Annotated in this window: 75 protein-coding genes, 1 tRNA gene and 1 riboswitch (1 of these 77 cut by a window edge); of the genes, 43 read left to right on the top strand and 33 right to left on the bottom strand. The window is 73.4% G+C overall.

The genetic code is table 11. From position 1 onward, the window contains the following. From ABZ861_RS25280 to ABZ861_RS25260, 5 genes are all read left to right on the top strand, one after another. A protein-coding gene (locus ABZ861_RS25280; protein WP_361634160.1) for a hypothetical protein crosses the window boundary here: on the top strand, positions 1–212 show its 3' end. Its footprint begins 1486 nt before the window's first position; the window shows 212 of its 1698 coding nt (coding positions 1487–1698); its start codon lies beyond the left edge, outside the window; the stop codon is at positions 210–212. A gap of 127 nt (positions 213–339) precedes the next feature. Next, positions 340–498 (top strand): hypothetical protein, encoded by a 159-nt coding sequence (locus tag ABZ861_RS25275; protein ID WP_361634157.1) that lies wholly within the window; start codon positions 340–342, stop codon positions 496–498. 483 nt (positions 499–981) lie between these two features. After that, on the top strand, positions 982–2589 hold the full coding sequence (locus ABZ861_RS25270; RefSeq protein WP_361634154.1) for a sensor histidine kinase: 1608 nt from the start codon (positions 982–984) through the stop codon (positions 2587–2589). After that, entirely contained in the window at positions 2586–3239 is a 654-nt protein-coding gene (locus ABZ861_RS25265) for a response regulator transcription factor (protein WP_361634151.1), read from the top strand. The genes ABZ861_RS25270 and ABZ861_RS25265 overlap by 4 nt, the downstream gene beginning before the upstream one ends. A 258-nt stretch (positions 3240–3497) precedes the next feature. Beyond that, positions 3498–3860, top strand: coding sequence for a DoxX family protein (locus ABZ861_RS25260; RefSeq protein WP_361634148.1), 363 nt, complete (start codon positions 3498–3500; stop codon positions 3858–3860). Positions 3861–3984: 124 nt separating this feature from the next. Here the strand turns inward: ABZ861_RS25260 and ABZ861_RS25255 are convergent, their stop codons facing one another. Together ABZ861_RS25255 and ABZ861_RS25250 are read right to left on the bottom strand one after the other, a co-directional pair. Beyond that, positions 3985–4803 carry an anti-sigma factor gene (locus ABZ861_RS25255; RefSeq protein ID WP_361634145.1) on the bottom strand — a complete coding sequence of 273 codons (819 nt, stop codon included), beginning with the start codon at positions 4801–4803 and terminating at the stop codon, positions 3985–3987. Continuing rightward, positions 4790–5353 (bottom strand): sigma-70 family RNA polymerase sigma factor, encoded by a 564-nt coding sequence (locus tag ABZ861_RS25250; protein ID WP_361634142.1) that lies wholly within the window; start codon positions 5351–5353, stop codon positions 4790–4792. Before ABZ861_RS25250 ends, ABZ861_RS25255 begins: the two co-directional genes overlap by 14 nt. 322 nt (positions 5354–5675) lie before the next feature. Here ABZ861_RS25250 and ABZ861_RS25245 point away from each other — a divergent pair, with 322 nt between their 5' ends. Together ABZ861_RS25245 and ABZ861_RS25240 are read left to right on the top strand one after the other, a co-directional pair. Beyond that, entirely contained in the window at positions 5676–6269 is a 594-nt protein-coding gene (locus ABZ861_RS25245) for a hypothetical protein (RefSeq protein WP_361634139.1), read from the top strand. Positions 6270–6600: 331 nt separating this feature from the next. Continuing rightward, entirely contained in the window at positions 6601–7680 is a 1080-nt protein-coding gene (locus ABZ861_RS25240; protein ID WP_361634137.1) for a hypothetical protein, read from the top strand. Between the two features lie 262 nt (positions 7681–7942). Here the strand turns inward: ABZ861_RS25240 and ABZ861_RS25235 are convergent, their stop codons facing one another. Next, positions 7943–8656, bottom strand: coding sequence for a YoaK family protein (locus ABZ861_RS25235; RefSeq protein WP_361634134.1), 714 nt, complete (start codon positions 8654–8656; stop codon positions 7943–7945). Between the two features lie 401 nt (positions 8657–9057). Here ABZ861_RS25235 and ABZ861_RS25230 point away from each other — a divergent pair, with 401 nt between their 5' ends. Then, positions 9058–9360, top strand: coding sequence for a YciI family protein (locus ABZ861_RS25230; RefSeq protein ID WP_361634131.1), 303 nt, complete (start codon positions 9058–9060; stop codon positions 9358–9360). 563 nt (positions 9361–9923) lie between these two features. Here ABZ861_RS25230 and ABZ861_RS25225 read toward each other — a convergent pair. After that, positions 9924–10277: a VOC family protein gene (locus ABZ861_RS25225; RefSeq protein WP_361634128.1), complete on the bottom strand. Its 354-nt coding sequence runs from the start codon at positions 10275–10277 to the stop codon at positions 9924–9926. A 295-nt stretch (positions 10278–10572) separates the two neighbouring features. Here ABZ861_RS25225 and ABZ861_RS25220 point away from each other — a divergent pair, with 295 nt between their 5' ends. The 4 genes from ABZ861_RS25220 to ABZ861_RS25205 all read left to right on the top strand — a co-directional run bounded on the left by ABZ861_RS25220 (position 10573) and on the right by ABZ861_RS25205 (position 15640). Further along, complete coding sequence (locus tag ABZ861_RS25220; RefSeq protein ID WP_361634126.1) at positions 10573–12402, top strand: MFS transporter; 1830 nt, start codon at positions 10573–10575, stop codon at positions 12400–12402. 437 nt (positions 12403–12839) lie between these two features. After that, on the top strand, positions 12840–13538 hold the full coding sequence (locus ABZ861_RS25215; protein WP_361634123.1) for a class I SAM-dependent methyltransferase: 699 nt from the start codon (positions 12840–12842) through the stop codon (positions 13536–13538). A 10-nt stretch (positions 13539–13548) separates the two neighbouring features. Next, entirely contained in the window at positions 13549–14676 is a 1128-nt protein-coding gene (locus tag ABZ861_RS25210; protein ID WP_361634120.1) for an N-acetylmuramoyl-L-alanine amidase, read from the top strand. A gap of 151 nt (positions 14677–14827) precedes the next feature. Next, positions 14828–15640, top strand: coding sequence for a hypothetical protein (locus ABZ861_RS25205; protein ID WP_361634117.1), 813 nt, complete (start codon positions 14828–14830; stop codon positions 15638–15640). Between the two features lie 81 nt (positions 15641–15721). Here the strand turns inward: ABZ861_RS25205 and ABZ861_RS25200 are convergent, their stop codons facing one another. Further along, positions 15722–16288, bottom strand: coding sequence for a hypothetical protein (locus tag ABZ861_RS25200; protein WP_361634114.1), 567 nt, complete (start codon positions 16286–16288; stop codon positions 15722–15724). A gap of 163 nt (positions 16289–16451) precedes the next feature. Here ABZ861_RS25200 and ABZ861_RS25195 point away from each other — a divergent pair, with 163 nt between their 5' ends. Continuing rightward, positions 16452–16745, top strand: coding sequence for a hypothetical protein (locus ABZ861_RS25195; RefSeq protein ID WP_361634111.1), 294 nt, complete (start codon positions 16452–16454; stop codon positions 16743–16745). Between the two features lie 111 nt (positions 16746–16856). On the opposite strand, the gene ABZ861_RS25190 is transcribed toward ABZ861_RS25195, so the two are convergent. The 3 genes from ABZ861_RS25190 to ABZ861_RS25180 are packed head-to-tail and all read right to left on the bottom strand — an operon-like array spanning position 16857 to position 20118. Further along, the gene (locus ABZ861_RS25190; protein ID WP_361634108.1) at positions 16857–17936 is read right to left on the bottom strand and encodes a prenyltransferase/squalene oxidase repeat-containing protein; all 1080 of its coding nucleotides are present in this window, start codon (positions 17934–17936) and stop codon (positions 16857–16859) included. Continuing rightward, entirely contained in the window at positions 17933–18667 is a 735-nt protein-coding gene (locus ABZ861_RS25185) for a class I SAM-dependent methyltransferase (protein ID WP_361634105.1), read from the bottom strand. Before ABZ861_RS25185 ends, ABZ861_RS25190 begins: the two co-directional genes overlap by 4 nt. Next, entirely contained in the window at positions 18661–20118 is a 1458-nt protein-coding gene (locus ABZ861_RS25180) for a glycosyltransferase family 4 protein (protein WP_361634102.1), read from the bottom strand. Before ABZ861_RS25180 ends, ABZ861_RS25185 begins: the two co-directional genes overlap by 7 nt. An 818-nt stretch (positions 20119–20936) precedes the next feature. Beyond that, a riboswitch (cobalamin riboswitch) is annotated at positions 20937–21012 on the top strand. A gap of 132 nt (positions 21013–21144) precedes the next feature. On the opposite strand from ABZ861_RS25180, the gene ABZ861_RS25175 reads away from it, so the two are divergent. The 7 genes from ABZ861_RS25175 to ABZ861_RS25145 all read left to right on the top strand — a co-directional run bounded on the left by ABZ861_RS25175 (position 21145) and on the right by ABZ861_RS25145 (position 29136). Then, the gene (locus ABZ861_RS25175) at positions 21145–22380 is read left to right on the top strand and encodes a prenyltransferase/squalene oxidase repeat-containing protein (protein WP_361634099.1); all 1236 of its coding nucleotides are present in this window, start codon (positions 21145–21147) and stop codon (positions 22378–22380) included. Between the two features lie 2 nt (positions 22381–22382). Then, entirely contained in the window at positions 22383–23042 is a 660-nt protein-coding gene (locus ABZ861_RS25170; RefSeq protein ID WP_361634096.1) for an SCO2322 family protein, read from the top strand. Positions 23043–23643: 601 nt separating this feature from the next. Further along, complete coding sequence (locus ABZ861_RS25165; protein WP_361634094.1) at positions 23644–24738, top strand: energy-coupling factor transporter transmembrane protein EcfT; 1095 nt, start codon at positions 23644–23646, stop codon at positions 24736–24738. Continuing rightward, on the top strand, positions 24735–26495 hold the full coding sequence (locus ABZ861_RS25160) for an ATP-binding cassette domain-containing protein (protein WP_361634092.1): 1761 nt from the start codon (positions 24735–24737) through the stop codon (positions 26493–26495). The genes ABZ861_RS25165 and ABZ861_RS25160 overlap by 4 nt, the downstream gene beginning before the upstream one ends. 233 nt (positions 26496–26728) lie before the next feature. Further along, positions 26729–27577 carry an ECF transporter S component gene (locus ABZ861_RS25155; RefSeq protein ID WP_361634323.1) on the top strand — a complete coding sequence of 283 codons (849 nt, stop codon included), beginning with the start codon at positions 26729–26731 and terminating at the stop codon, positions 27575–27577. 289 nt (positions 27578–27866) lie between these two features. After that, on the top strand, positions 27867–28292 hold the full coding sequence (locus ABZ861_RS25150; RefSeq protein WP_361634089.1) for a transglycosylase SLT domain-containing protein: 426 nt from the start codon (positions 27867–27869) through the stop codon (positions 28290–28292). A gap of 145 nt (positions 28293–28437) precedes the next feature. Then, entirely contained in the window at positions 28438–29136 is a 699-nt protein-coding gene (locus tag ABZ861_RS25145) for a YoaK family protein (RefSeq protein WP_361634086.1), read from the top strand. Here the strand turns inward: ABZ861_RS25145 and ABZ861_RS25140 are convergent, their stop codons facing one another. Both ABZ861_RS25140 and ABZ861_RS25135 read right to left on the bottom strand, forming a co-directional pair. Continuing rightward, a complete protein-coding gene (locus ABZ861_RS25140; protein ID WP_361634084.1) occupies positions 29137–29463 on the bottom strand; it encodes a DUF397 domain-containing protein in 327 nt (108 codons plus the stop codon). It lies immediately after the preceding gene. Then, positions 29444–30271 carry a helix-turn-helix transcriptional regulator gene (locus ABZ861_RS25135; RefSeq protein ID WP_361634081.1) on the bottom strand — a complete coding sequence of 276 codons (828 nt, stop codon included), beginning with the start codon at positions 30269–30271 and terminating at the stop codon, positions 29444–29446. Before ABZ861_RS25135 ends, ABZ861_RS25140 begins: the two co-directional genes overlap by 20 nt. A gap of 90 nt (positions 30272–30361) precedes the next feature. On the opposite strand from ABZ861_RS25135, the gene ABZ861_RS25130 reads away from it, so the two are divergent. Continuing rightward, on the top strand, positions 30362–30781 hold the full coding sequence (locus tag ABZ861_RS25130) for an ATP-binding protein (RefSeq protein ID WP_361634078.1): 420 nt from the start codon (positions 30362–30364) through the stop codon (positions 30779–30781). Between the two features lie 50 nt (positions 30782–30831). On the opposite strand, the gene ABZ861_RS25125 is transcribed toward ABZ861_RS25130, so the two are convergent. Beyond that, positions 30832–32781 (bottom strand): phosphatase PAP2 family protein, encoded by a 1950-nt coding sequence (locus ABZ861_RS25125; RefSeq protein ID WP_361634320.1) that lies wholly within the window; start codon positions 32779–32781, stop codon positions 30832–30834. A gap of 360 nt (positions 32782–33141) precedes the next feature. Here ABZ861_RS25125 and ABZ861_RS25120 point away from each other — a divergent pair, with 360 nt between their 5' ends. Next, a complete protein-coding gene (locus ABZ861_RS25120; protein WP_361634075.1) occupies positions 33142–33813 on the top strand; it encodes an O-methyltransferase in 672 nt (223 codons plus the stop codon). A gap of 110 nt (positions 33814–33923) precedes the next feature. Here ABZ861_RS25120 and ABZ861_RS25115 read toward each other — a convergent pair whose 3' ends face one another. Both ABZ861_RS25115 and ABZ861_RS25110 read right to left on the bottom strand, forming a co-directional pair. Then, positions 33924–34316, bottom strand: a complete 393-nt coding sequence (locus ABZ861_RS25115; protein ID WP_361634072.1) for a hypothetical protein — start codon at positions 34314–34316, stop codon at positions 33924–33926. Between the two features lie 564 nt (positions 34317–34880). Beyond that, positions 34881–36200: a helix-turn-helix transcriptional regulator gene (locus ABZ861_RS25110; RefSeq protein ID WP_361634069.1), complete on the bottom strand. Its 1320-nt coding sequence runs from the start codon at positions 36198–36200 to the stop codon at positions 34881–34883. Between the two features lie 370 nt (positions 36201–36570). Here ABZ861_RS25110 and ABZ861_RS25105 point away from each other — a divergent pair, with 370 nt between their 5' ends. The 5 genes from ABZ861_RS25105 to ABZ861_RS25085 all read left to right on the top strand — a co-directional run bounded on the left by ABZ861_RS25105 (position 36571) and on the right by ABZ861_RS25085 (position 42669). Next, a complete protein-coding gene (locus ABZ861_RS25105; protein WP_361634067.1) occupies positions 36571–37740 on the top strand; it encodes a cytochrome P450 in 1170 nt (389 codons plus the stop codon). 71 nt (positions 37741–37811) lie between these two features. Beyond that, the gene (locus ABZ861_RS25100) at positions 37812–39218 is read left to right on the top strand and encodes a hypothetical protein (protein WP_361634064.1); all 1407 of its coding nucleotides are present in this window, start codon (positions 37812–37814) and stop codon (positions 39216–39218) included. 15 nt (positions 39219–39233) lie between these two features. Beyond that, positions 39234–40199 carry an aspartyl/asparaginyl beta-hydroxylase domain-containing protein gene (locus tag ABZ861_RS25095; protein ID WP_361634061.1) on the top strand — a complete coding sequence of 322 codons (966 nt, stop codon included), beginning with the start codon at positions 39234–39236 and terminating at the stop codon, positions 40197–40199. Between the two features lie 29 nt (positions 40200–40228). After that, positions 40229–41380 carry a glycine amidinotransferase gene (locus ABZ861_RS25090; RefSeq protein ID WP_361634058.1) on the top strand — a complete coding sequence of 384 codons (1152 nt, stop codon included), beginning with the start codon at positions 40229–40231 and terminating at the stop codon, positions 41378–41380. Further along, on the top strand, positions 41377–42669 hold the full coding sequence (locus ABZ861_RS25085) for an ATP-grasp domain-containing protein (protein ID WP_361634055.1): 1293 nt from the start codon (positions 41377–41379) through the stop codon (positions 42667–42669). Before ABZ861_RS25090 ends, ABZ861_RS25085 begins: the two co-directional genes overlap by 4 nt. Here ABZ861_RS25085 and ABZ861_RS25080 read toward each other — a convergent pair. Then, a complete protein-coding gene (locus ABZ861_RS25080; protein ID WP_361634052.1) occupies positions 42630–43616 on the bottom strand; it encodes an aminoglycoside phosphotransferase family protein in 987 nt (328 codons plus the stop codon). The two genes, ABZ861_RS25085 and ABZ861_RS25080, sit on opposite strands and share 40 nt — an antisense overlap. Positions 43617–43912: 296 nt before the next feature. Between ABZ861_RS25080 and ABZ861_RS25075 the strand changes: the two genes are divergently transcribed. From ABZ861_RS25075 to ABZ861_RS25065, 3 genes are all read left to right on the top strand, one after another. Then, complete coding sequence (locus tag ABZ861_RS25075) at positions 43913–44071, top strand: DUF4158 domain-containing protein (protein WP_361634049.1); 159 nt, start codon at positions 43913–43915, stop codon at positions 44069–44071. Next, complete coding sequence (locus tag ABZ861_RS25070; RefSeq protein ID WP_361634046.1) at positions 44068–44475, top strand: DUF1992 domain-containing protein; 408 nt, start codon at positions 44068–44070, stop codon at positions 44473–44475. Before ABZ861_RS25075 ends, ABZ861_RS25070 begins: the two co-directional genes overlap by 4 nt. A gap of 134 nt (positions 44476–44609) precedes the next feature. Then, on the top strand, positions 44610–45377 hold the full coding sequence (locus ABZ861_RS25065; protein ID WP_361634043.1) for a hypothetical protein: 768 nt from the start codon (positions 44610–44612) through the stop codon (positions 45375–45377). A 132-nt stretch (positions 45378–45509) separates the two neighbouring features. On the opposite strand, the gene ABZ861_RS25060 is transcribed toward ABZ861_RS25065, so the two are convergent. Together ABZ861_RS25060 and ABZ861_RS25055 are read right to left on the bottom strand one after the other, a co-directional pair. Next, positions 45510–47522, bottom strand: coding sequence for an MDR family MFS transporter (locus tag ABZ861_RS25060; protein WP_361634317.1), 2013 nt, complete (start codon positions 47520–47522; stop codon positions 45510–45512). A 651-nt stretch (positions 47523–48173) separates the two neighbouring features. Next, positions 48174–49157 carry a helix-turn-helix transcriptional regulator gene (locus tag ABZ861_RS25055; RefSeq protein WP_361634040.1) on the bottom strand — a complete coding sequence of 328 codons (984 nt, stop codon included), beginning with the start codon at positions 49155–49157 and terminating at the stop codon, positions 48174–48176. Between the two features lie 236 nt (positions 49158–49393). On the opposite strand from ABZ861_RS25055, the gene ABZ861_RS25050 reads away from it, so the two are divergent. Continuing rightward, positions 49394–50338, top strand: a complete 945-nt coding sequence (locus ABZ861_RS25050; protein ID WP_361634037.1) for an NADP-dependent oxidoreductase — start codon at positions 49394–49396, stop codon at positions 50336–50338. A gap of 251 nt (positions 50339–50589) precedes the next feature. Here ABZ861_RS25050 and ABZ861_RS25045 read toward each other — a convergent pair whose 3' ends face one another. Next, complete coding sequence (locus ABZ861_RS25045) at positions 50590–51246, bottom strand: HAD-IA family hydrolase (protein ID WP_361634034.1); 657 nt, start codon at positions 51244–51246, stop codon at positions 50590–50592. Between the two features lie 494 nt (positions 51247–51740). Then, the gene (locus tag ABZ861_RS25040) at positions 51741–52319 is read right to left on the bottom strand and encodes a TMEM165/GDT1 family protein (RefSeq protein ID WP_361634031.1); all 579 of its coding nucleotides are present in this window, start codon (positions 52317–52319) and stop codon (positions 51741–51743) included. Between the two features lie 389 nt (positions 52320–52708). Between ABZ861_RS25040 and ABZ861_RS25035 the strand changes: the two genes are divergently transcribed. Together ABZ861_RS25035 and ABZ861_RS25030 are read left to right on the top strand one after the other, a co-directional pair. Continuing rightward, positions 52709–53362, top strand: coding sequence for an HNH endonuclease family protein (locus ABZ861_RS25035; protein WP_361634028.1), 654 nt, complete (start codon positions 52709–52711; stop codon positions 53360–53362). Between the two features lie 206 nt (positions 53363–53568). Continuing rightward, complete coding sequence (locus ABZ861_RS25030) at positions 53569–55200, top strand: alkaline phosphatase D family protein (RefSeq protein WP_361634025.1); 1632 nt, start codon at positions 53569–53571, stop codon at positions 55198–55200. 176 nt (positions 55201–55376) lie between these two features. Here the strand turns inward: ABZ861_RS25030 and ABZ861_RS25025 are convergent, their stop codons facing one another. Next, positions 55377–56339, bottom strand: coding sequence for a phytanoyl-CoA dioxygenase family protein (locus ABZ861_RS25025; RefSeq protein ID WP_361634022.1), 963 nt, complete (start codon positions 56337–56339; stop codon positions 55377–55379). A 111-nt stretch (positions 56340–56450) separates the two neighbouring features. Between ABZ861_RS25025 and ABZ861_RS25020 the strand changes: the two genes are divergently transcribed. Beyond that, positions 56451–57308, top strand: a complete 858-nt coding sequence (locus ABZ861_RS25020; RefSeq protein ID WP_361634019.1) for a helix-turn-helix domain-containing protein — start codon at positions 56451–56453, stop codon at positions 57306–57308. A 435-nt stretch (positions 57309–57743) separates the two neighbouring features. Beyond that, entirely contained in the window at positions 57744–58379 is a 636-nt protein-coding gene (locus tag ABZ861_RS25015; RefSeq protein ID WP_361634016.1) for a VTT domain-containing protein, read from the top strand. A gap of 144 nt (positions 58380–58523) precedes the next feature. On the opposite strand, the gene ABZ861_RS25010 is transcribed toward ABZ861_RS25015, so the two are convergent. Continuing rightward, on the bottom strand, positions 58524–58754 hold the full coding sequence (locus tag ABZ861_RS25010) for a DUF2277 domain-containing protein (protein ID WP_361634013.1): 231 nt from the start codon (positions 58752–58754) through the stop codon (positions 58524–58526). A gap of 171 nt (positions 58755–58925) precedes the next feature. On the opposite strand from ABZ861_RS25010, the gene ABZ861_RS25005 reads away from it, so the two are divergent. Both ABZ861_RS25005 and ABZ861_RS25000 read left to right on the top strand, forming a co-directional pair. Continuing rightward, positions 58926–59279, top strand: coding sequence for a hypothetical protein (locus ABZ861_RS25005; RefSeq protein WP_361634011.1), 354 nt, complete (start codon positions 58926–58928; stop codon positions 59277–59279). Positions 59280–59410: 131 nt separating this feature from the next. Continuing rightward, positions 59411–59482: transfer RNA gene (locus ABZ861_RS25000), tRNA-Val, on the top strand. Positions 59483–59571: 89 nt separating this feature from the next. On the opposite strand, the gene ABZ861_RS24995 is transcribed toward ABZ861_RS25000, so the two are convergent. Together ABZ861_RS24995 and ABZ861_RS24990 are read right to left on the bottom strand one after the other, a co-directional pair. Further along, positions 59572–60351 (bottom strand): hypothetical protein, encoded by a 780-nt coding sequence (locus tag ABZ861_RS24995; protein WP_361634008.1) that lies wholly within the window; start codon positions 60349–60351, stop codon positions 59572–59574. A gap of 288 nt (positions 60352–60639) precedes the next feature. Further along, a complete protein-coding gene (locus ABZ861_RS24990) occupies positions 60640–61308 on the bottom strand; it encodes a haloacid dehalogenase-like hydrolase (RefSeq protein ID WP_361634005.1) in 669 nt (222 codons plus the stop codon). An 80-nt stretch (positions 61309–61388) separates the two neighbouring features. Between ABZ861_RS24990 and ABZ861_RS24985 the strand changes: the two genes are divergently transcribed. From ABZ861_RS24985 to ABZ861_RS24975, 3 genes are all read left to right on the top strand, one after another. Then, complete coding sequence (locus tag ABZ861_RS24985) at positions 61389–62591, top strand: helix-turn-helix domain-containing protein (protein ID WP_361634002.1); 1203 nt, start codon at positions 61389–61391, stop codon at positions 62589–62591. Positions 62592–62694: 103 nt separating this feature from the next. After that, a complete protein-coding gene (locus ABZ861_RS24980; protein WP_361634000.1) occupies positions 62695–63036 on the top strand; it encodes a hypothetical protein in 342 nt (113 codons plus the stop codon). Beyond that, the gene (locus tag ABZ861_RS24975) at positions 63033–63236 is read left to right on the top strand and encodes a hypothetical protein (protein ID WP_361633997.1); all 204 of its coding nucleotides are present in this window, start codon (positions 63033–63035) and stop codon (positions 63234–63236) included. The genes ABZ861_RS24980 and ABZ861_RS24975 overlap by 4 nt, the downstream gene beginning before the upstream one ends. Before the next feature lie 804 nt (positions 63237–64040). Here the strand turns inward: ABZ861_RS24975 and ABZ861_RS24970 are convergent. Beyond that, the gene (locus tag ABZ861_RS24970; protein WP_361633994.1) at positions 64041–64190 is read right to left on the bottom strand and encodes a hypothetical protein; all 150 of its coding nucleotides are present in this window, start codon (positions 64188–64190) and stop codon (positions 64041–64043) included. Positions 64191–64311: 121 nt separating this feature from the next. Further along, positions 64312–65439 (bottom strand): snapalysin, encoded by a 1128-nt coding sequence (snpA, locus tag ABZ861_RS24965; RefSeq protein WP_361633992.1) that lies wholly within the window; start codon positions 65437–65439, stop codon positions 64312–64314. A gap of 815 nt (positions 65440–66254) precedes the next feature. Here snpA and ABZ861_RS24960 point away from each other — a divergent pair. After that, the gene (locus tag ABZ861_RS24960; RefSeq protein WP_361634314.1) at positions 66255–67553 is read left to right on the top strand and encodes a hypothetical protein; all 1299 of its coding nucleotides are present in this window, start codon (positions 66255–66257) and stop codon (positions 67551–67553) included. A gap of 34 nt (positions 67554–67587) precedes the next feature. On the opposite strand, the gene ABZ861_RS24955 is transcribed toward ABZ861_RS24960, so the two are convergent. From ABZ861_RS24955 to ABZ861_RS24945, 3 genes are all read right to left on the bottom strand, one after another. After that, positions 67588–68712 carry an amidase domain-containing protein gene (locus tag ABZ861_RS24955; RefSeq protein WP_361634311.1) on the bottom strand — a complete coding sequence of 375 codons (1125 nt, stop codon included), beginning with the start codon at positions 68710–68712 and terminating at the stop codon, positions 67588–67590. 175 nt (positions 68713–68887) lie between these two features. Further along, positions 68888–70165 (bottom strand): hypothetical protein, encoded by a 1278-nt coding sequence (locus ABZ861_RS24950; RefSeq protein WP_361633989.1) that lies wholly within the window; start codon positions 70163–70165, stop codon positions 68888–68890. Positions 70166–70263: 98 nt separating this feature from the next. Then, positions 70264–72765 carry a transglycosylase domain-containing protein gene (locus ABZ861_RS24945; RefSeq protein WP_361633986.1) on the bottom strand — a complete coding sequence of 834 codons (2502 nt, stop codon included), beginning with the start codon at positions 72763–72765 and terminating at the stop codon, positions 70264–70266. Positions 72766–73541: 776 nt separating this feature from the next. On the opposite strand from ABZ861_RS24945, the gene ABZ861_RS24940 reads away from it, so the two are divergent. Then, positions 73542–73766 carry a zinc ribbon domain-containing protein gene (locus ABZ861_RS24940; protein ID WP_361633983.1) on the top strand — a complete coding sequence of 75 codons (225 nt, stop codon included), beginning with the start codon at positions 73542–73544 and terminating at the stop codon, positions 73764–73766. A 21-nt stretch (positions 73767–73787) separates the two neighbouring features. On the opposite strand, the gene ABZ861_RS24935 is transcribed toward ABZ861_RS24940, so the two are convergent. From ABZ861_RS24935 to ABZ861_RS24925, 3 genes are all read right to left on the bottom strand, one after another. Continuing rightward, positions 73788–74600 carry an HAD family hydrolase gene (locus ABZ861_RS24935; RefSeq protein WP_361633980.1) on the bottom strand — a complete coding sequence of 271 codons (813 nt, stop codon included), beginning with the start codon at positions 74598–74600 and terminating at the stop codon, positions 73788–73790. Then, complete coding sequence (locus tag ABZ861_RS24930) at positions 74600–77296, bottom strand: phosphoribosyltransferase domain-containing protein (protein ID WP_361633977.1); 2697 nt, start codon at positions 77294–77296, stop codon at positions 74600–74602. The genes ABZ861_RS24935 and ABZ861_RS24930 overlap by 1 nt, the downstream gene beginning before the upstream one ends. A gap of 87 nt (positions 77297–77383) precedes the next feature. Further along, positions 77384–78550, bottom strand: a complete 1167-nt coding sequence (locus ABZ861_RS24925) for an HpcH/HpaI aldolase/citrate lyase family protein (protein WP_361633975.1) — start codon at positions 78548–78550, stop codon at positions 77384–77386. A gap of 215 nt (positions 78551–78765) precedes the next feature. On the opposite strand from ABZ861_RS24925, the gene ABZ861_RS24920 reads away from it, so the two are divergent. Next, the gene (locus ABZ861_RS24920) at positions 78766–79635 is read left to right on the top strand and encodes a TerD family protein (RefSeq protein ID WP_361633972.1); all 870 of its coding nucleotides are present in this window, start codon (positions 78766–78768) and stop codon (positions 79633–79635) included. Positions 79636–79654: 19 nt separating this feature from the next. Here the strand turns inward: ABZ861_RS24920 and ABZ861_RS24915 are convergent, their stop codons facing one another. The 3 genes from ABZ861_RS24915 to ABZ861_RS24905 form a co-directional block, all read right to left on the bottom strand. Beyond that, positions 79655–80392 (bottom strand): Tellurium resistance, encoded by a 738-nt coding sequence (locus ABZ861_RS24915; RefSeq protein ID WP_361633969.1) that lies wholly within the window; start codon positions 80390–80392, stop codon positions 79655–79657. A 139-nt stretch (positions 80393–80531) separates the two neighbouring features. Then, complete coding sequence (locus ABZ861_RS24910; RefSeq protein WP_361633966.1) at positions 80532–81680, bottom strand: DUF475 domain-containing protein; 1149 nt, start codon at positions 81678–81680, stop codon at positions 80532–80534. 48 nt (positions 81681–81728) lie between these two features. After that, positions 81729–82307, bottom strand: a complete 579-nt coding sequence (locus ABZ861_RS24905) for a TerD family protein (RefSeq protein ID WP_361633963.1) — start codon at positions 82305–82307, stop codon at positions 81729–81731. Positions 82308–82474: the final 167 nt, after the last annotated feature.

Genomic DNA, 82474 nt, shown 5'->3' with positions numbered 1-82474 from the left:
AGCTCCTTCGTGGGGGAGACCGGTCGGCGTGGGGCGTCGACCGGATGGAGTGTCAGGGTGCTGTGCTCGTGCGGCGGGTGGAGGAAGAGTGGCTTCGGGGGCGCCGCCGGGGGGAGGGCCGGGACCGGATCCCGGCCACGGAGCCGCGCCGGGCCCGCTGCCCGAAGCCGCCGCCGCGCCCCGCCCCGTCTCCCTCCAGCAGGCGGCTCTGACAGGTCGCATGGCGAGCACGTAACGAAGTCGTGCCGGTCGGCGTGGCCGCCTGGGTCCCGCCCACGGTGGCCTGGATACACTCGCCCGGCTGTACCGAAGATGATGTTGACGGGGTGAATGGTTCCGATGAACGACGCCAGCACGACCATGCCGCACACCGCTGGGGCTCCGCAGGACCCGGGCCACGGCAAGCACCGCGGCCCGGTCTCCTCTCAGGACAACGGACCGGCCCCCAGCGGCCGGCACCGCAGGCCCGTCGAGGAGAAGACCGAAGTGGCGGCCTGACGGCACGAAGTCACTGTGCGGAACGAGCGGCCCCGTCCTCCCCACGAGGACGGGGCCGCTCGCTGCTCGGCGCACGGCGCGCGGCGCCTGGCATCCGGCATCCGGCATCCGGCATCCGGCATCCGGCATCCGGCATCCGGCATCCGGCATCCGGCGGCCTGTTCTCCCCCGGCGCCTTGCTCTCCCCCCTCGGCCGCGCGCCCTCTCCGTCCCGCCGTCCCTCCGTCCCTCCGTCCCTCCGTCCCTCCGTCCCGCCGTTCCCGCGTCGGCCGCTCGCCCCCTCCGCTCCCCCGTCGCCGTCGCCGTCGCCGCCGGGAAGTGACATTCGTCCTGCCCGAGTCCGTACGCGCGGGCCTGTCGGGCGCCGGTGCGGTTCCGTAGCGTGGCGGGCAGGGCACAGGGGCGGCGCGGACGGGGTCCGGTTCGTACGCTGTGCGAGCGGACCGCGGTGCCGCGGGCGCCGTCGAGACGGGGGAACGGGACATGAGCCGAGCACGCGGCCGGAACGGCCTCGGGGCGTCGTGGGGGCAGGCCGTACGGGGGGCGCGGGAGGCGCAGCGGCTCTGGAAGACGGACAAGGAGCGGCTGAAGGCCGAGGCGAAGGCCGCGCGCGCGGACGGGCGGGCGCCGCAGGAGGCGGGGCCGCCGCCGACCGGCTTCACGCTGCTGCCGTGGCTGCTGATGGGGACGGGCGCCCTGTCCGACGTCGTCGAGGGCAAGACCCCGCCCCCGTGGATCGGCGCCCTGGGCCTGCTGGCCTTCGACGCGCTGTACGTCTACGTCGTCTTCCACGCCTTCGAGCGGGAGCGGCGCGAGGCCGCGGCGACGCGGCTGGCCCTGCTGCTGATGGGCTTGGCGGCCACGGGGCTGGCGCTCGGCTACGGCGGGAGCTGGCTGCTCTTCTTCCCGCTGCTCGGCCTGGCGGCGGGCGCGATCCTGCGCGGTCGGTGGCTGGGCAGGTCGGGGCTGCTGCTGGCCGCGTTCGCGGGCGGGGTGGCGGCCTTCCACGACGGCTGGAACGGCGTGAACATCGCCTACGCGACGTTCCTGTCCACGATGGTGACCGCGGCGATCCTGGGGCTGAGCGAGGCCGTGCGCGAGCTGCGGGCGGCGCGTGAGGAGCTGGCGCGGCGCGCGGTGGAGGAGGAGCGGATGCGCTTCTCCCGGGACCTGCACGACCTGCTCGGGCACACGCTGTCGGTGATCGTGGTGAAGTCGGAGGCGGCCCGCCGCCTCGCGCCCCGCGACATGGACGCGGCGCTGTCGCAGATCACGGACATCGAGTCGGTGGGCCGGCAGGCGCTCACCGAGATCCGCGAGGCGGTCACGGGCTACCGCGAGGGCAGCCTGAGCACGGAGCTGGACCGGGCCCGCTCGGCGCTGACCGCCGCCCGCATCGAGCCGGTGTTCCGCCGCTCGGGTCCGCCGCTGACCCCGCAGGCGGAGGCGCTGCTGGGCTGGGTGGTGCGCGAGGCGGTCACCAACGCGGTGCGGCACAGCGGGGCGGAGCGCTGCGAGATCACGGTGAGCGGTTCGGCGGGGCGGGTGCGGTTGACGGTCTCCGACGACGGGACCGCCGCGGCCGCCCCCTCCCGCGCCCCCGGCGGCCCGGTCGGCGAAGTCGTGGACGCGCCCAGCCCTGCTGGGGAGCCCGTGAACGCCCCGGCGCGCATCGGAGGCACCGGGCTGAAGGGCCTGACCGAGCGGCTGGCGGCAGCGGGCGGCTCGCTCCAGGCCGGCCCGACGGCACGCGGCGGCTTCACGGTCGTCGCGGAACTTCCCATGGACGAGGAGGAGTTGACGGCGGCCGCGCTGGCGTCGGTCACAGAGACGGCGTCGCTGCGAGCGGCGGCGACGGCGGCAACCCCGGCGACGGCGGGGAGCGCGTCACGGGAAGCGGCGACTGGAAGCGCCTCACCGGAAGCGGCGGCGACCGCAACGCCCGCACCCGGAAACACGTCACCGCACGCCACAGCGACCCCGGCCGGAAACGCGCCACCGCACGCCACAGCGACCGCAACCGCAACCGCAACCGAAGCGCCTGACGCCGCTCGCCTCGCGGCCGCGCCCCTCCCTACCCTGCGGCCGTGACCGAGACGCCCGCCGACCACCCGGCGCCCACGCCGCCCTGCCCGCCCCTGCGCATCCTCCTCGCCGAGGACCAGGGAATGATGCGCGGCGCGCTCGCCCTGCTGCTCGGCATGGAGGAGGACATGGAGGTGGTGGCCCAGGTCCCGGCGGGCGACGCCATCGTGGACGCCGTGCTGACCCACCGCCCGGACGTGGCCCTGCTGGACATCGAGCTGCCGGGGATGAGCGGCCTGGACGCCGCCGCCGAGCTGCGCGCGCGGGCGCCCGGCTGCCGGGTGCTGATCCTGACCACGTTCGGCCGCCCCGGCTATCTGCGCCGGGCCATGGAGGCGGGCGCGGCGGGCTTCCTCGTCAAGGACGGTCCGGTGGAGGAGCTGGCCGCCGCGATCCGCAGGGTGCTCGCCGGGGAGAGGGTGGTCGACCCGGCGCTCGCCGCGGCGGCCCTGAGCGCGGGCCCGAATCCGCTCACGTCCCGCGAGTGCGACGTCCTGTCGGCGTCAGCGGACGGCGCGACGGTCGCGGACGTCGCCGCCAAGCTGCACCTGTCGGAGTCCACGGTCCGCAACTACCTCTCCTCAGCCATCGGCAAGACCGCCGCCCGCAACCGCACAGAGGCCCTACGCACGGCCCGCCAACAGGGCTGGCTGTGACCCCGGTCGACGAGAACTCCCCCGACAGACCGACACCGCGTATGCGGCCTCACGCTGGAGCGATACCCGTACGGTATTGCCCGTGCGGAAAAGGTCTTGGACAGCCGCCGTGTCCGGCCGCTGGAATCGGGGCATGATCGACGAAGCCAGAAGCGAAGCCGGAATCAACGCCCCGGACGGCGCGCCCCGTCCCCACCGGTCAGGCGGCCGGTCCGAGACGGTCGGGTCGTCGGCCCTCGACGTCGCCGGGCGGGAGTCGTGAGGGTCGCGTACTGGGTCGTCGCCGGCCTTCTCGCGCTCTTCTACCTCTACGGCGGCGGAGTGAAGGTGATCCGGAGCCGTGATCAGCTCCGGCCGATGATGGCCTGGGTGGACAGCATGCCCATGGCGGGCGTCAGGGCCATCGGACTGATCGAGGTGCTGGGCGCGGTCGGCCTGATCCTTCCGCCGCTGACCGGCATCGCACCCAGCCTCGCCGAGGCCGCCGCCATCGGGTTCGCGGTCCTGCAAGTCGGTGCGGTCAAGGTCCATCTGAGCCGCGGAGACCGGCAGATCGCCCTCAACGTCGTCCTGCTCTTGGTGACGGCCGTGACCATCTGGCTGGCGACCGCGTGGTGGTGACTCCGGGCGAGTCCGCTACGACGACGAGATGACGCACGCCGTGATCGCCCCGCCGCGGATCCTCGCCCGGATCACGTGGGCTTCCACCGGGGGGGCCGCGCGCACAGCGTCACGTCGGCGGTGCTCAACCGGCGTAGGGGCCGCGGACGATGCTCTTTCCGGAGTGGTCGGGTTTGCCGTTGTAGGGCTGGATGGAGACGTCGACGACGGAGTACTCACTCAGGTCGATGTTCTCCGGCACCGGCAGGGTGGCCTGTCCGTCGGGGTTGAGGACGCCCATGGAGACGAGCTTGGTGTGGGAGCGGTTCATGAGCCATACCTCGAAGTATCCCGAGGTCGACGGAAGTCCGGTGACGTCCACGGTCAGTTCGCGGTGCGTCTGCGTGCCGCGCAGGCTGGCGTAGCCCTTGGACGCGGGCCGCAGGGAGTCGAGCGGTTTGGCGTCGGAGACCGCCGATGTGCTCTCGCCGCGGGTGGCCCACCAGGTGACCGCACTGCCCCCCGCAGCACCGAGCAGCGCCGTGCACGCGGCCAACGCCACGCTGAAACGCGCCCGTCGGCGAACACGCGTTCGGCGCACCGCTCCTGACGCGGCCTCGCTGTGCTCGGACGGCGGCCGCACGACGTCACGCGCACGTTCGTGTTCACGTTCGCGATCTCCAGCGACGATCGCGTCGAGTTCGTCGTCGACCACGGCCGGGGCCTCGGTGAAGTGCTCCTCGAGGAGGGAGAGTTCGGCCGCGATGTCCGTCCACAACTGTGGAGGAGGCTGGAGCAGGACGCTTTCGTCGGGTTCCGGCGCCTGGGCCGTCGCGACCACGCGGCGGAGGGACTCAAGCTCCCTCTGGCAGGTCGGGCAGGTCTGGAGGTGGAGGTCGTCGCCGGTCGTGGGCAGCTCTCCGAGCGCCATCGAGACCAGCGTCTCCTCGTCAGGGTGCTTCACTGTCCACCTCCAGTCGATCCTTCAAGCGCATCATCCCGCGCCGTGTGTGGCTCTTGACCGTCCCCAGCGGCATGCCCGTCCGCTCGGCGATCTGCGACTGGCTCAAGTCCTCGTAGAACGCCATTGTGAGCACTGTCCGCTGGGGTGCGGGCAACTGCTCGAGTTCGTCCATGAGCACGAGATGGTCGACGACCGCGTCGGCCGTCGCGGTCCGGTTCGCCCCGTCGTCGGGGACGGTGTACGCGGCGACGGCTCGCTGGTCCCGTATGTGCCGTGACCGCCGGTCGAGCGCGTCAGCGATCTTCTTGTGCGTGATGCCCACCAGCCACGTCTTGAGCGAACCGCGCTCGCGGTCGAAGTTCTTGCGGCCCCGCCAGGCGCCGACGAAGACCTGCTGCGTCACGTCCTTGGCCTCTTCCGGATCGCCGAGCTTGCGGGACGCGATCGTGAAGATCAGCGCTCCCCAGCGCCGGTAGGCCTCGTTCAGACATGCCTCGTCCCCGTCGGCGAAGCCGTGGGCGAGCAGGTCGTCGGACAAAGAGGCTGTCACCCGAGTCACTTTAGCCGCCGAGTCAGCCGCCCAGACCTGAGATCCGGTCCACATGGCCGTCCATGGCCGTCATCGGTTCGCGGCCTCCGCGGTGACGACCGGATCGTTCCGGCATCCGCCCTCGTCGACGACGTACGGGCCCGTGCACGTGATCAGCGTCGGCGCCCCTCCCTCAACACCCCTCCGACGAACGGCGCGAACCTCAGTGAGCGGGCAGGCGCGAATTGCTCCGGTCGCGGGCGCATCCACTCCCCCAGGAGCGGCGGAACACGTCCCCGTCATCCGCTACACCGGTTACGACTGCCTTCAGGAGTGAACTGCTATGACCCGCACCGCATTTGTCACCGCCGCGTCCGCCGTCGCGGCCCTGGTGATCGCAGCCCCCACCGCCTCGGCCGCCCCCCACGCCGTGCACGTCAAGAGCGGCCGCACCTCGGTGACCGTGGCCCCGGCGATAACCAGGGCACTGCTCTCCAAGGGAATCGTCCCCATCGTCACCCGCCCCGGCACGCCGTCCCTCACCACGGTCGGCCACCAGCTCACCCTCAAGGCCACCTATCCCGTCACCGGCGGCGCCCTGACCACCAGTCCCCTCGGCGGCGACATCACGCACAAGGGCGGCCTGAAGTTCGCCAACGTCTTCAACGGCCGCTCGCTCGAGGTCGGGAACTTCACCGTCGACCTCAACAAGGGCCAGCTCACCGGCCTCGTCGCGGGCACCACGACACGCGTCCCGGTCTTCAAGCTCGACCTGTCCACCGCCCACGTCAAGCTGACCAAGTGCGGCGCCGACGCCACGAACGTGACTCTCCATCTCACCAGCGAAGCGGCCGGCGCGCTCAACTCCACGCTCAAGACCCAGGTCTTCAGCGCGGGCCTGACGGTGGGAACGGCCGACACCCACCCCCGTTTCTGACCCGCACCACGCGGGCACGCGATCACGCAGTCACGCAGTCACGCGACAGCAGGCGGCGCTCCCAGGACGGGGGCGCCGCCCGCGTCCTTCACGAACGGGCCGTGGACGTCGGCGGGATGCGGTGAACGGGGTGCGGCGAACGGCGAGTGGTGAGTGGGGAGCGATCAAACGGAACGTGCGGCGCCCTTTGTGACGATCGGGACCTGAGAGGGAGTGCGGGGACGCAGCAGGGGTATTCCGAGGCGGCCATGGACCGTGACGCGGGCGGCGCCCGACCGGTGACTCCGTCCGCGTGCGACCAGTGACTCCGTCCGTTCCCGAAGGGACACCGATGCGAAGACGACTCCCTCGCGCCCGCCTGCTGCTGACGCTCACGGCCTTGCTGGGCCTGTCGCTCGGCGCCGCGCCCGCGACGCAGGCGGCGCCCGTGGAGGAGGGCGCCGCCCTGCCGATCGCGTACCACTGCGATCTCGCGGTGGACCCGCTGCACAAGCACGTGCTCATCTCCGACTACAACACGGGCACTGTGCTGGTGGCCGACTACCAGGGCCGCGTGGTCCGCACGATCAGGAACCTCCCGGGGGTGTGCGACCTGGAGCTGTCCGCCGACTACCGCACCCTCTACGCGCCGCTCGCCCTCGGCGACGCCATCAGCGTCATCGACACCGGTACCGGCCGGCAGCGCGCACGTTACTCCACCGGCGCCGGCACCGCGCCGTTCCGCGCCGCGCTGAGCGGCCAGACGCTCTTCTTCGGCTACGGGGACCAGTGGGAGGCGAGCATCGGCTCGCTCACCGTCGGCGCCTCCGTCCCGACGGTGCGCCTGGGGCTGATCCCCGAGGGCGGGTTCAGCGGCGCACCGCTGCTGGCGACCTCGCCCGCGGCGCCGGGCACGCTGGTCGCCGGGGACGAGAACACGTCTCCGGGGCGGCTCTCGGTGTACGACGTCTCCGGAGGGACCCCCGTGCTCCGCACGACGGTGCGCGACCCCGGCGGCAGCTCCGACTTCAGCGACCTGGCCATCACCCCGGACGGCACGACGCTGCTGACCGCGTCCGGCGCGCCCTACCACCACCCCTCTTTCCATCTGCCTGACCTGACCGAAGGTCACACGTATCCCAGTACGTCCTATCCCGACGCCGTCGCGGTGTCCTCGCGCGGCGACGTCGCGGCCGGTGTGGACAGCACCGAACCCGACCCGGACGTCTACTTGTACCGGGCCGGGGCCGACGTCCCCTACCGCACCGTGTCCCTGGCCCCCGCCACCGGACCCGGCGCGGGCTCCCTGCGGCCCCACGGCCTCGTCTGGACGCCGGACGGAACGCGCCTGTTCGCGATCAGCGGGCACAGCGGCGAGGAGAACCTGCGCCTCGTCGTCATCCCGTCGGCGAACCGGTCGTTGACCGGCTGAGACCACGTTGAGGCCCTGCCGGAGCGCCGACACGGCGTCCGGCGGGGCGCTCTCCGACAGGGCGTCCGGCTAGGCGCTCTCCGGCGGGGTGCTCTCGGGCAAGGCGTCTCCAGCATGGCCTTGACTCGGCCGCCCCCCGAGGCGTCGGCGGGTGACGACGCGGGCGATGACGCGGGCGGTGGGCGAGGACGGCCCGTCAGGCGTTACGCGTTGACGAGGGTGGTCTCCGTCGTGTGACAGATTCCTGCGCGCCGGGCGGCGCTCAGGCTTCGGCGTCCGAGGCTCGGCGGCCCCGCGCGGCGGCGCGTTCGTCGTGGACGAAGAGCACCAGTCCCAGCGCCAGGAGGCCGGCGAGCGCCCACACCGCGTGGACGCCCTCCCAGTCCGTGAGGAAGCCACCCGCGATCGCACCGGCGAAGAAGGCGCCGAGGACGGCGGAGAACCGGCGGGCCCGGCGGGCGGCGTCCCGGTCGCGCGCGACGACCGCCAGGTAGGCGCTCTGCGTGGCGGTGCGGAGGTTGCTCGTCGTCATGGCCGTGCTGTAGGGGGTGTCCACCAGCTTGCGGAACGTGGCCACCTGCAATGAGGCGCTGAAGGCGACCAGCACGGTGGCGGCGGTGTCGGCGGCGCCTGACGGCAGCAGGCCCACGCAGAAGAGGGCCAGGATCTCCAGCACGAGGACCGCTCGGGCGGGCCACCGCACCCTGACGGCCACCCGTGGCCGCTTGAGAGACTCCGTGACGAGCACGCCGAGGACGAACGCGATGATCGGCGGAATGTGGCGTACGGCCTGCGCCCAGTGGCGCCCCGCGGCGGCGACGCCCAGCAGGACGACGTTACCGGTCTGCGCGTTGGCGAACACACCGCCCCGGCTGACGTACGTGTACGCATCGAGACCCCCGCCGACCAGAGCCAGGAGAACGCCCAGACGTACCGAACGCGCCGTGGGAGGGCGGGGTGGTCTCCGTTCGGACATGCCTCTTGCTTCCCATTCCGTCCGGCGCGCACAGGCGTGACGTCCGGACCGCCACCAGCCGAATCAGGTCGACTCCGGACATTCCGCACCCCCCCCAAGATAGCCGTCAGGCGCCCTGCTGAGCGGCGGCTCCTTTCACTGGCCTCGACTCAGACGTATCGCGACGGCTGTCACCGTTCCCGCGACGGCTCCGGAGAGCGCCCAGGGAATGCTTGGGTGACCGCCGTTGAGCTGGTAGCCGATAAGCGCGGCCAGAAGCGTGACAGCAAGTGCGAGGATGAATCCGAACTGCCTGGTTCTCATTTTTCACCCAATGTCTGGATCTGGTGGTTACGTCAGCCCACGGGCTCGGGCGGTCGTCTGGTGTGGGGCGGTGTGGGCTGTCTCGCTAGGCTGGGGGGATGTTCATACTTGAACTCACCTACATTGCCGCCGCCGAGCGCGTCGACGCTCTTCTGGCGGATCACGTCGCGTGGCTGGACGAGCAGTACGCGGCTGGAGTGTTCATCGCCTCGGGCCGCAAGGTGCCGCGTGACGGCGGAGTGATCATCGCCGTCGGCGAGGACCGCGCGGCCGTCGAGGCCGTCGCGGCGACCGATCCCTTCTCGGTCGAGAAGGCAGCCGAATACCGGATCACCGAGTTCGTCGCCACCAAGACGGCTCCGCGCCTGGCCCCCTACCGCCAGCAGCTCCCCGCGACCTGACCGCTTCGGGACCAGCCGTGTCAAGCGCCACGGAGGTCGGTCACGGGCTGCGCACGACAGCGCCCGCCGCAGCACGACCGGCCCCGTGGCCCGAGGACCCTCGGCCCCGTGCGACCGCCGCGCGCCGGAGAAGCGGGCGGCGCCACGCCGGTCCGGAGCGGGCTCGGAGCGTCACGCCGCGCGCCAGCGCACCCACCGGCGCACCCACGGGTGGAGTCCGCCCGCCCAACTGGGTTTCACATAGACCCAGTTGTGCGCGCGGTGGGCCGCCCGGCTTCGTTGCCCAGGACGGGGGATGATCTGCTCATGCGCGTACGACGAGAGGTCCGCTGGGGCTTGTGGGGGCTGTGGCTCGCGTGTCTGGTGTTCTCCCTCTGGTTCCTCGCGGAGGTGATCGCGCTGTTCCGGCAGGCCGAGTCCTGGTGACCCGGCGAGCGCCGTCGGCTCCCGCGTCGGAGCGGACGGGACGCGCGGCGAGGGAGAACAGGGTTCGCCGGGGTCGTACGGCACCGCCCCCGGGCCGCCCCGCCGCTCCGTTCTGCGCGGCGGGGGCCCCGTGAGTCTTACTGGCGGCGTTCTCTCAGGACGCAGAACTCGTTGCCCTCGGGGTCTGCCAGGACGACCCAGGACTGATCGCCCTGGCCGATGTCGACCCGCTGGGCGCCGTGAGCCACGAAACGGGCCACCTCGGCCTCCTGGTCGTCGGGGCGGAAGTCGAGATGCAGGCGGCTCTTGGACTTCTTGCTCTCGTCGATCCGGACGAAGTCCAACCCCGGCATGCGATCCGGCGCCGGGCGGATCTCGAACTCGTCGTCGTTGGAGTAGACCACGACCCAGCCGAGAGCCTCGGCCCACCACTGCCCCAAGGCAGCCGGATCCGTCGCGTGAACGATCACTTGTTCCCATTCCAAGGTCATCCGCAGAATGTAGACCAGCCGGGCCCCCGGAGAACAGGCGCGCGGCCCGCACCGGCCCCCGGCGATCCCCCACCGCCCCCACCGCCCCACACCCCTAGCGCACCGGTCAGCCGCGCCTCCGCGCCCCCTGCCGCCGCGCGGCTGACCCCCTCTCAGGTCCTCACGGAACGGTCACAAAATCCGTTAGTACGCCAAGCGTCGGAATAGTCGCCTGGGCCTACGAGGTTGACCCGAGCATGCAATCGCCCGCGGACGACCACCTGCCCGCCCTTCCAGGCCCGGAGGCCCCCCTCACATGACGCTCACGACGACCCACCGGCACGCCCGGAGCGCGAGCGGCGCCGTCGTCCCCGTGCTCGCCTTCGCGGGCATCGTTGTCGCGGTGATGCAGACCCTGCTCGTCCCGGTGATCAAGGATCTGCCGGAACTGCTCGGCACCGAGCCCAGCAACGCCACCTGGGTGCTGACCTCGACGCTCCTCTCGGGCGCCGTGGCCACGCCGATCATGGGGCGCCTCGGCGACCTGTTCGGCAAGCGCCGGATGCTGATGGTCAGCCTCATGGTGATGGTGGCGGGCGCGCTGATCAGCGCGTTCACCAGCGCTCTGCTGCCGATGATCGTGGGCCGTTCGCTCCAGGGCTTCGCGATGGGCGCGATCCCGCTCGGGATCGGCCTGATGCGCGACATGCTGCCGCGCGAGCGGCTCGGCTCGGCGATGGCCCTGATGAGCTCCTCCGTCGGCGTCGGCGGCGGACTCGGGCTGCCGGCCGCGGCGCTGGTCGCCCAGCACACCGACTGGCACGCCCTCTTCTACGGGGCGGCCGGGCTCGGCGCCCTCGCCATCGTCCTCACCCTCCTGTTCGTGCCGGAGTCCCCGATGCGCGCCGAGGGCTCCTTCGACCTGCCGGGCGCGCTCGGCCTGGCCGCGGGCCTGGTGCTGCTCCTGCTGCCGATCACCAAGGGCAGCGACTGGGGCTGGTCGTCGGGCACCACGCTCGGGCTGTTCGCCGCCGCCGTCGCCGTGCTGCTGCTGTGGGGCCTGATGGAGCTGCGCGTGGCCGCGCCGCTGGTGGACCTGCGCACCACCGCCCGCCGCGAGGTGCTGCTCACCAACCTCGCCTCGATCATGGTCGGCGTCAGCTTCTACGTCGTCTCGCTCGTCGCGCCGCAGCTCTTGCAGTTGCCCACCGCCACCGGCTACGGCCTCGGCCAGTCCATGGTCGTCGCGGGTCTGTGCGTGGCGCCGCTCGGTCTGACCATGATGTTCACGGCGCCCCTCTACTCCCGCCTGTCGGCCCGCTACGGCCCGAAGGTCACGCTGATCATCGGCCTGCTGGTGATCGCGCTCGGCTACGCGGGCGGCCTCGAGCTGATGCACGCCGCCTGGCAGACCGCCCTCACCTCCGTGATCCTGGGCGCGGGCATCGGCCTCGCCTACTCCTCGCTGCCCGCGCTGATCGTCGGCGCGGTCCCGGCCTCCGAGACGGGCGCGGCCAACGGCCTCAACACGCTGATGCGCTCCATCGGCACCTCGGTGTCCAGCGCCGTGGTCGGCATGGTGCTCGCCAACACCGCGCACCACGTGGGCGGCGCGGCGATTCCGACCATGCACGGCTTCCGCGTGTCCTTCCTGCTGGCCACCGCCGCCGTGGCCCTCGGGCTGCTGCTCGCCCTGTGCCTGCCCAAGCAGGTCCGCCAGACCGCCGGGCAGCCGGTCGCCGGCAGCGAGATCGACGCCCCGGCCCAGGCGCAGACCCCGGCCCAGGCGCCTTCTCCGGCTCACGGGCACGCCCCGGCCCCCGCGCAGACCCCGGCGCCCGTGCCGGACGTCTTCGCCGACGGCCGCGAGCCCGGCGCGGGCTTCCGCGGCCGGGTCCTGGACGCGGACGGCGCTCCGGTGGCCCGCGCCAAGGTCACGCTGATCGACCGCCGCGGCCGCCAGGCGGGCGCCACGCTCTCCGCGGAGGACGGCGGCTACGCCCTCGCGGTCCCGGACGCGGGCCCCTACGTGCTCGCCGCCCGCGCCGCCGGGCACGGCCCGCACGCCAGCTCCGCGACCCACACCGGCGAGGACCGCCCGGTCGACCTGGACCTGTCCCTGCCCAGCCCGGCGGTCTACGCCTGACGGCCCGCCGTGAACCGCCCGCCGCGCCGCACCCCAGGCGGGTCGGGCCCGCGGACCGGGCCCGGCCCGCGGGACGGCCGGGCCCTCGGGCCGGGCCCGGCCGTCCCGCCCGGACGGCCGCCGCGATCCACCGCACCGCACCCCAGGTCGCCCCGGCGCCCCGGGGTGCGGCAGCATGGGCCCCTGACCACAGGCAATGGCCAAAGGCACTGACCGCAGGCAACGCCCCACGCCAGGGCCCACAGTGACACCCCGAGCCAGGCCCGAGGCGACTCCCCAAGCCAGGCCCGAGGTGACCCCCCGGGCCAGGCCCAAGGTGACTTCCCAAGCCAGGCCCGAGGTGACCCCCCGGGCCAGGCCCAAGGTGACTCCCCAGACCAGGCCCCACCCCAGTGCCCCAGGCACTGACCGCAGCCACGACCGGAAGGACCCGCCCCATGCCCGCGGCATCCGAGCCCGCGCCCCAGGCCGAGCCCGCGCCCCAGCCCGCGCCCGAGATCCTCGCCGCGTTCGAGAAGGCGAAGGGCTTCATGCCCACGGACGAGGGGCTGGCGCTGTACGCGGCGGCGACGCGGGCCGCACGGCTCGGGCTGCCTCTGCTGGAGGTCGGCACGTACTGCGGGCGCTCCACGATCCTGCTGGCCGACGCGGCCCGGCGGGCCGGCGTCACCGCGCTGACCGTGGACCACCACCGGGGCAGCGAGGAGCAGCAGCCGGGCTGGGACTACCACGACCCGGAGACGGTCGACCCCGAGACCGGCCTGATGGACACGCTGCCCGCGTTCCGCCGCACCCTGCACCGGGCCGGGCTGGAGGAGCACGTGGTGGCGCTGGTCGGCCGCTCGCCGCAGATCGCCGCGCTGTGGAGCAGCCCGCTCGGCCTGGTCTTCATCGACGGCGGCCACACCGACGAGCACGCCGGCGCGGACTACGCGGGCTGGGCGCCGCACGTGGCCGAGGGCGGCCTGCTGGTCATCCACGACGTCTTCCCCGACCCGGCGGACGAGTTCACCGGCCAGGCGCCGTACCGCGTGTACCTGCGCGCACTGGAGTCCGGCGACTTCGCCGAGATCGCCGCGACGTCCTCGCTGCGCGTCCTCCAGCGCACCTCGGCGCCCGCCGCCGCGCACCGCTAGGGTCGCTCCCGTGTCCTCCCCGCACCCCCGCCCCGAGTCCCCCGACGACGAGAGCCCCGCAGGCGCCGAGCCCCACGCCGCCGCCGAGCCTCCCGCAGGCGCCGAGCCCCACGCCCTCGCCGAGCCTCCCGCAGGCGCCACGCCCCCCGCAGGCCCCCAGCCTCCCGCAGGCGCCACGCCTCCCCCAGACCCCCAGCACCCCACAGGCGCCACGCCCCCCACAGCCGCCGCGCCGCCCACAAGCGCCACTCCCCCCAGCCCCCCACCCCGCCCCCGTCTCCGTTCCCGCCGCACCCCCCTCCTGGTCGGTGCCGCGCTCGTCTCCGCGGGGCTGCTCGGATGGCTGGCGTTCGCGGGAATATCGGGCGGCTCAGGAGCAGGAGGCGGCGGGGCCGCGGCGCCCCGTGCCACGGCGGCGGGCGACGACGGCAAGCGGGCGGGCATGGCCGCCGCGTCCGGGTCGCTGCGGGGCAAGGTCGTCGTCATCGATCCGGGCCACAACTCCGGCAACGCGCGCCACACCTCCGAGATCGGCCGGAAGGTGGACATCGGGACCGGCCGCAAGGAGTGCGACACCACGGGCACGGAGACGAACGCCGGTTACAGCGAGGCCCGGTTCACGCTGGACCTGGCGCACCGGCTGCGCACGCTGCTGCAACAGCGGGGCGCCACGGTGAAGTTGACGCACGACGGCGACTCCCCGGCGTGGGGGCCGTGCGTGGACGAGCGGGCGCGGATCGGGAATGCCGCGCACGCGGACGCCGCGATATCCCTGCACGCCGACGGCTCGGTGCAGGGCCACCGCGGCTTCCACGTCATCCTGCCCGCCGCCGTGCACCGCGGCGCCGCCGACACCCGGCCGATCGCCGCCGCCTCCCGCAGGCTCGGGACGAGCGTGGCGGCCGGTTTCCGGCGGGCGACGGGCGAGCCGCCGTCCAACTACGTCGGCGGCGGGACCGGGCTCGTCACGCGCGGGGACCTTGGCGGTCTCAATCTGTCAACGGTTCCGAAGGTCTTCATCGAGTGCGGCGACATGCGCGATAGCAAGGACGCGGCATCGCTGATCAGCGGAGCGTGGCGGCAGAAGGCGGCGGAGGGGATCTCGGAGGGAATCGCAGGTTTCCTGCACGGGTCGTGACCGGTGCGCCGGTCCCGGCGGACACCTCCTCGGGGCGAACGGTAGTGTCACCGTACGACGAGGGGCCACCCCCACGCTCCACCTGCCCGCACGGCGAACTGGTGACGGCGACGCCTCGACCGACGACGAGACGACTGACGAAGGACCTGAAGTGAATATCCGCTCCCTGACTCGGGGCGACGGCGTGGTGATCGGTGCAGCGGTGTTGCTGTTCATCGCGTCGTTCCTCGACTACTACTCCTATTCCGTCTCCGGCTACTCCGACAGCCGCAGCGCGTGGGAGAGCCTCGGGACCGGCCTCGGCACGTACATGGGGGCTGTCATCGGCGCCGCGCTGATCGTCATGGGCCGCCTGCTGCCGCAGCGCCGCAAGCTCGCCGGCCTGGACCTGGGCATGGTGGGGACGGGCTTCGCGGTCCTGTCCGCCTGGACCCTGTTCTGGTCGCTGGTGGACGTCCCCGACGGCATCCACGCGGGCGCGGGCCTGATCCTCGGGTTCGTCGCCGCCCTCGTCCTGGCCGCCGCCGCCATCGCCGGTCCGCTGCTGCCCGCGCTCCAGGGCCCGCTCGTCCCGGCGCCCAAGCCGGCCGCGCCGCAGCCGTACGGGGCCCAGCAGCAAGCCGGTTACGGCTACCCGGGCGCGCAGCAGCCCTACGGCGCCCAGCCGCAGCAAGGCCAGCCGCAGCAGGGCCAGTCCCAGCCGGGCCAGCCGACTCCGGCGCCGAATCCGACGTCGGCGCCGCAGCAGACGGCCGCTCCGGCGGCGGCGTTCTCGCCGTTCTGGTTCGCGGTGCCCGCGCCGCGCCCGCTGTTCTCCGAGGACGGCGCCTCCGCGCCGATCGCCGAACTGGCCCCCGGCGTGTGGTACTTGGCGGTCGAGCAGCGCGGCCCCGGTCTGCTGACCGAGATGCAGGACGGCCGCCGGGGCGTGCTCCAGGACGCCTCGAACATCCAGCGCGGCTGACGCTCGCGCCCGGTCGTCGCACGGCCCCTCGCCCGTCGCCGGGTGGGGGGCCGTCGCGTGTCGTCCGGCTGCGGGGGCCGTCTACGAACCGCTCCTGAGCTGCGCGGTGGACGGCACCTTGTCCTTGACGGGGGCGCCCGCGCCCTTGCCCGCGTCCTTCACCTTGTTGATGACGTCGTTGAAGCCGCCCGCCGCCGAGTCGTCGCCCTTGCGGAGCTTGGCGGGCAGGTCCTTCAGACCGGCGATGGCCGAGCTGAGCGGGGCCAGCGCCTTGGCGAGCGTGGGGTCGCCCTGGGCGTTGCGCACGGCGGCCTTGAGCCGGTTGTAGGTGAACGCGCCGGCGACGGCCGCCTTGACGAGGTTCACCTTGCGGTGGCTTGCGCCCTTCTTGAACTTGCCGTCCTTGTAGGGCTTCCAGATCCACTTGTAGCTGGCCCCGGCCGCGAGCGCGGCGTTGGCCACGAAGCGGGTCTTGGCGAACTTCTGCCGCTCGGCGGAGGTGCTCGGACTGGGGGTGGGGTCGGCGACGGCGACGCTGGGGTCGCCGTGCCGCACGCCGCTCTGGGGCGCGGCCCACGCGGTGGATCCGGCGAGCAGCGCGCAGCAGAGGGTGAGCGCCACGGCGAGGCGCCGTATCGGTACGGCCACGGTGTCCTCCCGAATAGGGTGTTGCTCCGGGTACTCCGATGATCCGTGTGAACCAGCCCGATCCGCCCCAAACAACCAGAAACCGCACACCTGGTGTGGCCCGAGCGTCACCGCGCGTGTGCGGCGCAGGTTTCAAGCGGGGATCCCGGGCCAAACGCTCAGCATGTCGCCTAGATATCGCTCGGGTTCCACCTCCGCCGGCACCGTCATCGTGATCATCGCGGACGTCATGGCCGCGATCCTCGGAGTATGGATACTGATGTACCTGTTGGACGCCAACCGGGCCAACGACCTGGTGCAGTTCGTCCACAATGCGGCCAACTGGCTCGCCGGCTGGTCGCGTGACCTCTTCACCTTCGACGAGGAGTGGGCGCGCGTCGTCGCCGGCTACGGTCTGGCCGCCGTCGTGTACCTCTTCATCGGACACGCCCTCGCCGGCCGCCTGCGCCGCGGCTGACGCGGTACCGTCCCGCCGGCCGGGCGGGGCAGTCCGGGCGAAGCCGCCCAGGGCCTCTCGCGTGGATCAGGCCGGATCGAGCCCGGCGTGATCCACGCGAGAGGCCCTGGGTCAGGCGCAGCAGTCCGGGTCCAGGCCCCGGGGCAGCCGGTCCGGGGAGAAGACCGTGCAGGTGGGTTCGTGGCCGCCGAGAGCGGCGACGGCCAGCAGCACCGAGCCCGCCGTCCACGTGGTCAGCTCCTGCGGCCACAGGGCGCCGTCCTCGTAGACGTACCCCGTCCAGTACAGGCCGGTCTCCGGGTCGCGCAGGTGCTGGATGGACTGGAGCACGCCGAGCGCGCGGTCGGACTCGCCCATCGCCCAGAGGGTGAGGGCGAGTTCGGCCGACTCGCCGCCCGTGACCCACGGGTTGGGGACGACGCAGCGCACGCCGAGGCCGGGCACCACGAAGCGGTCCCAGTCCTCCTCGATGCGCGCCTTCGCCTCGGCGCCGGTCAGCGCGCCGCCCAGCACGGGGTAGTACCAGTCCATCGAGTAGCGGTCCTTGTCCAGGAACCGCTCGGGGTGGCGGCGGATCGCGTGCCGCAGCGCGCCGACCGCCAACTCCCAGTCGGGCTGCGGCTCCTCGCGCTGCTCGGCGACGGCCAGCGCGCAGCACAGCGCCTGGTGGATCGAGGAGCACCCGGTCAGCAGCGCGTCCGCAGTGTCGGCTCCGCCGTCCTCGGGGGCCTCGCGCTTCCAGCCGATCTGCCCGCCGGGCCGCTGGAGCCGCAGCACGAACTCGACCGCCGCGTAGACCGCGGGCCACATGCGGTCGAGGAACGCGTCGTCGCCGGTGGACAGGTAGTGGTGCCAGACGCCCACGGCGATGTAGGCGACGAAGTTGGTCTCCCGCCCGCGGTCCTGGACGTCGTCGTGGGCGCCGTCCGCGTAGGCCGCGTGCCAGGAGCCGTCGGGCAACTGGTGCCGCGCCAGCCACGCGTAGGCGCGCTCGGCCGCCTCGTGCTCGCCGGCCGTGTCCAGCGCCATCGCCGCCTCGACGTGGTCCCACGGGTCGAGGTGGTGCCCGCGGAACCACGGGATCGCCCCGTCCTCACGCTGTTCGGCGAGGATGCCGCGCACGGTGGCGGCGGCCTGGTCGGCGGTCAGGACTCCGGGGAGGACGAGGTGCTGGGTGCGGGGGGTGGTCACCGGGCGGCCGTCCGCGGCAGGTGCGGCTTGGTCGCGTAGGCCACGAAGCTCTTGCCGATCAGCGGGTTCAGCGCCTGCTCGGCCATCCGCGTGGCCAGCGGCTTCTTCATGATGTCCCAGACCAGCAGCTTGTGGTACGCCCGCACGGGCAGCGCCTGGTCGTTGTCGACGCCGAAGGCGCACTTCAGCCACCAGTACGGCGCGTGCAGCGCGTGCGCGTGGTGCGTGCCGTACGGCTTCAGCCCGGCCTCGCGCATCCGGCTCAGCAGTTCGTGGGCCCGGTAGATGCGGATGTGGCCGCCCTCGACCTCGTGGTAGGCGTCCGACAGCGCCCAGCAGACCTTCTCGGGGCCGTAGCGCGGCACGGTGACCGCGATGCGCCCGCCGGGCTTGAGCACCCGCACCATCTCGGCGAGGACGCCCTTGTCGTCCGGTATGTGCTCCATCACCTCGGAGATGATGACGACGTCGAAGGAGGCGTCGGGGAAGGGCAGGGCGAGGGCGTCGCCCTCCATGGCGGTGGCGGTGGCCCCGGCGGGCGCCTCCCCGGCCTCCTTCATGGCCGCGAACCACTTGGCGACCTCGCGGATCTCCTCGGCGTTCTGGTCGAGCGCGACGACCTGGGCGCCGCGCCGGTAGCACTCGAAGGCGTGCCGTCCGGCGCCGCAGCCGAGGTCCAGGACGCGGTCGCCCGGGGCGAGCGGGAACCGGGAGAAGTCGACGGTCAGCACGTGGCCCTGCTTTCGTATTCCGCTGAGGCTTCTTCTGCGGCCGCTGGGGCTTCCGCCGCGGCCGGGCCGCGGCCGGGCGCCGGGACCGCGGCGTGGGCCGGGAGCGCGGGCGCGGGGCCGGGACGGCGCCCGGCCGTGCGGGTCGCGGCGGCGACGGCCTCCCGGTAGTGGGCGACGGTGCCCTCCGCCGCGCGCGCCCAGGTGAAGCGCCGCAGGACCCTCTCCCGTCCGGCCGCGCCCAGCCGGGCGCGCAGTTCGGGGTCGCCGAGCAGCCGGCCCAGGGCGGCGGCCAGCGCGCCCGCGTCGCCCGGCGGGACCGCCAGGCAGGTCTCCCCGTCCGGTCCGGCGACCTCGGGGATGGCGCCGCCGGTGGTGGCGACCAGCGGGGCCCCGGCGGCCATGGCCTCGGCGGCGGGCAGCGAGAACCCCTCGTACAGCGACGGCACGCAGGCGATCTCGGCGGAGCGGATGAGGTCGACGAGCTCGGCGTCGGAGATGCCCTTGACGAACTCCACGGCGCCGTCGAGCCCGTAGCGCTCGATGGCCTGCGCGACGGGGCCGTCCTCGGCCCGCTTGCCGACGACGACGAGGTGCGCGCCGGGGTGTTCGGTGCGCGTCTTGGCCAGCGCCTCCACCAGGTAGACCAGGCCCTTGAGGGGCACGTCCGCGCTGGAGGTGGTCACGATCCGGCCCGGGACCCGGGGCACGGAGGGGTCGGGCGAGAACAGTTCGGCGTCGGCGCCGATGTGCACGACGTGCAGCCGGTCGGGGCGCACGCCGAGGTGGTCGACGATCTCCTGGCGGGAGGTGCCGGAGACGGTGAGCACGGACGGCAGCCGGCGCGCGACTCGCCGCTGCATGCGGGTGAAGGCGTACCAGCGCCGCACGGACAGGCGGCGCCCGCGGCTCTCGGCGGCGTCCAGCTCCAACTGCCGGTCCACGGTGATGGGATGGTGCACGGTGGTGACCAGCGGCGCGCCGACGTCCCCCAGCAGCCCGTACCCGAGCGTCTGGTTGTCGTGCACGACGTCGAACTCGCCGCGGCGGGCGCGCAGATGGCGGCGGGCGCGGAGCGAGAAGGTCAGCGGCTCGGGGAACCCGCCGGTCCACATGGCAGCGACCTCCAGCGCGTCCACCCAGTCGCGGTACTCCCCCGGGCGCGGGGTGCGGAAGGGGTCGGGCTGGCGGTAGAGGTCGAGGCTGGGCAGCTCGGTCAGGCGCACCGAGCCCGGGTGGTCGCCGTCGTCGAGGACGGGATAGGGCTGGGCGCCGATCACCTCCACCCGGTGCCCGAGCCGGGCCAGTTCGCGCGAGAGGTGGCGTACGTAGACGCCTTGGCCGCCGCAGAACGGGTTGCCCTTGTAGGTGAGGAGCGCGATCCTGAGCGGTCGCCCGCCGTCCGCGGCCGGGGCGTCCGCCGGGGACTCCGCCTGACTGGCCTCAGCGGTCACCCTGGGCCCCCTTCTCACTGCGAGTGACGCGAGACTACGTCGGGACGTTGATCTAGAACAAGTTTCTGACTTGATCGTCGAGGAGGCTCTGAATCTACCGGCAGGTAGCGTCGCTGGGAGCAGTGGATCAGGTGATTCGCGCCACGGCCGACCGCCGCTTCCGGCCGAGGTGAGCATGGCGGCGCCCTCCGGGAGCGGGCCGCGGGTGGGGGCGGCGGGAGCGGCCGCGGGTGAGGGTGCGAGTGGGGCGCCGCGCCGGGGAGAGCGCCGGATCAGGATGACCCGGACCCAGACCCGGACCCGGATGCGGACCCGGATGCGGATGCGGATGCGGATACAGAAGAAGGCGGCCTCGGGCGAGGCCGCCTTGCGCTTCGGGCATGCGAAAGACCTACGAAGCGGGTTCCCTTCGCCGGTGTGAACCGGTTCAGGTGCTGGGGGTCGCCGTCCGGCGTCTTGCTCAGTGCCTTCCGGCCTCTCAGCTCGACCGTCGACGTCGGCCACGGCGGATGCCTTCGCATCTCGCCCCAGTCGGCTACTCCGCTCGAACTCCCTCACTCGCCCCGTAGGCCACTTCCCAATATAGACCTGCCATACCGGTACACAACCCCCTGAAGCGGTTTCTTTCGCGCGGGTTCGCCGATTTTCTCGATGAGCGCTTTGAGCCGCCCCGGCGCACGCCCGGCGCACGCCCAGCGCACGCCGTGTGAGCGCCCCGCCCGGCCCCGCCCGCACAACCCCCCGTCGTGCGGGGACCGCGACGACGGGCCCGTTTCGACCGGCCGGTACAGTGACCGCGTCGCTTCACGCCCGTTCGGAGGGGAAGCCGGTGCGATTCCGGCGCTGACCCGCAGCCGTGAGCCGTCCCCCCGGGGAGGGCGAGCCGGACCACCCCGGTCGGGAGCGTGACGGCTCACAGTACGTCGGCAGCCCGCCGCCGTACGGCACCGTCGAGGTCTACGGAGCCGAGCCGCGGGGTGTCCCCGTGCTGCCCGGCTCCCCCACAGGGAGAGGCACCCGCCGATCATGAACATCCGCCGCTGCGCCGCGGCCCTGGCCGCCGTCGCCGTGATCGGCAGCTCCGCGCCCGCCGTCGCCGCCGGTACCGCCCCATCCCCGTCCGGGCGGCCCTCGCTGCCCGCCGGGCTCTACGGCGGCGCCGACCCCAAGTACGACGGCGTCTGGCGCCAGTCCCTCGCCCTGCTCGCCCAGCACACCGCGGGCGTGCGGCCCGCCGTGAAGGCCGTGGACTGGCTGACGGGGCAGCAGTGCGCCGACGGCTCGTTCGCCGCCTTCCGCGCCGAGCCGGCCCACGCCTGCGACGCCAAGGCCATGGCGGACAGCAACAGCACGGCCGCCGCCGTCCAGGCGCTCGCCGCGCTCGGCGGTCACGGCGCGGTCGTCGGCAAGGCGGTGGCCTGGCTGAAGTCCGTGCAGGACGCGGACGGCGGCTGGGGGTACATGCCGGGCGGTCCCAGCGACGCCAACTCCACCTCCGTCGTCATCGGCGCCCTCGCCGCCGCGGGCGCTGAGCCGCAGGACGTCGTCAAGGGCGGCAAGACCCCCTACGACGCGCTGCTCGCGTTCGCGCTGCGGTGCTCCGGGGACGGGGGCGGCGCGTTCGCCTTCCAGCCGGACAAGAAGGGCGAGCTGGCCGCCAACGCCGACGCCACCGCGGCGGGCGTGGTGGCCGCGCTCGGCCAGGGCATGGCCGCGAAGGCCGGAGGCGCGGGCAAGGCCCCCGCGTGCTCGGACGCGGGCGGGGCCACGCCCGAGCGGGCCGCCGCCAACGGCGCCGCGTACCTCGCGCACGCCGTCGCCAAGACCGGCCACCTCACCTCCGCGCTTCCCGGCGCGGCCGCGCAGCCCGACTACGGCAACACCGCCGACGCGGTCGTCGCGCTCGCCGCGCAGGGCGGCGCCGGCCAGGCCCGCGAGCCGCTGGAGTGGCTGGAGAAGCACGCCGGGGCGTGGGCCCGGCAGAGCGGCCCGGCCGCCTGGGCGCAGCTCGTCCTTGCCGCGCACGCCACCGGCGCCGACCCGCGCGACTTCGGCGGCCTGGACCTGGTCAAGCAGCTCGACGCCACCGGCCCGGCGCCGCAGGCGGCTTCCACGAAGGCCGCGGCCTCCGCCAAGGCCGCGGACTCCGCGAAGAGCGGCGGCGCGAGCGGCGGCACGTGGTGGTTCGTCGGCGCCTGTCTGGTGGCGGGCATCGGCATCGGGTTCCTGCTGAGCGGACGCAAGAACAAGAAGGTGGGCTGACCGTGGGCCGCCGCGTGCGCGCGCTGGCCGCGCTGCCCGTCCTGCTGCTCGCCGCCGCGGTGGCGCTGACGGCGGGCGCGGGCCGGGCGCAGGCGGTCGGCTACCGCTACTGGTCGTTCTGGGAACGCGACGGCGGCGCCTGGCACTACGCCACCGAGGGGCCGTCCACGGCCCGTCCCGGCGACGGGGACGTGCAGGGCTTCCGGTTCGCGGTGAGCGAGGACTCGCAGGACGCGGCCCGGCCGCGCGGCGCGGCCGACTTCGCGGCCGTGTGCGGTGGGACCCCGGCCCGGCCGGGCAGCAAGCGGGTCGCGCTGGTGCTGGACTTCGGCACCCGGGCCGACGCCCCGTCCGGCGAGGCGCCGCCCGCTCCGCGCACGGCCTGCGCGCGCGTGGCGCCGGACGCCAGCACGGCGGACGCGCTGGCGTCCGTCGCGCGCCCGCTGCGCTACGACGCCAACGCCCTGCTGTGCGCCATCGGCGGCTACCCGCACCAGGGCTGCGGCGAGCAGGTCGCGGCGGGCGGCGGCCACGCGACCCCGCACCCGGCCGGAAAGCCCGACGGCGACGGCCCCTCCGTGGGCCTCCTCGCGGGCGCCGCCGCCGTCGCGGCCCTGGCCGGCGCAGCCGCCTGGCAGGCCCGACGGCGCAACCATGCCTGACACACCGCACGCCCCCCAACAGGCCACGCCCACCACCCCAGATCTCCCAGCCGCCCCCAGCCACAGCCCGCACCTCGGGCCCGACGCACCCGTCCCCGGCCCGCACACCGGGCCCGACGCGGACACACCGGACGCGCCCGGCGACGACGCCAGCCCACGCACCGGCCCCAGCGCAGGCACGCCCGCCGCACCCGGCGACAGCCGTCCACGGACCAGCCCGGACGCGGGCGCCTCCGCCGCACCGGGCCCCCGCCCGCACACCGGGCCCGACGCGGACACGCCGGACGCGCCCGGCGAGGACGCCAGCCCGCGCACCAGCCCCGGCGCAGGCACAGCCGCCGCACCCGGCCGCACTCGCGCGGGGACTGGGCCCGACGCACCCGGGCCCGGCGCGGACGCGTGCGGCGACGCCCACGCGGGCGGGGGCCGTACGGGTGCCGCGGGCGCGTCCCGGCCGCCCGGCGGCGCCCCCGCAGGCGCCAGCCCCAGCGCCCGCGCACCCGGCGGCACCCGTACGGCCCCCGGCACCCGTACCGGCACCCGCACCCGCACCCCCCTCCCCCCCGCCCCCAGTCGCCGTCACGCAGGCGGCGCCCCCCGTGTGCATGCCGGGGCCTGGTGGGTGTGGGCGGTTGCGTTGGCGAGCGGGGTCACGCGGACCAGCAATCCGCTGCTGCTGGCGCTGCTGGTCGCCGTGTCCGGGTACGTCGTCGTCACCTGCCGTCCCCGCACCCCGTCCGCGCGCTCCTACGCCGCCTTCGTGCGGCTCGGCCTCGCCGTGCTCGGCGTGCGGCTGTTCTTCGCCGTCGCGCTGGGCTCGCCCATCCCCGGCACGCACGTGCTGGTGACGCTGCCCGAGGTCCCGCTGCCGCACTGGGCGCAGGGCATCCGGATCGGCGGCCGGGTCACGGCCGAGTCGGCGGTCTTCGCCCTGTACGACGGGCTGAAGCTGGCCGCGCTGCTGATCTGCGTCGGCGCCGCCAACGCCCTCGCCGCGCCCGCGCGGCTGCTGAAGTCGCTGCCGGGCGCGCTGTACGAGGCGGGCGTGGCCGTCGTCGTCGCGCTCACCTTCGCCCCGCACCTGGTCGCCGACGGCCGGCGGCTGCGCGCGGCCCGCAGGCTGCGGGGACGGCCCGACCGGGGGGTGCGCGGGCTGCTGCACGTCGGGCTGCCGGTCCTGGAGGGCGCGCTGGAGCGCTCGGTGGCGCTGGCCGCGGCGATGGACGCGCGCGGCTACGGCCGCACCGCCGAGGTCGCGCCCGCCGTGCGCCGCACCACCGCCGCGCTCACCCTGGGCGGCCTGCTCGGCGTGTGCGCCGGGACGTACGGGCTGCTCACCGCCGAGGGCGGCGGCTACGGGCTGCCCGTGCTGCTGGCCGGGGCCGCCGCCGCGCTCGCCGGGCTGCGCCTGGGCGGCCGCCGCTCGCCGCGCACCCGCTACCGCCCCGACGCCTGGAACCCGCGCTCCTGGCTGGTCGCCGCCTCCGGCGCGGCGGTCGCCGCGCTGCTCGCGCTCGCCGCCGTCCGCGACCCCGGCGCGCTGCACCCCGGAGCGGTGCCGCTGACCGCCCCCTCGCTCCCCCTGTGGCCCGCCGCCGCCGTGCTGCTCGGGCTGCTGCCCGCCTTCGCCGCCCCCGCGCCCAAGCCCACCGCGCCGCCCGCACCCGTCCGCGCCTTCGCCGAGGAGCCGTCGTGATCCGCTTCGAGGACGTCTCGGTGACCTACGCCGGGGCGGCCGAACCCACGGTGAGCCGCGTGGAGTTCGAGGTGCCCGAGGGCGAACTCGTGCTGCTGGTGGGGCCGTCCGGGGTCGGCAAGTCCACGGTGCTGGGCGCGGTGAGCGGGCTCGTGCCGCACTTCACCGGGGGCGTCCTGCGCGGCCGGGTCACCGTGGCCGGCCGCGACACCCGCACCCACAGGCCGCGCGAACTGGCCGACGTGGTCGGCACGGTGGGGCAGGACCCGCTGGCGCACTTCGTCACCGACACCGTCGAGGACGAACTCGCCTACGGCATGGAGTCCCTGGGCCTGGCCCCGGACGTGATGCGGCGGCGCGTGGAGGAGACGCTGGACCTGCTGGGCCTGGCCGATCTGCGGGACCGCTCGATCGCCACGCTGTCCGGTGGGCAGCGGCAGCGGGTCGCGATCGGCTCCGTGCTCACCCCGCATCCGAAGGTCCTCGTGCTGGACGAGCCGACCTCCGCCCTGGACCCGGCCGCCGCCGAGGAAGTGCTCGCCGTCCTCCAGCGGCTGGTGCACGACCTGGGCACGACGGTGCTGATGGCCGAGCACCGGCTGGAGCGCGTCGTGCAGTACGCCGACCAGGTCGTGCTGCTGCCCGCGCCGGGGGCCGCGCCGGTGCTCGGCGCCCCGGCCGAGGTGATGGCCGTCTCGCCGGTGTTCCCGCCGGTGGTGGACCTGGGCCGGCTGGCGGGCTGGTCGCCGCTGCCGCTGACGGTGCGCGACGCCCGCCGCCGGGCCGCCCCCCTCCGCACCCGCCTGACCGCCCACGCCCCGGGCGCGGCGCCCTCGGCCGCGTCGACCGGCCCGGCCGTCTCCTCCCCCAGCGGCTCACAGCCCCCGCACGCCCCGCAGCTCCCCTCGCCCCGGCGCGCCCCCGGCCGCCTCCGGTCGCTGCTGCGGCTGCCCGGCGGGCAGCGGGCCGCCGGGCAGCGCACCGCCCCCGACGCGCAGCCTCCCGCCCCCGCCGCCGAGGTCCGTGCCCTGGCCGTGCGGCGGGACGGTGTGCAGGCGCTGCGCCACGTGGACCTGAGCGTCGCCCCCGGCGAGACGGTCGCCCTGATGGGGCGGAACGGCGCCGGGAAGTCGACTCTGCTGTCCTGCCTGGTCGGCCTGGTGACGCCGTCCGCCGGGCACGTGAGCGTCGGCGGCGCCGTCCCGCACCGCACGTCGCCGCGCGAGCTGGTGCGCCGGGTGGGTCTGGTGCCGCAGGAGCCGCGCGACCTGCTCTACGCCGAGACGGTCGCCGCCGAGTGCGCCGCCGCCGACCGGGACGCGGGGGCCGCGCCCGGGACCTGCCGGGCGCTGGTCTCCGGGCTGCTGCCGGGCGTGGCCGACGACACGCACCCGCGGGACCTGTCGGAGGGGCAGCGGCTCGCGCTCGCGCTGGCCGTGGTGCTGGCCGCCCGGCCCCCGCTGCTGCTCCTGGACGAGCCGACCCGCGGCCTGGACTACGGCGCGAAGGGCCGCCTGGTGACCGAGCTGCGCGCGCTGGCCGCCGCCGGGCACGCCGTCGTGCTCGCCACGCACGACGTGGAGCTGGCCGCCGAACTGGCGCACCGGGTCGTCCTGCTCGCCGAGGGCGAGGTGATCGCGGACGGCCCCACCGCCGAGGTCGTCGTCTCCTCCCCCTCCTACGCACCCCAGGTCACCAAGATCCTGGCCCCCCACCGCTGGCTGACCGTCGCCCAGGTCCGCGAGGCCCTGTCATGACCCCCGACACAGCAGACACGCCAGGACCTACGGGCACGCCTGGCACGCCCGGCACGACGGGCACGCCTGACACGACGGCGGCCACGCCCGCCACGACGGCAGGCACCCCGAAGACCGCAGGCCCCGCGACGGCCGCAAGCACCCCGCAGGCCGCACGCAACCCCAAGGCCGCACGCCCCCCGAAAGCCACAAGCGGCCAAGCGCAACCGCAACCCCAAGCACGAGCCGTCCGCCTGGGCCCGCGTTCGCTCGTCGCGCTCGCCCTGGTCAGCGCGGTCGGCGTGGCCGCGTTCGGCTGGCCGTTCGTCGCGCCGCCCGGCTCGCAGCTCAGCGCGCACGCGCAGGACGCGCCCTGGCTGTTCGCGGGGCTGCTCCTGCTGCTGGTCGCGGTCGCCGCGGCGGCGATCTCCGAGACCGGGCTCGGCCCGAAGGCGGTCGCGATGCTCGGCGTGCTGGCCGCGGCGGGAGCGGCGCTGCGCCCGATCGGGGCCGGGACCGCGGGCATCGAGCCGATGTTCTTCCTGATGGTGCTCAGCGGCCGGGTGCTGGGACCCGGCTTCGGGTTCACGCTCGGCTCGGTGACGATGTTCGCCTCCGCGCTGCTCACCGGCGGCGTGGGGCCGTGGATGCCGTTCCAGATGCTGGCCATGGGCTGGTTCACGATGGGCGCGGGCCTGCTCCCGGGCCCGGACCGGCTGCGCGGGCGCGGCGAGCTGCTGCTCCTCGCGGTCTACGGCTTCCTCGCCGCCTTCGCCTACGGCACGGTCATGAACCTGGCGGGCTGGCCGTTCCTGGGCGCCCTCGCCTCCTCCCTCGCCTTCGACGCGCACGCCTCCGTCGCCGCCGACCTGGCCCGCTTCGTCGCGTACTGCGCGGCCACCTCGCTCGGCTGGGACCTCGGCCGGGCGATCGTCACCGTGGTCCTGACCGCGGTGGTCGGGCCCGCCGTGCTGCGCGCGCTGCGCCGGGCCACCCGCCGCGCCGCCTTCGAGGCGCCGGTCGCCTTCGACGCCGCCGACCGCGCACCGACGGCGACCGCGGGCTCTCCCACGGCGACCGCCCCGGTGAAGCGGCCCACATGACCCAGATCACCTACGAAGCCGGGCCGTAGCCGCAGCCCTCCGTCCCGCACGCCCTGTCACCCGGCGCGACCTGCGCTTCGAAGGACCGAGCCCCCACGTCACCGCGCCCGATATGCGACCAGCAGTAGTAACAGGGGGGTTTGCGCGCAGATTTCCGATTTGCTTCTCTGGGCGTCGTCGCCAGGAGGCTGCGGCCCGGTCGGGTTCGCTTGCCCCAGGCAGTCCCTCTCCCGCTCCGGCGGGCTCCGGCTGTCCGCGCGACCCCCGTCCCCGACGTAAGAGGTACTTCGTGTCTGCTCCGTCCCTTTCGTTCATCCGTCGCATCGCCTCCCCGAAGAAGGCGCTCACCACCGCCGCCGTGGCCGCCGCCACCGCAGGCATCGCGCTGACCTCGGTTCCCGCGCACGCGGCCACCGCCGACCCGGCCACCGACGCGAAGACGGTCGCGCACCGGATGATCCCGGACGCCGCGCAGTTCCACGCGTTCAGCCAGATCGTCGAGCACGAGAGCGGCTGGAACATCCACGCCACCAACACCGCCTCCGGCGCCTACGGTCTCGTCCAGGCCCTCCCGGCCTCGAAGATGGCCTCGGCCGGGCCCGACTGGAAGAACAACCCCGCGACCCAGATCAAGTGGGGTCTGGACTACATGAACTCCCGCTACGGCAGCCCGGTCAAGGCGTGGAGCTTCTGGCAGGCGAACGGCTGGTACTGAGCCGACTTCCCGGGGCCGCCCCCGCCGGCGGCCCCGGTCCGAGCCGCCTCACGGCGCCCGTGGAGGCGACGGCCCACGATCCCCGGGCCGTCGCCTTCGCCGTGTCCGCCCCCGCCCCCGGCGGGGGTTCTGCTTTTCTGAGCCCATGACAGCCGACCCGCAGCCAGACGACCGCGCGGACGACGACCCGGAGGCGCGCGGGCTGCGCCTGGTCGCGGTGCTGCTGGGCCTGACCGTGGTCAGCGGCCTCATCGACGCGGTGTGCTACATCGGCCTCGGCCACGTCTTCACCGCCAACATGACCGGCAACATCGTCATCCTCGGCTTCGCCGCCGCAGGCGCCCCGGACTTCTCGGTGGGGCACGCCGCGACCTCCCTGGCCTGCTTCGTGGCGGGCGCGGTGGCGGGCGGCCGGGTCGCGGGCCGCTACGGCGGCGGCTCCCGCCGCGCCTGGGCCCGCGCCACCCTCGCCGTCGAGGCGGTGATCGTCGCCGTGGCGGCGGCGGTCGCCTACGCCGTGCCGCTCACCGGGGGGACGGTGTACGCGCTCATCTCCCTCACCGCGTTCGCGATGGGGCTGCGCAACGCCTCGGTCGGCAAACTGGGCGTCGCCGACCTGAAGACCACGGTCCTGACGACGACCCTGACCACCCTCGTCGCCGAGTCCTGGCTGGCCGGAGGAACCGGCCAGCGCGCGCCGCGCCGCAGGGCCGCGATCGTCGCCCTGCCCGCGGGCGCGGCCCTCGGCGCGTGGCTGGTGCTCCACGGCGACCTCGGCACCCCGTTGCTGCTCGCTGCGCTGGCGTCCGCGGCGCTGGCCGCGGTGACGTCCGGCCGGGACTGATCAGCCGGAGACGGCCGCCCAGTGCACGAACGCGCCGAACGCGGCGGGCGCGACGGTGAGGACGGGACCGGCGGTCACCTTGGAGTCGCGGACGGCGACGGCGGCGCAGGGGGTGTCGGCGACCTCGACGCAGTTACCGCCCTGGTCACCGCTGTAGGTGGACTTGTGCCAGGCGAGCGCTCCCATGGGCGCGCACTCGACGCACTCGCCGCCCTGGTCACCGCTGTAGGTCGACGTGCGCCAGGCGAGGGTGCCGACGGGCGCGCATTCGACGCAGTTACCGCCCTGGTCGTCGCTGTAACTGGACTTACGCCAGTTGCTCTCCATGCCGCTCCTCCATCACACGCCGGATCAGCTCCGCCGAGTCCTTGATCGAGAGCGCGGCGGCCTGGAGGTGATCGTAACGGAGCGAGCACTCTTTGACGGTGTCCGGGTTCGCGGTTGGGTGTCCAGTTCCGTAGCCCTCCGTATAGACGATGGTCGGATCGCTGATGAACCGGAAAGTCGTGAACGAGCCTTGCAGTCCTGCGTGCTCACCGGCTGAGAACGGCAGAACCTGGACGTTGATCCTCGGGTTGTTCTCGAACGACGCCAAGTGGGCCAGTTGCTCTCGCATGATCTCCCGGCCGCCGATCTCCGAGTACAGCGCGCCCTCGTTGAGGATCATCCAGAAGATCGGCTGCTCCTCCTTGTCGAAGATGCGCTGGCGAGCCAGTCGTACGGCGGTCCGATCGTCCAGGTTGTCCTGGTCCAGCACACCGAGCACTGCACGTACGTACGGCTCGGTCTGGAGCAAGCCGTGGATCATGTGCGTCTGGAACGTGCCGATTTCCAGCGCCTTGCCTTCCAGCTCCGCCGCTTGCTGAAACCAGCCTGGAAGCTGACTCCGCATCACCAAGCCCACGAGCCGGGACAGCAGTCCCCCCGTCCCCAGCGCCGCGTCCACGCGCTCGCTGAACTCCTGCGTCGGCAGCTTCCGCGCCGTCTCGATCTGGCCCACCAGGGACGCCGTGTAGTTGATGATCTCACCCAACTGCCGCTGGGTGAGCCCGGCCGCCTCGCGCAGGCGGCGCAGCTCGTAGCCGTAGTAGTCGAGCGGGGAGGCCCCCGGGTCGAGGACGTTGATGTTGGTCACGCTCGGTCCCCTTCTCACACGGCGCCCACTGGCGGACCCGTTGTGTTCTGCCAGTAGCCCAGGGTAGTGACAGCAGGTCAACCTCGTCCTGTGAATGACTACTTTCCCTCTGTTCTCGCCGGGCCGAGTCCCGCGCAGTACCGGATGAACCTCACCGCCGGTGATCACTCCGCGCGGCACATCCGCCGTATCGTCCGCTCCTACCTCGGAGAATGGGGCCTGGCGGAGCTGACGGACGCGGTCGAGCTGGCCGTGACCGAGCTGGTCGCCAACGTCGTCCGGCACGTCCCCGACCGCCGCTGCACCCTGCTGATTCAGCGTCAGGAGACGGGCGTGCGGGTGGAGGTGGCGGACACCTCGCCACGGCAGCCCGCCACCCCGGCCGGGCTGTCGGCGGAGGCGGAGGGCGGGCGCGGGCTGCTGCTGATCGACGCGGTGGCCGACAAGTGGGGCGTGGAGCCGAACGGCGCGGACGGCAAGACCGTCTGGTTCGAGTGCCGCTCCTCCTGAGCGCGGCCCGGGGCGGCGGCCCCGGGGTCGGCGGGTCAGCGGGCGGCGGGTCAGCGGGCGGCGGCGGGCTCCGGATCGGGGTCCCGCGCCGGACGCGGGGCCGTCCGCGCCGCACGCGGCCCGGACAGCAGGTAGGTCAAGGCGAAGCCCGCGCCGACCACGGTCGCGCCGCCGACCGCGTCGAGCACCCAGTGGTTGGCGGTGGCGACGATCGCGGTGACGGTGAACAGCGGGTGCAGCATGCCCGCGGCCTTCATCCAGCGCCTGGGCGCGACGACGGCGATCACGATGCCGCAGAACAGGGCCCAGCCGAAGTGCAGGGAGGGCATCGCGGCGTATTGGTTGGTGACCGCGGTCATCGCCCCGTAGTCGGGCTTGGCGAAGTCCTGCACGCCGTGCACGGTGTCGATGAAGCCGAGGTCCGGCATGAGCCGGGGCGGGGCCAGCGGGTAGAGCCAGAAGCCGAGCAGGCCGAGCAGGGTGGCGAAGCCGAGGGCGGCGCGCGCCCAGCGGTAGTCGACCGGGCGGCGGACGTAGAGCACGGCGAGGAGGGTCAGCGGGACGATGAAGTGGAACGTCTCGTAGTAGAAGCTGAGGAAGCGGTTCAGCCAGGGCAGGGCGGCCACGGTGTGGTTGAGCCAGTGCTCGACGCCGATGTGCAGGAACCGTTCCAGGGAGTGGATCTGGTGGCCGTGCCGCTCGGCGGTGGCGCGGTCGGCGCTGGCCGCCAGGCGCACCTGGGAGTAGGCGGCGTAGGTGACGCGGATCAGCAGCAGTTCGAGCAGCAGGTTGGGGCGGGTCAGCACGCGGCGCAGGGCCGGGACGAGCGGGACGCGGGAGAGGCGGGCCGGGACGGGCGCGGCGTACTCGGTGGGGACGGGCCTGCGGTAGTGCGCGCTCGCGCGGGAGAGGAACGGGACCGCGGTCGCCGCGGCCAGGGCGGCGAGCAGGACTGCGTCGTCGCGCAAGGGGGCCATCGCGGGCACGTTCGGCAGCAGCATCTTCGCCGGCAGGGTCATGACGAGGACGACGGCGACCGGCCAGACGCAGCGGTCGGAGACGCGGCGGCCGACCCGGCCGACGACGGCGAGCAGCACCCACAGGAGCTGGTGCTGCCAACTGGCGGGCGAGGCGGCGATGGCCGCGCAGCCGGTGACGGCGACCGCGAGGAGCAGTTGGCCGTCGCGGGCGTAGCGGACGGCGCGGCGCAGGCCGAGGACGGCGACGGTCGCGCCGAGGGCCAGGAAGAGGGCGATCTCCGCCGGGCCGGTCAGGCCCAGGCGCAGCAGGGCGCCGTGCAGGGACTGGTTGGCCGGGCCGTCGGCGGGGCCGCCCAGGCCCGTGCCCGCGGTGTGGTGCAGCCAGTAGGTCGCGGAGTCGTGCGGCATGGCCGCCCAGGCGAGGGCGGTGCACGCGGCGAACGCGGCGCCGCAGGAGGCGGCGGCCCTGCGGCGGCCGGTGAGCCACAGCAGGGGCGCGAAGAGCAGCATGGCGGGCTGGAGGGCGGCGGCGAGGCCGACCAGCGCGCCCCCGGCCCGCTGCCCGCGCACGGCGCAGCAGCCGAGCAGCACGAGCAGGACCGGGATGATGCTGGTCTGGCCGAGCCAGAGCGCGTTGCGCACCGGCAGCGACAGCATGAGCAGGCTGATCGCGACCGGCGCGGCGAGCAGCGCGGTGCGGCGGCCGACCGGCTGGGGCAGGGCGCGGGCGGCGACCAGGCCGAGGGCGGCGACCAGCAGCAGCGTGCCGAAGACCCATCCCCACCCGAGGGCGTTCTCGGCGGCCCGGGTCAGCGGCTTGAGGACGAGACCGGCGAAGGGGGCGCCGGTGAAGCGGGAGGAGTCGTAGAGGGAGCCGTCGACGTGCAGGACGCCGCCCGGTCCCACCCAGGTCTCCAGGTCCGTCAGCCGCTCCCCGCTCGGGGTGGACAGGACGACGGCCACCTGTCGTACCGCGAGGATCCCGGCGATCAGCCAGAGGCCGAGGCGGGCCAGGCGCAGCCGCGACCCCTCCGTGGACCCGGCCGTCCGGAGCGCTCCCGCTCCCGCCCCGCTGTGCTCCGCATTCGCCACGCCGCGTCGGCCTCCCCGCCCCGTCGTCCCGCGCGCCAGGCTGCGCCGGAATCCTGCACGACCCGCACGACTGCGTCGTCCGCCCCGCCTTGTGTCCGCACGACGATAGTCCGCGAGCGGTCCGGTTGCGCCCGCGGGGCGCGGTGGGGGGCGCGCGACGCGGTTCGCGTCGCGGGGCGCGGTGGGGTCGCGCTCGGCGGAATTGTCCTGTCGCCCTCGCATGGAACGGCTATATTCACCGGCGAATCCAGGTAGTTCAGCTAATTAGGCCCATGAAAGGCTTGATGCATGAGCGAGTCGCAGCTCTGGGACGACGTCGACGCCTACTTCTCCGACCTCCTCGCGCCGGAGGACGAGGCCCTGAAGGCCGCGCAACGCGACAGCGAGACGGAGGGTCTGCCGCCGATCAGCGTCACCGCCAACCAGGGCAAGCTGCTGCATCTGTTCGCCCTGCTCCAGGGCGCCCGCACGGTGCTGGAGATCGGCACGCTCGGCGGCTACAGCACGATCTGGCTCGCCCGCGCGCTGCCCGCCGACGGCCGCCTGGTCACCCTGGAATACGACGCCCACCACGCCGACGTGGCCCGCCGCAACATCGCGCACGCCGGGCTGGACCGGGTCGCCGAGGTGCGGGTGGGGCCGGCCTTGGAGTCGCTGCCCAAGCTCGCCGACGAGAACCCGCCCCCCTTCGACCTGGTCTTCATCGACGCCGACAAGGCCAACAACGCGCGCTACGTGGAGTGGGCGCTGCGGCTGACCCGCGCGGGCAGCCTGATCGTCCTCGACAACGTGGTGCGCGGCGGCGCCGTCACCGACCCCGGCAGCGACGACCCGGGCGTGCGCGGCACCCGCGCCGCCCTGGAGCTGATCGCCGGGCACGCCCGCCTGGACGGCACGGCCGTCCAGACCGTGGGCTCGAAGGGCTACGACGGCTTCGCCCTGGCCCGCGTCCTGGCCTGAGCGCTGCCGGGCCCCGGACCTGGGCCCGGGGAAGGGTCCCGGGGCCAGGTCCGGGGCCGGGGCCGGGGCCGTTCCCGGGCGCGGGGAGGGGCCGGTCCTGGGGACGGGGCTCACTCCTCGTGGTAGAAGCCGACGCTGACGCTGCGCGGGCTCGTACGGTCCCGGATGACGATCTCCCCCGCGCCGCCCGCAGGCAGCGGCACGGCGCCGCCGTACTCCAGCGGCCGGGTGTGCGGGCCGGAGGTCAGCCGGACCTCGGAGGCAGGCTCGGGCTGCGAGCCGCGCCGCCAGGCGACCTCCCAGGCGCCGTCGGGCCCGCACAGGAACACCAGATGCACCCGGGAGACGAACAGCCAGTCCTCGGGCGTGACCAGGCGGCACACGGCGCCGTCCCGGCCCACCCGCAGCACGGCGCCCGGGTCGCTCGGCGCCTCGGCCATCAGCATGCCGGCCGTGGCGCCCTCGTCCGTCCCGGAGACGGCGGCCATGGTCAGTTCGAGCACGTGCGCTCCTCGTGGTCAGGGGCGCCCGTGCCGCAGCCGGCGGTCCGCAGCCCTCGCCGGTGCTGCCGTACCGCCCGCCGGTCGTGCTCGGCCGCGCGCCAATGCCGGTGGCGGAGCGCCTGATTGACGCACCGCGCGGCATGATAAATCGCCCGGCCCAGCGGCGTCCGGCACAATGGCCTCATGAGGGGTGCCGTTAACGAGCGGCGAACCAGGTGACAAGTAACCAGTGGGTGACTTCTGGATCGAAGGGGCGCATGTGCCGCGCCGTTCTGGGCACTTCGTCTGACCGCCTGATCCGCCGGGTTCCGCACCCGTACGCTCCAGGGCCATGAGCACGACCGTCACCGTCCTGCCCACCGCCGAGCAGGTGCGCTCCCTCGCCGCGTTCGCCGCCGACCAGGTGCGGCAGACCGCCGACAAGCTCAAGCAGCGCATGCCCGAACTGGCCGAAGAACCTCTCACCGCTGACGCGGAACTGACCCTGAGCGTCCCGGAATCCCTGGCAAGGCCGTCAACTTGTTCGATCTTCGCAAGCAGGAGTCGGCGGCCGGTGGCAGAGCTTCAGCCGACGGCTCGGAGCCGTTCGAGGAGTTCGCCGACGCCGGCCGTGTGCGCGTATCGAGACAGCTCCGGTTCGAGGTCGCGCACCATCGTCACGCACCGGGGCGCGTCGATCCGGCTGGCCAGGTCCAGAGAACGGGTAGCGGTCGCCGCGGCGATCTCCGGTTCTCCGTCCCGGAGGTAGGTCTCGGCCTTGTAGGTCAGGAACACGGATCGTGTCTTGGAGCGGATGGCGGGCAGCAGGGCAATGCCCTCGTCCATCAGCCGGTGGGCTTGGCGCCGCTGGCCGAGATCCGCCAGGCAGCGCCCGCCGTCGGCCGCGAGATCGGCGTGCGACATCCATGAACACCAGGCGGGTGCAGGGTCGTGCGACGGCGTGTCCAGGGCCTTCTCCGCAGCGGTGAGGGCGCGGCGGCACCGGCCGCCCTCGTCGAGGACGGCGAGGGCGCGGGCCTGTCGCAGGTGCAGGAGAGACCGGGCGGCGGGGTGCCGGGTGCGCGGGATGGCGTGTTCGAGGATGTCGGCCGCCGTACGCGCGTCCTGGAGCCACAGCAGTTGGTAAGCGAGATCGGACAGGATGCCCGCGCCGAGGTCGCGCTGGGTGGCGGCGTGGGCGTTGTGAAGGGCGGCGTGCCAGAAGCGGCCGGCGGAGGCGTGGCGGCGTTCGTCGAAGTGCTGCCAGGCGATGGCCTGGGAGAGGGCGGCGGCCAGCGTGTGCAGCCTTTGTTCGACGGGGCGGGTGTAGCGGCCCTCGCTGATGAGGTCGGTGACGGCGGTCAGGTGCGCGTCGAGCAGGCGGTGGGTGTGCTGTCGGCGTTCGGTGGCGAGGCGGATCAGTTCGGCGCCGCTGTTCTCCAGCCAGGCGACCAGCTCGGCGTCGACTTCACCGCGCGCGGTGAGGCGCGGGAACCGGCCGGGCTCGGTGATGGCCCACTGGTGGGCGAGGGAGGCCAGGGAGCCGCTGGTGTAGGCAAGGAAAGAGCGGCGGTCCAGGGAGGTCATCAGGGCCTCTCGGAGGGAGGGGACGGCGTTGTGCGGGCCCAGCGGCAGCGGTCTGTCCTGGCTCGGAAGCCAGTGGGGCCAGCCGAGATGGGCGACGGCCGCGTAGTCGATGCCGAAGACTTCGGCGATGAGCGGCTGGGATTCGTCTTCGTCGGGGGCGGCCCGGCCGGTCTCCCACTTGTAGATCCGTGACCCCCTGGTGCCCGAGCGCAGGCCACGGCGCTCGGCGGCCCGCCGGATACGGCGGGCCAGTTCCTCCTGCGACCATCCGCGCTCGTTCCTGGCGTACGCGAGGGGGTGGCGGATTTCGTCGTCCACCCGCCCATTGCACCACCCGCTCCGCCCCCAGGGGGGCGGTTCGAGCAGACCGGGGATAGGGCGGGGACAGGGCGCGCGTCTGGGCACGGAGGCCGGCCGGGGCTGTACTCGTCGTGTCCCGCCCGGCGCCCGTGCGACCGGGCGGGACCACGGTGACGAACCCGTTCTCTACGGCCTTTGTCCCGCCCGCCGGGCTGCACCTCACCGCCCGTCGGGCGAGGGCCGAACGGAGCCTTCGCCACCCTGCGGGACGTCCGCCGCCGTCGACGCGCAGGAAGGGGACTGCCATGTCGTACGACCACTGAGCCCGAGGCATCCGGGGCGGGTCCGCTGGGGCGGGCCCGCCCTCCCCGCTCTGGAAGGACCCGCGATGCCCCCTGTGACCGACCGCTACGACCCCTTGGACCCGGAGGTCCTGCGCGACCCGTACCCGCTGCTGGCCGAACAGCGGCAGCGCGAGCCGGTGTTCTGGCATGAGGGCATGGACTCGTGGGCGCTGACCCGGCACGCGGACAGCGTGCGGGTGCTGCGCGACCACGAGACGTTCGCCCGCGATCCGCAGCGCACCGGGGGCACGGTGTCGGAGCCGTCCTTGAGCGTGCAGACGCTCGACCCGCCGCAGCAGAGCGCGGTGCGCTCCCTGTTCATGACCGCGCTGCGCGCCCAGGACCTCACCCGCATCGAGGAGCGTGCCCACCGCCTGGTGCTGGACCGGCTCGACCATCTGGCCGGCACCGGCCCGTTCGATGTGGTGGCCGAGATCGCGGTGCCGGTGTCCGTGGCGGTGGTGGCCGATCTGCTGGGTGTCGAGCCGCCGCCGTACGGGGAGTTCGCCGCAGTGTCGGACGCGATCATGCGGAGCATGGACGGTGGACTCAACCCGGCGCTCGTCGAGCCGGGCCGTGTCGCCCGCCAGCGGCTGAGCGACCTGGTCGACTCGTGGTTCGCGGCCTCGACCAGGCCCGGCCTGCTGGCCCGGGTCCAGCAGGCCGCGGCCCCCGACTCCGACGAACGCACCCGGCTGTACGTGAAGAACACCGCGCGGGTGATGTTCCAGGGCGGCTACAGCACGATGGCAGCCGCCGTCGGCAACGCCGTGCACACCCTCCTCGCCCACCCCGGGGCCCAGCACCAGATGAGGGACCGGGCACTGCTGGCCACGGGCGTGGATGAGCTGGTGCGCTTCGACGGGCCGGTGCAGGGCACCACGCGCACGGCGGTACGGGCGTGCCGGATCGGCGCATTCGAGATCGCCGCCGGGCAGAAGGTCGTCCCCTTGTTCGCGGCGGCCAACCGCGACCCGGCAGCCTTCACGCGGGCGGACGAGCTGGTGCTGGACCGCACCCCGAACCCGCATCTCGGCTACGGGTGGGGGCCGCACTCCTGCATCGGTACGACCGTGGCCCAGGCGGGGCTGCGCGCCTTGGTGGCGGCCCTGAACGACCACCCCGCCCGCCTGGCCGGCGCCGGCGACGGCGTCCGGCGCCGCACGGCGACCATGCGGGCCTTCGACACGCTGCCCGCCGCCCTCCTTCCCTGATCCTCCTCCCCGGCCAGGTGCCGCGAGGCGCCGCCCGCCCGGGTGTCCGCCCACGCCTTCAGGAGTCCGTCGTGCGCATCCTCATCGGCAACCACATCGATCCCTCGATCCGCGCGCGCGGCGACATGCGCGCCTGGACCCAGCGCCTGCTCTGGTTCGCCCGCCCCGGTGACCTGCTCATCCTGTGCTGCGAGCCGGACACGGCGTTCGTCGACTACGCCCTGGCCCACACCGGCGTGAAGCGCGAGGAACTGACCGTCCTGGCCGCCCCGGCCGGAGCGTACGGCGAGAGGCTGCTCGATCCCGCCTCACTGACCGTGCCCGCGTTCGTGGAGCAGGTGCGGGCCGCGCTCGGCCCGGATGGGGCCGGCGCGGTGAGCGAGGTGTTCGCGCTGTGGCCGTCGGCCGCCGTGGCACGGCTCGCCGACGCCCTGGGCGTGGCCGACCGTTTCCCTGGGGCGGCCTTCTTCGGTCAGGGCGGCGGGGAGATCGGCAACAACAAGGCGAACTTCCGGGCCCTGGCGGCGGCGGCCGGGGTGCCGATCCTGCCGGGCCGCATCTGCCGCAGCCGCATCGAGGCGATCGAGGCGACCGGCGCGCTGCTGGACACCTCTGCGAGCGGGGCCGTCGTGGTCAAGCAGGCCCACAACGGGGCCGGGGTCGGCAACCAGTTGCTCGTGCGCGATCAGGAGATGGCGGTGGACCACGTCGGGGCCCGGCACCTGCACCACCTGGCCCCGGGTGTCGACGGTGTGGCCGCGTACTGGGCGGAGCGGTGGCCGTGGGCGAGCGGGGAGAGGCGGTGGCCGGTCGTCGTCGAGGAGTTCGCGCCCGGAGCCGATGCGGTGTACTCCGAGCACTACGCATCCGAGGACGGCACCCGGGCCACCGAGACGGGCCGCCTGCTCTACGTCGGGCGGCGCCTGAGCCACCAGGTCGTGCCGCTGGACGGCGTCACCGCCCCGGTACGGGCGGCGTTGCTGGGCGGCGGCACCCGGCTGGCCGACGCGTACCGGGCGTTCGGCTACCGCGGGCACCTGAGCGCGGACGCCCTGGTCCTGCCTGACGGGAAGGTGGTGTTCACCGAGGTCAACGCCCAGGTCAGTGGATCGCTGCACATCTACCAGTCGATCGCCCACGCCATCGTGGACGTAACGGCCGAACCGGCCCGGCAGGTGGTCGAGTACCACGTCCCACCCACTTGGGCCGTTCCCTCCTTCGCCGCCTTCCTGGCCGCGCTCGACGAGCTGGACCTGACGTACGACCCGGCCACCCGGACCGGGGTGATCGTGTCGATGCCCGCCATTCCCCTCGCACCCGGGGAACCGGTGCAGTTCGTGTTCTGCCTCGCCTACGACCCCGCCGAGGGCCACGCGGGCGCGTTCGACCGGCTCGATGCGCGGTTCGCGACCGTGCCCGCCGACGCCTACGACGCCAGCCAGCACATCGGCACCGGCGCCGTGTCCTTCTCCTCCTGACTCGGGAGCCCCACCATGACCACCTCGCTCACCGCGGCCGCCCAGCTCTCCCCCGTCTTCGACGCGGACACGCTCGCCGCCGAACTCGCGGCCGTCACCGCCCACACCTGGAACCCGCAGCGCATCCACACTTACGGCGGGCAGGTCGGCCAGGCGGCCGCGATCGACTGGCGGGTCCTGCCCCTACGCAGCCTCGGCGGCGACCCGGAGCGCACAGACCCGGGCGGCCCGGGACCGCAGCCGTTCGCGCCGACGCGCTGGCTCGGCCGGCTGCCCTACCTCGCGTCGATCCTGGATTCGCTCCCGGCCCCGCTGAACGCGGTGCGGCTGATGGCGCTGGGGCCCGGCGCCGTCTCGAACCCGCACAGCGACCCCAAGTACCGCCTGGACCGGGGCATCGTCCGCCTGCACATCCCCGTCGTCACCGACCCGGGCGCCGTGCTCGTCCTGGACGGCGTCGAACACTGCTGGCAGCCGGGCGCCCTCTGGTACGGGGACTTCTCCCGCGAGCACCTGGTACGCAACACCGGTACGACGGTGACCCGGGTCCACGTCGTCATCGACGCCCTGCTCACCGCCGACCTCGCGGCCTGGTTCCCGGTGGCCTGGCAGGAACTGCTGACCCGTGGCGAGGTCCTGTTCAACCGCACCGGCCCGGCCGAGGCTCCCGCCTGGCCCGCCGGACTGCCGTACGAGGCGCTGCTGCCGTCCGGGTTCGCGGACTTCGACGCGGCCGCCCCGCTGGACGGCTCCCTCATCCCCGCCCGCATCGACCGCGGCGCCGACGGCGTTCTCGCCCTGACGATCGCTGGGCGCACCTTCGCCCTCGTCCCGGTCGGCGGCGCCGAGTTCCGCTTCTCCGGCTGGAGCGAGCAGCGCACCCTCCAGCCGGACAGCGACGACGGCGGCCTGACCCTACGGGTCCGCCGGGGCCGCGCGCTCGCCGACCGGCACGTGACCGCAGCCCCCCGCACCCCCTGACCCGCTCCGCGCATCCGAGAGGAACGCCCATGCCCCGCCTGAACAGTCACGACGACTTCACCCCGCTCAAGGAGGTCGTCGTCGGGTCCGCCGCCAACTACGTGGGACACGACCGCGACGTCAGCTTCGAGCTGTTCCACCACGAGAACCTGAAGGGGTTCCGGTCGGACTGGGCCTATCCGCGTCTGACGAGAGCGGCGGCCGGCCGCCGGGAGAGCTGGACCATCAAGGCGCGGTACGCCGAGGAGCTGCACGAGGACGTGGAGGCGCTGGCGGCCACGCTCGCCGGGCTCGGGGTCGTCGTGCACCGGCCGCTGCCCCTTCCTGCGGACGCGGCCCCGATCGCGGGCCTGGGCTGGGAGGCCGCCCCGACCCCGGCTCTGAACATCCGGGACAACACGCTGATCCTCGGGGGCGAGATCATCGAGACCCCGCCCGCGATCCGCTCCCGCTATCTGGAGACCCGCCTGCTCGCCCCGGTCTTCACCGCCTACTGGGAGGACGGCGCGCAGTGGACGACGATGCCCCGGCCCACCCTCACCGACAACAGCTTCGACCTGTCGTACGCGCGCGACACCGCGACCACCCTGGGCGGACCGACCGAGGCCGTCGACGACCCGCAGGTCAGCCCGTACGACGTCGGTGTGGAGATGATGCTGGACGGCGCGCAGGTGCTGCGGCTGGGCCGCGACCTGGTCGTCAACGTCGCGCAGGAGAACCACACCCGGGGCGCGGAGTGGCTTCAGAGGCACCTCGGCCACCAGTACCGCGTCCACCGGGTGTGGCGGATGGCGGACAACCACATCGACTCGATGGTCCTCGCCCTGAAGCCGGGGGTGTTCCTGGCCCGGCACGACGGCATCCGGGACCTGATGCCCGAGCCGCTGCGCTCGTGGCGCTTCATCGTGCCGCCGGAGCCGGACGCGGGCGCTTTCCCGGTCTACGACGACTACGAGGACCTGGTCCTCACCAGCCCGTACATCGACCTCAATGTGCTCTCGGTCGACGAGCGCACGGTGCTGGTCAACGAGGAGTGCGCGGGCCTTGCCAAGCTGCTGGAGGCCGAGGGCTTCGACGTGGTGCCCGTACGGCATCGCCACCGGCGCCTGTTCGGGGGCGGGTTCCACTGCTTCACCCTGGACACGCATCGCACCGGCGGCTTCGAGGACTACCTGTCGTGACCCGCCCTGGCGTGATGCTGCTGGACGCGGCCGGCCCCGAGGCGGGCGCCCTCGCCACGGCGGCAGCCGCCCGGGGGCACCAGGTCCACGCCGCGACCACCGCCGCGGCGTACACGGGCTACGGGCCGGAGCTGAAGGGCCTGCTGGCCGGGCACATCGTCACCGACTTCGCCCGGCCCGGCCGGGCTCTCGCCGAGCTCGCCGCGTACTCCCGCCGCTGGGGTGTCGGCGCGGTGCTCACCGTCAACGAGTACCTGACCGAGCTCGCCGCGCATCTCTGCGCCGAGCTGGGGGTGCCAGGCAACGACCCGGGCCGGGCACACGCGGCCCGGGACAAGGCCGCCATGGCCCAGGCGTTCGCGGCGGCCGGGGTGCGCATGCCGTACACGGTTCTCGTTCGGGACGACGCCGGGCTGCGGGCCGCGCTGGCGGACCCGCGGGTCGGCTTCCCGTGCGTCATCAAGCCCATCGCGGGGGCGGGCTCTGCCGGAGTCACGGTGGTGAGCGGCCCGGACGGTGCGGCCGAGGCCGCCGACGCCGCCCGCACGGTGGTCGGCATGTACGCAGGCGGCGGCGACCCGCGCGTCCTGGTCCAGGCGTACGCCGCCGGGACGGAGTACAGCGTCGAGTCCCTCACCCAGGACGGCGCCACGACGCATCTCGCCGTCACCCGCAAGCAGGTGACCGACGGCGCAAGCCGGGTCGAGACCAGGCACAGCCTCCCCGTCCGCCTGCCCCCGGCCATCGAGGCGGCCGTGTACCGGCAAGTGGAGGCAGCGATCCGGGCGGCCGGTATCCGGCACGGCGCCTCGCACACCGAGGTCATTGTCGGCGGGGACGGGCGGTGCGCGGTCATCGAGATCGGCGCCCGCCTCGCCGCCGGGCAGATCGGGGTCCTGATCCAGCACGCTCTGGGCATCGATGTCTGGGCCGCGCTGCTCGACGTCGCCCTCGGCCGTCCGGCCGCGCTCGCCCCGACCGCCCGCGGGTACGCGACTGTGCGGTTCGTGACCAGCTCGTGCGCCGGACGGCTGACCTCGCTCTCCGGGCTCCCGTCGGTGGGGCCGGGCGTGCCGTTCGTCCGCTGGCGGGCGGCGATCGGCGGCCCCGTCCACGAGCCGGACGCCAACGGCCACCGGCTGGGGTCGTTCGTGGTCACCGGCGCGGACGCCGCCGAGGTCGAGGAGCGGGCCGACGCGCTTCTGCGGCAGATCCGCATCCATGTCGAGCCGCACCCCAACGGGCCCGGTCAGGTCAGTGAGGCGAGTACCTCGGCCATCGCGCCGTAGCTCTCACGGACCGCGTCCGCCTTGGCCAGCCGGTGGCGCTCAAGGCGGATCGCGCCCAGGTGCCGGGCCTCGTACACTCGCGCCCGCCACATCGCGGCGGGCGAGCGGTCCAGCACTCCGTAGGACTCCCAGAACGCTTCGCGCTCGTCCGCCTTGGCTGTCGCCATACGGATGGTCCAGTCAGCGGCGGGGTCACCGAACCATGTGCGGTCTAAGTCCAGCACGCCGGTGATCACCGGCTCGGGGGCCGTCGGGTCCATCAGGGCGTTGACGGTCCACAGGTCTCCGGTCAGGAGCCTCGGTTCGGTGACCTCGTCGAGCACGGCGCGGCCGTGCGCGGCCACCGCCGCGACCTTCCGCACGTCGGCCGCGTCCAGGCCGGCGCCGTCCAGGTCGGCGGCGATCTCCTCCAGCGACGCGATCACCGCCTCGCCCCACGTCACGTGCCCCGGGCCGTTGACGGGCCCGAAGTGCGGGCCGCGCACGTCGTGCACGGAGCGGGTGACGGCGCCCATCTGCCGGAAGAACGCCGGCCACGCGGTACGCGGATACGTCCCCAGGTGCTCCGGGGCCGGGATGCCGTCCAGGTGGGTCTGGATCATCCAGTCCCGGCCGATCACCTCGTGCGACCAGTCGGCGGCGAGCACCTGCGGCATCAGCGGCGCGATCACCGCCAGCCACGGCAGGCTCGCGAACTCGTTCCGCATCAGGTGGCGCTCACTGCGGAACTGGCCGGCCTCGGGCGGCGCGACCCGCAGGATCACCGGCCGGGCCTGGTCGGCCAGGGTGACGCGGTAGACGTTGTTGTACATCCCCGTGCCCAGCTCGACAGCGGACACAGGCGTGGCGTCGCCGCCGAAGGCCCGTCGGCAGACCTCTCCGATCTCCTGCGCGGTCAGTGACTGCTGGAACGCCTCCGAGGCGCGCTCAACCGGCTGGAAGTCCATGCCGTCCAGGGTGCCCCGCCCGCAGGCTGTTCGTCACCTACACGCGTACGGCGCGGTCCGGCCGGAACGCGTCCGTCCTGTTGACACGGCGCTGGCCCACGGCCCGCTCACTGCCGGCCCCGGGCGGGAGCCCGGCAGTCCAGCCGCCCCTCCACCAGGCCCGCCGCCGCTGCGGGGCGCTTCGCCGATACCCGCGCCCGCCGTACAGCGGCGCCTCTACCGTCTAGCCCGACGGGTGATCACGGGGGGGCGGGCGAAGGGGCTGAGCAGCGGGGCGGGATCTGGGTCTGGACGGGGTGGTGGACCACTTCACCCTGTCCGAAGACGAGACGGGCTGGTTACGGAACAAGACCGGGGCCACGAGGCTGGGCTTCGCCGTCCATCTGAAGTTCCTGGCCTGGCGCGGCCGGTTCCCCAGGACGCGCCTGGAGCTGCTCGTTAACGGCAACCCATGACCGAGCGAAAGCCACCGGGGGCGCCGTTCGAGTCCTGGGTCGAGAAGGAGATCCGCGACGCCCAGCGGCGCGGCGACTTCGACCGGTTGCCGGGCGCGGGCAAGCCGCTGCCGGACGACACGACGTACGACGAACTGTGGTGGGTCAAAGGGAAGACGGCCCGCGAGGGCCTGTCCGTGCTGCCCCCGACGCTCGCCCTGCGCAAGGAGGCCGAGGACTCCCTCGCGGCGGCCTACGCGGCCCCCTCGGAAGAGCGCGTGCGCAGGATCATCGGCGAGGTCAACGCGAAGATCCTCGACATGATGCTCAAGCCCCCGCCCGGCCCGCCGCTCGGCCTGAAGCGGTACGACGTCGAGGACGTCGTCCGCGAGTGGCGCGACCGCCGGGGCACGACGGCCCCCTGAACCGCGGCCCCCTGCCGACGCGGGCCTAATCGACCGGCGTTACGAAGTGCGGACATGAGCGCGATCATTCGAGGACCAGCACGGCCGTAGGGTCATCCTGCTTGCAACTCACTTGGTTTTACTAGGAGTTCTTCGTGTCCTCGCGTCTCGCCCGCCGTTCCGTCCGTCTCGCCCTGACCGTCGCCTCCGCGGCGGCCCTCTCGGTCACCGCCACCGCCTGCTCCTCCAGCGACGGCGGCGCCAAGAGCAGCGCGGGCGCTTCCGGTGCGGACGCCAGTGCCGGCGCCAGCCCCGTCGCGGCGACCGGCGCCCCGGACTCGAGCGCCGGCCCCGCCCAGAGCGGTCAGGGCGGCGCGACCTCCGGCGCCAAGAGCGGCGGCGGCACGGGCGGCAGCGGCTCCGGCGCGAGCGGCAAGAGCGGCACGGGCGGCAGCGGCAAGAGCGGCGGCGGGACGGGCGCCAAGGGCGGTTCCGGGACGCCGGACAAGAGCGGCTGGGGACAGGCCTGCGGCACCACCGACCTGGACTTCTCGGTCAGCAGCGAGTCGCAGGCGGGCGGTTACTACCTGATCACCGCGAAGGCCAAGCCGGGCATCACCTGCTTCCTGGAGGGCAAGCCCGCCTCCGTCGCCTTCGGCTCCGCGGCCGACACGCAGGCGTCCCCCAGCGAGCGGAACACCAGCGCCACGATCAAGCTCTCCGGCTCCGTCCGGGCCTACGCCGGTGTCGACCCCAAGAGCACCAAGGGCGACGACGGCGTGCAGTTCGAGCAGATCATCGTCGCCGTGACCGACGACGAGGGCGACCCCGTCTCGCTCAGCCTCCCCGACACCGCCGTCGTCGAGAAGCCCGTCACCACCAACTGGCACGCCACCCCCTCCGCCGCGGTCCCGCTCGCCTGACACCGAGGACGACGCCGACGCCCGCCGCAAATCCGGCCGCGGCGGGCGTCGGCGTACCGGTTCAGCGAGCCGCTGTTCTGACTCCGGCCGCTGCGGCGAGGCTTCCGGGCGCCGTCGCGGGCGGGGCGGGGGTCAGGACGGGTGGGTTCCTGCTCGTGGCGTTCGCTCCGTCCTGGCCGCGCCGGCCGTCCTCGTCGTGCTTTCGCCGTGCGGCCGTTCCGAGTCGGCACCGCACAGTTCGCCGGTCAACTGCCTCACCAGTTGGGCGAGGTCGGTGGGGCGGTCGGGGCCCCACCAGTCGCCCAGAAGCTGGGCGAGCGACTCCTCGCGGGCCCGCGCCAGCCGCTCCGCGGCCTCCCGGCCCCGGTCGGTCAGCACCAGGTCCAGCCCCTCGCGCACGCCCAGGCGCCGCTCCTCCACCTGGCGGGCGGCCCCGATGACGACGCTCAGCGGAACCGTGCCGCGCTCGGCGAGCACGGCGGGCTCCGCCCAGCCGTACCGCCTCATCCGCAGCACCAGCCAGCTCGCCGCCGGATCGAGGTCGTAGCCCGCCCGCTCGGTGATCGTCCGGTAGATCTCGCGCCGCCCCTCCCGGGTGCCCAGCACCGACAGGGCCCGGCACGCCTCGTCGTAGGAGGAGCGCTGGACCGGGTTGGTGGCGTAGGTCTCGGTGACGTCGGGCGCCGTGACGGAGCCGCGCAGCGGGTCCTCCTTCAGGAACCACGCCAGCACGAAGCCCAGCAGGGCGACCGGGGCCGCGTAGAGGAAGACGTCGGTGATCGCGGTGGCGTAGGCGTGCAGGGCGGTCGGGCGCAGCGCGGGCGGCAGGGCGCCGATGCCGCGCGGGTCCGCCTTGAGCGAGCCGGCGGAGACGCCCGGGGGCAGCGGGACGCCGCGGAAGGCGGCGGCGAGCTGGTCGCCGAGGCGCCCGGCGAAGACCGTGCCGAAGACGGCCACGCCGAACGCGGCGCCGATGGAGCGGAAGAAGGTGGCGCCCGAGGTGGCCACGCCCAGGTCCTCGTAGCCGACGGCGTTCTGCACGATGAGGACGAGCACCTGCATGACCAGGCCGAGTCCGAGGCCGAAGACGAAGAAGAAGCCGCTCACCACGGCGGTGGAGCTGTGCTCGTCCAGCCGGTGCAGCAGGAGCAGGCCGACGGTGGTGACGGCCGTGCCCGCCACCGGGAACGCCTTCCAGCGGCCGGTGCGGCTGACGAACTGCCCGGAGCCGGTGGAGGCCAGCAGCATGCCGAAGACCATCGGGAGCATGTACACGCCGGACAGGGTGGGCGAGACGCCCCGTACGACCTGGAGGAACGTCGGCAGGTAGGTCATCGCGCCGAACATCGCGAAGCCGACGATGAAGCTGATCACCGCCGACAGGCTGAAGGTGCGGACGCGGAACAGCTTCAGCGGCAGCACGGGCTCCGCGGCCCCGCGCTCCACCGTCGTGAACGCCGCCGCGAGGACCACGCCCAGCACGATCAGGCCGATGATCTGCGGCGAGCCCCAGGCCCAGGCAGTGCCGCCGAGCGAGGCGACCAGCACCAGGCAGGTGGCGACCGCGGCGATGAGCAGCGTGCCGAGGTAGTCGATGACGTGGTGCTGCGCCTTACGCGGCAGGCGCAGGGCGGCGGCGACCACGGCGAGGGCGACGACGCCGACGGGCAGGTTGACGTAGAACACCCAGCGCCAGCTCAGGTGCTGGGTGAACAGGCCGCCGAGGAGCGGCCCGAGCACGCTGGTCGCGCCGAACACCGCGCCGAACAGGCCCTGGTAGCGGCCGCGTTCGCGGGGCGGGACGACGTCTCCGACGATCGCCGTCGACAGCACCATCAGCCCTCCGCCGCCCAGGCCCTGCAACGCCCGGAACCCGATCAGCTCGGGCATGTTCCGCGCGATCCCGCACAGCGCGGAGCCGATCAGAAAGATCACGATCGCGGTCTGGAACAGCCTCTTGCGCCCGTACTGGTCGCCCAGTTTGCCCCACAGCGGGGTCGCGGCGGTCGAGGCGAGCAGGTAGGCGGTAACCACCCAGGACAGGTGGTCCAGGCCGCCGAGGTCGCTGACGATGGTGGGCAGCGCGGTGGACACGATCGTCTGGTCCAGCGCGGCCAGCAGCATCCCAAGCAGCAGCGCGCCGATCGAGACGAGGACGTCGCCGGAGACCTGCCCGTCCCCGGGCGGGGCGGGGCGGGGGCCGCCGGTCGGCGCGGCGCGGCCGGGGCCGTCGCCCGGCGCGGCGAATCCGGGGCCGCCGGTCGGCGCCGCGCGGCCAGGCCCGTCGCCCCGCGGCGTAAGCCCTGGTCCGTCACCCGGTGCCGGGGCGCCGCCGTGCGCGCCAGGGCCGCCGTGCGCGCCAGGGCCGGCGGGCGGGACGGGGGGCGGGCCGGAGGGCGGCCGGGCGCCGCCCGTCGCACCGCCAGCGCCAGCCGCACCGCCCGCGCCAGCCGCACCGCCGCCGCCCGCCGCGCTGGCGCCCCTGCCGTGCCCATCCCCGGCCATGGCGACCTCCTGACGCTTCGGTGACACTCCCATCGTCATCGCCGCACCCGGTTACGGCCTGTCGAGCCCGGCGCGGAGAGGGCCATTCCGGGGAGGGGCGGGGAAGCCTTTCAGGGGAAGGACCCACGATCGGCATCGGGGGCAGCCGCCCGGAGCGGGACCCGTCGAACTGCTCGACCGGCACAAGCGTCCGGCCGCCGGGGTCTCGGCCCGCCTCGCACAGCACGTTCAGTCCGCTCCGTCCGACCGCCGTGGCAGGCGGTCCGCTCCGCGCGGCGGCTGGCCGAGTCGTCACGGCAGGCGGCGTGCGAAGTGCGCCGGGGTCGCGTGGTACCGCTTCTTGAAAGAGCGGATGAAGTGGCTGCTGTCGGTGAAATGCCAGAGCGCGGCGGCCTCGGAGACCCTGAGCCGCGAGTCGGGGGCGGAGAGCGCCTTGGCCGCCTCCTCCAGGCGCCGGCGGCGGATGTAGGCGCTGAACGACTCGTCGAGATGAGCGAAGGCCCGCTGCAACGTGCGTAAGGAGACGTGCAGTTGGGCGGCGACCGCGGCCGGCGACAGTTCGGCGTCGGTGAGCCGGGTGTCGGCGAGATCCTTGGCCGCTTGCGCCAGCGCCGGTGTGAAGGCGGGCTCGCGGTCGTCGAAGCAGTCGAGGACCAGCCCCTTGGCGAGTTCGAGCAGGGCGTTGCGGGACGCGTGCGCGCCTGCCGGACTGAGGCCGCTCACGGTCCGCTGCACCATGGTGGTGTGCGCCATGAGGATCTGCGCCGCGGGCGAGGTGGCCCGGCCGGCGCGCGGTCTCCCGGCGACGAGGGGCCGCAGGGCGTCGCCGGGGAAGATGAAGATGCGGGCGCCGATCACGGGCGTGGTGTGGAAGTGGTTCTCCGTCACGACGTGGTGCATGAAGTAGGCGCCGGCCGAGACGTGCGCGTCGCCGCTCTGGCCGTGCGGGTCCTGGAGCGCCACCGCGCCGCGCAGCCCGACGTACAACCTGATCTGGTCGTGCTCGTACGTCCCGACCGCCCGGGTGCTCACGGACGAGGACGCCCAGATCTCGTTGACGGCGGTGTCCTCCAGGGCCACCGAGCGCATCGTCCCCTGGAAGCCGTCGACCGTGGAAGCGCTGAATTCCGGCAGGGGGTACAGATCCCCCATGCGGTCGTTCCAGGTGTCGATGAACGGATCCCACGTCCCCCGGCCGGCGCCGGTGGAGTCGGCGTCGACGGTGAACGTGCCCACCTTGCCGCCAGGGCCGAGAAAACGCGGCCTGCTCGTCATGTGTCCTCCGCCCCGATGAGGATGTCGCCGGAATCCCATCCGGCGTCGCGAACGTACACCCTTTCTCCGCACGGCTGTTCCTACGCTTGGCAGCGCTTCCACCTCCACGAACGACCTACCGCCCGCCGGCCGTGCCGGGCGCCGCCGACGCCTCGCCTCGCCCTGCCCCGCCCGCGGGGCGAGGCGACCGCGACCTCGCGGGCGACGCGACCCCGCGGGCGAAAGAGAGAAGAACTATGAAGGCAGTGCGCTTCCACCAGTACGGCGACCCCGACGTCCTGCGGTACGAGGACGTAGAGCAGCCGGTTCCAGGCGCCGGGCAGGTGCGGGTCCGTGTCGCGGCGACGTCGTTCAACCCGGTCGACGCCACCATCCGCGCCGGATTCATGCGGGGACCGATCCCCGTGACGCTGCCGCACACCCCCGGCATCGACGTCGCCGGCACGGTCGACGCGCTCGGCGAGGGCGTGACCGGCGTCCAGGTCGGGGACCAGATCATCGGCTTCCTGCCGATGGCCGCGCCCGGCGCCGCCGCGGAGTACGTCCTGGCGCCGGCCGAGGCCCTGACGCCCGCGCCCAAGAGCCTCGCGCTGCCCGACGCGGCCGCCCTGCCGCTGGCGGGCCTGACCGCGTGGCAGGCGCTGTTCGAGCACGCCGAGCTGACCGCCGGGCAGCGCGTGCTGATCAACGGAGCGGGCGGAGCGGTCGGCGGCTACGCCGTGCAGTTGGCCAGGCAGGCCGGCGCGTTCGTGATCGCCACGGCCGGCCCGCGCAGCAGCGGGCGCGTCACGGCGGCGGGCGCACACGAGGTCGTCGACCACACGGCGGGCGACGTCGTCGCGGCCGTGAGCGAGCCGGTCGACGTCGTCCTCAACCTCGCGCCGGTCGAACCGGCGCGACTCGCCGCGCTCCCCGGCCTGATCCGCCCCGGCGGCGTCCTCGTGAACACCACGGTGTGGATGCCCGCGCCCTCCGACGAGGAGCGCGACGTACGCGGCATCGACCTGTTCGTCCGCAGCGACGCGGAGCAACTGGCGCACCTGGTGGAGCTGATCGACGCTGGCGAGCTGAGCGTCGAGGTCGCCCGGCGGGCGCCGCTGGCCGAGCTGCCGGCCCTGCACGCCGACGCGGCCGCGGGCGCCCTGCCCAGCGGCAAGGTCGTCGTCACGCCCGGCGCCTGACCCCCGCCCGTCCGCCCTCGGACACCGCAGCGGCAGTCCGCTCGACGCCCCGACCGTGATCCGCCGGACGGCGCCTAGGGCGTGTGGCGAGAGTCCCGTCTGCCCGGCGGCGTCTGGCACGCACGCTCGCCGTGTTGTCGGGGTCGCCCCGACACGCCCAGTATCGGGGCGACCCTCCGCCTTGCGATCGCACGCACCAGACGCCGCCGGGCCCGCCCTGCGGGCGGACGAGGCTACTTTCGAGACACGCCCTAGCCGACGTGCAGGCGCACGGTCCCGTCCGCGGTCGGCTCCACACGGACGCGCGTGAGGTCCTGGACCACCGCGTCCGGGCGGTGGACCGCGGCCCGCGGGCCGATGCCGATCACCCGCATCCCGGCGGCGCGACCGGCCGCGATGCCCGCGCCCGAGTCCTCGAAGACCACGCAGTCGGCGGGCTCGACGCCCAGTTCGGCGGCGCCCTTCAGGAAGCCCTCGGGGTCGGGCTTGCTCGCGCCGACGGACTCGGCGGTGACGCGCACGTCGGGCAGGGGAAGTCCGGCGGCGGCCATCCGGGCGGTGGACAGGGCCACGTCGGCCGACGTCACGAGCGCGTGCGGCAGCCCGCGCAGCGCGGCGAGGAACTCCGGCGCCCCGGGCACCGGCGCCACGCCGTCCATGTCGGCGGTCTCCTCCGCGAGCATCCGGACGTTGTCGGCCCGGTTCCGCTCCACGGGCCGGTCGGGCAGCAGCAGCGCCATCGAGGCGTGGCCCTGGCGGCCGTGGACGACCTTCATGACCTCGTCGCCGTCCAGGCCGTGCCGGCCGGCCCAGCGGCGCCAGATCCGCTCCACGACGGCGTCGGAGTTCACGAGGGTGCCGTCCATGTCGAGCAGGAGGGCGCGGGCGGTGAGCACGGCGGCGGTCATCGGCAGCTCCAGGGCGCGGAGGGGGCGTACGGGCCGGGCCCCCGGGGTGACCCCCGCAGACGGCCCGGAGGGACAAGGCGGCCCCGCCCGCCGGTCAGGGGAAACGGGCGGGAGCCACTTTGTTCCCCCACGGTACAAAACGAGACCGCCTTCGCGCCACCGGCCCCCCGCACCTTCATCCGGAGTTCGGCTCCGCGTCGGGCGGCAGCGAGCCGCGGCAGCCGCCCGCGGGGCGCGGTGGGGCCGTACGCGGGGCCGGTGGGGCCGCACGCGGGGCCCGGTGGGGCCGCACGCAGGCGCGGTGAGGCCGACGCAGGCGTCTTAAGGCCGACGCGGGCGCCGTGAGGCCGACGCGGGCGCCGTGAGGCCGACGCGGGCGCCGTGAGGCCGACGCGGGCGCCGTGAAGCCGATGCCGGGCGCCGTGAAGCCGATGCCGGGCGCCGTAAGGCGACGCGGACGCCGCCGGGGATCGTCGCCGTCCCAGCCCGCCGGATCAGGCCACCGCCTCGTAGAGGCTCCAGACGCCGAGCGCGACCATCAGGGCCGCCGCGATCTTGACGACGAGGCCGAGCGGCACCCGCTTCATCAGGGCCTTGCCGCCGACGATCCCCAGTCCGCCGACCGCCCAGAGGGCGAGCACCGCGCCGATCCCGACCGAGACCGGGTCGTCGTAGCGGGCGGCGAGGTTCGCGGTCATGATCTGGGTGAGGTCGCCGAACTCGGCGACCAGGATGAGCATGAAGCCGGTCCCCGCCACCTTCCAGAAGGACTGGTCCTCGGGGCGGCGGATCTCCTCCTCGTCGTCGTCCTTCTTGAACAGCAGCACCGCCGCGCCGCCGAGGAAGAGCACGCCGGTCAGGGCGTGCACGATCCGCGCGGGCAGCAGGGTCAGGGCGCTGCCCGCCGCCACGGCGAGCGCGACGTGCAGCAGGAAGGCGGCGGCGACGCCCGCGAAGACGTACGAGGCGCGGTAGCGGGCGCCGAGGACGAGGCCCGCGAGCGCCGTCTTGTCCGGCAGTTCGGCGAGGAAGACGACGCCGAAGACGAGCGCCAGGACGCTGAGACTGATCATTCCTTCTCAATCGGTCGGGCTGCCCGGCCGAGAGCGCTGGGGTCCGCGGTCGTACGCGGTGAGACGCCTCGGCAGGGCAGCGCACGGAGTGCCCGCGCCAGGGGCACGGGCGTGCACTGCTTGCCGAAGGTCTCGCTGGCCGCCCCGGTCGAGACCGCGGGCTGCCTCCGGGCGCCGGCTCAGGCGAGCTGAGCAGTGTGTCGACGGTCCGGCGAAGAGCTACTCCCCTTCTGCGCCGTCCATCGTACGCGAGAGAAAGTTCGCCCACGAACCTTGTCTTGTCATGCTCGCGTCACTAACTTCTCACCCGGCGCTCATCCCCCCGCAACACGCCCCCGCGAGCATTCCCACGCCCGCGCCCCACACCGCCGCCACTCCAGGGAGTTCGCATGTCCGCAGGTTCCAGGTTCTACGCGCGTCGACGACTGAGCATACTCGCGGCCCTCACCGGCCTCATAGGGTCCGTCGCACTGTTCAACTCCCCCACCGCCTCGGCCGCGTTGCCCACCCCGGTCAGCGGCGCCACCGCCCGGAGCTACCTCGCCCAGCTCACCGTGGCGACCGAGAACCGCACCGGCTACGAGCGCAGCCTGTTCCCGACCTGGATCACCATCTCCGGCACCTGCGACACCCGCGAGTGGATCCTCAAGCGGGACGGCACGAACGTCACCACCGACTCCTCCTGCCGCGCCACCAGCGGAAGCTGGTACTCCCCCTACGACGGCGCGACCTGGAACTCCGCCTCCGACGTGGACATCGACCACCTGGTGCCGCTCGCCGAGGCGTGGGACTCCGGGGCGAGCAAGTGGACCACCTCGCAGCGCCAGGCGTTCGCCAACGACGTCACCCGGCCGCAGCTCCTCGCCGTCACCGACAACGTCAACCAGGCCAAGGGCGACCAGGACCCGGCCACCTGGGTGCCGTCCCAGTCCTCCTACCTGTGCACCTACGTCCGCGCCTGGGTGCAGGTGAAGTACTACTACGACCTCTCGGTGGACTCGGCGGAGAAGAGCGCGCTGACCCGCGACCTCGCCGGCTGCTGACCCCCGGAACAGCAGGGGGCTGAACGCCCGGACCGACAGGGGCTGAACGCCCGGATCGACGGGGGCTGACCCTCCGAGCAGCGAGGGGGCTGATCGCTCCGAACAGCAGGGGGGCTGTCCGCCCTCTCCCGCCGTTGACTACCGTACGGCTCACCCCGCCCGCACGGGCCGAGGGCCGAACGGCACGGCGAGAAGGGCGTACGACCTTGACCACTCTGATCCTGGGGCCCCTGCTGCGGTACGTCGACGGCTCGTCCGCGACCGTCTGGGTCGAGACGAGCCGTCCGTGCACCGCGGAGGTGCGCTGCTCCGACGGCGCGCAGGGCGCCGCCCGCACCTTCCAGATCGAGGGCCACCACTACGCCCTGATACCGGTGACCGTTCTCACCCCCGGCGGCGAGCCGGAGTACGAGGTGCTGCTGGAGGGCGAGTCCGTCTGGCCGCTCCCCGACTCCCCCTTCCCGCCCTCCGTCATCCACGTGCCCCGTCCCGACGACGGCGGGCTGCGGGTGGCCTTCGGCTCCTGCCGCTGGGCCGCGCCGCCCGCCGAGGGCAAGGGCCGGGTCGGCCCGGACGCCCTGGACACCCTCGCCTCGCGGCTCGCGGCGGGCGACGAGCGCCCGGACATCCTGCTGCTGCTGGGCGACCAGGTCTACGCCGACGAGACCTCCGAGGAGACCCGGCGCCGGATCTCCGCGCGCCGCGACCTCTCCGAGGCGCCCGGCGGCCAGGTCGCGGACTACGAGGAGTACACCGGGCTCTACCGCGAGTCCTGGCTCGACCCGGAGGTGCGCTGGCTGCTGTCCACCGTGCCGAGCTGCATGATCTTCGACGACCACGACGTCATCGACGACTGGAACACCTCCGCCTCCTGGCTGGCCGACATGCGGGCCACCCCTTGGTGGCGCGAGCGGCTGCTCAGCGGCCTGATGTCCTACTGGGTGTACCAGCACCTGGGGAACCTCTCCCCGAAGGAGCTGGCCGCCGACCCGCTGTACGCCACCGTCCTCGACGCCGCCGACGGCACCGACGCGCTGCGCGCCTTCGCCGCCGAGGCCGACGCGGACCCCGCCTCGACCCGCTGGAGCTACCGCCGCGACCTGGGCCGGACGCGGGTGCTGATGGTGGACTCGCGGGCGGCGCGGGTGCTGGCCGAGGACGAGCGGGCGATGCTCGACCCGGAGGAGGAGCGGTGGCTGCGGGAGCAGGCGCTGGAGGACCGCGGCGGCTGCGACCACCTGCTGATCGGCACCTCGCTGCCGTGGCTGCTGCCCCACCTCGTGCACGACGCCGAGGCGTGGGACGCGGCGCTGTGCCGGGGCGAACGGGGCCCGCGCTGGGCCCGGTTCGGGGAGTGGCTGCGGCGGAAGGCGGACCTGGAGCACTGGGCGGCGTTCCCGGCGTCGTTCGCCTCTCTGGCCGATCTGCTCGCCGAGGTCGGCTCGGGCCCCGAGGCGCCGGCGACCGTCAGCGTCCTGTCCGGCGACGTCCACCACGCCTACGTCGCCGAGCCCGCCTGGCGGTCCGCGAAGGTGGACTCCAAGGTGGTGCAGCTCACCTGCTCCCCCGTGCACAACTCGGTGCCGCTGACGATGCGGTACGGGTTTCGCTTCGGCTGGAGCGCGACGGCGCGCGCGCTGGGGCGCCTGCTCGCCCGGCACGGGCGGTGCGACGAACTCCCGGTGATCTGGCGGCGCACGGGCGGCCCCTGGTTCGGCAACCAGCTCATGACCCTCACCCTGAACGGCCGTTCGGCCCGGCTGCGACTGGAACAGGCGCGGGCGGCGGAGGACGGGCAGACGCGACTGGAGACGGTGACGGAGCGCGAACTGTCCTAGAGGTCGCCTCCTTTCGCAGTGCTGACACGGGTTGCAGTGCTGACACGGGTTGCAGCGCTGATACGGGTTGCCGTGCTGACACGCGTTGCGGTGCCGATACGGGTTGCGGTGCCGATACGGGTTGCCGTGCTGATACGGGCCTGGTGTCGCGTCCGCGCCAGGCCGACCGGCGCGGGTCATGCCCGAGGGGAGCCCTCGCTCTCGTCCGGTCGGTCTCCCAAAGTCGGAGCGACGTCGCCGGCGCTACAGTACGCGCCCGGGGTGTGGACCTTGTGGACTACGCGGAGTTCCGTCTCCTCGCTCCCTCGGTTCCCGGGAAGCAGGTCATCGTCGATGTTCCAGGCGAAGCCCTCCCGCTCCGGGTTCGCGGCCTGGAAGCGGTCGAGCGCCACCGGCAGCAGGCGGAGTCGGGCGTCCACCCATTCCCGGTCCCAGGGGCCCTCGCCGAGTATCTGCTCGGCGGGGCGGAACTCGTAGTAGAGGGTGCGGCGGAGCCTGTTGCCGAGGACGGCTTCGGAGCCGTGGACCAGCATCACATCGTGGACGAGAACGTCGCCGGGGCGCATCTCGACCGTGACGGCCTCCGGGGGATTCCACCCGAATTCCTCGGCGAGGACACAGACGTCGGCTTTCTGCTTCTGGGAGCCGGGGATCACACGAAGGGCTCCCTCTCCGGCTCGGGAGGCGTCCAGGTAGACGTCGACGTTGAAGATCCGGTGACTGCGGGGGTGGACGGCGTCCTGGTGCCACGGAATGGCGGCGCCGTCGCCCTTCTCCTTGAACACGAGCGATTCGTACGTGGGCACGAAATTGGGGCCCGCCAGACTCTCCGCGACGGCCAGGACTTCGGGGCACCCGAGAAGCTCCAGCGAAACCGGCTCGTTCTTCGCGTGAAGGTAGTCGACACGGAACGGCACTCGCCCGCTGGGGCGGTCGGCGAAGTGGTAGTCGCCGCCCGTCGGTGAACTCTCGCCCGCGCGGCGGCTGTCGGCTATCCAGCGTTTCGACGCGTCGGCCAGGCGGCGCACCAGATCCTCCGGAATTCGGTCGCGGAGGATGAGGTAACCGTTCTCGTCATAGGAATCGATCTCCTCGGAAGTAAGCTGAAGGGAAGCCGAGTTCACTGTGCTGCCTGTCACAGATCCTCCTGATCGGCATGGGTCCGCGCGAAGCGGCTGACGTCTTCCATGCAACCGCCCCGGTCCGGTACCTTCCACCTGTTTCGTCCTCGAACTCTCCAGGATCCTCAGATGCCGTACGCCGTTGACCCTGCCCACGACGTCCTCGGGCTGGCGTGTTGGCAGGGGCGCCCCTCGCTGATGACACGCGCGCACCGGCACGACGACATCGAGATCAATTACGCGGTGGAGTGCTCGCTGGACTACATCCTCGGCGGGCGCCGGATGACTGTGGCGCCCGGCGAGATGGTCGCCTTCTGGGCGGCGATTCCGCATCAGCTCACAGGAGCCGCTCCCGCATCCTGCGTGCGATGGCTCACCGTGCCCCTGGACATGTTCCTCGGCTGGCGTATGCCCCAGAGGGTTTTGCGCGCATTGCTGCAAGGGCAGGTGCTGGCGGCGTCGGCGACTGCTCGACGGGAAACGGATATCGCGCTGTTTCACCAGTGGGCGGCGGATCTGACGTCCGGCGACGACGAACTGCGCCGCATCGCGGTGCTTGAGATGGAGGCCCGGCTGCGCAGACTCGCCACCGCGGTCCCCCACGCCTATTCCAGCGGACCTGCACGGGGAGGGAGCGCATCGGTGGAACACGCCGCTCGCATGGCTGACTTCATCGCCAGGAATTTCCGTGAGCCGCTGTCCGTCGAACGCATCGCCGCCGTCGTTCCCATGCATCCGCACTATGCGATGGCGGTGTTCAAGAAGGTGATGGGCGCAACGCTGACGTCCTATCTCAATCAGTGCCGGATCGCTGAGGCGCAGCGGCTTCTGATCACCACCGACATGCCCGTCTCGGACATCACGGGAGCATCTGGCTTCGGCTCGCAAAGCCGTTTCTACGCCAGTTTCACCCAGGCTTGCGGCGCCCCTCCCGGCGAATACCGCAGAACGCGCCGTCAGCTCTGTCGAGCACAGCCGGAGAACTGAGCCGGCTGCGCGGGACCGTATACGGGGCGCCGAGTTAGCTGTGAACCGTCCGTTCACCAGATGCTGCGCACCGCATCCCGGATGACCAGGCGGGTTCCGAACACGGACCGGTCACGACCGGACCCGGCCGCCGGAGGAGACAGCACCAGGCGGGCGGCGGCCCGGCCGAGGAGGCCGCTCCGGCGGCCTGCACGGCACGCGACCCGGCACCCATCCCGGCGACGCCCGTCTCCGGCGGCGCGGGCCCCGGGCGGCGCGGGCCTCGGGCGGCGGACGCGCCTGCGCGGAACCTCCCCACCCCGCACACCAACCCCCGCCGCCCCTCCTGTCACACCCCCGGCGTACGCTCAATGGCTGTTCACAGGCCGCCCCTGCCGCTTCTCCGCGACGTCGCGGCACGGTCCCGGTCCACGGGGGAGTTTCAGGGAGTTCTCGGTGCTGGAGAGTGTGGCGAGGGTGGGGTCGCTCACCAGCACTCCATGGGTCTACGTCGTCGTGGCCCTGTCGGTGCTGCTCGACGTCTTCGTGCCCGTGCTGCCCAGCGGCGTGCTGATCGTCACGGCGGCGACGGCCGCCGCGGCGGGCACGGGGGCCGCGACCGGACGGGTCCCGCAGAACGTGCCGGACATCCTGGCGCTGACGCTGTGCGCGGCGACGGCGTCCGTCCTCGGCGACATGGTCGCCTACCGGGTGGCCTGGCGCGGCGGCGCGCGCCTGGACCGCGCGATAGCCCGGTCGCGGCGGCTCAGCACGGCGCAGGAACGGCTCGGCACGGCCCTGTCCCGGGGCGGCGGCACACTGGTGGTCATCGCCCGTTTCGCCCCGGCCGGCCGCTCGGTCGTCTCCTTCAGCGCGGGCGCGACCCACCGCCGCGTGCGCGACTTCCTGCCCTGGTCCGCGCTGGCCGGTCTGACCTGGGCCGCCTACAGCGTCGCCCTCGGCTACCTCGGCGCCCGCTGGCTGGGCGCCGCCTGGCTGGCGACGGCCGTATCGGTGGCGGCCCTGTTCGCGGCGGGCGCGGCGGCGGCCTACCTGGTGCGCAGGCCGCCGCACTCCTCGCCCACGCCCTGACACGGCCCCAGCCCAGACGGCCGAACCCGCCGCCCGGCCGCCCGCCGGGTACGGGCCATCCCGCCGCCGGGTGTGGGTCACCCCACCGGCGGGCGCGGCTACCGGTCCACCGGCGGGCGCGGGTCACCCCGCCGCAAGGTCCGGCTACCCCGCCCGGCGCTCCTCCCGCCCCCGCACCTCCAGCCCGTCCAGCAGCTCGGCCGTGGCCGCCGCCACCGCCGCCACCGCGCGGTCGAAGACCTCGCGGTTGTGCGCGGCGGGGGCGCGGAAGCCCGAGACCTTGCGGACGTACTGGAGGGCGGCGGCCCGGATCTCGTCCTCGGTCGCCTCCTCGGGCAGGGCGGGCGGGCGCAGTGTCTTGATGCTCCGGCACATGCCCTCAGTGTCCTCCAGGCTCCCCCCGCTCCGCCCGGCCCTCCCCTTTTTCGCGCTTTTCGCGCCCTCCCGCCCACCCCGGGCGACTCCGTCCGGCCGGTGACCCGATCGAACACACGAACCCATCGAAGCGACTCGCGGCCCAAAATCGAACAGGCGTACCATTGCCGTGTGGCTACGCCCTATGACTTCCCGAGTGACCTCCTGGCCGGTCAGGAGGAGCTGCACCAGGTGCGGGCCGAGCTGTCGGCCCTGCTGAAGCGGCTGCCCTGGTCAGTCGAGCCGCTGGACGGGTTCAGCGACGCGGCCGGCAGGCGCCAGGTGGAGCGCCCGGCCTCCCCGGGCTGGACGGCCGACGAGCAGGCGGAGGTGGAGAAGCTGCGCCGCCGGGAGCACGAGCTGACCGTGTTCGTCACCGCGCACCGCTTCTGGTCGGACTTCGCGGGCCCCGACACCGTCGAGGCGCGCAGCCGCCTCAAGCACGTCCACGGCGACCGCCCGGCGCCGGACGGCGGGGACGCCTGATCCCGCCTGGCCCGCCGGCGCCGTGCCCGCAGGGCGGGCCGACTCCCGCGCCAGGCGCGCCCGGACGTGGGGGGGCGTAGGACGGTTTGCGGCACGGTCCCCCGGTCAAGGTAGGCTGTTCACTCGTTCCAGGGTGCGTAGCTCAGGGGTAGAGCGCCTGCCTTACAAGCAGGATGTCGGCGGTTCGAAACCGTCCGCGCCCACCGCAGACGAGGGCCCCCTTACATGATCAGTAAGGGGGCCCTCGTAGATCGTTTAGGCGATTTTCAGGAGATCGACTTTATAGGGGGCATCAGGCCGCGTCCGGCCGGGCCGGGCGCATGCTTCGATCCCACCTCGCCGCCAGGCAGTCCAGCCGATGCCGGCGCATCTCCGGCGTCACGTGCTCATAGGTAGCCTCGATGTCCTTCGGCACCCAGCCCATGGTCTGGAAGCGCAGGGCCCGGTCCACCCTGTCCTCCTTCATCCACGTGTCGTGGGTGTGCCGGGCGCCGGGCATCGTGAACTCAGGCAGCACCGGCACCCACTTCTCACGCCCCGCATAGCCGCGTTTCCGGGCGATCGCCTCACGGCCGTCGGCAGCGGGGCGGAGCTGGCGCGAGGAGAAGTTGCCCCGCAACCAGAATGTCCCCTTCGGCGTCGAGAACGGGTGCTCGTGCGGCCACGCCTCCAGGTGCTCGCCGAGGCGCCGCGCCAGAAACTCCGGTACGTCCACCTCTCGCGCCGAGTACTTGTTCTTCGGCGGCCCCAGATACACGTCTAGGCGGTTTTTCGGCGGCTTCCGCGGGGTGACGTTCCATCCCCGATCTCGGCACCTCTGCTGCCTGGCTTCCTCCTTCGCGAGCCACTCCTTCAGACCGTCCTCGTCCAGCTCCACCGGGCCCTCATGCAGCGCACCGATCCGCGGATCGACGCGGACCACATGCCGCACGAACGTCCGGCCGTCGACCCTGCCCTCCCGCTTGAGCAGGCAGTTGTCCCGGTGCAGCCCGGCCAACTCGCCCCACCGCAGACCTAGATAGCAGTCGGCCACCACCATCAAGCCGTGGACGCCGGTCAGCCGCTGATCCACCCGGAACACCTCGTCGAGCTGCGTCTACACCTCCTCAGCGAGGAGCGGGCCCAGCGCAAGCTCCTGACCCGCGCCTACCTGGATCTGTGGAAGTGGGCGGAGCGGGTCGGCCCGGACACCCCGGCCGGTTCCGCCCGCCGACCTCGACCTGACACCCTGGCACCTGTGACCGCGGCCCCGCCCTCCTCCGAGGGCGGGGCCGCTTCGTCACGTCCAGGGCCGGCCACTCCGCCAGCCGGAAGCGCGGAGCCAGCCCTCCGCCGCGACGACGCTCCCGCCGCGATCCGCTCACACCCCGATGGCGCGGAGCGCCCGACCCGTGTCCGAGAGATCAGCCAACACCTCGGGCACACCCGCCTCATGCAAGGCCGCTGCCGACGTCGTGCCCGTCGCGACCGCGACCACACGAACCCCTGCCTCCCGCCCGCCGACCACGTCCGCCGGGGTGTCCCCGAGAAACACGGCCCTCCCGACCGGGACAGAGGATCGAGCACACGCCAGGTCCAAAAGAGCTGACCGCCCCTCACCGTCCTCGGCATACGCGCCATGATCCAGGCTCATGTAGCCGTCGAGGCCGAACACAGCGAGTTTCACCTCTGCGGCGCGGCGAACGTTGCCCGTCACCACCGACTGACGCACACCCGACTCTGCGAGACGCGCGAGAACAGCGGCCGCCCCCGGGAGGGCATGGCCGCGCTCGCGGAGTTCCGCGGCACGGCCGACGTGCGCCGCGCTCAAAGCCTCGGCGAACGCCTGAAACAGGTCGTCGTCGTACGCCACTCCGTGAGCGCGAGCCGTCTCCCGCAGGATGACCCGCTCCGTCGACCCGGTGACCGAAGCCTGCTCACGCAGCTCCACTCCAGTCACCTCCTCGAACGCCTGCGCCCACAGCTCACGGCCCAGACCGCCCGTCGCCATCAGCGTGTGGTCGATGTCCCACAACACCAGATCAACCACGATGCTCTCCCTCCGAACGCCGCGCCCTCGCGCAGCGCGCACCCTACGCTCTGTCATAGCGAGCAAGGAGACAGACCACCATGGTGGCAGCGGACCTCCCCATCGGGGACAGAGTGAGGCACTACCGCGGCGGCCGCCGCCAGGACGCCGTCGCCGGACTCGTGGGGATCAGCCCGGACTACCTCTCCCAGATCGAACGAGGGCTTAAAGTGCCGTCGCTGCAAATCCTGTACGCACTCGCGCAGGAACTCGGGGTGCCGACCGCGGCCCTGCTGTCCGACCAGCCGCCCGCAGACGAGGAGACGGGGACGCTGCCGGAGACGGCTGTCGGCCGCGCCCTCCTCGGCTACGGGCCGGCCCGCAGCGCCGAGCCCGAGTCGGCGAGCGTGCTGCGGGATCGCGTCGAGGGCGCGTGGCAGAGCTGGCAGACGGTGCCGGGCAGGTTCACCGCGGCGGCCCAGACGCTGCCCGCGCTGGTCGCGGACATGGAGCACGCCGTACGGGCAGCCCGCGCCGGAGCGGACGTCGCACAGCGGCGGGCTGTCCTCCAGGCTGCCGCCGACCTCTACTGCCTGCTCCGCTCGTACCTTCGCCGCATCGGCCGCGTCGACCTCGCTACCCTGGCCGCGGACCGGGCGATGCGCGCGGCCGAGGACGCCGACGACCCGCTCCGCATCGCCGCGGCCCAGTGGAACTTGGCGCACGTTCTCCTCGCGGCGGGTCAGCCGGCCGAGGCCGAGGAGCTGGCGCTGCGCGCTGCGGAGCGGGTCGCCGTCGCCCGCATGCCGGAGACCGAGCGGGCGGCGATGGGCGGAGCGCTTCAGCTCGTGGCCGTGGTCGGGGCGGCCCGGCGCCGCCGCTGGTGGGAGGCGCGCGAGCGACTCCGGGAACACGCCGCACCGGCGGCCCGCGTCGTGCCGGACGGCAGCAACTTCGGCTGGACGGCGTTCGGGCCGACGAACGTGGCGGTGCACGCGGTGTCGATCGAGATGGAGGCGGGCGAGACCGGCGAGGCCCTGCACACCGCTGACGCGATCGACATCAGCGGCTTGCCTTCGCGTGAGAGGGAGTTCACGTTCGGCTTGGAGGTGGCCGCCTGCCACAGTCAGCGTCGCGACGATGCCGCCGCGCTGCTCTCGCTGCTCAGCCTGGAGGCCATCGCACCGGAGGATCTGGCGCGGACGCCGCTGGCCCGGCATCTGGTGTTGACGGTGATCCGGCGGGCCAGGGCCATGCAGGCCCGGCAGGCAGAACATCTGGCGGAGCGGATCGGCCTGTTCTGAGGGAGCCCCTGGTTCACCCGAACTGTCAGCTCGGGTGACTCTGTCGGCGGGCGCCTACGGTCGCATGTGTGAGACAGGTCACAGCGACTGTGGAGGTCCAGCCATGCCGAGCGAAGCCGTAGCGATTGCTCCCGAAGCGATCACGGCAGCGCTCACGCTGCTGCCGCTGCCCGACCCGGCCACGCTGTCCGACTACCAGCGGCGCGGCATCACCTGCGTGTGGGACGGGATCGGCCTCAGCGCAGAGGAAGCCGTCGACCTCGGGCCCCGCGAACTCCCCGGCGGAGGCCAGTGGTTTCCCCGGGGCTGCCGCAGTCGCGTCGGCGAGGCCGCCTACCGCCTCTTACACGAGCACGCCCCGATGTGCGAGCAGTGCGTCGACGAGCCGACCGGCTGCGCCCTCGGACGCGAGCTGATCCGGCTCACCCGGGAAGGACGCCGATGATCTGCGGCCACTGCGACCACCCAATCCACCCGGACCAGCGGTACACCTCGTTCATCCCCGACTCTGCCACCGGCGCGGCCGCCACCGCGTACCTGCACGCGGAGCGCTGCCCGCCGGTCCCGCACCAGGAGTACCCGAGCGAGCGTCCAGTGGTCCTCACCGCGGAGCCCACAGGCTCCCGCGCCCGGCAGCGCCGGTAGCGGGAAGGCGGCGGTCCCCCGCCCCCCGTCGGGGGGCCGCCGATCAGTCGCGGACCAGGTCGCCGAGCGTGACGCCGATGGCGCGAGCAATGCGTAACGGCATCTCCAATGTCGCGGCCTGACCTGCATGATCGTGTGTCTGCCTGCCGTTACCAGGCTTTTTCTAATCATGATCAAGGTCGTCACAACTTCAACGCATTCACCCCTGACAATCGATCTGGCGCCCGCCAGGGGGAAACATGAATGGCTCCGATAATCAAATATATGTTCGCATGCAAGAGACGTGCCGGACGCCACAGGGTTAGCGCCCCCCTCTCGGCGGCATCCCGGCACGCGGCAACCCCCGCCTCCCATAAGGAGCGGGGGGTGTTCGCTGGCCGCCCTCGGGTGCGCCGACCTGCGGAATCCTCTTGATCGTTGAGGAGATCAGCTCTCGTAGCGAGGGTGGATTGAGGGCGTAGTCAGAATGTAGCGAGAACGCTCTACCTCGCCGCTCGCGCCGCCTGGGAGCAGTGTCGACCTGCCGTTTTACTCCGTCTCACCCTGGTCATAGGACCGTTCGCGATTCAGCCATAAGCACCGGCCCCCGCTCTTACAAGCAGGATGTCGGCGGTTCGAAACCGTCCGCGCCCACCGCAGACGAGGGCCCCCTTACATGATCAGTAAGGGGGCCCTCGGCGCGCTCCCCCTCTCGCCGCCGCGCCGCGGCGCCGGCGCAGATCCGCCTCGGAGGAGAGGGAGCGTTGACATCGGAGACATCGGACAATGACGCGGCGAGTCCGAATGCGCCCGCCCGGTCGACGGTCACACCGTCGACCGGGCCGCGTCCGCCTCCGCGTCCGCCTCCGCCTCCGCCTCCGCCTCCGCCTCCGCCTCCGCCTCCGCCTCCGCGGCGACGGTACGCGCCGCAGCGCGCGGCGCCTCGGGCCTGTCGGCCGTCTGATCCGCCGTCACCGCTGTCTAGCGGGACGCCCGGCGCCGCGTACTGCTGGAGCCGCTTGAGCCGGCCCTTGACCCTGCGCGAGTCACCTTGCCGAGGTCGGCCGCGGCAAGGTGTCGCGGAGGTCTCGCTTGGTCAGCGAGCCGCTTGCCACGCGGGGGCGTGACCAGCGCCATGCGCGCCGGGGAACGGACACCCGTGGCCGGGACCCTGTGCGGCAGCCCCGCTCGGACCGCCGGACCCCGGACCCGCGGCCCAAGCCGGACCACCCGAGCCCGGACCCGCAGCCCCAGCCGGACCACCGGAAGCCGGACCCGCAGGTCCACCCGGAGCGCCTGAACCCGGACCCGCAGCCCCGCCCGGACCACCCGGACCCTGAGCCCCAGCCGGTCCACCGGAAGCCGGACCCGCAGTCCCAGCCGGACCACCGGAACTCGGCCCACCGGATCCCGGACCCGCAGCCCCAGCCGGACCGCTGGAGTCCGATCCCGCAGACCCTGCCGGGCCACTGGAGTCCGACCCCGCAGACCCAGACGGGCCGCTGGAGTCCGACCCCGCAGATCCCGCCGACGGTTCAGTGCTCGGCTGCTGCGTGGACTGCTTCGACGTGCTCGACGACTGCGTGCCTCCGTTGGCCCAGAGCTGGTCGACCTTCGCGCTTTCGGCGGCGTTCGGGGTGTGGTTGGTGCAGGACGGGCCGGGGCCGCCGCCCGACATCAGCTCGCTGCACGGGCCGCTGTAGTCGTCCGGCAGGCCCAGGATGTGTCCGGTCTCGTGGGTGACGACGCGGACCGAGTCGTTCTGCTTGGTCTGGGTGTAGTCGATGAAGACGTAGCCGTGGCCGTGGCCGTCGGTGGACGCGTAGGAGCCGCGCGAGTCGTTGCCCTCGTAGTAGGAGAAGTCGGCGCCGCTCGACGCCGACTGGAGCTTGACGTGGGTCTCGGAGCTGTTCCAGGTCGCGGCCGCGCTCGCTATCTGCGAGCTGAAGCTCGGCGCCTTGGAGGCGTTGTAGGAGACGGTCACCGCCTGTGCGGTGGGCTGGGCGGCGCGCTTCACGGCGACCGCCTTGAGCACGGCCTCGTAGAACGCCTTGTTGTTCGCGGCCTGCTCGACCGACCCGGCGTACCCCGACACGGAGGTACGGGCGGCGGGCGGGGTCGTGGCCGTCTGGGCGCTCGCCGGCACCGCAGCGCCCACGCTGGAGGCCAGGCCCAGGCCGAGACCGAGGGCGAGGAGTCTCGCGGACGTTCGGGACGACTTCATGTGGGGGCTCCTACTCACTCCGTGACGCCGAGCACACGGTGCGCGATCGAATCCGCGTGACACCGGTTCCGAACTGCGACGACGTCCTGTGGGTCGACATTCTTAGGACGGCTCGACAGGGAGCGCCAGAGTCCCCGCCGCGACGTCGCCACTACCTCGCCTCGTAGACCCCGGGACCTCGCCGGAGCGGTGCGCGGGCCCCCAGTGCGCACAGAGCGGCGGAAGGAATAACTGTCACGACGTCAGAAGCCTTGCCCCTGCGGGCAGTGGGCGGGCGGGCGAGGCGGGCGGAATGCCGGTACGCACGACGGGCGCCACATCCGGCCCAAGACGGACAAATCATTAGATGTCCGCCACGTCATATCTACTAAGCATCCCGGGTAATTGGCGAAGCCTTGTGACCGACGTCATAAAATGCGGGCTTACGTTTCTTTCACACCCCCGGCCCCGGGCCGTCCCCACGGACGCGCAGCGGCGGCTCGCGGCTCCGGCCGCCCGTGCCGGACTCGGCGCCGCCTGGAGGTCACCGCTGCGGCGGCGAACTGATCGGCCGGTGTGCTCGTCCTGTACAGGTGGGAGAATGAAGCCACGCAGGGCGGACCACAGCACGGGAGAAGGATGTGACGGCCACACCGGCGGCACCGGAGACACCGGCGACACCAGGACGGCCGCACGCGCCGCACGCGCCGCACGCGCCGCATCAGCGGCCGTCTCCGCCGCCTCGGCGCCGACCCGGGTCCCCGGCCCCCACCTCCCCGGCGCCCTCCTCCACCGTCCCCGCCCCGGCCCCCTCCGCCGCGCGTGACGCGCTCGTACTGCTCGCCCTGCCGCTGCTCGCCGCGCTCGCGCTGCCCGGCGCCTTCGCCGGCGGCGGCACCCGGCGCTGGTTCGGCGGGCGGGCCGAGAGCCAGCGGGCCGAGGCGCAGGCGGCCAAGGACGCCGCGGCAGCCGCGTTCTACGAACTGGACACCGCCCAGCGGGACCTGCGGATCTCGCTGGAGACGATCAAAGCCGTCGACGACTCCCCCGCCGCCCGGCGCGCGGTCGCCGACTTCGAGGCGCTCGGCCGGCGCATCGACGACGTGAGCGGGCGCTACATCGAGGCGGTGGACGCGCAGGACCTCGACCGGGACGACCTGGACGCCTCGGCCGCCGCCCGCGCGCGCTCCGGCCTGACCGCGGCCAAGGACGAACTGGAGAACGTCCGGCGGGAGCTGGATCGTTTCAGCGGCTCGCTGGCGCCGCTGCTGAACAAGGCCGAGACCCAGTTGGCCCGGCTGGCCCCCGCCGTCGAGCGCGCCCGGCAGGCCCTGCTGGGCGCGGGCAACGCACTGGACGCGGTGCGCGAGACGGGCCTGCGGGCGGACGACCTGGCCGCCCGGCTCGCCGCGCTCGCCCCCGACCTGACCCTGCTGAACCAGGGCGCCGGACAGCACGGGGCGCAGCAGACGCTGGAGCGCGCCGAGCGGGTGGCGCGGGACGCGGCGGCGATCCGGGCGGAGGCCGAACGGCTGCCGGAGAAGGCCGCCGAGATCGACCACCGGCTGGTGTCGCTGCGCACCCGGGCGCAGGCGCTGACCACGCGGGCCGGGCAGGTGGAGCCGGTGCTGAGCGAGCTGCGGAGGCGGTTCGCCGCCGCCTGCTGGCAGGATCTCCAGCACGTCCCGGAGCAGGCGGCGCGGGACGTGGCGCAGGCGGAGCGGAAGCTGACGGACGCGCAGGCGGCCCGGCGGGAGCAGCGCTGGCCGGACACGACGGCGCTGCTGTCCACGGTGCGGGCGCTGCTGAACGCCGTCGACGAGGCGGTGTCCACCGCCGGGGACCGGCTGGCGCGGCTGAACGCGGTGCAGAAGGACCCGCACGCGGAGATCGAGCGGACCAGGTTCGCGGTCCGCGACGCGCAGCGGCTGGCGATGACGGGCCGTACGACGCCGGATCCGCGGCACGCCGGTCCGCTGGACGAGTGCGTGGCCCGGCTGGAGCGGGCGGTGGCCGGCCTGGAGGGCCGCCATCCCGACTACTGGCGCTTCCTGTCCGAGACCGAGGCGGTCCGGGGCGCGGCGGCCGGGGCAGTCGCGCGGATCCGCGAGGAGCGGGGCGGCGCCGGGCACTGAGGGCCCCGGGCGCCCCGCCCCCGCGGACGGCGGCTCAGGTGCGGTAGGCGAAGTAGTTCGCCGTCGGGTAGGAGGCGATGAGGCTCGCCACCGACCGGTTGTAGGTGTTCGTCGAGTGGTACGACACGTACGGCACGCCCTGCGGGCTGCGGTAGGTGACGATCATCGAGTGGTCCTTGGACCCGTCCCGGTTGAAGTCCATCTGGAGCACGTCGCCGACGTCCAACTGGTAGACGTACGGCAGGCTGGTGACCCGCTTGGAGGACAGGGCGAACCAGGAGAACTCGTTGACGCCGACGAACGAGTCGGACTGGATCTCGGAGTTGCCGAACCACTTGTGGAAGTCGTCCGTGTAGCCCGGGACGTGCTTCCAGCCGCCGGCCTTCAGGGTCTGGCTGACGAAGTTGGTGCAGTCGCCGCCCGCGCCCTCCCCGTTGAAGTCCGGGTAGTCCGGGTTGTACTTGCTCCAGTACTTGGCCGCGTACGCCGCCATCGCCTTGTAGTCGTAGGCGCCGGAGGTGAGGTTCTTCGTCTTGGCCGGCGCGTTGCGCGCGGTCGAGGACTTGGCCGCCTCGGGCGGGCCGTCGTCGGCCGGGGTGTCGGGCCGGACCGACGGGGCGGCGACCTGGTTGACGGCGACTCCGTCGTCGGTGTCGCGGACGCCGGTGAGCTGCCAGTCGCCCTGCTGGTCGGCCTTGAAGGACAGCTCGTGGTGGGCCTGGAAGCCGGTGGTCTTCGGCTCGTTGCCGCGGACCTTCTCGTACGTCAGGGTCGTGCTCTCGGTGACGGCGACCTTGGCGTGGTGGCCGTTGACCTGTGTGGCGTCCAGGGTGACGGTGGTGCTGCCGGCGCTGTACTTCTCGCCGAGCTGCGCCAACTTGGACTTGCGGCCGCGCAGTTGCGACAGCGCCGAGTCCTCGGTGTGCGTCTGCGTGCCGGACATGCGGACCTTGCCGGAGAAGCGGGCGGTCAGCCGGTGTCCCCCGGGCCTGCCCTGCCCCTCGCTGCCGCCGCCGTCCACCAGGGCCTGGGTGCGGTCGGTGAACACCGCGTCGGCCAGCTTCTGGAAGGTGGCCTTGGTCGCCGCGTCCACCGTCGGGTCGTTGGTGACCGCGGCGCCGGCGCTCCAGTTGGGCACCAGGGCCACACCGGCGACCACCGAGGCGGCCGCGGCCGTGACTATGGCGGCACGGCTCCGCTTACGGCTCAGTTTTCTCGATTTCAATGATGTTCCCCTCTACGCCGGTACACCTACCGGTGGGCCGCATCTTCGCACGGGGCCCAGGGCGGCTGTGAAGGGGGTGTGCACAAGTGGAACAAAGGTATTACAGAGGTCAGTTGACGACAGTGGACCAGTCCGGGGACTGCGCCGGGTCCAGACCGCGCAGCCGCTGGAGCGTCTCGGGCTTCTGCACGTCCAGCCAGTCCGCCAGTTCCTTGAAGGACACGCACTTGACGCCCGGTTTGACGCAGACGGTCTTGACCACCTGGTCGATGGCCTTCATGTAGATGCCGCCGTTCCAGTCCTCGAAGTGGTTGCCGATGAACATCGGTGCGCGGCTGCCGTAGTAGACGCGGTTGAATCCGGCCAGGTAGGAGTCGACGGTCTGCTTCTGCCACCCGGCGTACTTGGCGGGGTCGCCCTTGGTCTCGCCGTTGGACTGGTTGTAGAGGAAGTTGAAGTCCATGGACAGTCCCTGGAACTTGCCGTCCTCGTAGGGGAGCATCTGGAGCGGGAAGTCCCAGACGCCGTCCTTCTTCGCCGGCCAGATCTGGAAGTCGCCGGGCGAGGAGGCGTCGTAGCGCCAGCCGTAGCTCTTGAGGGCCTTCAGCAGGTTGGGCTGGCCCTCCAGGCAGGGCGCCCGGCCGCCGGTCACCTCCTTCCTGAAGTCGAACGGCAGCGGCGGCACGTCGGTGAAGCCGGTGTTGGTCTTCCACTTCTCGACGAAGTCGTAGAACTGGTCGATCTCGCTCTTCCACTCCTCCACGCTCCAGTCGCCGCCGCCCTTGGCGCCGCAGAAGTGGCCGTTGAAGTGGGTGCCGATGTCGTCGCCCTGCTGGTAGGCCAGGCGCAGTTGCTCCAGGGTCTGGCGTATGTGGTCGTCGGTGGCGTAGTCGATGGCGGCGGCGCCGGGAGCGTGCATCGGCGGGTGGTAGAGGGTCTTCTTCGCCTTGGGCAGCAGGTAGATGCCGGTCAGGAAGAACGTCATGTGGGCGTCGTACTCCCGGGCCATCTCCCGGTAGTGCGAGAACAGGCGGTCGCTGCCCTGGAGCGCGCCGTCCCAGGAGAAGACCACGAACTGCGGCGGCTTCTCGCCCGGTTTGAGCGGCACGGGCTTCAGCGTGTTCTTCTGCGGGCCGGTGTAGGAGGTGGAGCCGTCGCCGAGCACGTGGACCTTGCCGTCCCACGGGGGCTCCTTGCCGGGGCCGCCCGCGGCGGAGTCGCCCTTGGCGCCGGCGGACGCGGTCGGCGCGGTGGAGTCGGGGCGGGTCAGCGCCAGGAAGCCCGCGACGACGGAGGCGACGACCAGCAGCGCCGCCAGGGTGATGAAGTGCGGGCGGGCGGGGCGCGGCTCGGGGGCCTTGCGGCGGCGGCCGGTGGTCGACTTCATGGGCGGCTCACTCTGCGGGTGTCTGCGGTCGTCGTGCGCAGTCTGCGGGACGTTGCTGTGCGGGGCGGTCGGGGCCGGCGGCTCGCGCCGCCCCGGGGTCAGCCGAGCGGCGCCATGGCGCCGTCCCATATGGAGTACGCGACACGGTGGCCGGATGTTCCTGCGAGCCCCTTCAACGGCAGCGGTTCGAGGCTTTTGCCCAGGTCCATCCGGTATACGACGACGGCCGTGGACACCGACCGGGCGGTGCCGGCGAACCAGGAGGCGGTGTCGTCCTCGGTGTCGCCCTCCTTGCCCGCCACGAGGGCCGCGGCGGGCGCCGCGCCGGGGTGCTCGGTGCGGAAGGCGTCCCCGAGCGCGTCGGTGACCTGCTGGGCCGTCTCGGCGCTGACCGCCCGCCGGGCGGGGTGGGCGTCCAGGCGCACGGCGGTCCCGTTGCGGGTGATCCGCCGCACCGAGTACGGCTCGGTGTGCAGGCCCTGGGCGGCGAAGGTGGCGTAGCCGTTCGCCATCCGGATCGCGCTCGGCCGGGAGCTGCCCAGGGACAGCGCGGGCACCTGCGGGCCCATGCTGGAGGGCAGCAGCCCGGCCGCCTCGGCGGTCCGCGTCACCTTGTCCAGACCGGTGTCCACGCCGAGCTGCATGAACGGCGTGTTCACCGACCGGGCGAGCGCCCGGCGCAGGCTGATCGGGCCGTAGGACCGGCCGCCGTCGTTGCGGGCGGCGACCTTGCGGCCGCTGCGGTCCCAGTAGGGGCCCTCGGGGGTGGTGACGGGCACCGCGTCGTCGCCGTTGTAGACGGTGTCCGGGGTGACCGGCCGGCGCGGCTCGTCGCGGTGCTTGACCACGCCGTTCTGGAGTCCGGCCGCGTACACGAACGGCTGGAAGGCCGAACCGGCGGGCACGGTGGAGGCGTTGGACTCGTTGTAGCCCTGCGTGCGGTGGTCGGGGCCGCCGTAGACGGCGAGGATCCGGCCGTCGGAGGCCACCGAGGCGGCCCCGTAGTGGGCGGTCTTCGCCGCCTCGGCGCCGGCCGCCCGCGCGTCCTTGCGGGCGCGGGAGACGGCGGCGGTGAGCGTCGACTCCCGTGTGCGGTCGAAGGTGGTGTAGATCTGGTAGCCGCCGAGGTCGAACTCCTTGTCGGAGATGTGCCCGGACTTCTTGGCGTACTGGGTGGCCAGCTCCACCAGGTAGTCGCTCTGCTGGCCGGTGTCGTAGAGCGGGTTGCGCTTGAGCGGCTCGGGGAACGTGCGGTACTTGGCGCGCTCGGCCGGCGACAGCTTGCCGATCTTGACCATGCGGTCGAGGATCCAGGTCCAGCGCTCCACGGCGCGGTCGTGGTTCTTCGGGTTCAGCGTCGGGTCGTACAGGCCGGCGCCCTTGAGCAGGGAGGCGAGGAAGGCGGCCTGGCCGACGTCGAGTTCGCTGACGTCCTTGCCGAAGTACGCCTGGGCGGCGCGCTGGATGCCGTACGTGCCGCGGCCGAACCAGCTCGTGTTCAGGTAGCCCTCCAGGATCTTGTCCTTGCTCATCTTGTCGTCGAGCTTGAGGGCGATCATCGCCTCGGTGAACTTGCGGCCGAGGTTCTGGTTCTGGTTGAGGTAGACGTTCTTGACGTATTGCTGGGTGATGGTGGAGCCGCCCTCGGTGTCGCCCTGGCCGACCGTGCGGTACAGGGCGCGGGTGATGCCCTTGAGGGAGATGCCGGGGTCGGTGTAGAAGCTCTCGTTCTCGGCGGCGAGCACCGCCCAGCGGACGTCCTCGGGGATGTCCTTCAGCGGCATCGCCTGCCGCTGCACCCAGCCGGTACGGGCCATCGGAGTGCCGTCCGACCAGAAGTAGACGTTGTCCTGCTGGGTGGCGTAGCTGTTCAGGTTGTCCGGCACGTCCGTAGCGGCGTAGGCGACGGCCAGGAACAGGCCGGTCAGGCCGACGGAGGCGAAGGCGGCGCCGATCCACTGCCGCCACGAGGGCAGCCAGCGGCGCCAGCCGGTGCGGTCGGGGTGCGGGTAGACCGGCCGCAGCTTCTCGGCGTAGGGCGCGAGGACGGCGAGGACCGGGGCGAGGCGGCGCCCGGCGTCCGCGGCGAGCCGGGCGAGCGCGGGCGGCGGGGCGAGCGCCGAGCGGCGCGGCTTGCGGCGCGCGGCGCGCAGTTCGGCCCGGCCGCCGGGGGTGCGCTCGGGGGCGTCGGGGGTGCGCTGGCGGACGATGCGCAACTGCATGGTCTCGTGCGGCTGCGGGGCGCCGGCCGAGGGCGCGGCGCCGTCGGGGCGCTCGGTGCGCTCGGCGGCGTCGCCCGCTCGCTCGGCCGCGGCCTGCTCCCTGCGCAGGGAGTCGACCTTGAGCTGCATGGTCTCGTCGGGAGCGGGCCGTGCGGCGGCGTCCGGGCGCCCGGCGCGATCCGCTCGCTCGGCGCGGTCTGATCGTTCGGTGCGGTCTGGGCGCTGGGCGCGGTCCGCTCGCTTGGCGCGGTCTGATCGTCCGGCGCGGTCTGGGCGCTCGGCGCCGCCCGATCGCTCGGCGGCGTCCGGCCGTTCAGCGCTGTTCGCTCGCTCGGCCGCGGCCTGGTGCCTGCGCAGAGGGTCGACTTTGAGCTGCATGGTCTCGTCGGGAGCAAGCCGTGCGGCGCGGTCCTCAGAGCGCCCGGCGTCCTCCCTAGGGCGCCCGGCACCCTCGACGAAGCGCCTGGCGCCCTCACTAGAGCGTCCGACATCCTCACGGGAGCGCCCAGCGCCCTCGCCAGAGCGTCCGGCATCCCCACTAGAGCGCCCAGCACCCTCCCCAGGGCTTCCAGCGCCCTCACGGGAGCGTCCGGCGCCTTCGACGTAGCGTCCGACGCCCTCCCTTGAGGGTCCAGCGCCCTCACCGGAGCGTCCGGCATCCCCACGGAAGCGCCCGGCGCCCTCGCCAGAGCGTCCGGCATCCCCACTAGAGCGCCCAGCACCCTCCCTTGAGGATCCAGCGCCCTCACGGGAGCGCTCGGCGGCCTCCCTTGCGCGTCCGGCGTCCTCGCCGGCGCGTCCCGCGCGCAGGGCCTCGACGTTCAGCAGCATCGTCTCGTCCGCCCGCGGCGGCGCGGCGCCCTGCGGCAGGGCGCGGCCGCTCCCGGACTCGCGCCCTTCCTCGGGAAGGCCCTCCCCCTGCCCTGCCTCGGTCACGACTGCGTCTCCCTCCGCACTCCGTGGTGCTCGCGCGGGTCGACACAGGCGCCGCCCACGCGGCCGCCAGCCCCCTCATTCCCGGCCGCCTCGCGGCTCTCGCGGCCATACAAAATTATCAGCCGTCTTTTCAAAACCTCCGCGCGAGTTCGGGACAGATACGTGTGCACGTGTAAGTCATCGCCCCCGCCCGCCGTCCCGCCGGTTAATCTGAGCCCATGCCTCGCTACGAATACCGCTGCCGGAGCTGCGGCGACACCTTCGAACTGAGCCGCCCCATGGCCGAGTCCGGCGCCCCCGCGACCTGCCCCGCCGGACACGGCGACACCGTCAAGCTGCTGTCCACGGTCGCGGTGGGCGGCTCGGCCGCGTCCTCCGCGTCGGCCGCGCCCGCCGCCGGCGGCCAGGGCGGCGGGTGCTGCGGCGGCGGCTGCTGCGGCTGACGCTCCGCGCGGCACGCGGTCCTACCGGGGCGCCCGGGAGGACCGCGTGAACTCCCGGAGGATCCGCTCCCCCGCGAGCACCCCGCGCTCGGGCAGCGGGCAGACGCCCGGCGCCGTCCAGTCCGCGTCGGCCAGTTCGCCGTGGCCGGGCCGCCAGCCGCGGTCTGCCGCCAGCAGCAGATCGGCGTCCAGCAGCGAGTCGCCCGCCCCGAGCACCAGGTCGGCGCCGGTGCGGCGGACGACCTCGCGCACCGCGGCGCTCTTGGTGAGCGGCTTCGGCACGGCGTACAGCTTCCGGCCCTGCACGGAGACGGTCCAGCCGCGGCCCTCCGCCCAGGCGGCCAGCTCCTTCACCCACTCCTGCGGGAGCAGTTCGCGCTCCACGACGAGGTAGGCGAACAGGTCCTCGGCGACCCGCTCCTTGCGCAGCCACAGCGGGTCCGCGGTGCGCAGCAGGTGCTCCCGCACCTCGGCCAGCGGAGCGCACTCCCCGGCCAGCCGCTCGGTCACCCGCCGGTGCCAGTCGCCGTCCGAGACGCCGTCCACCAGCAGATGGCCGCCGTTGGCGCAGATCGCGTACACCGGCTGCGGGCCCGGCAGGCTGATGCGCTGGTACTGCTTGCGGGTGCGGGTCGTGACCGGCACGAACACCGCCGAGTCGGCCAGCTCGGTCAGCAGCCGGGCCGCCGTCTCGGTCATGTACGACAGCGGCCGGCTCTCGTGCACCTCCACGCACAGCAGCCGCGGCGCCCGCGCGTCGGGCATGGTCAGGTCCAGGGCGGCGGAGGAGTAGATGAGGGTCCGGTCCAGGTCGCTCGCCGCCAGCACCGGCATCAGGCGCGCACCGCCCGGCCGTCGGCGCCGGTGGCGCCCCGCGTGAACCGCGGGTGGATCAACCCCACGCAGGTGTAGGGCAGTTCGCCGACCTCCTCGACGGGCACGCCGCGCTGCTCGGCGAGCAGGCGGACGTGGTCGAGATCGGCGCCCGCGCCCGCTCGGGCCAGGATCTTCCAGGGCACCCGGCGCAGCAGCACCCGGGTGGTCTCACCGACGCCCGGCTTGACCAGGTTCACGTCGTGGATGCCGTACTCCTCGCTGATCCGCTCCACGGCCCGCCAGCCCTCCCAGGTGGGGGTGCGGTCCTGGGCCATCAGCTCCTTGACGGCCGCGTCGACGGCGTCGGAGACCTCCGGGAAGCGGGCGCCGACGCCGTCCAGGAAGGCGGCGGAGAGGTCGGCGCCGGCGAGTTCGCGGTAGAACTTGGCGCCGTGGAAGTCGTCCGGGCCGACCAGGTCCGCGCGCAGGACCGTACGCGAGATCAGGCCGGAGACCGTGGAGTTGAGGCAGGCGGACGGGATGAGGAAGTCCTCGCGGGTGCCGTAGGTGCGCACGCAGGCGCCCGGGTCGGCGAGCACGGCGATCTCCGGGTCGAAGCCGGTGACGCCCTCCCGCGCCGCGAACTCCTCGACCGCCTGGGCGAGTTCCCGGGCGATGGCGCCCTTGCCGGTCCAGCCGTCGACGAAGACGACGTCCCGCGGGTCGTGGCGGGCGGCCAGCCAGCGCAGCGCGTTGGCGTCGATGCCCCGCCCGCGGACGATGGAGACGGCGTAGTGGGGCAGGTCCAGGCCGTGCCGGAAACGGGCCCAGCGGCGCATCAGCACGCCGACCGGAGTGCCCGCACGGGCGAGCGAGACCAGCACCGGGCGCGGGGACCGCTCGGCGAGGACGGTCTCGGTCACCACGCCGACCGCCTGCGCGATCCGGGCGGCCGAGGCGGCGAGGGCCGCGTGGAACAGCTCCTGGTACCGCTCGCTGGGCTGGTACTCCACCGGCAGCGACTCGGCGTAGTGGGCCCCGCCGCTCTGGATGGCCTCCTCCCGCTCCTCGACGGGCGCCTCCAGGGTGACGTCCGAGAGGTCCTGGAGCAGCCAGCCGACGTCCTCGGGCGGGTAGGAGGAGAAGGCGGGGCCGCGGAGCGGCTCGGGCAGCATGGGGGCTCCTTCCCCGGAGGACGCCGGGACGTACGACGGCACGACCGCGAGCAGGACGTGCGGGATGTGCGCGGCGAGCCGGGCGAGCAGGCCGTCGGGGGCGTGCAGCGCGGGGGTGTCGGCGGCCGAGTCGACGACGGCGACGACGGCGTCGAAGCCGCCGCCCGCCACGTTGTAGGCGTAGCGCGGGCCCGGCCCGTCGGCCGGGTCGTCGTGCGCGGGGAAGTCCAGCCGGGTGCGGACGGCGTACCCGGGGTCGTCCACGGCGAGCACGGGCGAGCGGGTGGTGGTCGAGGAGCGCACCTCGGCGTCCGTCGACCGCTCCAGCTCCACGGCCAGCCGCAGCGGCGCGTACATCAACTCCTCGCAGCCGAGCACCAGGACCCGCCGGGCGCCCGGGGGCAGGGACGCGGCGACCCGCGCGGCCATCGCGGGCAACGCCCGCTCCAGCCGCCGACGGTGCGCGGGCGTGAACCCGTGCCGCCCCCCGTCGGGAAGGCCCACGGGCCAGCCCAGCTCGACCCGGCCGACCCCGCCGACCAGCCCGACTCGATCGCGAACCCGCTGACCGGGCAGGACGGCGGGCGCCGGGCGATCGGGCCGCCCGACGTCGGCCGCCGGGCGGTCGGCCTCCCCGACCGCGCAGGCGGACCCCGGGCCGTCGGCTCGCAGGGGCCCGGCGGGCTGCGGGCCCTCGGCCCGCTCAGCCGCCGCGACGGGTCCCGGGCGGTCGGCATGCTCGGGCGCTGCTCCCGTGCCGCCGGCCTCCCCGGGCGCCGCGACGGGTCCCGGGCCGTCGCTCTGGTCGGGCGCGTTCGTCCGGTCGTGGCGGGCGACCAGGTCGCGTCCCCGCTCCAGGACGTCCGCCGGGAGCCGTAGCGTGCCGGCGGCGGTGGCGATCAGGTCCACGCGGGCGCCGGTCTCGCGGGCGAAGTCGTCCAGGCGGGCGGCGTCCGCCGGGGAGCGCATGTCGACCAGGGCGACCACGACGTACCGCCGGCGCGGGCTGCGGGCGTGCAGGTCGCGCAGGGTGTTGAGCACGGTGTTGCCGGTGGAGAACTCGTCGTCGACCAGCACCAGCGGGCCGTCCGAGGCGAGCAGGGCCGGGTCCTCGGGGAGCAGCAGGTGCGAGGTGGCGTGCGAGTGGGCCTCCTCGAAGCCGCCCGCCGGGGTCGTGCCGGGCACCGGGCGGCGCGTGGAGTGCAGGTAGGGGGCGGCGCCCAGGCCGTCGGCGACCGCGTGGCCGAGGCCCGTCGCGGTCTCGGCGTAGCCCACGACGACGGCCGCGGCCGCCTCCCGCTCGCCCAGCAGCTCCCGCACCCGGCGGCCCAGTGCGGTCCCGTGCCCGTACACCACCGACGGCGACTGCGGCACGTGCTTGCCGAGCACGGTGGACACGAGCAGGTGGGCCCGCTTGGGGTTGCGGCGCAGCGCGAGCCCCAGCAGCTCCGTCAGCTCGTCGCCGCCGCGCAGCTCGACGCCGAGCCGCTCGGCGACCCAGGCGCCGGACCAGACGCCGTCGTTGACTGCCGTGTTCAATGCGTTCCTTGGTTTCCTCGGGGGCGGATGTGCGGGTGCGGGGGTCGGAGGGGGGCGTGCGGAGGCGGGTGGGGCGCGCGGGGCCGGTCAGCGGGGGATCGCGGCGGCCAGCAGGTCCACGAAGCCGACGTCCTCCCGGGCGACGCCGAAGATCTCGGCGCGCAGCAGGATGCGCTCGGCCCAGGCCCGGTGCGGCTTCACCTCGTTCATCTTGTTCGTGTACGCCGATCTGAGCACGCCGCCGCCGCAGCGCTCCGGGCGCAGGATGTCGGCGGCGTCGCTGAACTCCTCGTGGCTGACGACGGACAGCGCGTGCACCGGCATGACGTGGGAGGGGTGGATGCAGGTCTTGCCCAGCAGCCCGTTGGCCTGGTCGAGGGAGATCTCGCGCAGCAGGCCGTCCATCGCGTGCTCGATCAGCGCCGTGCGCAGCTCCGCCGCCTGCACCTCGAGGAACGGGCTCTGCCGCAACTGCGGCTTGAACATGCGCTCCGGCGCCCTGAAGTACTCCCAGACCGGTCCGGTGACCGTGAACCCGGTGCCGTCGGCCCGGCCCAGCATGTTCACCACGTCGGCGATCACGGAGGCGACGACCTGCACGTCGTAGGCGGTCATGTCGGGGGCGCGGCGCAGCCCGTAGGAGGAGCAGAAGTCGGTGACGCCCAGGCGCAGCGCCAGCACCCGGTCGCGGTGCTTGTCGACCGCGCGGTAGACGCCCTCCAGGGTCTCCACCCGCGACTCCCGGTACAGCAGCTCGGGCGACTCCAGGACGGGCATGGCGAACAGCCGCCGCCCGCTCGCCGCCTCGGCGGCCCGCAGCGCCTCCAGGAAGGGCAGGCCGCGCTCCGCGGTGAACTTCGGCAGCACGAAGCCGGACAGCGGCCCGACGGCGCCGCCCAGGCGCCGCACCAGGTCGGGGATCTGCTCGGGGGTGCGGACCCGGACGAACAGCAGGGGCAGCGGGGCGCCGGGGCGCCCGGCCAGCTCGGCGATCTGCCGGACCAGGTTCTCCTCGCCGTGCGGCACGTCGGCGTCGTCGATCGAGTCCTCCAGGCACAGCACCATCGAGACCACCCCGCGGGCGGCCTGCTTGACGATGTCGTCGGCCAGGGTCGGCCGGGTGGCCGGGCTGTAGAGGGTGGCGCCCAGCGCGGCGGAGAGCAGCCGCGCGGGCGAGTCGGCGGTGAACTCCGCCGGTCGCTGGTGGAAGAGGCGCTGGCGCACCTCCGGAGCGAGGTGCCCGAAATGACGCATGAAGCTCCCCCCGGGTGAAGCCGAGTGGCCCGTACGGATGGTCGACTGTCGAAGAAAGGTGGCCGGTAATAGTACGTACGCGTCCATGGCGGCAGTTCCCGCCGGGCATGAATTTCTGGTTACCGGTTCGAGCCCGGCCGGGAGCGGGCCGGACGGCCGGCGCCGGGCCGCAGGCCGCGTTGTCGTGAGCAGGACCGAGAAGGCAGGATGACCGCATGACGCACGCGATGACGAAGGGGTCGAACGTCCCGCTGGAGGCCGCCTCGGTACGGGCCGTGATGCGCTGGACGCCCGGTCAGGACACGCCGGACGTCGACGCCTCGGCGCTGCTGCTCGGCCCCGGCGGCCGGGTGCGCTCCGACGAGGACTTCGTCTTCTACAACCAGCCGCGGCACCCTTCGGGGAAGGTCTGGCGGCTCGGCAAGCGGCGGCTCGCGCAGGGCCTGACGGACACGATCCAGACGGACCTCACCGCGGTCGAGTCCGAGGTCGGCAGGATCCTGCTGGTCGCCTCGGCGGACGGCGTGGCCTTCGACCGGGTGCGCGAGCTGCGCGTCCTGCTGTACGACGCGGCGGTCGCCGACGGCGAGCCGCTGGCGTCCTTCGACGTCACGCCCGAGACCGGCCGGGAGACCGCGCTGATCTGCGGCGAGCTGTACCGGCGGGGCGAGGGGTGGAAGTTCCGGGCGCTGGGCGAGGGCTACTCCGACGGCCTGAAGGGGCTGGCGACCGACTTCGGCATCTCGGTGGACGAGACGGAGGAGGCCGACGGGACGGCGGAGGCCGCCTGGGGCGGGCGGACCGCCGCGGGCGCGACGACGGGCGCGGCGCAGCCGCTGCCGCCCGAGCAGCCCAACGGCTACCCGCGGCAGCAGACCTACGGATACCCGCCGCAGCCCGCAGCGGCGCCCGCCCTGACCCAGCCGGCCTACGGCTATCCGCAGCCCGTGCCCGCGGCCCCGGCCGAGGCGGCGGCCTCCTTCGCGGGCGAGCCGTCCGGGTACGGCTATCCGCAGCCGGTCACGGCCGCGCCGGACCCGGAGTTCCGGCTGCCGCCGCAGGGGCCGCAGTTCATAGGCCGCTGAACGGCCGACGGCGACGCGGCTACCGGTCGGCCTTGGTCTTGTAGCCGCGGCCCCATTGCAGTCCCCAGCCGTAGAGCCGGTCCAGCTCGGACTGGAAGCCGTAGACGAACTTGACCTCGCGGCGCACCGTCAGCTCGCCCTTGACGTTCTCTATCAGGACCACCGCGCAGGAGCGGGCCTGCGGGTGGCGCTCGTCGAGGCCGATCTCGATGCGCGGCCCGTTGCTGGGATAGAGCGTGACGATCGCGTGGGTGCGGTCGAAGGCCGGCGTCTGGTCGTAGATGTACACGAACACCAGCAGGCGCTTGATGTCGTCGCGGTGGTCGAGGTTGACGTAGAGCGTCTCACCGGACGCGGAGCCGAACCGGTCGTCTCCGCTGAGCTTGACGTACGGCGCCGCGTTGACGTCGCCCAGCAGGCCGCCGAGCGGCTGCACCACGCCCTTGGTGCCGTCGGCCAGCTCGTACAGGCAGCCCAGGTCGAGGTCGACGTTGACCATGGACTGGCTGTGGCCCTGCACCTCCGGCGGCCGGAACGCCCGGAAGGGGTGCCGCAGCAGGCTCTCCCGGGTGGCGCCGATCACGTCGGAGGTGCGCATCCGCCAGGTCAGGTTCACCCGCAGGTGCCCGGTGGCCGCGCCCTGCTTGGTCAGCGACACCTGGTGGTGCCGCTTGGTCAGCTCGATCGCGTTGGAGGCCGCGCTGCCCGAGTCGAAGTCGGCCGCCCGTCCGCCCAGCAGTCCGTCGAAGAACCCCATCTTCCGCCCCCAGACTCGACCCGCTCGCCGCCCCCGCGCTCATGCCGCGGGGCGGCCCGGGGACCCGGCGCCGGCCGTCGTGGCCGTCGCCGCCCCCGTGAGACCGCCCCGCAGGAAGCGTTCCTCGCTCAGGAGCCTGTCACACCCCGGACTGGACCTCGGTCCGCTCCCCCGAGCCCGCGGACGTGCCGTCCTCGGCCGCCAGCGCGCGGTTGCGGCGCACCGAGGAGTAGAAGGACAGGGCGATCAGGACCACGCCGACCAGGCCGGTGATCACCTCGTTGATCTCGTACTGGATGGTGACCATCAGGATCACGGCCAGGGCGCCGATCGCGTAGTGGGCGCCGTGCTCCAGGTAGACGTAGTCGTCGAGGGTGCCTTGGCGGACCAGGTAGACCGTGAGGGACCGGACGTACATGGCGCCGATGCCGAGGCCGAGGGCCATCAGGACGATGTCGTTGGTGATGGCGAAGGCGCCGATCACGCCGTCGAAGGAGAACGACGCGTCCAGGACCTCGAGGTAGAGGAACATGAAGAACGCGGCCTGCCCGGCCAGCACGACCGCCGAGCGCTTCTTGCCGGTGCGGGCGGCCGTTTCCTCCGCCTCGTGCTCGCGCTCCTCCTCCGCCTCCAGCCGGTCCTCGAAGAAGCCGGAGAGACCGCCGACGATCATGTACGTGATCAGACCGGCGACGCCGGCGATCAGGACCGTCTGCGCCTTGTCGGCGTGGGCGCCGCCGTGCTGGTGGGCGTGGGCGGCGAAGGTGAAGGAGGTGATCAGCAGGACGATCAGGGAGATGCAGACCGCCAGCATGTCGACCTTGCCGAGCTTGGCCAGCGGCCGCTCGATCCAGCGCAGCCACTGGATGTCCCGGTCCTCGAAGATGAAGTCGAGGAAGATCATCAGCAGGAACATGCCGCCGAAGGCGGCGATGGCCGGGTGGGCGTCGGTCACCAGTTGCTGGTAGCGGTCCTTGTCGTTGAACGCCAGGTCGACGGCGCGGACGGGGCCCATCTTGGCGGTGAGGGCGACGATGACGACGGGGAACACCAGCCGCATGCCGAAGACGGCGATCAGCACGCCGACCGTGAGGAAGATCTTCTGCCAGAAGGCGCTCATCTTCTTCAGGATCCCGGCGTTGACCACGGCGTTGTCGAACGACAGCGAGATCTCCAGCACGGCGAGGATCGCCACGATGCCGAAGGCGGTCCAGCCCCCGTAGAGGACCGCCGCGACCAGGCCGAGCGCGGTGATCGCGAACGACCAGCCGAAGGTTTTCAGAAGCACTGGCTACCCAATCCGTCTTGTACGGGTCCCCCCGCGCCGTCCCCGGCTTTACGAAACGTTGACTCCGAAGTCTAGAGCGATGCCGCGCAGTCCGGACGCGTACCCCTGCCCCACCGCGCGGAACTTCCATTCGCCCTGGTAGCGGTACAGCTCACCGAAGATCATGGCGGTCTCGGAGGAGGCGTCCTCGCTCAGGTCGTAGCGGGCCAGCTCCTGGCCGTCGGCCTGGTTGACGACGCGGATGAAGGCGTTGGAGACCTGGCCGAAGGTCTGGCCGCGCTCGTCGGCCAGGTGGATCGAGACGGGGAAGACGATCTTCTCGCACTGCGGCGGCACCTTGAGCAGGTCCACCAGGACCGACTCGTCGTCGCCCTCGCCCTCACCGGTGAGGTTGTCGCCGGTGTGCTCCACCGAGCCGTCCGGGCTGGTGAGCTGGTTGTAGAAGACGAACCACTCGTCGCCCAGGACGCGGTTGGCCGCGGAGCACAGCAGCGCGCTGGCGTCGAGGTCGAACGGCGCTCCGGTGGTGGAGCGCGCGTCCCAGCCGAGGCCCACCATGACGTTGGTCAGGTTGGGTGCGGCCTTGGACAGGGAGACGTTGCCCCCCTTGGCGAGCGTGACGCCCATGATGCTGGTCCTCCCCCTGAGGGTGCCGGTGTGGTTACTCCTGCGCGTCCGGCGCCGCGCGGAAACACGCGGCTTCGGCCTCCCCCTCGCCCGATCCGACGGCCACCGCCCAGGAGCAGGTCCTCACCGCCTACCGCGGCATGTGGGCCGAGCAGACGAAGATCTAC

It is taken from the genome of Streptomyces sp. NPDC046985, assembly GCF_040644415.1.
In the GTDB taxonomy this organism is placed as follows: Bacteria; Actinomycetota; Actinomycetes; order Streptomycetales; family Streptomycetaceae; genus Streptomyces.
Note: the sequence above shows the minus strand (reverse complement) of the source record. Positions and strands in the feature narration are given on the sequence as shown.

Excerpts from the sequence above, each read along its gene's own strand:
- ABZ861_RS25275 (WP_361634157.1), top strand. The coding sequence starts at position 340 with ATGAACGACGCCAGCACGACCATGCCGCACACCGCTGGGGCTCCGCAG.
- ABZ861_RS25270 (WP_361634154.1), top strand. The coding sequence starts at position 982 with ATGAGCCGAGCACGCGGCCGGAACGGCCTCGGGGCGTCGTGGGGGCAG.
- ABZ861_RS25245 (WP_361634139.1), top strand. The coding sequence starts at position 5,676 with ATGACCCGCACCGCATTTGTCACCGCCGCGTCCGCCGTCGCGGCCCTG.
- ABZ861_RS25240 (WP_361634137.1), top strand. The coding sequence starts at position 6,601 with ATGCGAAGACGACTCCCTCGCGCCCGCCTGCTGCTGACGCTCACGGCC.
- ABZ861_RS25235 (WP_361634134.1), bottom strand. The coding sequence starts at position 8,656 with ATGTCCGAACGGAGACCACCCCGCCCTCCCACGGCGCGTTCGGTACGT.
- ABZ861_RS25230 (WP_361634131.1), top strand. The coding sequence starts at position 9,058 with ATGTTCATACTTGAACTCACCTACATTGCCGCCGCCGAGCGCGTCGAC.
- ABZ861_RS25225 (WP_361634128.1), bottom strand. The coding sequence starts at position 10,277 with ATGACCTTGGAATGGGAACAAGTGATCGTTCACGCGACGGATCCGGCT.
- ABZ861_RS25220 (WP_361634126.1), top strand. The coding sequence starts at position 10,573 with ATGACGCTCACGACGACCCACCGGCACGCCCGGAGCGCGAGCGGCGCC.
- ABZ861_RS25215 (WP_361634123.1), top strand. The coding sequence starts at position 12,840 with ATGCCCGCGGCATCCGAGCCCGCGCCCCAGGCCGAGCCCGCGCCCCAG.
- ABZ861_RS25195 (WP_361634111.1), top strand. The coding sequence starts at position 16,452 with ATGTCGCCTAGATATCGCTCGGGTTCCACCTCCGCCGGCACCGTCATC.
- ABZ861_RS25175 (WP_361634099.1), top strand. The coding sequence starts at position 21,145 with ATGAACATCCGCCGCTGCGCCGCGGCCCTGGCCGCCGTCGCCGTGATC.
- ABZ861_RS25145 (WP_361634086.1), top strand. The coding sequence starts at position 28,438 with ATGACAGCCGACCCGCAGCCAGACGACCGCGCGGACGACGACCCGGAG.
- ABZ861_RS25140 (WP_361634084.1), bottom strand. The coding sequence starts at position 29,463 with ATGGAGAGCAACTGGCGTAAGTCCAGTTACAGCGACGACCAGGGCGGT.
- ABZ861_RS25120 (WP_361634075.1), top strand. The coding sequence starts at position 33,142 with ATGAGCGAGTCGCAGCTCTGGGACGACGTCGACGCCTACTTCTCCGAC.
- ABZ861_RS25105 (WP_361634067.1), top strand. The coding sequence starts at position 36,571 with ATGCCCCCTGTGACCGACCGCTACGACCCCTTGGACCCGGAGGTCCTG.
- ABZ861_RS25095 (WP_361634061.1), top strand. The coding sequence starts at position 39,234 with ATGACCACCTCGCTCACCGCGGCCGCCCAGCTCTCCCCCGTCTTCGAC.
- ABZ861_RS25090 (WP_361634058.1), top strand. The coding sequence starts at position 40,229 with ATGCCCCGCCTGAACAGTCACGACGACTTCACCCCGCTCAAGGAGGTC.
- ABZ861_RS25080 (WP_361634052.1), bottom strand. The coding sequence starts at position 43,616 with ATGGACTTCCAGCCGGTTGAGCGCGCCTCGGAGGCGTTCCAGCAGTCA.
- ABZ861_RS25070 (WP_361634046.1), top strand. The coding sequence starts at position 44,068 with ATGACCGAGCGAAAGCCACCGGGGGCGCCGTTCGAGTCCTGGGTCGAG.
- ABZ861_RS25055 (WP_361634040.1), bottom strand. The coding sequence starts at position 49,157 with ATGACGAGCAGGCCGCGTTTTCTCGGCCCTGGCGGCAAGGTGGGCACG.
- ABZ861_RS25050 (WP_361634037.1), top strand. The coding sequence starts at position 49,394 with ATGAAGGCAGTGCGCTTCCACCAGTACGGCGACCCCGACGTCCTGCGG.
- ABZ861_RS25045 (WP_361634034.1), bottom strand. The coding sequence starts at position 51,246 with ATGACCGCCGCCGTGCTCACCGCCCGCGCCCTCCTGCTCGACATGGAC.
- ABZ861_RS25040 (WP_361634031.1), bottom strand. The coding sequence starts at position 52,319 with ATGATCAGTCTCAGCGTCCTGGCGCTCGTCTTCGGCGTCGTCTTCCTC.
- ABZ861_RS25035 (WP_361634028.1), top strand. The coding sequence starts at position 52,709 with ATGTCCGCAGGTTCCAGGTTCTACGCGCGTCGACGACTGAGCATACTC.
- ABZ861_RS25020 (WP_361634019.1), top strand. The coding sequence starts at position 56,451 with ATGCCGTACGCCGTTGACCCTGCCCACGACGTCCTCGGGCTGGCGTGT.
- ABZ861_RS25010 (WP_361634013.1), bottom strand. The coding sequence starts at position 58,754 with ATGTGCCGGAGCATCAAGACACTGCGCCCGCCCGCCCTGCCCGAGGAG.
- ABZ861_RS24985 (WP_361634002.1), top strand. The coding sequence starts at position 61,389 with ATGGTGGCAGCGGACCTCCCCATCGGGGACAGAGTGAGGCACTACCGC.
- ABZ861_RS24980 (WP_361634000.1), top strand. The coding sequence starts at position 62,695 with ATGCCGAGCGAAGCCGTAGCGATTGCTCCCGAAGCGATCACGGCAGCG.
- ABZ861_RS24975 (WP_361633997.1), top strand. The coding sequence starts at position 63,033 with ATGATCTGCGGCCACTGCGACCACCCAATCCACCCGGACCAGCGGTAC.
- snpA (WP_361633992.1), bottom strand. The coding sequence starts at position 65,439 with ATGAAGTCGTCCCGAACGTCCGCGAGACTCCTCGCCCTCGGTCTCGGC.
- ABZ861_RS24950 (WP_361633989.1), bottom strand. The coding sequence starts at position 70,165 with ATGAAGTCGACCACCGGCCGCCGCCGCAAGGCCCCCGAGCCGCGCCCC.
- ABZ861_RS24945 (WP_361633986.1), bottom strand. The coding sequence starts at position 72,765 with ATGCAGCTCAAAGTCGACCCTCTGCGCAGGCACCAGGCCGCGGCCGAG.
- ABZ861_RS24940 (WP_361633983.1), top strand. The coding sequence starts at position 73,542 with ATGCCTCGCTACGAATACCGCTGCCGGAGCTGCGGCGACACCTTCGAA.
- ABZ861_RS24935 (WP_361633980.1), bottom strand. The coding sequence starts at position 74,600 with ATGCCGGTGCTGGCGGCGAGCGACCTGGACCGGACCCTCATCTACTCC.
- ABZ861_RS24925 (WP_361633975.1), bottom strand. The coding sequence starts at position 78,550 with ATGCGTCATTTCGGGCACCTCGCTCCGGAGGTGCGCCAGCGCCTCTTC.
- ABZ861_RS24920 (WP_361633972.1), top strand. The coding sequence starts at position 78,766 with ATGACGCACGCGATGACGAAGGGGTCGAACGTCCCGCTGGAGGCCGCC.
- ABZ861_RS24915 (WP_361633969.1), bottom strand. The coding sequence starts at position 80,392 with ATGGGGTTCTTCGACGGACTGCTGGGCGGACGGGCGGCCGACTTCGAC.
- ABZ861_RS24905 (WP_361633963.1), bottom strand. The coding sequence starts at position 82,307 with ATGGGCGTCACGCTCGCCAAGGGGGGCAACGTCTCCCTGTCCAAGGCC.